We start from the raw sequence: 94,155 nt of genomic DNA on the forward strand, positions 1-94,155 counted from the left end.
AGCCTGCCATGACCGCCCTCTCTCAGCGAATTTGCAGAACTCTCAGCACACTACCTTTTTCTTTGGCCGAAACTGATCCAGGGCGATCTTATTCGGCAAGCACGCGGGTCGAGGGGAAGGCGACCTCGACCAGGGTTCCTTCGCCTGGCGTCGAGGTGATGGCGAAGCGGGCGCGGTTCGCCTCCACCATGGCCTTGGTGAGGGGCAGGCCGAGGCCAGTGCCGTCGCCGCGTCCGCGCTTCAGCGCATTGATCTGCTTGAACGGCTTCAGCGCCTGCTCGATCTCGGCCGGGGTCATGCCGATGCCGGTATCGCGCACGCGCATGACGACATCGCCTGAGGCTTCGTAAGCGGTCGAGACGATCACCTGGCCGCCGGCCTGGGTGTAGCGGATGGCGTTGGACAGGATGTTGAGGGCGATCTGGCGCACGCTTCGCAAATCCGCCACCACTTCCGGCAGCCGCGAGGCGAAGCTGGAGCGGATGATGACGCGTTCACGATTGGCCTGCGGCTGCATCATCGCCACCGTCTCTGCCAGCGTGTCGTTGAGCGACACCGCCTCGTAATCCATCTCCTGCTGCCCGGCCTCGATCTTCGAGATGTCGAGCAGGTCGTTGACGAGGTCAAGCACGTGATTGCCTGACCGGTTGATGTCGCGCAGGTAGTCGCGATAGCGGTCATTGGCGATCGGACCGAATTTCTCGTCCACCATCAGCTCGGAAAAGCCGATGATGGCGTTGAGCGGCGTGCGGATCTCATGGCTGATGCGCGCCAGGAAATCCGTCTTCTGCGAGGACGCGCGCTCGGCAACCGCGCGTGCCTGGGTCAGGTCTTCCTCGGCCCGCTTCCATTGCGTGATGTCGCGCACCACGGCGCAGAAGCCGCTGTCGTTCGGCAGCCTGCCGATGGTCATGAACAGCGGGATGAAACGTCCCTGCGCCTCGCGGCCGATGACCTCGCGGCCGTCATTCAAGACGCTCGCCACGCCCGGCTCCGAAAGGCCCGCGAGATAGTCGCGCGCCGCGCGCTGGCTTTCGATGGCGAACAGCGAGGCAAAGGGCTTGCCCGCGACCTCGTCGCTGTCGAAGCCGAACAGGGCTTCCGCCGGCCGGCTGATCGAGCGGATGTTGCCGTCGCGGCCGATCAGCACGACGCCATCCGTGGCGGTGTCGATGATGGTGCGCATCTCGGCGATGCGCGATTTCAATTCCGGCACGTCCGGCTGCAGCGCCGGTTCGTCATTGGCGGCGGTGAAATGCGCCGCATCGTCCTCGCCGGAGCGCCGCACCACCAGCATCAGCGCCTTGCCGCCCCGCCATGGCACCGAGCGAAGCAGGGCTTCGATCGGAAATTCCTGGCCCTGGCGGCTCTTGAGCTTCAGCGAGTGGTCACTTTCGTCCGCGGCCGCATCCTCGGCATAGGGATCGGCAAACAGCGCGCCCAGGCCACCCGCATCCGCGAGGTCGTCCAGCGCATCGTAGCCGGTGAGCTCGAGGAAGGCGTCGTTGGCGTAATGGAGCTCGTCACCCGAATGGATCAGCAACGGCACCGGCAGCCTGGCGAGGATGGACGTATCGGGCGCCTTGGCATCCTCTCCGGTCGAAAAAGCGGAGGGCACAAAGCCTGCGAGCTTGAGTGGCGGCACGTCCAGGCGTGGCCGCGCCGGCGTTACGGTCTCCGGTTCTTCCGCGGCCGTCGCAGCGTCGGCGTCGGAGCCGGCCCAATCCTCGCTGTCTTGTGCATCGCGGAAATCGTCGGCGGTCATGCTGTCATCGTCCGCCGCCGCATCGCGAGCCGGCCTTTCGGCGACCGGCTCGGTCGCTGGCCGTTCGACCGGCTGCCGCGCCCCGGTACGCTCGGTCGCCTGCTGGGTGGCCGCTGCCTGGCTGTCCTCGGAAGCAGGTTCGACGCCGGCTTCTTCCCCGGATTTCTCACCATCGGCGTAGCTGAGCAGCGAGCCGGAAGCGGCCGGCGTCACGGTCTTGCCGGCGTCGTCCGTCGCGGCGGCGTCATCGATACCGTCGAGCCTCGCCAGGTCTTCCTGGTCTTCCGCCTCGGTCTGTGCTTCAGCAGTCTCCGCATCAGCCTTCGCCTTGGCGGTTTCCGAGGCTTCCGGCGCGGGTGCCGGCATCGCTTCCTGCGCGGGGTTCTCGTGCGCCGCCCCCTCAAGCGTCGTTGGCTGGTTTGCCTCGGCCTTCGTTGCGACGGCGGGCTCTTTCGCTGTTGCTTCGCCCTTGCCGGCAACAACCGCATCGGCCTGCTTGCCGGCTTCGGCGGCGCCCGGCTCGGCAGGCAGGGAATTGTCCTTGCGCAGCCGCTCGCCGATCTCGCGGAACGCGCTGCGCTCGAGGATCGACAGGCTCTTCTGACTTGCGAGCGTGTCGCTCCCCGGCTGCTTGTCGTTGGCCGGCTGGCGGTGCTCGGCCAGCCTTATCACCTTGTCGGCGAAGCGCCTCTCCGGCTTCGGCACGATGCTCAGCGCCGGCACTTCGCCCTGGAACGGATCTGCGGGCTTTGGCTGTTCCGGCTGCGCCTGCTCCGCGGCTGGCTGCTCGACCGACGGCTCGCTCCCGGCAGGCGCGGCATTGGGCACCAGCGCCATTCCGAGCGCTTCGGGATCGACCACGGCATCGGCCGGGCGCGCGACGCCGAAGCCGCGAAAACCCTCGAAGGCGCGGCTGCGGCCATAGACGGGCAGCGCCGCCAGATCGACCGGGATCTTCAGATCGGTTCCGGCCACCGGCCACAGCACCGATCGGCCTGACCAGGTGTCGCGCCGTTCGAGCAGACCGGCGATCTCGCCGGAGGTGTCGAGGCCGAAGATGGTGGCGACGTCCTTGAAGCGGCGGCCGATCACATCGGCGGCGGGCTGGCCGACGATGTCTGCGAATTCGGGCGACAACGCGCTGAATTTGCCGTCGGCGTCGGTGCGCCAGACGAAGCGCAAGGGCGGCGCCGAACGGTCTATGCCGCGGGGCAGGGCTGGCCGTGACGACATGAGGGTTTCGCGCGCGTCCGTCTCGCCAATACCCGGCCGCAGGCCTTCGACCGCGACGGCCTCCTTCGGCTCATCCTTTGCCGGCGCTGCCGGTAGAGCTTGCCCGGCGTTATCGTCGCCGGCGTTGAAATACCAATGGTCATGCTGGCCGGCGCCGGCGTCCGAAGCCTGTTGGCTGGGCTCGGCGGCATCCGCCTGATGATCGGTCCGGGCAGGCTGCTGGCCGGCCTTGACCCGGCTTCCGCCGTCAGTCTGCGCATCGCCCTCAGGGCGCTCCGGGACCGGCTCGGCCCGTTCGCCAGCCGTCACGACCGGCGCGGGGTTGTTGTCCTGGACCGGCCGGGGTTCGGGCTCGGCGGCCAGGCTTTCACCCGACAGCGTGGCCGCCACGGTGCCTGGCGCCGCGACTTGCTCACCATCGGGCCGATCGCCCTGGCCAGCGGCCGGCTGTTCGCCTTGGCCGCCGTCGAGCTGGTCCTCATCGATCACCACCAGCAGATGCCGTGTGTCGGTGAGCCGCGCGAAACCGGCCGGGTAGGAAGTGCCACTGCCAGGCACAAGGCGCTTGACGACGCGGTCGCCGCTGCTTGCCACATCCGCAACCAGCGCAGCCAGGGTCCGCGGCTCGATGCCGAGCGCCGCGAAACCGTCCGAGGCTGCTTCGATGCCGCCTTGCGCGTCGACGAAAGCGATGAAATGCCCTGCCTCGGTGAAGCCGCCGATGGCGCGGCTGGCGATCTCGCCGGCGCTGCGGGAGCTGGTCTGCGCCGCCGGCACCGCCAGCATGATTGCCTTCTCGCCGTCCGGCATCGTCACGGCGCTGGCCAGGAAACCTAGGGCACGGCTCACCATGCCCGTGGCCAGCCTCACCGTGATGGCGCGGTCGTGGCCAATCTCGGGGAAACCGCTCGTCGCCATGATCTGCCGCCTGGCAATCAGCGGCAGCCGCGCCGATGCGCCGATGATGGCCTCGATATCCGGATAGCCGAACACCGAGGCCCCCGGTCCGTTCGCCCAGATCACCTGCTCGAGATCGGCCGACAAAATGGCCAGGGCGTCGCCGGCGGCAAAGCGCTGGCGCACCGCGTCGAGCACGGCGACGTCGAGGAAGGAGTAGTTTTCAGGCGGCATGCGCTGGGCAACCCTCCGAAGCGGGCATTTCAGTTAACGCTTTGTTAATAAAAGCCCGCGGTCCGAAGGTCCACAAGCCCTGGCTTGCATAGGTCGGAATCTCTGGGCTCTTGGTTAACGGCCCAGCGGCTGACGCTACGGTTGCCGTGAAGGAAGATTCTTATGGTGCAGTGCAACAAAGATGTTGCAACGCACAAAAAAACCTTTATATTGCCACCATACATGAACGAGACGGCTTTCTGTCAAAGCCGCTATCCGAAAAGGTTGGAAAATGTCCAAGACCACCGCTAAGACCGCTGCCGAGACCATCGAAAACGTTGAATTCCCGAGCTTCGACGCTTCCAAGGCCACCGACCAGATCCGCGCCTTCGCCGAGAAGGGCGTCGAGCAGTCGAAAGAGGCCTATGCCAAGCTGAAGACCGGCGCCGAAGAGACCCAGAAGGTTCTGGAGTCGACTTACGAGACCGCCAAGGCCGTCTCCAGCGACGTTTCGCTCAAGACGATCGCCGCGCTGCGCGCCAATGCCGAGGCCGGCTTCTCGCACCTTGAAGCCCTGGTCGGCGCCAAGACCCTTTCGGAAGTCGTCGAGCTGCAGACCGCTTTCCTGCGCAAGCGCGCCGAAATGGCCGTGGAACAGGCCAAGGAGTTCCAGGCCGTTGCCACCAAGGCGGTCGAGGACGTCTCCAAGCCGGTCAAGAGCGCCTTCGAGAAGGCGATGAAGGACGTCAAGGCTGCCTAATTTTCGTGCACAACTGTGCGCTGCATCAAAACGTCGCATTTCGTCAGACAAATAGTTATGCGATAGAGTTGATTAACCAGATACCCGGAAGCGGAACCTCCTCCCTCTGTTTCCGGGGTGACCAGCCAGCACCTCCTCCCGCTGGCTCGTAACAGGAAAAGGCCGGCACCTCCTCCCGCCGGCCTTTTCTTTTTGTCCAATGATAAGCTGCGACGGAGGACAACCCGTTCTTTGCCTTATCAAGGGCCTTGAATTAGAATCCGATAGCCCGTATTGGACGCATCGCCAACGATGGAGCGCATCCTCAGGATTCCTGGATAGCGCTCGCCTGGAATGTGCCGTTGTAGCTCAGTTGGTTAGAGCACCAGATTGTGGATCTGGGGGTCGCTGGTTCGAGCCCAGCCAACGGTACCATCGCCTTCCCGCGTAAGTAGCTGATTTTAGATTTAAATTACAAGGTTCGATCGTAAGCTTCGGATCTGCTTGCGATTTGCTCAACAAATTCTGCGCCCTATTTTGGTGCAACGGATGGTAGGGACGAACGCGCGAAGAGCGCGCTCTGGTCGCTGCTTCCTCCTCCATCATAACGGCCTACTGCGATCGCGCACCTTTCGATCCGGATTTGCCCGTCGCCGTCCATGGAAGTCCTTGAGCAGGACGCGTCATAACGTTGATGGATCACGTTCGTGAAGCTCTCTTATCGCTGGCGGCGATATGGCCTTCATACGCCCAGCAGGCGAGCCAGGGATGATGCGGCCCCGGTGCTGGCGATGCCAAGGTCGCGGACGCTGCTCATGTGATTGGTCCCTGCAAGGCTTGTACGCGAAACGAGCAGCCCTTGCCGTTGGAGATTCTCTGCGAAAGCGGCGCCCTGGCTGTGGAAGGGCGGCGTTTCCTCGGAGCCGACGGATATCTCGACCGCCACGCCCGGATCGAAGCGATGACTTATCGGCGAGAACCGCTCAACCTCGTCGTCGGTGATCGCGATCTCGGCCGCGAGAAACGACTCCTGCAACGGTCTTAGATCGTAGATGCCGCCGAGCAGGAGCGCGCTTTTGACGCCTGAAGGCTGGGTGTTGTCGTCAAAGAGCATCGTCGCGAGATGCGCGCCGGCGGAATGGCCGCTTACCGTCAGTCGGCCGGGATCGCCGCCATAGCTCGCGATGTGGTCATGTATCCATTGCCTCGCGCGGCGTATTTGATCGACGATCGTCGCCATTCTCACGCTCGGCATTAATGCGTAATCCACGATGACGGCAATCGCCCCGGCGTTAGTGACGGTGTCTGCCACGTAGGAATAGTCGCGCTTGGAGAACATGCGCCAGTAGCCGCCATGAATGAACATGTGAACCGGCAGGCGATCGCGTTCGCCTTGCGGGAAGAACAGGTCGACGGTTTCCGTGCCGTCCGGTCCGTAAGGCACGTCGGCGGCCATCGGTACCTTGGCCCTGGTCTCGGCGCTGCGCCGGACGATCTCGGCGACGATGTCGTCGAACTCGGGGACATGGTCGCGAATGCGGAATGGATCTTTCGCCATCTGTCTCATCAGATCGTCACGGCGATGTATTTCGCCTCCATGAACTCGGCGATGCCGTGCTTCTGGCCGCCCTCGCGCCCAAGCCCGCTCTGCTTGACGCCGCCGAAGGGCGCGGCAGGGTCCGACATCAGACCGCGATTGAGCGCGATCATGCCGGACTCGATCTTCGACGCCATGCGCATGCCTTTGGCAAGATCGCGCGTGTAGATGTAGGCGGCAAGGCCGTACTCGGTGTCGTTCGCCCTTGCGATGACCTCCGCCTCGTCCTCGAAGCGGCTGATCGGTGCCACCGGACCGAATATCTCCTCGTGAGCCATGGCGGCGTCGGCCGGCACGTCACTCAGCACCGTGGGCGGGTAGAAAAATCCTCGGCCTTCGGCGATCGCGCCGCCGCACAGAACCTTGGCGCCGCGCGCGACCGCGTCCTGGACGAGCCGATCGATCTTGTCCACGGCTTTCCTGGTGATCATCGGCCCGCATTCGGTGTCCGAATTCGTGCCGGGGCCGATTGTCAGCGCCGCCATGCGTTTGCGCAGGCCTTCGGCGAATGCGTCATGGATGCCCGCCTGGACGTAGAGCCTGTTGGCCGCCGTGCAGGCCTCTCCGGCGTTGCGCATCTTGGCGATCATCGCGCCGTCGAGCGCCGCTTCCAGGTCGGCGTCGTCGAGCACGATGAAGGGGGCGTTGCCGCCAAGTTCCATCGAGCAGGAAATGACATGCTTCGCCGCCTCGGCAAGAAGCACGCGGCCGATGCCGGTCGAGCCGGTGAAGGAGAGCTTCCGCACCCGCGCGTCGGCCAGCATGGCCGCGGTCACCGGCCCCGGATTCGAAGTGGTGATGACGTTGACGACGCCCGGCGGCACGCCGGCTTCCTCGTAGAGGGCGGCAAGCGCGTAGGCCGTCAGCGGCGTCTCGCTGGCCGGCTTCAGGATGACGGTGCAGCCGGCGGCAAGCGCCGGCGCGATCTTGCGCGTGGCCATCGCCGCCGGGAAATTCCATGGCGTTATCAGAATGCAAATGCCGATGGGCTGGTAGTCGACCACGATCCGGTTAGCGCCCGACGGCGCAAGGCCGAACTCGCCGCTGATGCGAACCGCTTCCTCCGCGTTCCAGCGGAAGAACTCGGCCGCGTAGGCGACTTCGCCGCGCGCGTCGCGCAGGGCCTTGCCGTTCTCCAGCGAAATCAACGCGGCCAAGGTCTCGGCACGTTCGGTCATCAGCTCGAAGCAGCGCCTCAGGATCTCCGACCGCTTGCGCGGCGGGGTCTCGCGCCAGCCGGCCGCCGCCTGTGCCGCCGCCTCGACGGCCGCCGCCGCGTCGGCGAGCGTCGCGTCCGGAACCGCGGCGATCACAGCCTCGGTCGATGGGTCGACCACTTCGATGACGCGGCCGTCGGAGGAGGGTCGCCATTTCCCGCCGATGTAAAGGCCTTGCGAGAACGGGATGTATTCGGACATGTCGGAATCCTGATCGACTGTTGGGTGGGAAATGTTCATTGCAATCGGGCTCCTTCCCTCACATTGCCGCGGCCGACATGTCGCCGCTGTAAGCAGCCCTGACCAGGCGCTGCATCGCGGGCAGGTCGAAGGGGCGGGGATTGTTCTTGATCAGCCGGTCGATGCCGAGCGCCTGTTCCGCCGTCCAGTCGATCTTGTCCTCGGCAAGGCCGAGATCTGCCAGCGTCCGGGTGATGCCGATGGCGTTGAACAGTCGCGCCACTTCCGTGATCGTGGCGTCGGCCAGCAGATCGGCGTTACGGTCTTGGCGCGGCAGCCCAAGCGCAAGGCCGATTTCCGCGATATCCGAGGTTGCCGCCGGCAGGTTGTAGCGCATCACATAGGGGAGCATCGTCGCGACGCCCAGGCCATGCGGCGTGTGGGTGAGCGCGCCGACCGGATACTGCACCGCATGGGCGGCGGCGGTTCCCGCGGTGCCGAAGGCGCAGCCGGCGGCCAGCGCTCCCATCATGACATCGGCCCGTGCATTCTCGTTCGACCCGTCGCGATAGGCTGCTTCGAGGCTGCGGCCGAGGAGCCTGATCGCCAGAAGGGCGAAATGATCGGTCAGCGCGCTCTTACCGACGAAGACATGGCGTTGCGGCAGATCGGCATCGGCGCCGCGTCTTGCCGCGGTGAAGGCCTCGATCGCATGCGTCAGCGCGTCCGCGCCGGCGATGGCGGTCAGTGATGGCGGGCAGCTCGCCGTCAGGTCCGGATCGCACAGAGCGACCGCGGCGATGAGATGCGGGCTGGAGATGCCGACCTTCAGCGTCCGCTCCGGGTCGGAGATCACCGCGACGGGAGTGACTTCGGAACCAGTGCCGGCCGTGGTCGGCACAGCGATAAGGGGAAGGGTGGGGCCCGGCACCTTGAACTCGCCATAGTAATCCTGGAGCTTGCCGCCATGGCTGATGAGCAGCCCGGCGCATTTGGCCATGTCGAGGCAACTGCCGCCGCCGACGCCGATCACCATGTCCGGCCTGAATCCCTTCGCCTCCGCGATACAGGCGCCGACGCTGTCGCGCGGCACGTCCGGCAAGGTGCGGTCGTAGACGAGCGTATCAATCCCGGCAGCCTTCAACCCACCGAGCATCTCGATGAACTCGGACGTTCCGGCGAGCCTTTCGTCGGTGCAGATGAATGCGCGCCGGCCATATCGCCCGGCAATCGCCGGCAGCGCATGGCGCTGGCCCTTGCCGAAGAGGATTTCGCGCGGCAGGCGCGCGGCTGCAAAGAGGGTCATGGATCGAGATCTTTCGAAAGAGACTGATGGAAAAGTTCGTGTTCGTCGGTAGATCGGCCTTCAATTTCGCAGGCCGGCGCTTTTGTCGGCTTTCGTGCCCTGCGTCGTTGAATGCGGGCGATAGGCATCCGTTCGTATCCTCTATAAAATCGTATAGGATATCCTATTGAATTGGCCGGAGCATCATGTTAGGGCTTGCTCCTGTCAAGAGGTAACCGATGGAAAATCCCGACCTGACGGTTGAAACCGAAGCTCGCTCAAGCGGTCGCATCCAGCGCGCCAACAGCTTGGCGGGCGACGTTTACGAAGCAATCTTCGCGCAGTTGATGTCGCTGAAGATTCCGCCGGGATCACGCATTACCGTCGACAACCTTGTCAGGGAATTCGACGTCTCACACACGCCTATCCGCGAAGCGCTCGGGCGGTTGGAGGGCGAGGGCCTAGTGGTCAAGACCCACCTGATCGGCTATCGCGCGGCCCCGCAAATCACCCGGCGCCGGTTCGATGAGCTTTACGAACTGCGCCTTCTGTTGGAGCCCGCTGCCGCCGCCAAGGCTACCGCAACGCTGGATGAAGAGCGCCTCGCGGTGTTGCAGGAAGCGGCAGGCGTGATGGCCCGGCGGGTAGGGAAGGACGAGCGCCTGCGCTATTCCAACTTCGCGCGGCAGGACGCGATCTTCCACGACAAGATCATGGAGTTCGCGCAGAACGAGCTCATCCGGGAGACGCTGAACCACCAGCACACGCACTTCCACATCTTCCGCCTGATGTACCACTCGCGCGTCACCGAAGAAGCGCTGGATGAGCATGAGGCGATCCTCGCTGCTTTCGCGGCCGGCGACGCGCACGCCGCCGAAAAGGCGATGCATGTGCATATTGAGAATTCGCGGGACCGCCTCCTGCCCGCCTTCGAGTAACCGCTCCCATGTCCATTGCTGCTCGCATCGACGGAGATAGCGCTGTTGCGCCCGCAGCCGGCATATCGGTTGGCCCTGCGGTGCTGCGCGCCGAGGGGCTGTCCAAGCAGTACGGCGCCGTCACCGTGCTGTCGGATGTCACGCTCGATATCCAGCCCGGCGAGATTCATGCGATCATCGGCGAGAACGGCGCCGGTAAGTCGACATTCATGCGGCTGCTGTCCGGTTACATCGAGCCGACCGAAGGCACGTTGTCCATGGCGGGGCACCGGGTGCGCTTCAGCAGGCCGGACCAGGCTCAGGCCGCCGGCATCGCCCTGGTGCATCAGGAGATCCTGCTCGCCGATGCGCTGAGCGTCACCGACAATCTTTTCCTCGGTCGCGAGCTCACCAAGGGTGGTCTTGTCGATGATGCCCGCATGCGCCGCCTTGCTGCGGCAAAGCTCGCGGAACTGGGCTGCGAGGTCTCGGCCACGTCTCTCGTGCGCGACATCTCGCTGGCGGATCGCCAACTGGTGCAGATAGCCCGCGCCTTGCTCGACGAGCATCGGGTGGTGATCTTCGATGAGCCGACAGCCGTGCTGACGGGAGGAGAAGTCGAGCGTCTCCTCACCATCATCTTCGAACTCAAGGCACGCGGCATCGCGGTCCTCTATATCAGCCACCGGCTCGACGAGGTGCAGCGGCTGGCGGACAAGGTCAGTGTCCTGCGCGACGGCAAATTGGTTGGCACCTATCCTGGCCATACACTGACGCAGATCGACATGGCGCGGCTGATGGTGGGCCGCGAGCTCAACGCTCTTTATCCGCAAAAGCAGGCGACGCGGACAGATCAGCCGATGCTGAGCGTCCGCAACGCCGTGGTTCCAGGCTTCGTCGAGGACGTGTCGTTCACCGTGCATAAGGGCGAGATTCTGGGCTTCGCCGGAATGATCGGCGCCGGGCGAACGGAGCTGTTCGAAGGGATGCTCGGGCTGCGGCCGGGAACCGCTACGGTCGAACTCAACGGCGCTCCGGTACGCATACGCTCCCAGCGCGAAGCCATGGAAGCCGGCATCGGTTACCTAACCGAGGACCGCAAGGGCAAGGGCCTGCTCCTGCAGGAGCGTCTCGGGCCGAACCTCACTCTGTCCGCCCTCGCCAACTTCCATCCTGGCCTCATCGTAAGACGCGACCGCGAAGCGAGGGCCTTGGCGCAGGCAATCTCCAGCTACGACATCCGCCTGAAGAGCCTCGGCGTGCGGGCAGGGCAGCTCTCCGGCGGCAACCAGCAGAAGCTTCTGCTCGCCAAAGTGCTCCTGAGCGATCCGTCCGTCGTCATCATTGACGAGCCGACCCGCGGCATCGACATCGCCAACAAGGCGCAGATCTACGGCTTCATCCAGGATCTCGTGAGGCAGGGCAAAGCCTGCATCGTCATTTCCTCGGAGATGCAGGAACTGGTGGGCATCTGTGACCGCGTCATCGTCATGCGCGAGGGCAGGATCAGCGGCGAAGTCTCGGGCGAAACGATGACCGAGAGCAACATCGCGCTGCTGGCGACCAGCTCGCGTGCGCACGTCGCCCAGGGAGGAACAAAGTGACAGTGCTTACTCAGTCCGCGCCGGCGCGAACCGAGCGGCAATACCAATTCTCATGGGCCGACGCCGGCCCGTTCCTTGCTCTTGTGGCGCTGCTTGCGCTGGGATTCCTGGTCAACCCCGACTTCCTGTCCGTGACAAACCTCAGCAACGTGATCACGCGCAGCGCCTATGTCGCCATCATCGCCGTTGGCGCGACATTCGTCATCTCGTCGGGCGGCCTGGACCTGTCCGTGGGCTCGATGGTGGCTTTCATTGCCGGCATCACCATCATGTTCATGAACATGATGGCGCCGAGCCTCGGCCTCTGGGCCATTCCGGCAGGGATGGCGATCGCGGTCGTGACAGGGCTGCTGTGCGGCCTGGCGAATGGCGTCATCGTCACTGTCGGGAAGATCGAGCCGTTCATCGCCACGCTCGGCACCATGGGCATCTTCCGGGCGCTTATCACCTACATGACCAACGGCGGGACGATCCCGATCGACAAGTCGCTGCGCGAGGCATACCGGCCGGTCTATTTCGGAACCCTGGGCGGGATCCCAATTCCCATCCTGATCTCCGCGATCGTCGCGGTGCTTGGCGCCTTTGTCCTCTACAAGACCAAATACGGCCGCAGATGCGCCGCCGTCGGGGCCAACGAGGATGTGGCTCGCTACTCCGGCATCTCGGTCATCAAGACGCGCACCATTGCCTATGTCATCCAGGGAGCGTGCGTCGCCATCGCGGCCATCTGCTACGTGCCCAGGCTCGGCGCCGCCACGCCCACCACAGGACAGCTTTGGGAGTTGCAGGTCATCACCGCCGTCGTCATCGGCGGAACGGCGCTGCGCGGCGGCAAGGGACGCATCTGGGGCACGATCGCCGGCGCGGTGATCCTGGAGCTGATCGCCAACCTGATGGTGCTCTCCGACTTCGTTTCCGAATACCTCGTCGCCGCTGTTCAGGGCGTCATCATCATCATCGCCATGCTCGTGCAGCGCTTCTCCAAATAATCCGTCTCGGGACCGGGCGGATGCCTGTGTTTGATTGGTCCTCATCTCTGGGAGGTTTGTAATGTTCAGTAGAAAATGGTTTGCGGCCGTGGCCGTCGGCGCGCTTATGGTCGCCGGCCAGGCGCTGGCGGCCGACAAGAAGGTGGTCGCCGTGTCAATCCCGGCGGCGGACCATGGCTGGACGGCTGGCGTGGTCTATCACGCCCAGGCCGCCGCCAAGGAAATCAACGCGGCCTTTCCCGATGTCGAGGTGGTGGTGAAGACCTCGCCGTCCGCGGCCGATCAGGTCAGCGCGCTGGAGGACCTTTCCGCCAGCCGCAAGCTCGATGCGCTGGTCATCCTGCCCTACACGTCGGAGGAGCTGACCCAGCCGGTCAAGGCTATCAAGGACATGGGCACCTTCATCACCGTCGTCGACCGCGGCCTGACCGATGCCTCGATCCAGGACCTCTACCTGGCCGGCGACAACATCGCGGTCGGCGCCAACACGGCGAAGTTCATGATCGACAAGCTCGGCGGCAAGGGCGACATCGTCGTGCTGCGCGGCATCCCAACCGTGATCGACGACGAGCGCATCAAGGGTTTCCAGGACACGATCAAGGGCACCGGCATCCAGGTGCTCGACATCCAATACGCCCATTGGAACAGCGACGAGGCGTTCAAGCTGATGCAGGACTACCTCGCCAAATATCCGCATATCGATGCCGTCTGGGCCAATGACGACGACATGCTTCTCGGCGTGCTCGAGGCGGTCAAGCAGTCGGGCCGCACCGACATCAAGCTGGCGCTTGGCGGCAACGGCATGAAGGACATCGTCAAGAAGGTGATCGACGGTGACGCCGTGACGCCCGTCGAGACGCCTTATCCGCCTTCGATGATCAAGACGGCCGTCTACATGACTGTGGCGAACCTGATCGGCCAAGCGCCGGTCCGCGGCCACGTCAAGCTCGATGCGCCGCTGATCACGCAGGCCAATGCCAAGGAATACTACTTCCCGGATTCTCCCTTCTGACAATCGGCAAACCCAACTTTGCGACAGCCAGGGCGCGGCAGCGCCTTGGCATTCCCATAAATCGAAAGGACAAGTCATGCCAGCCAAGAAGATACTGATGCTGACCGGTGAGTTCACCGAGGAATACGAAATCTTTGTCTATCAGCAGGCGATGGAAGCCGTCGGTCACACCGTGCACGTCGTTTGCCCCGACAAGAATGCCGGCGACGTGATCAAGACCTCGCTGCACGATTTCGAGGGCGACCAGACCTATACCGAGAAGCTCGGCCACTATGCCCTCATCAACAAGACGTTCGCCGACGCGGAGAAGCAGCTCGACCAGTACGACGCCGTCTATTGCGCCGGCGGCCGCGGACCGGAATACATCCGCACCGACAAGCGCATCCAGGCGATGGTGCGTCATTTCCACGAAACGAAGAAACCGATCTTCACCATCTGCCACGGCGTGCAGATCCTGATCGCGGTCGATGGCGTCGTACGCGGCAAGAAGGTCGGCGCTTTGGCTGCCTGCGAGCCGGAGGTGACGCTCGCCGGCGGCACCTATATCGATCTGTCTCCGACGGAGGCCTATGTTGACGGCACGATGGTTTCCGCCAAGGGCTGGACGGCTCTCGCCGCCTTCATCCGGGAATGCCTGAAAGTGCTTGGCACGGAAATCCGGCACGGCTAGGACCTGGAACGCAGAAAGACTTGGAGCGGGTGGCCGGTTCTGGATGGAAGGCGCACCGCTCCAAGTAGAAACGATTGCAATCTTTCACTAGTCGAAGAGGGGCTGTTCTTCGACGCAGCCGAACCCCAGATTATCGAACCTGGAATCCGGCTGCCTTTCCGGCCGACCAAGCCGATGATCGGCCTGTCGCCGTTTAGAGCCGACAGATTCTAGACTCCTGCGGCAAATCTCTCGCTTGCGACCCGGATATGCCGTTTCACGCTGCTCCATCGCACAACGATTAGAGTAGCTGGAGACAGCTGCAGGGAAACGACGCCTCATGACATCGGCCAATATTCTGATCTGCGATTTTGTCGGCCTCCGGTTTGGGGCCGATGGCAATCCCGACCATAGCGAGGTCAAGGCCTACATCGAAGCCAAGGGTGGCGTGTTCCACCAGACAGGCATCGCCAAGGCCGGCGCGCTTGACCCCGGCAAGCTGCATTTCTTCTACCAGCCGCAATTGAGCACGCGCGACGAATTGCTGGCCGAGGCCGGCGACGGCCGCTACGACGCCGTCATCGCCGCCGCGACCTTCATTCCGGCAGAGACCAGGTTCCGCCTTGGCGGCGTGCGCATCGGCGCGGGCACCGGCAATATGGGCTCGGCATCCTGGGGCGGCGGCAGCGGAGAAGGCGGCGAAGCGCCTTTGATGAACACGCCCGGCATCAACAGCCGCGCCACCGCGCAGATGGCCATGAAGGCGCTGCTGAAAGTCAGGCCGGACCTGCCAGTGGACAGATTGAACAGTCTGGTCGCCGGGGGGCAGTTCGATACGGGAAAGGATCTGCGCCATTACCCGACCGAGAAGCTCGAGGGCAAAAGACTGGCGGTGATCGGCTATGGCAATATCGGCCGGGAATTCGCCAGGCTCGGCCAGGCCTTCGGCATGCGGGTCGCCATTCATGCGCGGCCCCGTCACCAAAAATGGATCGAGCTGGAAGGCTTCGACTACGCCGCAACCATGGAAGACGCGGCGCGCGGCGCCGACGCGCTTTCAGTCCACCTTGGCCTCGGCGCTTTCGACCCCGGCGCGCAACGATACGCCAACGCCGGACTGATCGGAGATGAAGCCCTCTCCCTCCTCAACCGGGGCGCCGTGCTTATCAATTATGATCGCGGCGAGTTGGTCGATGTTGCAGCGCTGGAGCGCGCGCTTGCGTCAGGGCGCATTTCCCATGCGGCGATCGATGCGGACCTGTTCAGGGACGGCGGCACGCTCTCCGGGCCGATGCTGCCCTATCTCAAATTGGTCGAAGCCTATGGCCCGCGGCTGGAGCTCCTCCCGCATGCCGCGGCCGACACCGATCATCCCTCTCGCGTCGCCGGCGCCAAGCAGGCGGTCGACCAGATACATGCGGTCATCACCGAGCGTCAGGTCACCAATCTGAAAGGCTCGTTGCCTCCGGGTTTCGTCGACATGGGAGCGAAAGTCCCTCCCGGTATCGGCGGCATTACGCCTAGGCACCTGGCAGTGCTCGCCGCGGACCAGGCGGTTGCCGCCGACCTGGCCGGTGCGAGCGCTGTCGTGGCCGGATTCTGGCAGCGTCTCCTGGCTGCCTCCGCGCAAGAACGGGAGGCGCTGCTCTTTTCGGAAGGCGAAGTCTTCGCCGAGGCGGCGAACCGGCTCTCCACCTTGCTGCGCAACCATCACCTTTCCGGGCCGTTCACGTCAAAATAATCCTCCGATTTCGCTCTCGGTCTCCAGCGAGCACCAACTCGTCCCAGATGCATTGCTGGCGCTCGACGCCGAAGGCGCCAGCGCTGCCATGCTGACGCATCTGAGGGCCATCGAGCGCAACCTTCTGGGAGGTAGCCGCGCGGATGACGGAGCCCCGAGTCGACATTGCAAGAGGATGTCACTATATAGCGCCTGCTCCGGCTCGGGCCGGGGCAGCGTTGACCGGGAAGCTGCGATACGGCTTGTGATGCAAAATGCGCGGTCGAAGTTAGAAAAAGGCAAGCGAAAACAACGACGACGGCCTTCTGTCGATCCCGGCCCACCATTCCATCATTCTCAATGATCTGAACGTGCACCTCGAACCCTTCCAATCCTGCGGCTCTGCGTCTCATGGGCAAGATGTCTTGTCCCATGGACAAGATGTCTTGCCGGTCGGGGACGACTCGGTTCGAATGGGGCATGCATCCTTTGCGGGGTGCGGACGTTCATGGCTACCAACCGGCTTTGCCGCCAGGGAAGAAGCAGTATGAGTGAACATGCGATCGAGTTCTTGCGCGGATGGATTGGCGAGAAAGTCCAATGCCAGCATTCGCCGATCAAGATCGAGCAGGCCGAGACTCTCGCAAAGGAGTGCTGCGCCAAAGCCGCCGAGGCAGGCATTCTGCTCGAGGACATTCAGGAAGAGGTCGGCGACATCCAGGAATTGATCGCGTCCCGCCTCGAGGAAGCCGCCGAAGAAGGCAGCAGCGAAGCAAGGCCCGACAAGCCGGCGGAGTGAGAATGCCCGTGCCGGCGCGGGCGGACGGTATTTCCTAGCCGAATTTCTCCTTCAGCCAGTCCTTCGGCAGCGCCGGCACGAAATTGCCGTCGCGTCCCGTCATGTCCTCATTGGCGGTGAGCGCGTTGAGGATCGCCTCCTCGACGCCTTGCACGACCGCGTCGAAGAACGGATCGATGTCGACGTCGGGGATGAACTCCGCGCGTCCGACGCGCCCTGAAGCGCCAAGCGCCGCCTCCGGATTGGCGGTCGAGAACGCCAGAAAGATATCGCCCGAGCTGTGGTAGCCATAGCCGCCGGTCATGGCGATGCCGAGCGGCACGCGCCGGGCGAGCCGCTTCATCTGATGCGGCAGAAACGGCGCGTCGGTGGCGACGACGGCGATGAGCGAACCCTTTTCGGCGCGCGCCGTCGCTTCGCGGATTGCCGGGTCGACAAGCTCCTGCCCGGTGCGCCGGCCGCGAATGGTGAAATTGTGCCTTTTGCCGAAATTCGACTGCACGAAGACGCCCAACGTGTAGCGCTTGTCCTGCCATTCAACGATGCGCGAGGCGGTGCCGGATCCGGCCTTGAAGCCGAACGTGATCATGCCGGTGCCGCCGCCGACGCTGCCTTCCTCGATGGCGCCGCCGGCAGCATTGTCGAGCGCGGCAGCGACGTGCTCCACGCTCACATGATGGCCGTTGATGTCGTTGAGGAAGCCGTCATAAGTCTCGGCCGCCACCGGCAGGCCCCAGCCTGTGTCGAGCGCGGCCGGCAGCACCTTGTGCATCCAGCGCAGCGTGGCATCGCGGGTAACGCCGCAGGAATGCGTGTTGGTGATGGTGACCGGGAAGTTGAAGGCGCCGGTCTCCTCGATGATATGCGTGCCGGTCAGCTCGCCATTGCCATTCTGGCTGAACACGCCGGCGAAAACCGGCGTTGCGAGTTCCTGAACCGGCCTCGGCAGGATCGCGGTGACGCCGGTGCGGACCGGGCCGATGCCGACTTTCAACGGACCGTCGCCGGAAATCAGCGTCGTATAGCCCACCGACACGCCGGGCACATCGGTGATGGCGTTGAAACGGCCTGGCGTGCCGTCCAGCGCGATGCCGAAGGAGCGCAGGCGCGGTTTGCCGGAAGGCGTACGAAGATGCGGGTCGTGGCTGCTCATGCAAACCTCAGAACAACGAGCCCTGATTGCCCGGCTCCTTGGCCTTGGCGGGCGGCTTCGCGGCCAGCTTCGGCCGCGCGCCGCCGCTGGTGGCGATGGCCTCGGCAGTGCCGTCGGCGAATTCAAGCTGCAGCGCCGCGCCCGGCGCCACGTCTTCGACCCGCTTGATGACGGCGCCGTCGGCATCCTTGACCACCGCGAAGCCACGCGCCAGCACGGCCTTGTGCGACAGCGTCGCAAGCAGCCGGTCGGCCTGTGTCAGCGCCGCGCGCAGCCGGTCGAGCCGCCGTGCAATCGCCTGGTCCTGCCTGCGCGACAGTCCGGCCAAGGCGTCGGCCTGCAGCTTCTGTCGCCGCACGATCGGCGCCAGCGACAGGCGCGTCGAATTGCGCTGGAAACGCCCGCGCCGCTCGCGCACGATGGCGAAGAACGCCGCCCGCGCTCGCGCGATGTCGCGGCCGGTCAGCGTGCGCGCCTCGTTGAGGCGCCGCGACAGCGTCGCCGGCGTCAGCCTTTGCCGCTCCAGCGTCGCCCGCTTACGCTCGATATTCACTGTCAGCCCGCGGCCGAGGCGGCTGGTCGCGTCGTCGAAACGGCGGCGCGGCAGCGCCAGCAACTGGTCGGGCGAGGGAAGCGCGCGCGCCGCCGCGCGGACCGCCTGGCGTTTGCGCTCCAGATGCCGCGAAGCGCAGGCATTGAGCCGCGCGCCGAGGCTGGCCAAGGTAGCCTCCAGATCCGCCCTGACCGGCACGGCGATCTCGGCCGCGCCCGTCGGCGTTGGCGCGCGCCTATCGGCAACAAAGTCGATCAGAGTCGTATCGGTCTCGTGCCCGACGGCCGAGATCACGGGGATGACGGACGCCGCAACGGCGCGTGCCAGCCCTTCGTCGTTGAAGCCCCAGAGGTCTTCGAGGCTGCCGCCGCCGCGCGCCACGATCAAAACGTCGGGCTGGCGGATGGGTCCGTCCCAAGTCAGCGCGTTGAAGCCGTTGACGGCCGCAGTCACTTCCCTGGCCGTCGTCTCGCCTTGCACCCTTACCGGCCAGACCAGCACATGGAGCGGAAACCGGTCCTTGATGCGATGGATGATGTCGCGGATCACCGAGCCGGTCGGCGAGGTGACGACGCCGATGACCTTGGGCATGAACGGCAAACGCCGCTTGCGGCTTGCATCGAACAGGCCTTCGGCCTGCAGCCGGCGCTTGCGCTCTTCGAGCAGCGCCATCAGCGCTCCAGCGCCGGCCGGCTCCAGATTGTCGATGACGATCTGGTAGTTGGATTTGCCGGGATAGGTGGTCAGCCTGCCGCTGGCGATCACCTCCATGCCTTCCTCGGGGCGGAATTTCAACCGCGCCATGGTGGTCTTCCAGACGACGGCATCGATCCGCGCGCGGTCGTCCTTCAACGCGAAGTAGGCATGTCCGGACGAATGCGGGCCGCGATAGCCGGAAATCTCGCCGCGCACCCGCACATTGCCGAAGGCGTCCTCGACAGTGCGCTTCAGCGCGCCGGAAATCTCGCTCACCGTGTATTCGGTGGCGTTGCTGCGTGATTCGGTTGCTGTTTCACTCATTTGGCGATTGGGGAACGCTTATCGGCCCGCGTCAAGCACGGAGAAAAACCCGCTAATATTATAACGTGATTTTAAGCCCGATTTGATTTGACAGGCGGCAGGAGAGCCGGCCAGGAACGCATGAGCGCACGCCACGACAGCAGCCCGTTGACACACCAGGTCACGCTGACCGTGCTGACGCTTGCCGCTTTCACTTTGGCGATTGTCGTCGGCTTCGGCTTCTACGCCGCCAATGAGGCCGACGAGGCCTCGCTCGAACGGCAGAAGATTTTCATCGCCGATGGCCTGAAGGACCAGATTGCCACGGTCCAGCGCGAGCAGGAAAGTGTGACGGTCTGGGATGATTCGGTAACCAATGTGAGGGCGGGCAATCAGGCCTGGATCGAGGAAAACCTCAGCACCTGGATGTACACCTACTACGGCCACAACCGGGTCTACATCCTCGACGCCGCCAATCATGCGATCCACGCCATGCGGGAAGGCAAGGTCGTCGCGGCGACGGCTTTCGGCGAGGACGAGCCGGAACTGCGGCCGACCATCGAGAAGCTGCGCCATATGTTGGCTGAGCCGCCGAAGCCCGACGCCTCCGGCCAGCCGGCGAAGATGGTCGCGCAGGATCTTGTCCCGCTCCAGGGCAAGCCCGCGATCCTGAGCGTCATGCCGCTGGTGCCGAGCACGGATCGCGTCACCCAGGCGCCTGGCACGGAATATCTGCATATCTCGGCTGAGTTCATCAACGATGCCGTCATTGGCAAGATCGCGGCCAAATACCTGCTCGATGGCGCGCGGCTGGTGCCCTTGTCCGAGCCGGTTGGCCCGGCCGCTGTGCCGCTGGTCGATTCGCGTGGCGTCATCCTCGGCTATATCGGCTGGGACCAGTTGCGGCCTGGCCTCACCTTGGTGCGCAAGATCGCTCCGGCCTTGGGCCTTGCGCTGCTCGTGGCCGGCGGCGTTCTGGTGTTCCTGCTGCGGCGATTGCGTCGCGCCTCGGCTGCGCTGCAGACCAGCCAGGACCAGGCGCAATATCTAGCCTTCCACGACACGCTCACCGGCTTGCCCAACCGGGCGCTGTTCGAGGATCGGCTGCGGCGCACGCTGCTGTTCGCCAGCAAGGACGGAACCCGCGTGGCGCTGCTTTACCTCGACCTCGATCGCTTCAAGCACATCAACGACACGCTCGGCCATCCAGCCGGCGATGAGCTCGTGCGCCAGACGGCGGCGCGGCTCAAGCACACGATCCGCGAAGTTGATACTGTCGCGCGGCTCGGTGGCGACGAGTTCGCTGTGATCCTGCTCGACATTCCCGACGCCGGAAGCGCCGAAGATATCGCCGAAAGGCTGCTCGTGAAGCTGCGTGAGCCGTTCAGGCTCATTGGCGACCAGGTCTTCGTCGGCGCGAGCATCGGCATCGCGCTCTCGTCCGGATCGGATACGGATGCCGACGACCTGCTGCGCAAGGCCGACATCGCGCTTTACGAGGCCAAGAAGAACGGTCGCGGCCGCTACGAGGTGTTCGCAGGCGACATGGACGATCTCTTGTTGCGCAAGCGCAAGGTCGAGTCCGAACTCCGCAAGGCGCTGGATGGCGACGGCGGCATAAAGCTCGCCTATCAGCCGGTTTTCGCGGCCGACGGCCGCCGGATTTTGGGGGCCGAAGCGCTGATCCGCTGGGGGCATGAGGTGCATGGCGCCTTGCCCGCGGCGCAATTCATCGCCATCGCCGAGGAGCGCGGCCTCATCGGCGAACTCGGCAAATGGGCGCTGAGCGAGGCCTGCCGTTTCACCGCCAGGACCGAATTGTCCTGGATCGCCGTCAACATCTCGCCGATGCAGTTGCGCGATATCGGCTTTGCCGAACAGGTCGCAGGCATCCTGAAGGAAACCGGGCTCGACCCATCCCGCCTGCAGCTCGAGACGACCGAGAGTGTTCTGCTTGAGCACAATGACACGATCGGCGCCGTGATTGCCGCGCTGCGCCAGTCCGGGGTGCGCATCGTGCTCGACGATTTCGGCACCGGCTACTCTTCCCTCAGCTATCTGCGTCGCCAGGCGATCGACAAGTTTAAGATCGACCGCTCCTTCGTGCGCCTGCTCGACGAGGACGAAAGCGCCCGCGCAATCGCCAAGACGCTGATCGAGCTGGCGCGGACTCTGAGGGTCGAGGTGACCGCCGAAGGGGTCGAGACCGAGGCGCAGAGGGCCTTGCTGGTCGGCATGGGTTGTCACCAGATGCAAGGCTATCTGCTGTCGCCGCCGCTGGAGCCCGGCCAGCTGCTTGCGCTGCCGGGTGTTTCGTCAGCCGGCCAGGAGCGTTCCGTCGCTCGGGCCTGACGTTACCAGCCAGGCATGATCTGGTTGGCCTTGACCCGCTTCATCTTGGCAAAGGCGAGCGCGGCGAAGTCGAAGCTTCCCGCCTCTTCGCTCACCGGCACGGAAATGTTGTCGAGGCTTTCGGCGATGTGACGGGCCAAGGCGTCGACGATCTCCGGCTGCGAGGTCTGGCCGCGCATGATGCCGATGCGGCAGTCCGGCAACTGACCGAAGCCGTCGGCCTCGCCGAGCACGCGCATGCCGGGCCTGAGCGCGCATTCCGGCAGCACCGAGACCGCCAGGCCGGAAAGCACGGCCGCGGTGATCACCGTGGCCGAGAAGCTGGAGAACAGCACGCGGTAGTCGCGGTTCTGCCGGTCGAGCACGTCGACAGCCGCACGCCGCCAGATGCAGTTCGGCCGGCCGAACGCCATCGGCAGGGTTTCCTGTTCATGCGTGGCGTGGTTGGCCGAGGTGACCCATAAAAGCGGCTCGCGCCGCACCACTTCCGACTGGCCGCGTGTGTCGTTATGCGTCACCAGCGCGAGGTCGAGATTGCCGCGCTTGATGTGTTCGACAAGCCCCGGCGTCGGCTCGCAAACGACCGTCAGCTCGACACGCGGATTGGAGCGCGAGAAGCGCGCCATGATCTCGGGCAGGAAGCGGTCGGCATAGTCGTCCGGCGTGCCGATGCGGATCGTGCCTTCGAGCCGCTGGTCGTCGAAGGCCGCGAGCGTCTCGCGGTTGAGGTAGATCAGCCGCCGCGCATAGGAAAGCAGCCGGTCGCCCTCCTCGGTCAGCTTGTTGGTGCGGCCGTCCTTTTCGAACAGCGGCTTGCCGATCCGCTCCTCCAGCCGGCGCATCTGCATCGACACCGCCGACTGCGTCCGGTGCACCTCCTCGGCCGCGCGGGTGAAGCTGCCGGTGTCGGCGATCGAGATGAAGGTTTGCAACTGATCGAGGTCAAGCGGTGCTTTCATCGGTCCAACCTATCATTGATGTTGATGCTAGAGATTAAAAACATTCGTTGGATTAATCAATCGCGCGATGGCAAATTGTCATTGTCCACATGAGAACAGTGCATGTCGCCCAGAAGGGGTTCCCGGTTCTGGGGACAACGACATGCATCACATCAATGAATGGAAACCGGACCGGGGCTTCTCCCAAGGCGCCGATTGGCTGGTTTCGTCCGCTCGACTCCTGGAAGGAGAGACTGAAATGACCACGATTGAATTCGCCTCCGAGACTCCGCGCATCACCACGCGTCCGGCCGTTGCGACGCTTGTGGTCAATGCCATCGCCAACAGCTACCGCGCCTGGAAAAACCGCCGCGCCTTCTATCGCCTCGGCGAGATGTCGGACGCCGAGCTTGCCGATATCGGCCTGACGCGCGGCGACCTCCATGTCGCGATCGACGTGCCCTTCGGCCGCGATCCGACGGCGAAGCTGCGCGCGATCGCCAGCGAGCGCGCCGACACGATCGAGGACCTTGCTCGTCGGGTAGGTTGAAGGGCGGCGTTTCCTTGGATTTCCCGTCGCGCTGAACCTTTTCACGGCTCGGCGCGACCAAGCTTCACGCAGGCTCCCACACTCCCTGCCGGTTCCCCGCCGGCCAGCCTGCACATTGCCCGGTTCTCCTCCAGGACCGGGCATTTTTTATGGGCTTCGACTCATGACGGAAGCGTTGATTGCCGCCAGACGCATTGTTGAACCAGCAGAGCCGTTTAGGGACGCAGGCTCTAATCTGGCGCCATTTGGCAATCGGGGCCGACCCACTTACCCGTTGTAATATCCAACTCGGCGTCCATGTTTGCGGCGCTGCACACGGGATAACGATCGTCACCCTGTCGGGCCTTGCTGCGGCTTCTGTATTGATTGACAAGGGTTTCGTGGTCGGGCTGCTGCGAGCCTCCCTGCCGCAGTGAAAGCTGCATCATGCAATTGGCGAAAGCATCCGTACCTCGTTCAAAACCGAAGCCAACGCATTGCGCCTCGTTCTTCGAGCTTTGGCCAGCGTTTCCGTTGCTTGTCGTGCAGCCCATCAGCGATGCGGCAAGCATCAATAGCAACATAGAGGACGAAGGGCGCATCCGCTTTTCCTTGTGATCCAGAATACTCGGTAGTGAGTTGTGGTCGAAAGCCCCTGCAAGCAGTCGCGGCGAGGATTGCGGCGCATCTGCTTGGGTCTCTTGCTCGCGGAACGTCGCTCCGGCGGCGTTCAGGGTTCATCGCCGGTCCATGTCGCGCTTGAACTGGTCGAAGATCGTCTCCACGCCCTTCTGATATTCGTCGCGCTGCTGCGCGCCGGTCTCGAACATCTTGCCGAATATATCGTCGAACGGGTTTCGCGGACGGCCGCTCGGGTTGGTCTGCGGCTGTTGCGGCGCGCTCTGCTGCGGTTGGAGCTGTTGCGGCTGCTGCGCCGGCTGCCCGCCGGGCACGCCGAAGCCGCCACCGCCCTGGCGCAGCATCTCCTCGAAGATCTTGCCGAGCGGATTGTCGCCATAGGGACTTTGTGTCTGCTGCGGCTGGCCTTGCGGCTGCGCGCCGCCGCCGAACATGTCCTGCAGCACCTTGCCGAGCGGGTTCTCGCCGTAGGGATTGGCCGCTTGCTGTGTCTGGCTTTGCGGCTGCGCCGCGCCGCCGCCGAACATGTCCTGCAGCACCTTGCCGAGCGGATTCTCGCCGTAAGGATTGGGCGCCGGCGCCTGCCGCGTTTGCGGCGCCGACGCGAGGCCGCCCTGCCGCATCATCTGCTCGACGATCTCGCCGAGTGGATTGCCGCTGCCGCCGAAGGCCTGCATCTGGCCCCCGGTCAACTGATTGTTGGTCTGCTTGAACAGCCCGCCCATCATCATCGAGGCCATGGCCGGCAGCATCTGCTGCAACACCTGCTGGCTGAGCCCCGTCGCCTGCGCGGCCTGGTTCGCCACGGCGCGCGACAGGTCCTTCGAGCCGAACAGATGGCCGAGAATGCCATTGCCCTCATCGATGCCTTGCGGCGAAAAGGCTCTTGTCGCGTCCTCGAAATATTTGGCGTGCTGCCCACTCGCCATCGCCGTCATGAAGGCGCCGAGACCATAAGGGTCGGCCGTGTTGCGCTGGAGCCCCTGTGAGAAGGCGGGCAGCAGCGCCTGGACCGCGGCCTGCGTCTGCTGCATCGAAAGCCCATATTGCTGGGCAAGCGCCTGCATGCCGGCGCCATTCTGGGCTTGGGCAAAAATGTCGAACAGGGAAGGCATGGGGTCTCCTCCAGCAGTGTTCTCGCCGGAAAAGACTAGTTCGTTTCGATCACCGATTGAAGCGGCTTTTGCCAACCAACCGCGTAGCGAGCAGCGGACGGTTAATAGGCATACTCCATGAACACCGGCTCGATCGAGCCGCCCCAGCGCGTGTGGTAGGCCGACAGCATCTCCTCGGCGCTGGTCGTGCCGCGCGACACGACCTCGTCCAGCGTGTTGAGGAACGACGTCTCGTCGTAACCGTCGCGGTTCTTCTTGCCGCGGTTCTTCAGGCCCGCGCGCGAGATGGCGAGTACGTCGCGGGCGACGTCGCGCAAGGTGGCGTCGCGGAACGGCGCCGCTATGCCCAGCTCCGGCACGGCGTTGCGCATCGCCAGCGCTTCTTCATAGGTCCAGCTCGCCGTCAGCGCCTCGGCGGCGTCCAGCGCCTGCTCGTCGTAAAGCAGCCCGACCCAGAAGGCGGGCAGGGCGCAGATGCGCCGCCACGGGCCGCCATCGGCGCCGCGCATCTCGAGGAAGCGCTTCAGGCGCACGTCGGGAAACAGGGTCGAGAGGTGATTTGCCCAGTCGCCCATCGTCGGCAGGCCATCGGGGATCTCATTGCGCGCCGCACCCGCCATGAACTGGCGGAAGGTGTAGCGCGTCATGTCGTGATACTGGCCGTCGCGGATGACGAAATACATCGGCACGTCGAGCGCCCATTCGACGTAGTCGGCGAAGCCGAAATCGGGCGAGAAGCAGAATTCGAGCATGCCGGAGCGCTGGTTGTCGGTGTCGCGCCAGATGTCGCCGCGCCAGCTCTGCAGCCCGTTCGGCCGGCTCTCGGTGAAGGGCGAGTTGGCGAACAGCGCCGTCGACAGCGGCTGCAGCTTCAGCGACACCTGCATCTTGCGGCGCATGTCGGTCTCGCTCTCGAAGTCGAGATTCACCTGGATCGTGCAGGTGCGGTACATCATGTCGAGGCCCTTGGTGCCGACCTTCGGCATGTAGCGCGTCATGATCTCGTAGCGCGACTTAGGCATTTTCGGCGTGTCGGCCAGCGACCATTTCGGACTGCCGCCGAGGCCGAGGAAGCGGATGCCGAGCGGCTCGGCGATCTCGCGCACCTGCGCCAGATGCGCGTTGCCCTCGCGACAGGTCTGGTGGATCGATTCCAGCGGCGCGCCGGAAAGCTCGAACTGGCCGCCTGGCTCCAGCGAGATCGCGCCCTGTCCCGTCGGCTCGACAAGGCCGATGATGCGGCCCGCGTCCATGATCGGGTCCCAGCCGAGCTTTTCCTGCATGCCTTCCAGGATGGCGCGGATGCCGCGCTCACCGCCATAGGGCACCGGCGCGTGGCCGTCGACATAGAAGGGGAATTTCTCGTGCTCGGTGCCGATGCGCCATTTGTCGCGCGGCTTGTTGCCCGCGGCCAGATAGCCGACCAGTTCGTCGATCCCTTCGATAGGCTGGGTATCGGTGGTGTCGCGCGCCATAAGAAAGCCCTCCGCAGCCGTCAGTTGGCCGCCGGGCGCTAGATGGACGAAATGTCAGTAGCCGATCAAGCGAAAAATCCTGAGCCACGGCTCAACTGGATTTGATCTGTATGGCTCGGCTTTTCCCTTTCTCCTCGTGGGCCTCACGGGGGGAAGCGTAGATGCTACCAGTCGCCGATCGTCGCCTGGATCGCGGCAAGTGCCGCCACCGCCGCCGTATCGGCGCGCAGGATGCGAGGCCCGAGCGGGATGGCGGTGACGAAAGGCAAGGCCCTCAGCATCTTGCGCTCGTCCTCGGAAAATCCGCCTTCCGGACCGACCAGAAGCGCAAGTTTCTTTTCACCTACCGCTTGCAGGGCCGGCAGCGGATTGTTGGTCGAGGCATCCTCGTCGCAGAAGATCAGCCGCCGCTCCTTGTCCCAATTGGCGAGCAACCGCTCCAGCTTCTCCGCTTCACGCACCTCCGGCACCGCCAGGATGCCGCATTGCTCGGACGCTTCGACGACGTTGGCGCGCAGCCGCTCGATGCCGGGCTTCGCCACTTGCGTGTGCTGGGTGATGACCGGCTGCAGCACGCCGGCGCCCATCTCGACCGCCTTCTGCACCAGATAGTCGAGCCGCCCCTGCTTCAGCGGAGCGAAGCAATAGACAAGGTCGGGCAGCGGCGGCTGCGGCCGCTGCAGTTCCAGCACTTTCAGCCGGACCGCCTTCTTGGATCGGGCGGCGATCGCAGCCGACCACTCGCCGTCGCGGCCGTTGAACAAGAGAACCTCGGTGCCTTCGCCGAGCCGCAGCACATGGGCGAGATAATGGCTCTGCTGCTGTGCGGCATCGAATTCGAGGCCCGGTCCAAGATCGTCCGGCACGAACAGCCGCTGCATTTTGTAATTGGCGCGCATGGCCGAGCAGGTTCCGCAAAAGTGTCCCCGCGGTTTTGCGATCATAACCTGCGAAAAACAAGCGAATCTAAGCAGATATTTGCGGGCCATCCCGCGAATATCTGCCGACCAATGGGCGAGGCGATGGATATCGTCAAGTGTCGGCAGTCGGATGCCAGACCGGCACGAAGCCCTGCCGCAAAACAGCAATGGTGGTTGCCGGCGTCAGCAGACGCAGCGACCGGCCGGTGAAGCCATTGAAGGCGATTGGACCGGCGTAACCCGCGAAGGACCATTCAAGTGCCTTTCCGGAACGCAGCGCGTAGGCGGTGTCGCCCTGCGCGATCATCGCTCCATCGGGCAAGCCGCCAAGCTCCGGCACGGTTACGGGAGGCGGCCGTCCACCCGAAGCCAGGCGTTCCCTGTGCAACCTTTTGTCGACCATCGGCGCGCGGGCCTCGTCAACCCCGAAGGCCCTGCCGAAGCGGGCGACGAAATCGGTCGCCCGCTCGCGCCGGCAGAAGAAACAGGGCCGATGGCCGGCGGCCAATGCCGTGACCTCGTCGAGGAAGAACAGTTCCGTCCAGCCGGCCTTGCCGCCCGGCCTGTTGCGGCCCATCGGCTCGCGCCGCACGTTGCGGAACTCGCACACACAGATGATCCAGGCCGGCAAGGCCCAACGCTTCCTCAGCAGCGTCCTGGTCTCCGGATCATGGATGATGCCGCGATTGCCGGTGAACAGGCCGCGCTCCGGCACGGCATGGATGGCGCCGAAGGGATCGACCCGGTTCTGCAGTGGCATATCTTTCTCTCCCGCCGCGCATCTTGGCTGAAACACGGGCCGCATGATATCGCTCGCCCCAGCCTTTTCACGTCAGCAGGATTCTAGGATGCGCGTGCTGGTGGTCCAGAACTACGACAATACCGGCCTCGGTCAGGTCGGTGCCGCTCTGGCAGAAGCGGGCGCCGATCTCGACCTGCGGCGCCCATACCAGGGCGATCCGTTGCCGCAGGACGCAGGCGGGCATGATGCGATGGTCGTGCTGGGCGGCGGGCAGAATGCGCTGGCCGACGAGGACTATCCCTATTTTCCGGCGCTCCTCGAATTGACCCGCGATTTCGCCGAGAAGGACCGCTCCGTGCTCGGCATCTGCCTCGGCAGCCAGCTCCTTGCCCGCGCGTTCGGTGGCGACAACCACATCGGCAGCGCCACCGAGTTCGGCTGGCACAAGGTCTCGCTGACGCCGGCGGCGAAGTCGGATCCGGTGCTGGCGGCGCTGCCTGAACAATTCCCGATCTTCGAATGGCACGACGACACCTTTGTGCTGCCTGAGAATGCCGTGCGGCTTGCGGGCAGCGCGGTCGCTGAAAACCAGGCCTTCCGCCTCGGTCGCGCCGTCTACGGGTTCCAGTTCCATTTCGAGGCGGACACGCCGATGGTGCGCGACTGGAGCACCTCCTTCGCGGCAACCATCGCCGAGCGCCATCCCGACTGGAACGACCGGCTCGACGACGAGTTGGCCGGCAACGGCCCCGAAGCCGATGCCGCCGGCCTGGCGATCGCCCGCGCTTGGGTGGCTACCATCTAAGCTGCGTTGATATTCAGGTAAGGCCGGCCTGACCTGCATCTCAAACATCCACGCGGACGCAGCGTGGCATAATTGGCACGCCTCAGCGTCTGCGCCTGGGGATAACGCTCTTCTTTCTTGGTTTGTGTCCGGCCGCTCCATTAAGAGGGCGCGCTTTGTATCGCCGGTGCAACCGCCATGAACCTTTTGTGTGATCCAGCCGACACACCGGCGAAACAGAATCTGCTTAGAAGCGCGAAATCTTCGAAACATTGAAACGCATTTTATCGTTTCAACGCATTGGTAACCGCCTCGTGCCCAGATGCAGAAAGCTTAACCAGAGATGACGTCCGTGAAAGCAGCTCTCCTGTCTTTTGTCATGCTGTCTGCCATCGTGCTCTGCGGCCTGGGCATCTATGCCGCCGACGCAGCGACCAACCACCGGGCCGTCGACGGCTACGGCGTCACCGCCTCGCTCGACTGAGCCCAATCAAAAATCGGAAAGACGCCCGCGCCGGGATTGCGCTTAGAGCGCTTTCCCTTGGACGGTCACGATGCCCTTGTCGCCGCCATTGACGGCGAGCGCGCTCAGCGTCCCCGATTTCCAGGCGAGCGTGTCGACATTGACGCGGTTGGCCCTGACCTCGGCTTCCGGGACGGGCGTGTGCCCGTGCACGATCACCTTGGAAAAAAGTCCCGGGTTATCGTGAAAGGCATCGCGGATCCAGATCAGGTCCTGCTGGTTCTGGCGGTCGAGCGGCACGCCCGGCCTTATCCCGGCATGGCAGAAGAAGAAGTCGCCGAAACTGACCGAAAACGTCAGCGACTGCAGGAAATCGACATGACTGCGCGGCACCGCTTTCACCAGCGCGGCGTGTCCACGAGCGATGGCTTCCGCCTTGCCGTACCAATGGGCGTCGCGCAGAAGATCAACGCCATAGGACTGCGCGGTCTGCACGCCGCCATAGTTCATGAACAGGCCGTCCGGCTCGGCATCAGCAAGGAATTCGAGCATGCCGATATCGTGGTTGCCGGCGAGCGTGATGTTGCGCGGATCGCGCTTGCGCGCCCCGATCAGGAAGTCGATGACGCTCTTTGAATCCGGACCGCGGTCGACATAGTCGCCGAGATGGATGATGCGCCAGTCGGAGGCGGGCGCATGTTCCAGTTGGCTTTCGATGCGCCGGTGCATGGCGGCGAGCAGGTCATGGCGTCCATGTACGTCGCCGATGGCGTAAAGCCGCATGCCGTCCGGCCCGCGCGCGTCGAGATAGTGGATGCCGGTTTCGGTCAAGGAACCTGTCTTTCGCATTGGTCGCCGTGCGCAAGCTAGGACCAATCGATGAACAACGCCCTAGCGCCGGAGCTGCTCCTTGCCCATGTCGCCGACGAGGCGCTTGCCGCACAGCGCCATGGTGACATCCATTTCCTTGCGGATGATTTCGAGCGCCTTGGTGACGCCGTCCTTGCCCATCGCGCCGAGGCCATAGAGGAAGGGCCTGCCGATATAGGTGCCCTTGGCGCCCAGGCAGAGCGCCTTGAGCACATCCTGGCCGGAGCGGATGCCGCCGTCCATATGGACTTCGATCCTGTCGCCGACCGCGTCGGCGATCTCTTCCAGCACCGAGATCGAGGAGGGGGCGCCGTCGAGCTGCCGCCCGCCATGGTTTGAGACCACGATCGCGTCCGCCCCGGTCTCGGCCGCCATCAGCGCGTCTTCCTTGTCGAGGATGCCCTTCAGGATCAGCTTGCCGCCCCAGCGTTCCTTGATCCAGGCGACGTCCTTCCACGACAGGTGCGGATCGAACTGCTCATTCGTCCAGGACGATAGTGAGGAGACGTCGCCGACGCCCTTGGCGTGGCCGACGATGTTGCGGAAGGTGCGGCGCGGGGTGCCTGCGATGCCCAGGCACCAGCGCGGCTTCAGCGCAAGGTCGAGGATGTTGGCAAGCGTCATCTTGGGCGGCGCCGAAAGCCCGTTGCGCACGTCCTTGTGGCGCTGTCCCAGGATCTGCAGATCGAGCGTCAGCACCAGCGCCGAACATTTTGCCGCCTTGGCGCGATCGATCAGGTTGAGTACGAAATCCTTGTCGCGCAGCACATAGAGCTGAAACCAGAACGGCTTCTTGGTCACCGAGGCGACATCCTCGATCGAGCAGATGCTCATGGTGGACAGCGTGAACGGCACGCCGAACGCTTCCGCCGCCTGCGCCGCCAGCATCTCGCCGTCGGCATGCTGCATGCCGGTCAATCCGGTCGGCGCGAGCGCCACCGGCATCGCCACCTTCTGGCCGATCATGGTCGATTCCAGTGAGCGGTTGCTCATGTCGACCAGCACGCGCTGGCGGAATTTTATCTTGCCGAAGTCCTCCTCGTTGGCCCGGTAGGTGCTCTCCGTCCAGGCACCGGAATCGGCATAGTCGAAGAACATCTTCGGCACCCTACGGCGCGCCAGGTCCTTGAGATCGGCGATGGTGAGGATTTCGCTCATGATGGGTCCCCGCTAAAATCTGTGCTTAGGAGCGTTTGCGTGTGGGTTCGATATCGCCGGCGTCGGAGCGCTGTCTCAGCCTCAGCCGGGAGACGCGCTGCCAGTCGCCGCTGCGCTCGGCTTCCGCCATCGAGCGCTCGACATAGGTGATGTGGTCCATCGCCGCCTTGCGCGCCGCGATCGGATCGCCGGCCTTGATGGCGTTATGAATCGCCCGATGCTGCTCGAGCAGTGCCTCGCGCGCGCCGGGCACGCCGAACACCAGAAGCCGGTTCTGGAACACGCCCTCGGACAGCAGTCGATAGCAGGAGCGCAGTGTGTGCAGCAGGATGATGTTGTGCGCGCATTCGCACACCGCATGATGGAACTCGACGTCGATTTCCGCCTCGTCGTCGAAGTCGCCTGTCCGGTGCGCCTCCTCCATGCGCGCCATGATACGGTCGAGCAGCGCAAGGTCCTCCGGCGTCGCCCGCCGCGCCGCATATTCGGCCGCCACCGCCTCGATCTCGCGCCGGTACTCCAGATAGTCGGTCACCGCCTTGCGGTGCGTGGAGATGAGGTCCGTCACCGGCTTGGTGAAGAGCTGGCCGATGACGTCGGCGACATGCGTGCCGCCGCCGGGGCGCGTCGTCAGCAGTCCGCGTCCCTCCAGCGCCTTCAGCGCATCGCGCAGGATCGGCCGCGACACGTCGAACTGGCGCGCCAGCTCGCGTTCGCCGGGCAGCCGGTCGCCGGTGCGCAGCACGCCTTCGAGGATCAGGCTCTCGATCTGCTGCACCACCTCGTCGGCGGTGCGCGAATGCTCGATCCTGGAGAAAATGTCGCTCAACGGAGACGCCTGGAGATGGAACGGATGTCGCCCAGATTAAAGCGTCTGTCGTCAACTGGTCAAATTATTTATCCAATTCGCCCAATGCGGTCGGGCCGCCTGCCGCGCGCCGCCATCTCCGGATGCTAATATTAGCTGTTTACGCGTCTCGCCGATTGCCGCAAGACGACCGGGTTGCACGAAGGGTCGAAAACAGGGGGACCAGCCGTGTCCGACGAGATGTCGAGTCTCGAATTCCAGCCGCGCGCCCAAGGCAGCGTCATGGGCTTTCCGGCGCATGAGGGGCGGCCCGGCGCGATCGGCGAGGTCCATGCCCGTCCACACCCGCTGATCGAAAAGCCACGCGTGCTGATCCAGCTTTCCTTCATGACCGAGGCCGGCGCCGCGGTCGACCATGCCGTGCTCTCGGAGCTTTCGCGGCGGCTGGGAATCGCCGCGCCTGAGCGCAACGCGCGCCACCATGCCATGAAATGGGGCAAGGGCTCGCTGCGTTGGGAGCGGCATACGGAATTCTCGACCTATCTGTGGGAGGGGCCGCTGGCAGAGAACGGCCGGGGGCAGGAAGATTCGCCCTTCGGCAACGGCTTCTCGCCCCCAGGCACGGTGATTTCCGGCATCCGCCTCGAAATCCGCAAATGGACGCAGGCCAGCGAAAAACTGATCGCCGGCTTTGATCCGACCAGCCTGTGCTATTCGCTGGTCGAGCGGGGCGCCGCCGCCATCATCACCGATTTCCGCCAGGACGGCGACGGCCTGACCCGCATGCTGGTGCTCGACCGCGGGCTGACGCCGGCCAGCACCGGCGCCTTGTCGCAGCGGCTGATCGACATCGAGACCTATCGGACGCTGGCCATGCTCGGCCTGCCGCTGGCGTTGACGCTGTCCGGCCGTGCCCGCCGCATCGAGGACCGCCTGGCGCAGACCACGCTGGAAATGAAGGCCGTCGAAACCCGTGACAGCCAGACGCTGCTGGCCGACCTCACCGAGCTCGCCGCCGAGCTCGAGGCCGACGCCGCATCCAGCCTCTACCGCTTCGGAGCCAGCCGCGCCTATGACGGCATCGTCACCGAAAGGCTGGAGGCGCTGGATGAAGAGCCGGTGCAGGGTTTTGACACCTGGGCCGGCTTCCTGCTGCGACGCATGGCGCCGGCCATGCGCACCTGCCGCTCGGTAGAGGAGCGCCAGGCCAATTTGTCGCGAAAACTCACCCGCGCCACCACGCTCTTACGCACCTGGGTCGATGTCGAGGTCGAGAAGCAGAACCGCGACCTGCTGGCATCGATGAACAACCGGGCCCGGCTGCAGCTGCGCCTGCAGCAGACGGTCGAAGGCCTGTCCGTGGCCGCCGTGTCCTATTATGTCGTCGGCCTCATCGGCTATGTCGCCAAGGGCGCCTCGATCTTCGGCCACGTCTTCGCGCCAGAAGTCGTCACCGCAGCCTCCGTCCCCGTCGCCATCCTGCTGGTCTGGTGGGGCGTGCGCCGGGTGCGCAAGATGCATTCAGAGCCGGCGAAGCATCCGGGCGAGTAATCTTCCCCTCGATGCGAGGAAGCAGCGGCAGATTGCCGCTGCGGAAGCTGGGCATTACGGTCGCCGCCACATTTGACCAAAGCAGCGTTTGCAACAAAACCGTCAAGCTGGTAAAAGATTTTGACCAGTCAAGCGGGATGACCGATGTCCGGCCTAGCCATGCCCAAGCCAGATGCCGAAACGCTGCGTCGGCGCGCCGAGATCGTCGCCGACATGCGCATCATCGTGCCGGGCGAGGGCGTCGTCGATACGGCCAATGAAATGCGCGCCTTCGAAAGCGACGGCCTGACCGCCTACCGGCAGTTGCCGCTGGTCGTCGTGCTGCCGGAAACGGTGGCTCAGGTCTCGCGGGTGCTGAAATACTGCAACGAGCGCAACATCCGCGTCGTGCCGCGCGGTTCGGGCACCTCGCTGTCCGGCGGCGCGCTGCCGCTGGAAGATGCGGTGCTGCTGGTGATGAGCCGCTTCAACCGCATCCTTCAAATCGACTACCCCAACCGCATCGTGGTCGCTCAGCCGGGCGTCACCAATCTCGGCATCACCACCGCCGTCGAGCAGGAGGGCTTCTACTATGCCCCCGATCCATCCTCCCAGATCGCCTGCTCGATCGGCGGCAATGTCGCGGAAAATTCCGGCGGCGTACACTGCCTGAAATACGGGCTTACCGCCAACAATGTGCTGAGCATCGAGATGGTGCTGATGAATGGCGAGGTGGTGCGGCTCGGCGGCAGCCATCTCGACCAGGAGGGCTACGACCTGCTCGGCGTCATGACCGGCTCGGAAGGCCTGCTTGGCGTCGTCACCGAGGTCACGGTGCGGATCCTGAAGAAGCCGGAAACGGCGCGCGCGCTGCTGATCGGCTTTCCGACCAGCGAACAGGGCGGCCAATGCGTCGCCGACATCATTGGCGCCGGCATCATCCCGGGCGGCATGGAGATGATGGACCGCCCGGCGATCCATGCGGCGGAAGATTTCGTTCATGCCGGCTATCCGCTCGACGTCGAGGCGCTGCTCATCGTCGAGCTCGACGGGCCGAGCGTCGAGGTCGACCATCTGATCGGCCTGGTCGAGGCGATTGCCTACAGGAACGGCTCGACCACCTGCCGCATCTCGCAGTCCGAGCAGGAGCGGCTGAGTTTCTGGGCCGGCCGCAAGGCGGCTTTCCCGGCGGTCGGCCGCATCTCGCCCGACTATTACTGCATGGACGGCACCATCCCGCGCAAGGAACTGCCGCGCGTGCTGGCCGGCATGCGTGATCTCTCCGCGAAATACGGCCTCGGCGTCGCCAATGTCTTCCACGCCGGCGACGGCAATCTGCATCCGCTGATCCTTTACGACGCCAACGTGCCGGGCGAACTCGACAAGGCCGAAAGCTTCGGCGCCGACATATTGCGGCTTTGCGTCGAGGTTGGCGGCGTCTTGACCGGGGAGCACGGCGTCGGCGTCGAGAAGCGTGACCTGATGCCCGAAATGTTCAACCAGATCGACCTCGACCAGCAGATGCGCGTCAAATGCGCCTTCGATCCCAACCATTTGCTCAACCCCGGCAAGGTGTTTCCGCAGCTGCGCCGCTGCGCGGAACTGGGGCGGATGCATGTGCATCGCGGGCAGGTGGCGTTCCCGGATATTCCGAGGTTTTGATGAGGGCTCAACTTCGCATGTCGGCGTTCTGTCGCGCCCCCCTCTGTCCTGCCGGACATCTCCCCCACTTGGGGGGAGATCAGCTGTCATCGCGGCCTTCGCCAATCTCAGACGTTGCAAGTGAGGCGCGGCCGCGGAAGCTGCCAATCTCCCCCCAAGTGGGGGAGATGTCCGGCAGGACAGAGGGGGGCGCGAGGGAACTCGACATATCCTCATTAGGGATGGTCGCGTTGCCATGACCACCTTCAGCCCCTCCACCTCCACCGAAGTCCTCTCCACCATCCAATGGGCGGCCGCCGAAGAATCCCCGCTCGAGCTCCTCGGCCACGGCTCCAAGCGCGGCATCGGCCGTCCGCTGCAGACCGAGCACACGCTCGACCTGTCCAAGCTCACGGGCGTCACCCTCTACGAGCCCGCCGAGCTGGTGCTGTCGGCCAAGGCAGGCACGCCGCTCGCCGAGATCGAACAACTGCTTGCGGAAAACGGCCAGCAATTTGCCTTCGAGCCGATGGACTACGGCCCGCTGCTCGGCGGCGAGCCAGGCCAAGGGGGCAAGAACGGAACCATCGGCGGTGTGCTGGCCTCGAACCTGTCCGGCCCGCGCCGTCTCAAGGCAGGCGCCGCGCGCGACCATATCCTTGGCGTCGCGGCCGTTTCCGGCCGTGGCGAGGCCTTCAAGTCAGGTGGGCGCGTCGTCAAGAACGTCACCGGCTACGATCTCTCCAAGCTGATGGCGAACAGCTGGGGCACGCTGGCCGTGCTCACCGATGTCACGTTCAAGGTTCTGCCGGCCGCCGAAACGGAAGTGACTTTGGCCATCCGCGGTCTGCTCGATGAAGCTGCCGTCGCCGCCATGGCGCTGGCGCTGGGCTCCAGCGCCGAAGTGTCGAGCGCGGCGCATCTGCCGGAGCGCATCGCGGCGCGGGTCGCCGGCGGCAAGCACGGCAGCGACGCGGCGACGCTGCTGCGCGTCGAAGGTTTTGGCCCCTCGGTCGTCTATCGCATCGAGGCGCTTAAGCAGCTGCTCGGCAAGGCCGGGCCGCTGGAAGAGATCGCCGGCGAGGCGTCGAACGCCATCTGGCGCGACATTCGCGATTGCCGGCCTTTCGCCGATGGCGGCACGCGGCCGGTCTGGCGCGTCTCGATGGCGCCATCGCAGGCGCATCACATGGTGATGGCGCTGCGCATGCAGGCGGCGGTCGATGCGTTCTACGACTGGCAGGGCGGTCTGGTGTGGCTGTCGATGCGCGAGGGCGATCCGGAGGCCGATCTTTTGCGCGGCTTGATCCGTAAGCATGGCGGCGGCCATGCGACGCTGGTGCGGGCGTCCGCTCCGCATCGCGCGGCGCTGCCGGTGTTCGAACCGCAGCCGCCGCATCTGGCGGCGCTCTCGGCGCGGCTCAAGGCCGAATTCGACCCGAAGAATATACTCAACCCCGGCCGCATGGCGGCGGGCGCCGGCTCTGCTACTCTTGCCCGATCAACGGAGGGAGCAGCATCATGAGCAATACCGATCCAGGACCGAGCAGCGCACCGCGCCAGACCGATCGCTGGCTAGAGCCGGGCCAGACCAACGCGCTGGTCATCTACATTCTCTACCTCGCCAGCCTCGTCATCGGCGTCACCGGCATTGTCGGCATCGTGCTTGCCTACATCAACCGCGGCAAGGCCGGCGGCTTCGTCGAAAGCCACTACACGTTCCTGATCAGGACGTTCTGGATCGGCCTTCTCTACGCGCTGATCTCGCTGGTCCTGATGATGCTTGTGATCGGCTTCGTGCTGATGTTCGCCGTCGCCGTCTGGTTTATCGCCCGCTGCATTCTGGGCATCCAGGCGCTGCAGCACGGCGAGCCCGTCAGGAACCCGCAGAGCTGGCTTCTGGGACAGTAAGGATTCTCGCGTGCAGACCAATTTCTCCCTTGCTCAGCTTGCCGACCCGCATGTCGCGGAATCGGAAAAGATCCTGCGCAAATGCGTGCATTGCGGCTTCTGCACCGCCACCTGCCCGACCTATGTGACGCTTGGCAACGAGCTGGATTCGCCGCGCGGCCGCATCTACCTCATCAAGGACATGCTGGAGAACGGCCGACCGGCCGACAAGGAGATCGTCACCCATATCGACCGTTGCCTGTCCTGCCTTGCCTGCATGACGACATGTCCATCGGGCGTGAACTACATGCATCTGGTCGACCACGCTCGTGCCCACATCCAGGAAACCTATAAGCGGCCGCTGCTCGACCGGCTAACACGCGCCATACTGGCGTTCGTGCTGCCTTACCCGAACCGCTTCCGCGCCGCGCTGAAGCTGGCCGGGCTCGGCCGGCCTTTCATCGGCCTGTTCGAAAAACTGCCGGCCTTGAAGCCGGTCGCCGCCATGTTGAAGCTCGCTCCGTCCTCGATCTCGCCGGCGTCGCCGAAAGCCTCGCCCGGCACGCATGTCGGGCAGGGGACCAAGAAGCGCGGCCGCGTCGCTATCCTCACCGGCTGCGCGCAGTCCGTTCTCGACCCGGCCATCAACGACACCACCATCTCGCTGCTGACCAGGCTCGGCGTCGAGGTCGTGGTGCCGGAAGGTGAGGGCTGCTGCGGCGCGCTCGTCCACCACATGGGACGCGAGGATCAGGCCCTGGCCTCGGCCAGGCGGAATGTAGACGCCTGGACGCGCGCCATCGAGCAAGGCGGGCTCGATGCCATCATCATCACCGCGTCGGGCTGCGGCACCACGATCAAGGATTACGGCTTCATGCTGCGCCTCGATCCGGCCTATGCCGAAAAGGCCGCTCGGGTATCGTCGCTGGCAAAGGACATCACCGAATATCTCGCCGCGCTCGACCTGCCCGAGCCAGTGCGCAAACCGGGCACCGTCGTTGCCTACCATTCCGCCTGCTCGATGCAGCACGGCCAGAAGATCACGCGCCAGCCGAAGGAGCTTCTGGCCAAGGCAGGCTTTATCGTGCGCGAGCCGCGCGAAGGGCATTTGTGCTGCGGCTCGGCCGGCACCTACAACATCCTGCAGCCCGACATTTCCGCCAAATTGCGCGACCGCAAGGTGAAAAATATCGAGGCGACCGGCGCCGAGATCGTCGCCACCGGCAATATCGGCTGCATCACCCAGATCGCATCCGCCGCGAAGCTGCCGGTGGTGCATACGATAAAACTGCTCGACTGGGCCTATGGCGGTCCGAAGCCGGAAGGTGTTTCCGAGTCCGGCCTGATTGCCGCAGAGTAGAAAATGAGCCTCAAAAAATTGTGGATGGGTGGAATGAGGTTTCGTACAGCCCATAAAGTAGTCGCGGTTGCCTTGCTGCTTTTTTCTTCGTCGGTGCCGAGCGCTCTTGCCGCTGAAACCGCGGAGGACGTCTACAACCTTCCCTGCACGCAGCCTGACCTTAGTGCTGAGCCAGGGCATGTAGGCAAGGAGGCCGTGCGACAGAGTCTGATCGACCCTACCCACCCTGTAGCGATTAATCTTGGACCGCTGAAATTCAAGATACCGTGGGCCTATATCTATCCCCGCCCATTCTCCACTCATCTCAACTGCAATCCGAACCGCAAGACGGTCGGGATCATATTCTGGATACCGGACCTGAAGGCGCCCGAGCGCGACCTTTGGGGAGTACCGGAGTTCCATCCAAGCGAAACGGACAGACCGAATCCGGGGCCGGACGACTCAATTATCAGGGTTACCGGAATGCAGTATTACGGCTACGGTTATCCATTGAAGGAAAGTAGCGCAGATCAGAGAATTGACAGGCTTCTCAGGCTGTATCGTGACGATGACCTAGTCCTGATCGATCAAGATCGCCTGATAAAGATGCAGAACAAATACACAACTAACACTAACGATCAATATTATTTCAAGGATGAGATGGATAGCTTAATGCTATCGTGTACGACTGTGTCTTGCCAAGCGTATCTCGATCTAAAAGACATGAATTTGGCAGCTCAGTTTGCAATACGCCGGGAGGTTTTTAGAAACTGGCGACAGGCTTCCCAAGGTATCAGGGCTTTGCTCGTTCGCTGGAAGATGGCGCAGCAGTAAGTTTATTTTGGCTGACGGGAAGGGATCTAGGCGTCGTGGCTTACTCCGCTGCGAGCTGGTCCGCCACGCCATAGGTGGCGCGGTAAAGCGCGCGCTGGCGGTTCAGCGCCACCATGGTGTTGCGCAAGAGGATCGCCACGGTGAGCGGCCCGACGCCGCCCGGCACCGGTGTGATCCAAGACGCCACTTCCTTGACGCTGTCGGTGTCGACGTCGCCGACAATGCGGGTTTCGCCGTCAGGCCCGACCTCCGAGTTGATGCCGATGTCGATGACAGCCGCGCCCGGCTTCACCATGTCGGCCTTGATCAGCCTGGGCTTGCCGACCGCGACGAACAGCGCGTCGGCGCGCCGCGCATGCGCGGCCACCGAGCGCGTCATGTGGTGGCAGACCGTCACTGTCGCGCCTTCGCTCATCAGCAGGAAGGCGATCGGCTTGCCGACGATCTCGGAATGGCCGACGACGACCACTTCGAGTCCCTTCAACTCGAGGCCGGTTTCCTTCAGCAGCTCGACCGAGGCGGCCGCCGTGCAGGGCGCCAGATCGAGCTGGTTGTAGACAATGTTGCCGATCGAGGCCGGGTGCATGCCCTCGACATCCTTCAGCGGATGCACCGCCGCCTGCAGCGTCTTGATGGGGATGTGCGCCGGAACCGGACGCTGGATGATGATGCCGGTGACGCGCGGGTCAGCGTTGAGGCCGTGGATCGCCGCTTCCAACTCGCCGGCGGTGATGTCGGCGGCGAAGCGACGCTCCTCGAAGCCGATGCCGGCAAGAGCGGCTTTAGCGCGCTGGTTGCGCACATAGACGTCGACCGCGTCGGTATCGCCGACGGTGATCGAGACCAGTTTCGGCGGAAAGCCTTCGGCCGTCGCGATCAAGGCATCTTCGCGCACCGACGCGATGATGCGCTGGGCGACCGGGCCACCTCTCAGATAGCGGCTGTCGTCGGTCCGGGTCATGGCTGGCACCTCTGCCTTCTGGGCAATTTGAGGAGATCGCTAAGCAGCGATGCGTCCAGAATTGCGTACGATCAGGATTTGTGCACTGCAATAGCAGAGGAGCACCGGGAAATCAGCCCCGAAAGCGAAACCGCCTGCTTTCGGGGCGACCTGCCACCGACATGCATCAAGAGAAACTCAAAAACGAAAAGGGCAGCGCGGTTGCCCGCGCTGCCCTTTCGTGACCGGCCGTATCCCCACACGGCCCGTCCCCCGTAAACTCTGCCGCCGGTTTAAGCACATCCCGAAGGATCGCACTATGACTTGTCGGCAACAGCATCGAACTAAAAAGTGCTGCGCCGTCTAACCGGCCGATTCGCTGCGGCTATATCACCTCGACGGTGGTTCCGACATTCACGCGCTCGTAAAGGTCGACGACATCCTCATTGCGCATGCGGATGCAGCCGGAAGACACCGCGCCGCCGATCGTCCAGGGCTGGTTGGTGCCGTGGATGCGGTATTCGGTGGTGCCGAGATAGAGCGCGCGCGCGCCGAGCGGGTTCTCGATGCCGCCGGCGAGATACGTCGGCAGGTAACGGCCCTTGGCGGCCTCGCGCTTGATCATCTCCGCCGGCGGCCGCCAGTCAGGCCAAACCTTCTTGTCGGTGATCTTGTGCGTGCCCGACCATTCGAAGCCGGGCTTGCCGGTGCCGACGCCGTAGCGTCGCGCCTTGCCGTTCTTCTCGACCAGATAGAGGAAATTCTGGTGCGTATCGATGACGATGGTGCCCGGCTTCGCCGGCCCGTCATAGGCAACTTCCTGCGGCAGATAGATCGGGTTGATCTGCGGCCGCATCACCATGCGCCTGGCCGGCTGCTGCACGGCCGCCGTGCGCTGCCGGTCGGGCTGCGCCTGGAAAAGACGCTGCAGCGGCTGCTGCGTCGCCTGCCGGGCCGGCCGCACGATGCCCGGCGCATGGCCAAGCTGCAGCACCCAGGGCGCCGAAAGGTCAGGGCTCACCGTCACCGGCGGCATGTCGGCGTAGCGGTCATTGGCGAGAGAGGTGGTGGCGCCGGCGGCAAGGATTGCCGCCGCGCCGAGCAGGGAACAAAACGCTGTCTTCATTGGAACGCACCTTGATCGTCGGACTCGTGCCGAGAGCGGAGGGCCCTTCGGTTGCGCGATCCTTGGCGCTAAGCGGCAAGCAAAACATGAATCGGAATGCGTAAAATGCGGAACTGTCAGTAAACCTTTTGGTGTGGTTACCGGCCGGTTCAGGAATCTGGTAAAGCCACGGTAAAAGCAGCGCCGAGGCGCATTAACGAATGGATCTGCTGACGATGGCTACGGAAAATACCGGCATTCTCGACGGTCCCGACGGCAAGGCGCGCTGCTTCTGGCACGGCAATTTGCCGGACTATGTCCACTATCACGACCATGAATGGGGCCGCCCGGTAACGGACGATCGCCGGCTGTTCGAAAAGATCTGCCTCGAAGGCTTCCAGTCGGGCCTGTCGTGGCTCACCATCCTGCGCAAGCGCGAGAATTTCCGTGAGGCCTTCGCCGGCTTCGACTTCGACAAGGTGGCGGGTTTCACTGACAAGGATGTTGAGCGCCTGCTCGGCAATGCCGGCATCATCCGCCATCGCGGCAAGATCGTCTCGACCATCAACAACGCCAAACGCGCCCGCGAGATGGTCGACGAGTTCGGCTCTTTAGCCGCCTGGTTTTGGAAGTTCGAACCGGGCCCGGACGAGCGTCCGGAAATCGTCGACCTGGCGCATCTGCGCGCCAATCCGACGACGGCCGTGTCGGTCAGGATCTCGAAAGAGTTGAAGAAGCGAGGCTGGAGCTTCGTCGGCCCTACCACGGTCTACGCCTTCATGCAGGCTATGGGCCTCGTCAACGACCATCTCGAGGGCTGCTACTGCAGGGCGGAGGTGGAGCAAGAGCGCAAGAAACTTAAGCGGCCGAGATGAAGGGTTTTCCCTTCTCCTCGTTCACGGGGAGAAGGTGCCCGAAGGGCGGATGAGGGGCAGCGCCGGCCTTCGAGATTTCGCGGAAAGACTCTAATTCAAACGCTGCCGGCGCCCGCCAAAAACAGCCCGGCCAGGATTGCCGCGACCGCCGCGAAAGCCGGGTATATCACCAAAAGCCCGGTCACCAGCGCGTCGCGAGCGCTCGGCTTGGCCGCCGCAGCCTCGAAAGGCCCTGCCGGATGCTGCGCCGGCTTCAGTGTCGGAACCCCGGCAGGCCTCAGCCTTGCAGTCTCGCCCTCGATGATATCTTCAGCCGTCGTCATGGCCCCGAACCCCTTGTTTCGACGCACTTTATCGTCGTCGATTGTGTCGGCAGCATGCCGCGCTGGTGGCGGAATTGTTTCGTTTTGGTGTGGTTTGTTTCGAGATATGGGCTGGAACCGCAAAACATCCGAAGCCAAGACCGACGCTAATGTTCGCTCGCTCCGCGCCGCCCCTCATCGCCCTGCCGGGCACTTCTCCCCGTATAGTGACGGGGAGAAGGGCGCTGCCGCCGCGGGTTTCGCCAGTCGTCAACGCTGGAGCTGTCGCGCCGGCGCTGAAGCTTCCACCTTCTCCCCGTCACTATACGGGGAGAAGGTGCCGGCAGGCGGATGAGGGGCGGCGCGGCGATTGCAAACCATCGAACTGTTTCCTGCAGGTTTGCAAACGCTTGCCGCACCACTTGGCATGGGTTAGGACACGCCCGCTCCCGATAAGCCAGTGTTTACTTAACGAAAAGACCGATCCCATGGCCGACAAATCCGAAAAGACGAAAGCGCGTTTGCCGCGCGGTTTTGCCGACCGCAGTGCCGAAGACATCCGCGCCGTCGAAAAGATGATGGCGACCATCCGCTCGGTCTATGAGCTTTACGGCTTTGAGCCGATCGACCAGCCGATGATCGAATACACCGATGCTTTGGGCAAATTCCTGCCCGACCAGGACCGGCCGAACGAAGGCGTGTTCTCCTTCCAGGACGACGACGAGCAGTGGCTGTCGCTGCGCTACGACCTGACCGCACCGACGGCGCGCTTTGTCGCGGAAAACTTCGACAAGCTGCCAAAGCCTTATCGCAGCTACCGCTCCGGCTGGGTGTTCCGCAACGAAAAGCCCGGCCCCGGCCGCTTCCGCCAGTTCATGCAATTCGACGCCGACACGATCGGCACGCCGGGCGTCGCCGCCGACGCCGAGATGGCGATGATGATGGCCGATGTCATTGAAGCGCTCGGCGTCAAGCGCGGCGACTATGTCATCCGCGTCAACAACCGCAAGGTTCTGGACGGCGTGCTGGAGGCGATCGGGCTTGGCGGCGAGGAGAACGCGGGGCGCCGGCTGACGGTGCTGCGCGCTATCGACAAGCTAGACAAGTTCGCACTCGAAGACATTCAACTTTTGCTTGGAAAGGGCCGCTGGGACGGCGGCAAGGAAGGCGAGGGAGATTTCACCAAAGGCGCAGGTCTTTCCGACAGTCAGATATCGCAGTTGTTAAACATAACTGGTTGGAAGGCCCAGGGATCGGGCAGCAGCGGGGTGGCTAACGGCCTTACTGTCGACAATTTGCGTCGCGGCTTCGAGCAGACCCCTCTGGTGATGCAAGGTTGTGACGAGCTTGATCAGATACAAATGCTCTGTGCAGCCGCTGGCTACGACGAAACTAAGATATTGATCGACCCCTCCGTCGTCCGCGGCCTCGAATACTACACCGGTCCCGTTTTCGAGGCCGAGCTCCTGGCCGAGATCCCCAATGACGAAGGCCAGATCGTGCGTTTCGGTTCGGTTGGCGGCGGCGGGCGCTATGACGGTCTGGTTTCGCGCTTCCGTGGCGAGCCGGTGCCGGCGACCGGCTTCTCTATCGGCGTCTCGCGCCTGATGACGGCGCTGAAGAACCTCGGCAAGCTGGACACCTCCGACGTCATCGCCCCGGTCGTCGTGCTGGTCATGGACAAGGACACGACAAGCCTCGGCCGCTACCAGAAGATGGTCGCCGACCTGCGCGCCGCCGGCATCCGCTCCGAAATGTATCTCGGCGGCGCCGGCATGAAGGCGCAGCTGAAATATGCCGACCGCCGCGGCAGCCCCGTCGCCATCATCCAGGGCGGCGACGAGCGCGCCAAGGGCGAGGTGCAGATCAAGGACCTCATCGAAGGCGCGCGCCTGTCGGCCGAGATCACCGACAATGCCGAATGGCGCGCCGCGCGCCCGGCGCAGGTGACGGTGGCGGAGAGCGAGCTGGTGGCTGAGGTGAAGAAGATACTCGCGGCGCAGGCCGAGGAGCGGGCACGTGGGAAGTAGAACGCCGACCTTCCCTTCTCCCCTTGTGGGAGAAGGTGGATCGGCGCGTAGCGCCGAGACGGAAGAGGGGTGTTCCAGGGAACGCCCACGTCTCACTTCGCTGGAACACCCCTCATCCGTAGCCTTCGGCGACACCTTCTCCCACAAGGGGAGAAGGGGAGGGCGTGCCGCATGACCTCCCGCCCCGCCATCGCCGCCGACATCGCAAAACTCTTCGCCGCCCGCGACACGCATCCCGTCGAGGTCGCCGTGCTGCAGCCGGCCGACCCGTTCCTCGACATGGCGGGCGAAGACCTGCGCCGCCGCATCTTCCTGACCGAGAGCGAGACCGGCAAGACTTTGTGCCTGCGGCCCGAATTCACCATTCCGGTCTGCCTCGACCACATCGCCAGCCAGGCCGGTACGCCGCGCCGCTATTCTTACCTGGGCGAAGTGTTCCGCCAGCGTCGCGAGGGCGGCAACGAGTTCTTCCAGGCCGGCATCGAGGATCTCGGCGACAATGACATCGCCGCCGCCGACGCCCGTTCGCTGGCCGACGCGCATGCGCTGCTGTCGCTGGTGCTGCCCGGCCGACCCCTCGCCATCACGCTCGGCGACCAGACATTGTTCGAAGCGGTGCTGGCCGCGCTCGGCCTGCCACGCGGCTGGCGCATGCGGCTGGCCCGCGCCTTCGGTTCGGCGCCGATGCTGGAAGCGGCGCTTGCCGATCTCGCCAACCCGCCGCGCAACAGCCAGCTCTCCGGGCCCGTCGCCTTGCTGGTGCTCGACGGTGATGCGGAAGGCCTCGCCGCGCACATTGCCGAAGGCATGGAGCAGGCCGGGCTGTCGGCTTCCGGCGGCCGCTCGCCGGCCGATATTGCGCGCCGGCTGATCGAGAAGGCGCAATTGCGCAGCGTGCGCCTGTCCGATGACGCCTTCTCGGCGCTCAAAGGGTTTCTCGTGATCGATGTCGCGCTCAGCGACGCGACCGCGGCGCTGGAGAAATTCGCCGCCGATGCCGGCCTGTCGCTGGGGCCGGCGCTGGAGAATTTCGCCGCCCGCGCCGAGGCGATCGAGGCGCATGGCCTGCCGATGGCGCAGATCCGCTACGATGCCGCCTTCGGTCGTCCGCTCGACTATTACACCGGCCTCGTCTTCGAGATCGCGGTCCAGGGAGGCGATCGCCCGCTGGTCGGCGGCGGCCGCTACGACCGGCTGCTGACGCTGCTCGGAGCAAAAAAGCCGATCCCTGGCGTTGGCTTCTCGGTCTGGCTCGACCGGATCGAAGCTTTGCGGGAGAACGCCGAATGATCACGTTGGCGATCCCGTCGAAAGGCCGTCTCAAGGAGCAGTCCCTCGAAGTTCTGGCCAAGGCTGGCCTGGCGGTCACCTTGCCTGAGGACGACCGCAAATACCGCGCCCGCATCGACGGGCTCGACAATATCGAGGTGGCCTTCCTGTCCGCGTCTGAGATCGCCGGCGAAATCGGGCAAGGGTCGGTCGATCTCGGCATCACCGGCGAGGACCTTTTGCGCGAGAACCTCGCGGAATGGGAAGCGCGCGCCGAGATCGTCGCCCGCCTCGGCTTCGGCCATGCCGATGTCGTGGTGGCGGTGCCCGACATCTGGCTCGATGTCGACACTATGGCCGATCTCGACGATGTCGCCGCCGATTTCCGCCAGCGCCACGGCAGGCGGCTCAGGATCGCCACCAAATACTGGCGGCTGACGCAGCAGTTCTTTTCGCTCAAGCACGGCATCCAGGTCTACCGCATCGTCGAAAGCCTCGGCGCCACCGAAGGCGCGCCGGCCGCCGGCCTGGCCGACGTCATCGTCGACATCACCACCACCGGCTCGACACTGCGCGCCAACCACCTCAAGGTGCTGGGCGACGGAGTTATCCTCAAGTCGCAGGCCTGTCTGGTCGCTTCAAGGAAGCAGCGTGATGCGGTGGACGAGGCGCAGATGCGCGACATTGCCGCCAAAATGTCTGCACTGGTCGCCTGAACCCATACCTTCGGCGGGTTTTCACCATCCCGACAGGCTGATAGGCTCGATCATTCCGGGAGGAAACGGCGATGGCGATCAAACTCGACGAGCTTATGAACGCCACCAATCTGCGCGGGCACCGCGCGAGCGGCACTTTCATTGCCCCGGCGGGCGGCAAGGCGCATGTCTCGGGCGACCGGTCAGTGCCTTTGCTCGACAAGACCATCCCGGAATTGTTCTCCGACACGGTGAGCAAATACGCCACGCTCGACGCCGCTGTATTCGTCGGTCAGGACAAGCGCTTCACCTGGAGCGAGCTCTCGGATGCGGTCGACGCCCTGGCCGCCGGTTTCCTGGCGCTCGGCCTGGAAAAGGGCGACCGCGTCGGCATCTGGTCGCCGAACCGCTGGGAATGGCTGGTGACGCAGTTCGCCACCGCCCGCATCGGCCTGATCCTGGTCAACATCAACCCGGCCTACCGGCTGACCGAGCTGGAATATGCGCTCAACAAGGTCGGCTGCAAGGCGCTGGTCACGGCGGCCCAGTTCAAGACATCCGATTACCTCGGCATGATCGAGACGCTCGCGCCGGAGATCGCCAAGGCGGAGCCCGGCAAGCTCAAGGCGAAAAAGCTGCCGGCGCTGAAGACCGTCATCCGCATGGGCGACGACAACTCGCCAGGCATGTTCAATTTCGGCGATGTGCTGGCCATGGCCGGCCGCGACGAGCACGACAGTCTCGACCGCATCTCGGAGAGCCTGAGGCCCGGTGATGCCATCAACATCCAGTTCACCTCCGGCACGACCGGCGCGCCCAAGGGCGCGACGCTCACTCACGCGAACATCGTCAACAACGGCAATTTCGTCACCGCGGCCATAAAACTCACCGTTGACGACCGGCTCTGCATCCCGGTGCCGCTCTACCATTGCTTCGGCATGTCGATGGGCACGATGGGCTGCGTGTCGAAGGGCGCGACCATGGTTTTCCCGGGCGAAGGGTTTGACGCCGGTGCGACGCTGAAAGCGGTCGCGCAGGAGCGCTGCACCGGGCTCTATGGCGTGCCGACCATGTTCGTCGCCATGCTCGACCACACGGATTTCGCCGGCTTCGATCTCTCCAGCCTGCGCACCGGCATCATGGCCGGCTCGCCATGCCCGATCGAAGTGATGAAGAAGGTGGTGTCGCTCATGCATATGAACCAGGTGACCATCGCCTATGGCATGACGGAGACCAGCCCGGTCTCTTTCCAGAGCAGCGTCGACGACCCGCTTGAAAAGCGCGTCTCCACGGTCGGCCGCGTCCACCCGCATGTCGAGGTGAAGGCGATCGGCGCGGATGGCGCGACCGTGGCGGTCGGGGAGCCCGGCGAGCTTTGCACGCGCGGCTATTCGGTGATGAAGGGCTATTGGGACGACGCTGAGAAGACCCGCGAGGCGATCGACGCCGAGGGTTGGATGCACACCGGCGACCTCGCAACGATAGATGCCGAGGGCTATTGCAACATCGTCGGCCGCGTGAAGGACATGGTCATCCGCGGCGGCGAGAATGTCTATCCGCGCGAGGTCGAGGAGTTCCTCTACCGCCATCCCAAGGTGAAGGAAGTGCAGGTCTTCGGCATTCCGGACGACAAATATGGCGAGGAACTCTGCGCCTGGATCGTGCTGAAGCCCGGCCAGATCGCGACCGCCGAGGAAATCAAGGCCTTCTGCGCCGGTCAGATCGCGCATTACAAGGTGCCGCGCCATATCCGTTTCCGCACCGAACTGCCAATGACGGTGACCGGCAAGCCGCAGAAATTCCTGATGCGCGAGGCGATGGTGGAAGAACTGGGACTGGTGGCGCAGAAGACGGCTTGAAACGGCATCTATGGACAACGAGTTTCCCAATTTCGCGGCGCTGAGGGCCGCCAAAATCGAAAACGTGGATTATCGCATCGTCGTCCGGCGTGGCGCGCGGACCGGCGGTGCGATTGTCATGGCCCCGCATGGCGGCAAGATCGAGCCCCGCACCTCCCTGATCACCGATACGATAGCTGGCGGCGATCTCGACATGTATTGCTTTGAAGGGCTGATGCCGGAAAGCAACCGGGAACTGCACATAACGTCCAGGAACTTCGACGAGGCAACCGCGCTGGACCTGTTGCGGACCAAGTCCACCGTCGTCGCCATCCACGGCCGCCAGGATCGCGACGATCTCGCGACGGTTTACCTGGGCGGCAAGGACGCCGCGTTGGTCTCAGAGATAGCCTGGCGCCTACAGGAGGCCGGCTTCCGGACGCAAAAGGACAACCATCCGTTTCCGGGCATCCAGGATTCGAACATCGTCAATCGCGGATTGACGGGAAAAGGCGCACAGCTGGAAGTCCCCTTCTCGCTGCGCCGCCGGCTGGGCAACGAGCCGGACCTTCTGGAAAAATTCTGTGCGGCGGTTCGCAGGGCCATCGAGACACGCGACGCCCAAAATGGTGCCTGGTCCCCAATCCTATTTTGAATGCTGCAAAGTGCCCGGGACGTGCTCCCCACGCGCTTTTCCGCTAAGGTCGCAAAAACGCATGGCGTAGACCAAGGGGGGTGGATGACGAGTTACGCCCGGTCGGTAACGTCCTACACGATGCCGCTGGCCGCGCTGGCGATGGCTCTCGCGGTCAGGGCCAGCGGCCTTTCGGTTGACGAAGGGTCGCTGAACGTCAGGATCCTCGTTGGAGCGCTGTCGAGCGCCATCATGTTCGTCACCATCTTCGTCGTGCTCGACCATGCCGAGGCGCTCGCCCTGCGCGTGGGCGAACCTTACGGAACACTGGTGCTGACTTTTGCGGTGACGGCGATCGAAGTGTCGATCATCGTCTCCATGATGCTGCATGGAGAAAACAACCCGACGCTGGCGCGCGAGTCCGTTTTTTCGACGGTAATGATCACCTCCACCGGCGTTGTCGGCATCTGCCTCACGCTTGGCGGCTGGCGCTATCGCAAGCAGGCGATCGTCAGGCAAGGGACCAGCGCCTACCTGTCGGTTCTGATTGCGTTGACCGTGATGACGCTTATTCTTCCGACCTACACCCGAACCACGGATCCCGGCACATTTTCGGCGGCTCAGCTTGGTTTCGTGAGCGTCCTTTCGGTGCTGCTCTATGCGAGCTTTGTGTTCGCCCAGACCGTCCGTCACCGGGAGGACTTCGTCCAGGGACAGGCACACGACCCACCGATGCGAACCGCCTCCCACGACAGCATTTCCGTCAGCGCCCTGCTGCTGGCGAGCGGGCTCATCGGCATTGTCCTGCTCGCCGAGCAGGTTGCCGCAAGCGTGGAGGACGCGCTCGCCGCCTACCAGGTGACCCAGGCCGACAGCATCGTGGGCGCGTTGATCGCGGCGCTGGTTTTGATGCCGGAGGCCATCTCGGCGATCCGCGCCTCGTTCAAGAACGAGCTGCAGCGCAGCCTGAACGTCGCGATGGGCTCGGCCTGCGCCACGATCGGTCTGACGATACCGGCCGTCGCCGCCGCCAGCCTGCTGACGGGCAGGGGACTGACCCTGGGGCTTCCGGCCTCCGACGCCGTGCTTCTGGTGCTGGCGCTTTTCATATGCAGCGTAAGCTTCAGCACCGAAAGAACGACCTTCCTGACCGGCATGGTCCATGTCGTGGTGTTTTTCACCTATGTGTTTCTGATCTTCGTGCCGTGAAGGGTGTCGCGAGCCGAGCATCGGGCGCAGGGTTAGCGCCGCCCTCGAAAGGCGCTCACGCCGCCAGCACCGCCCGGTCCAGCCCGCGTATGATGCGCGCCAGTTCCACGCACTCGTCCTGCCTCACCTTGTTCTTCCGCCAGGCCATGCAGATCATGCGCTGCGGCATCGGCTCCTGGAATGGCACGATCCTCAGGTCCGGCATGACGCCGGCCGCACTTGCCGCCATTTCCGGCACCAAGGTGACGCCCAGCCCATGCGCCACCATCTGCAGGAGCGTGGTGAGACTGGTCGCGCCATAGCTTGCCATCGCCACCGGCCGCACATTGCCGCAGACGGCCAAGGCCTGCTCGCGCAGGCAGTGGCCTTCCTCCAAGAGCATCAGCCGCTCCAGCGCCGGGCTCTCGGGCGGCACCGGCGGCGAAGCGAAGGCCGGGTCGCCGGCGGGCACGGCGAGGAAGAAGCGGTCGGGGAAAAGCCCTTCGGTGACGATCGCCGGCTGATCGAGCGGCAGGGCCGCGATGAAGGCGTCGAGCCGGCCGGAGGTCGCGTCTTCGACCAGCGACGCGGTCACCGCCTCGCGCAATTCCAGCTGGAGAGAAGGGTAGTGCTTCTTCAACTCCGGCAGCACATGCGGCAGGAGGTAGGGCGCGACCGTCGGGATGATGCCCAGCCGGAAGCGGCCCTCCATGGCCGGGCGCCCGCGCCGGGCAGTCGTCTCGACGTCACGTATGTCGGCCAGAATGCGTTCGATACGCGGCTGCAGGGCAAGCGCCTGGTCGGTCATGCGCACCGTCTTGCCGCCGCGCTCGAACAACAGGCAGTTCAGCCGCTCTTCCATCTCGGCGATCTGCGCCGAAAGGGCCGGCTGGCTGACGCCGGCAAGCTTCGCGGCGCGGCCGAAATGCAGCGTCTGCGCCAGCGCGTCGAAATATTGCATCTGCCGGACAGTGAGGCCAATCATAAGAAAATCCTATCAAATGAAACAGGAAAGGCAATTTGTCTTTATCGGCAGGCCGGCCTAGTCTGGAATCGTTCCAGGTTGGCGCGGCCAGCGGCTGCCCCCGGAAATTTCGGGAAAATCAACCTCGGCAAAATTCAACCACGGCAAAACCTCGGCAGAATCGGGAGACCCAAGATGGACGCGAAAACCGACGACAACAGCGCTGGCAAATGCCCGGTGGCGCATGGATCCGCACGGACCAACCGCGACTGGTGGCCGAACCAGCTCGACCTTTCCGTTCTCCACCAGCAGTCGAACCTGTCCGACCCGATGGACGAAGACTTCGACTACGCCAAGGAGTTCGCGACCCTCGACCTCGACGCGGTGATCGCAGACCTGCACAAGGTCATGACGGATTCGCAGGACTGGTGGCCGGCCGACTTCGGCCATTACGGGCCCCTCTTCATCCGCATGGCCTGGCACAGCGCCGGCACCTATCGCATCGGTGACGGCCGCGGCGGCGCCGGTGCCGGTCAGCAGCGTTTCGCGCCGCTGAACAGCTGGCCGGACAACGCCAACCTCGACAAGGCCCGCCGGCTGCTGTGGCCGGTCAAGCAGAAATACGGCCGCAAGATCTCCTGGGCCGACCTTCTGATCCTCACCGGCAACGTCGCGCTGGAATCGATGGGCTTCAAGACCTTCGGCTTCGCCGGCGGCCGCGCCGATGTCTGGGAGCCGGAGCAGGATGTGGACTGGGGCTCCGAAGCGAAGTGGCTCGGCGACGAGCGCTATTCGGGCGATCGTGAGCTTCGCGGCCATCTCGGCGCCGTGCAGATGGGTCTGATCTACGTCAACCCGGAAGGCCCCAACGGAAAGCCGGATCCGGTTGCCGCGGCGCGCGACATCCGCGAGACCTTCGGCCGCATGGCGATGAACGACGAGGAAACCGTGGCGCTGATCGCCGGCGGCCACACCTTCGGCAAGACGCATGGCGCCGGTGACGCCTCGTTGGTGGGCGCCGAGCCGGAAGGCGCCGGCATCGAGGCGCAGGGCCTCGGCTGGTCGAGCAAATATGCCTCCGGCATCGCCGGCGACGCCATCACCTCGGGTCTCGAGGTCACCTGGACGACGACGCCGACCAAGTGGAGCAACAACTTCTTCGACAACCTCTTCAACTATGAATGGGAGCTGACGAAGAGCCCGGCCGGCGCCCATCAGTGGACGCCGAAGGGCGGCGCCGGCGCGGGCACGGTTCCGGACGCGCACAATCCCTCCAAGCGCCACGCGCCGGCGATGCTTACCACCGACCTCGCGCTGCGCTTCGATCCGGCCTATGAGAAGATCTCGCGTCGCTTCCATGAGCATCCGGCTGAGTTCGCTGATGCCTTCGCCCGCGCCTGGTTCAAGCTCACCCACCGCGACATGGGTCCGGTCGTGCGTTATCTCGGCCCGCTCGTGCCGAAGGAAGAGCTGATCTGGCAGGATCCGATCCCGGCCATCGACCACGAGCTAGTGAGCGAGGCCGACATCGCTTCGCTCAAGGCCAAGATCCTGGCGTCCGGCCTGTCGGTCTCCGAACTGGTCTCGACCGCCTGGGCCTCGGCCTCGACCTTCCGCGGCTCGGACAAGCGCGGCGGCGCCAATGGCGGCCGCATCCGTCTAGCGCCGCAGAAGGACTGGGAAGTCAACGAGCCGGCTCAGCTCGCCAAGGTGCTCGGCAAACTGGAAGCCATCCAGAAGGAGTTCAACGCGGCCCAGACCGGCGATAAGAAGGTCTCGCTCGCCGACCTGATCGTGCTTGGCGGCGCCGCCGCGGTTGAAAAGGCGGCGAAGGACGGCGGCACCGAAGTGAAGGTGCCGTTCACGCCGGGCCGCATGGACGCTTCTCAGGAGCAGACAGACATCCACTCCTTCGCGCCGCTCGAGCCGAAGGTCGACGGCTTCCGCAACTATGCCCGCGGCAGGCTGCCGATGTCGGTCGAGGCGATGCTGGTCGACCGCGCCCAGCTGCTGACGCTGACGGCGCCGGAAATGACCGTGCTGGTCGGCGGCCTGCGCGTGCTCGGCGCCAATGCCGGCGGCTCGAAGCACGGCGTCTTCACCGACAGGCCAGGCCAACTCACCAACGACTTCTTCGTCAACCTGCTCTCGATGGCGACCGTCTGGGATCCAGCGGCCGGCTCCGAGCCGGGTTCCGATGAAGTCTACGAAGCGCGTGACCGCAAGACCAGGGAAGTGAAATGGACCGGCACCCGCGCCGACCTGATCTTCGGCTCGCACGCGCAGCTGCGCGCGCTCTCCGAGGTCTATGGTTCAAGCGACGCCAAGGCGAAATTCGTCAAGGACTTCGTCAAGGCCTGGACCAAGGTGATGAACGCCGACCGCTTCGACATCGCGAAATAAGGTCGTACCTTCCAAGGAAAAGGCGCGGGTCATGCCCGCGCCTTTTTTTGCGTTTCTCCGCAGCTGTCAGTCTTTTTCGAAGATGCCGGCCTTGGAGACGACGCCGGCAATCGCCCCGCCGATCAGCGGCGCGACGATGAACAGCCAGAGCTGGCTGAGCGCAGCGCCACCTGAAAACAGCGCCGGGCCGATCGAGCGCGCCGGATTGACCGAGGTGCCGGTCACCGGGATGATGGCGAAGTGCAGGCCGGCCAGCGTCAGGCCGATCACCAGGCCGGCAAAGGCGGTGGTGTGCTTGGCGTTGGTGACGCCGAGAATCACCGTGACGAAGGTGAAGGTGCCGATCAGCTCCCACAGGAAGGCCGAGCTCATGCCCCATTTCGCCTCGTCCCAGCCATTGGCGCCAAAGCCGCCGGTGTGGCCGCCGGCCTGGCCGGAAACGATGATCCACAGCGCGAGCGACGCGATGATGGCGCCGATGATCTGCGCGATCCAGTAGGGGACGACGTCCTTGGCTGGCATCCGCCCCGCCAGGAACACGCCGAGCGTCACCGCCGGATTGAGATGCGCGCCCGAGATCGGGCCGATCGCATAGGCCGCGGCGATCAGGCCGATGCCGAACGCCAGGCCGATGCCTTCCTGTCCGAGCGGCAGCGCGCCGCCGAACCCGCCGGTGACCACGGAGGCCGTGCCGATGAACACCAACAAAAACGTGCCGAGAACTTCTGCCAGATAAGTCTTCATTGCCCTCTCCTCATACGATCCGCCGAAATCACGTTTCCCGCGTCGCGAATCACCGCCAGAAGAGTATTCCCGCCGGAAACACTTGGAAAGCTGAGAGATTAAGCCGGTAGGCTTGCTTGTGTATGTCAGGTAAGTACATTAGAGATCTTTCATATTCTGGTTGATTGTTCTTGTTTTTTCCGTAGTGCCGCTTGCGATGGAAAAACCGTTTGGGGAAATTGCGCCGCGCTGAAACCCTGTTTCACCGGCAAGCCGAATAGAATTGTTTCAATCCTGGCCTGAAAGGCTTTAAGAGCGGCTGGAACCGATTTGCAGGAGCTACGGAAAACGGGATGCGATTGGGCGGAAGGCTGGCGGCGGCCATAGAGGTTCTTGAAGACATCGGCCGGCGCCACCGGCCGGTGGCCGACGCTTTGCGCGACTGGGGCCTCTCGCATCGCTTCGCCGGCGGCGGCGATCGCGCCGCGATCGGCAACATCGTCTATGACGCACTGCGCCGCAAACGCTCGGCCGGCTGGCTGTTCGACGAGGACACGCCGCGCGCCATCGGCTTCGGCGCGCTTCTCTTGGAGTGGGGGCAGACGGCGCAGTCGCTCAATGATGCGCTCGATGGCGACAAGTTCGCACCGCCGCTGCTCAGCGCCGGCGAGTTGAAGGCAGCCGCCGAGCGCAGGCTTGCCGATGCGCCCGATGTCGTGCGCGCCGATATCCCGGACTGGTGCGCACCGCTGCTCGAGCAAGCCTATGGCGACGCATGGGTCGAGGAGGGCGCCGCCCTGGCGCAGCGCCCTCCGCTGGATCTCAGGGTCAACACGCTCCAGGCCGACCGCGCCAAGGTGCTGGCCGAGCTGCAGGGCACCGGCGCGGCACCCGCGGCGATCGCGCCGCATGGCATCCGCATCCCGCCCATCGATGGCGACGGCAGGCATCCGAACGTGCAGGCCGAGCCCGCTTTCCAGAAAGGTTGGTTCGAAGTGCAGGACGAAGGCTCGCAGCTTGCCGCCGCGCTCGCGGCCGCCGAGCCCGGCATGCAGGTGCTCGACTATTGCGCCGGCGCCGGCGGCAAGACGCTGGCGCTGTCGGCAGAGATGGACAACAAAGGCCAGCTCTTTGCCCATGACGCGGAGAAGATGCGGCTGGCGCCGATCTTCGAGCGCATCCGCCGCTCGCACAACCGCAACATCCAGGTCGTCAGCAAGCCGGCGGAGCTTGCGCCCCTTTCAGGTCATATGGACCTCGTCCTCATCGACGCGCCCTGCACCGGCAGCGGCACCTGGCGGCGGCGGCCGGACGCCAAGTGGCGATTGACCGAGCGGCAGCTCGATGCCCGCAAGGCCGAGCAGCAGGCGATCCTCGATACGGCCCAGGCCTTCGTCAAGCCGGGCGGCCTGCTGGTCTACATCACCTGCTCGGTGTTCGACGCCGAGAACGGCGAGCAGGTCGCGGCGTTCCGCGAACGCCATGAAGGCTTTGCGCCGGTCGATCATCGCCAGCTCTGGGACAGCCGCTTCCCCGGCCATGAAGGCGCCGCGCGCATTGCCGGCAACGGTGGTATCTCGCTATCGCCGGCGCTGAGTGGCACCGACGGGTTCTATTTCCACGCCTTGCGCAGGGCGGCTTGATCTTGACGCAAGTTTGCCTCGCCCCAGTTTTATCCAGCCAACCCGGGGGTGTGCTTGCAGAAATACCGGTCGCTTGTCGTCTTCCTCCTGCTCGTCCTCGGCGGCGGCCTACTGATCGGCTATGCCACGCTTCCCGGCGCTTGGTATGCCTCGCTGGTCAAGCCGGCATTTAACCCGCCGAACTGGATTTTCGGCCCTGTCTGGTCGCTGCTTTACGTCTTCATCGCGATTGCCGGCTGGCGGACCTGGCGGCTGCAACCAGGCAGTGGCGCCATGAGGGCCTGGGCGGCTCAGTTGGTGCTTAATTTCCTTTGGTCGCCGACGTTCTTCGGCGCCAGGATGATGGGGCTTGCGCTGATCGTGATTCTGTTGCTGCTCGCCACCATTTTGCTCTTCATCGCCCGCGTTTCGGGCCGAGATAGGCTTTCCGCCTGGCTGTTCGTACCCTATGCGGCATGGGTGGCATTCGCGACCTTGCTCAATTCGTCGCTCCTCTGGCTGAACTGATCGCATTGCTGCAGTGCAGCAATTGACGTTGCGCGGGGCCCCCGCCTCTGCAATAAGCTTCGCCAGCAAAACGTGAGGCGGAGACCATGGCAGCCAAGATCGTACCCGCTCCCGACTTCGAGGAACGCGTGAGGACATCCTTTGCCCGGCAGAAAGCCATGGCCACCATCGGCGCCGAATTGACCCTGGTGACGCCCGGCATCATCGAGATCGAGATGCCTTACTCGGCTTCGCTTACCCAGCAGCACGGTTTCCTGCATGCCGGCGTCATCTCCACCGCCTTGGACTCCGCCTGCGGTTACGCGGCCTTTTCGTTGATGCCGGAAAATTCGGGCGTGCTGACCATCGAGTTCAAGGTGAACCTGCTGGCGCCGGGCAGGGGCGAGCGCTTTCTGTTCCGCGGCTCCGTGACGAAGCCCGGCCGCACCATCATCGTCGCCGACGGCCAGGCCTACGCTTTCGCCGCCGACGGCGAGGCCAAGCTGATCGCCACCATGACCGGCACGATGATGACCGTGGTCGGCCGCGATGGGATCGAGGGGTGAGGAGCGGTCCGCGCAGCGGACGAAAAGCCCCCAAATGGGCATTCGAGCGACGAACGCCCGGAGCCATAGCAAAGGGCCGGCAGACGGCGAGGGCACATTGCCGCTTTCCTTTTGGTAGTGGTAACAAACAGGGGTGGAGCCGCCATGACCGTCGAAATGTCGCGCCTGTCGGAAAAATCCGTTGTCTTCGTCATGGCGGCCGAGGCCGAATACGGCCCGCACCTGAAAAACCTGTTCACGCCGCTGATGACTGGTGTCGGTCCGGTCGAGGCTGCTGTGCGGCTGAGCGCCGAACTCGCGGCGTTGAAGGCCGAAGGAGCGCTCCCGGACCTGATCGTCTCGCTAGGCTCTGCCGGCAGCCGCAAGCTGGAGCAGACCGAAATCTACCAGGCCGTGTCGGTGAGCTATCGCGACATGGACGCTTCGCCGCTCGGCTTCGAGAAGGGGGCGACGCCTTTCCTCGACCTGCCGGTGACGGTGCCGCTGCCTTTCGTCATCCCGGGCATCAAGACCGCCTCGCTCTCTACCGGCGGCGCGATCGTCTCCGGGGCCGCTTATGACGCCATCGATGCCGACATGGTCGACATGGAGACCTTCGCCTGCCTGCGCGCCTGCCAGCTGTTCGGCGTGCCGCTGATTGGGCTGCGCGGCATTTCCGACGGTGCGGCCGATCTCAGGCACGTCAATGACTGGACGGAGTATCTGCACGTCATCGACGAGAAGCTGGCTGCGGCCATCGGCTTGCTCGAACAGGCGATCGAATCCGGCGCGATCCGGCTGGCATAGGCGCAAAAGGACGGAAAGCCGCAGCGCTGAGCCCATTGCGCCGACTCGTTTCTTTCTCTAAAGGCTCGCCATGACGACGACAGCCAATCATCCCGACACCGTACTGATTGTCGATTTCGGCAGCCAGTTCACGCAGCTCATCGCACGCCGCATCCGCGAGGCCGGCGTCTTTTCCGAGATCGTGCCGTTCCAATCGGCCGAAGCGGCCTTCAAGCGCATCAACCCGAAAGCGGTGATCCTGTCCGGCGGCCCAGCCTCGACCACCGACATCGGCAGCCCGCGCGCGCCCCAAATCGTCTTCGACGCCGGCGTGCCGGTGCTCGGCATCTGCTACGGCCAGATGGCGCTCTGCGTGCAGATGGGCGGCGTCGCCGAAAGCTCCAACCACCGCGAATTCGGCCGCGCCTTCGTCGAGATCGAGAAGGAGAGCCCGCTGTTCGAGGGCCTCTGGGCGCCCGGCCAGCGCCACCAGGTGTGGATGAGTCATGGCGACCGCGTCATCGAACTGCCGCCGGGCTTCAAGGTGCTCGGCAAGTCGGAAAGCTCGCCCTTCGCCATCTTCGGCGATATCGAGCGCAAGATGTACGGCATCATGTTCCATCCGGAAGTGGTGCACACGCCGGACGGCGCCAGGCTCTTGAGAAATTTCGTCCACAATATCGCCGGCATCGAGGGCGACTGGACGATGCGCGCCTATCGCGAGCACGCGGTCGAAACGATCCGCAAGCAGGTCGGCAAGGGCAAGGTGATCTGCGCGCTTTCGGGCGGCGTAGACTCCTCGGTCGCCGCACTTCTGATCCACGAGGCGGTCGGCGACCAGCTGACCTGCATCCTCGTCGACCACGGCCTGATGCGCAAGGATGAGGCGCAAAGCGTGGTGGAGATGTTCCGCCAGCACTACAACCTGCCGCTGATCCTGGTCGACGCCTCCGACCGCTTCATCTCGGCGCTGGAAGGCGAGGCCGATCCCGAGAAGAAGCGCAAGACCATCGGCCGCCTGTTCATCGAGGTGTTCGAGGAAGAGGCAAAGAAGCTCGGCGGCGCCGATTTCCTGGCACAGGGCACGCTCTATCCCGATGTCATCGAAAGCGTCTCCTTCTCAGGCGGCCCGTCGGTGACGATCAAGTCGCACCACAATGTCGGCGGCCTGCCCGAGCGCATGAACATGAAGCTGGTCGAGCCGCTGCGCGAACTGTTCAAGGACGAGGTGAGGGCGCTGGGCAAGGAGCTCGGCCTGCCCGAAAGCTTCATCGGCCGCCATCCGTTCCCCGGTCCCGGCCTCGCCATCCGCTGCCCTGGCGGCATCACGCGCGAGAAGCTGGAGATCCTGCGCGAGGCCGACGCCATCTATCTCGACGAGATCCGCAAGGCTGGCCTCTACGACGCCATCTGGCAGGCTTTCGCGGTACTTCTGCCGGTCCAGACGGTCGGCGTCATGGGTGACGGCCGCACCTATGAATTCGTCTGCGCGCTGCGCGCCGTGACCTCCGTCGACGGCATGACGGCCGACTTCTATCACTACGACATGAACTTCCTAGGCGCCGCCGCCACTCGCATCATCAACGAGGTCAAGGGCATCAACCGCGTCGTCTATGACGTGACGTCGAAGCCGCCAGGCACCATCGAGTGGGAATGATTTTTGCCTATCCCGGCATATCGGCCGGCGCCGCGTCGCTGGAGAACCATCCTGCTCAGTCCTCGTCCTGCCACCTGCGCAGATCCGTCTGGTCATGGTAGGCCATGCGATCCGGCGTGGTGATGAACTCCATCGTCGTGCCCCACGGCATGCGGCAGTAGCAGACCTTGTTTCCAGGACCTTTCTCGGTTGCATAGGGAATAGCGCGTGGCGCGGTGAGGGCTGTTCCTCCCGCCTTCTCGAAGCGCTCTACCGATGCGTCGATGTCGTCGGTGTAGACACCGAAGTGCGTAATGCCGAAGTCGCTCGCCCGGATCGGCTGCGCTTGTTCGGGACCGTGCATTTCGAAGAGCTCGATGTCGGGTCCGGTTCCGATCTTGACCATCGCCTGCGCACGCACGATTGTTCCGGGGAACGCGCCGACGGCCCGCTCGAAATCGGGTCCCTGCCGCGGCGGGTCTTGCGGTCCGAAGGACTGGTAGATCACTTGGCCGCCGAAAGCTTCCACCAGGAACGATTTTGCTGCTTCGATGTCGGGCACCGTGATGCCGATGTGATTGACGCCGCGGATGACGGGTGCGGTCATGACAGTCTCCATTCTTGTTTAGTCGATCCGCCCGGCCCACGACGGCGCGGGCGCCGAGTTTCAATTGGTCTTGAGGAAATCGATCAGAGCGGCGGCGACTTCATCCGGCCGCTCGTCCGCGACATAGTGGCTGCACCGGGCGATCGAGCCGCCCGTCACATTGGTGGCGAACTCCTTGAGCATGGGGACCATCTGCGCACCGAAGCGCTGGTCCCCACCCAGGCCAAGCACCGGTATCTCGAGCGGCTGCTTCTTGTACTCGAGCGCGGCCGCATGATCGGCGGCGAGGGTACGATACCATTCCATGCCGCCGCGCGTGCGGCCAGGAAGCGCCATCGCCTTGGCGTAGATCTCGATGTCAGCCGGGTTGAAGGTGCTGTGATCATAGAACCGCTCCGCCATGAAGGTCGAAACGTAGTCATATTCACGGCCATGGATCAGGCGCTCGGGCAGATCCCGGTTCATATGGAAGCTGAAGTGCCAGAGCCTGGCGGTTGTCGCCTCCCATCCGGTCCAGCCGGGAAGCGGAACATCAAGGACGGCCAGGCGGGTAACAGCCTCCCGATAGACGGCGGCCTGCGGCAACGCCACCATCGCGCCAATGTCATGGCCGCACACGGCGTAACGTTCATGCCCAAGGGCAACCATGACCTCGTGCGCGTCGCGCGCCATCGTGGCCTTTTCATAGCCGTCAAGCGGGCAGTCGGAAAAGCCCGCGCCGCGCAGATCAATGGCCACCACGCTGAAATGCTCGGCGAGCAGCGGCATCACATGGTGCCATTCCCACCATGTTTCCGGCCAACCGTGAAGCAGAAGGATCGGCGGGCCTGAGCCCCCCGTGACGGCGTTGATCTTGATGCCATTCACCGGCACCAACTGCTGGGTAAACCCTTTCAGAGTTGCGATCATGATCGCTTTCCAATCGATGTTGACGTTCAAACAGAGCTCGCGGCCAGCGCTTAGGGCTGGTCGAAATCGGTGGCGATCGTGATGTCGCGCCAGGCGTCGATATCGCTGCGAAAGGAAGCCAGCTTTCGCTCGGCGATCGAATGCGCGATCGGGCCGAGCGGCAGATGAAGCGGGGCATCATCGGCATCGACTGCCTGCAGGATGACCGCAATCGCCTTGTCGGGATCGCCGGCCTGATTGCCGTTGTTGGTTTCGCGATAATGCCTGCGCGAGCTCGCGGCGTATTCCGGCATCTCGTTGGCCGCCATCGTGATCGAACGGCCAAGGAAATCGGTGCGAAACGGCCCAGGCTCGACGATCAGCACGCGGATGCCGAACGGCTTCAGCTCGCCGGCGAGCGCTTCGGATATCCCTTCCAGGGCGAACTTGGCGGCATGGTAATAGCCTCCGCCGCCACGGCCCTCGATGCCCGCGCCGGACGACATGTTGACGATCGTTCCGCCCGAACGTCGTAGGACAGGCAAAGCGGCTCTGGTGGTTTCGATCAGACCGAAGACGTTTACCTCGAACATCGGCCGATATTCCTCGGGCGTGCCTTCCTCGATCGCGCCGAACAGCGCGTAGCCGGCATTGTTCACGAGCACGTCAAACCCGCCAAAGGTCTCGACCGCCTTTGCGACCGCTGCCTTGGCTGCCGCCGCATCCGTCACATCGAGCGGAAAGGTGATCATGCGGCCGCCGAAAGGCCCGGCCATTTCCTCGATCGTCTTGACATTGCGGGCCGTCGCAATGACCCGGTCGCCGCGCTGTGCTGCGGCGAGCGCGAGCCGCCGGCCAAAGCCGCTTGAGCAGCCTGTGATGAGCCAAGTTTTCATTACTTTTTCTCCGAGTTGTTTTCAGACGACGCCAAGCTGTTGCCGCCGATGAGTTGGCCGGTCGCGATGCCGAAGCCACGGGGGTGGCTTCGGCGCATGGGTCACGAAACTTCCGCAGCCCTGAGCCCGAACATCAGGACATCGGCTTCATTTGCTTGCCGCTTCGGCGATGACATCGGCGACTTCGCGTGGATGCGAGATGTAAACCGCATGGCTGGCACCGGGCACCTCGGTGACCTTCGCACTTGCTCGCCTGTACATAGACCGCTCCGCCTCGGCGCCGACAGCCATGTCCAGCCCGGCCACGATGCCGTAGCTCGGCTTGGTCTTCCAGGCTGCGTGCTGCGTCTTGGTTCCGAGGATCTTCGCTGAAACCGGCACCTGCGAGTCAGTCATGAAATCCGTCTCGGCCTTGGACAGGTCGGCGGCGAACCCCGCCCGGAACTTCGCGGGATCGAACAGCAGGAAGCCGTCAGAAGTCGGCTTGAACGCGTCCGCGGTCGGACTCGGCCACTTCTCAAACACATCGCCTACGCCCTCGCCAACATCCGGGACGATGGCCGCGACATAGACAAGTGCCGAAACCTTCGGGTCGACGCCGGCTTCGGTGATGATCTGACCACCATAGCTGTGGCCGACGAGGACGACCGGCCCATCTTGCTGCTCGATAGCGCGGTGAACCGCCTGAACGTCATTCGCCAGCGAAGTGTTCGGTTCCTGAACGACCGTGACTTTCAAGCCCTTGGCGACCAGGCGCTCATAAACGCCCCTCCAGCCGCTGCCATCGACCAACGCGCCATGGACCAAAATCACATTTTGGGCCGGCTGCGCGAAAGCGGATGGCGCGCCGAACAGCACTGCAAGAGCCGCAGCACCGAGACAGAGAGATTTGAGGGACATTTGCCGATCCTTCCAAATGACATGGGGTGTTACACGAGAGACGGTCCGATCGACCGATGGCGGGAATCTAGGTGCTTAGATTTGTTCTTTAACTGACATAAATGTATTCTCGGCGTTCAGTTTTGTGTGGGCGGTCTCATGGAATGGAGTGACGTCAGAATCTTTCTTGCTATTGCGCGATCCGGCACGCTCGGCGGCGCCGCGCGTTCTCTTCAGACGAGCCATCCGACCGTCGGCAGGCGCCTTCGTGCACTTGAGCAGGCGATCGGTCACACGCTTTTCCAGCGGACTGCGGACGGTCTTGTTCTGACCGACGAGGGCCACGGGATCATCGCGCTGGCGGAGCAGATGGAAGAAGGCGCGCTGGCCATGGAGCGCCGGCTTGCGGGGCAGGAGCAGAATCTCAAAGGCAGTCTGCGCATTTCGTCAGCGGACTGGTTCGGCGCCTATGTCCTCCCTCCCATCCTGGCGGATTTCTCGAAAGCCTATCCCAACGTGGACGTCGAGATCCTGACCGGCACACGCCTGTTCAACCTCGCCCAGCGGGAGGCCGACGTCGCTTTTCGCATCGTTCCGTTCGACGCTGCCGATGTCGTTCAGCGGCGGCTCTTCAGGCTCGAATACGGCGTCTACATCGCCGAGGAGGCGCCTGATCCCAAATATGGCGATGGGACCGGTTTCCGGCTGATCACCCATGACACATCCACGGGCCATTTCCCTGACATCGCGTGGCTCATCGAGAGTTTCCCCAACGCGAGACCGGTCCTGCGGTCGAACAACCGCAACGTCCAGGGGCGTATGTGCAGGCAAGGCGTCGGCATCGCTGTCCTGCCCCGCGTGGTCGGCAATCAGATCCCGGGTATCCGCAGGCTGGAACTGCCGACGCCCCCGCCAGCGCGAGACATTTGGATGGGATACCACCGAGACCTACGGCGTCTTCAGCGTCTTCGCGCGTTCATCTCGACGGTATCGGACCATCTCGTGAACGCGACCGCATGATGTGCGGCCCGGAAATGACTCAACGTTCCCGGTGCCGAGGACCACGTCTTTCCCGGCTGGGAATCTGAACCGGTGCACCAGCACAAACGCACCGCGTCAGACCAGGGCGCACACCGTCTTCGTCTCGAGATAGTTCTCCAGGCCGGGCGCGCCGTTCTCGTAGCCCCAACCGGACTGCTTGTGCCCGCCCTTAGGCAGCTCCGGCGAGAAGTAGGAATGGCAGTTGATCCATACGGTGCCGGAACGGATGCGCGCCGACAGACGATGCGCGGTGGAGAGATCGCGCGTCCATAGGCTGGCGGCGAGGCCATAGGGCGAGTCATTGGCAAAGGCGACCGCCTCATCCAGCTCGTCGAACGGCGTCACGGCGACGACGGGTCCGAAAATCTCCTCGCGCATCATGCGCATCTGCGGCCTGACGCTTGTGACCACGGTAGGCTCGAAGAAGGTGCCTCTTCGCTTTCCGCCGACAACGATGTCGGCGCCGGCTTGCTCGCCTTCCGCGACATAAGCCGCGACGCGTTCGGCCTGGACCGCGTTGACGAGCGGCCCGAGATCGGTATCGGGGTCGAGCCCGTGACCGAGCCTCAGCTTCTTCGCTTCCGCCGCCAGCCCCTCGATCAGGCGATCGCAGATCGAGCGATGGGCATAGACGCGCGAGCCGGCGACGCAGACCTGGCCGGCATTGGCGAAGATGCCCCGCGCGATGCCGGGGATCGCGAGCTCCATATCGGCATCGGGCATGACGATGGCCGGCGACTTGCCGCCGAGCTCGAGCGTGAGCTTCTTCAGATTGCCGCTTGCGGCAATGACGATCAGCTTGCCGACCTCGGTTGAGCCGGTGAAGGCGACCTTGTCGACACCCGGATGCGCGGCAAGCGCGGCGCCGACCGTCTCGCCAGGGCCGGTGACGATATTGACGACGCCGGCCGGCAGGCCGGCCTCGATCAAGAGCTCGCCGAGCCTCAGCGCCGTGAGCGAGGTCTCCTCCGCCGGCTTCAACACCACGGTGCAGCCGGCGGCGAGCGCGGGCGCGAGCTTCATCGCCGTCATCAACAGCGGCGAGTTCCACGGCGTGATGGCCGCCACCACGCCGATCGGCTCGCGCGTCGTATAGGCGAAGATCTTCTTGCCCACCGGCTGGTGCGAGATGGAGGTGGGAATGGTCGTGCCAAGGATCTTGGTGGCGAAGCCGGCGAAGTAGCGGAACTGCTCGGCGGCTGCCGGTATTTCGCCGAAGCGCGCGGTCTTCAGCGATTTGCCCTGGTCGAGGGTCTCGAGCTCGGCAAGCTCGTCCGCTTGGCGGTCGATCGCCTCGCCGATCCGCCACAAAAGCTTGCTGCGCGCGGAGGGCGTCATGCCGCGCCAGGCATCGCTCTCGAACGCGCAGCGAGCCGCCGCTACGGCCCGGTCGGCGTCCTCCGCGGTGCCCTGCGCAAGTTTGGCGAGCAGGCGTCCGCTGGCGGGATCGGTGGCCGGCATGGTCGCGCCATCGGAAGCGTCGTACCATCGGCCGCCGATCAGGTTCTGCAGGCGTGGTCGCGCGAGAAAGGCCTTCACGCTCTCGTGCGTGGGATCGCTGTTGCGGATGGCGATGGTCATGACCCGGGTTCCGTTTCTCAGTCGTGTGTCGGTTGCGGAGCGCTGCGGTCCGCCATTGCCCTGACGGCGGCGAGCGCTCCACGGATGATGGAGTGATAGCCAGTGCAGCGGCAGATGTTGCCTTCGAGCGCCGCGCGGATGGCGGGCTCGTCGGCGTCGAGGTGCTCACGCAGCAGCGCTGTCAGGGCGATCGTGAAGCCTGGCGCGCAATAGCCGCACTGGAAGGCGTTCTCCTCGGCGAGCGCGCTGCGGATGATGGCCGCCTCGGGCAGGGCGTCGAGACCTTCGGGCGTGAGGATGTCCGCGCCGACGATCTGCCATGCCATCAGCAGGCAGGAATTCACCGGCCGGCCATCCATCAGCACGGCGCAGGCGCCGCAGCGGCCGATGCCGCACGCCTTCTTGGCCGCCATCAGGCCCAGCCGCTCGCGCAGCATGTCGATGAGGCGCATGTCCGGCGGAACCTGCATCGCCGTGTCCGCTCCGTTGAGGCGAAAGGCGACCGCAATCATCCCGATCATGCCGTCGCCCCCAGCGCGTCGAGCAGGCTTTCGGCATCGAAGGGCGCGGCATGCGGCCAGACGCCGGTCGCGTCGGCAACCGCATTGGCGATCGCCGGCGTGACCGCGCCGATGCCGAGCTCGCCGGCGCCGCGCGGCCCGAACGGGTCGCCGGGGTCGAGGTCCTCGAGCGCGTAGGTTGCGACGGATTCGGGCGCGTCGGCGATGCTGGGCATCATGTAGGTGTCCAGGTTGGCGGTGACATAGCGGCCGTTCTGCATGGCGGCGTGCTCGGTCAGCGTGAAGCCGACGCCCTGCAGCCCGCCGCCTTCGATCTGGCCGAGATAGGCGGCGAGATCGAGGATCGGCCCGGCGGCAGTATGCTGGCTGAGATCGAGCACACGCACCTGCCCGGTGATGCGGCTGACGGCCACCCGCGCCAGCGCCACGCCGAAGGCGAAGATCATGCGGGCATTGCCCTCGAAATAGTCAGACTTGGGAAACTCGAAGCTCGTTGCCGCGAAAGGCAGTTCTTCGGGATCGAGCCCTTCCGCCAGCGCGGCGAAGCTCAGCAGCAGCTCGCCGCTGTTCGAATGGCGCTCGACGATGCCGCCCGGTGCAATCGCCAGGGTTGCGGGCTCCCGGCCGAGGCGTTCGGCCGCGCGAGCGAGGATGCGCTCGGCCAGCGCCGGAGCCGTCTTCGCCGCGACCTTCCACACGACGAAGGTGCCGCGCGACGCCGTGGTCGAGCCGGATTCCGGGGTCCGGCCCGTATCGCCGGTCACCGGCCTGATGTCGTCGCGGCCGCAACCCAGCGCGGCGGCGACGGCGGACCTGATCGAGGTCAGCAGGCCTTGGCCCATCTCGTCCAAGCCGTAGAGCGCCTCGATCGCGCCGTCGGCAGCAAGCCGCAACGCGCCGCCTGCGGGGTCGGGCGGCAGTGAGCCCAGCCCGTTGCCCTGGTAGTTCATCGCCATGCCGGTGCCGACGATCTCGGAACCGTCATCGGATGGGCCGCGAGGCTTTTGCCAGATCGGGTCGGCCGCGGCGGCCTTGAGCATTTCCTCGAGGCGCTCGGACGGCGCGACGACCTGGCCGAGATAGCCGCGCGTGCCAGGCTTGCGCATATTCCTGCGGCGGATTTCCAAGACATCGAGTCCGCATTCCGCTGCCAGCCGGTCCATCTGGCATTCGACGGCGTAGGCCATTTGGTTGGCGCCGAAGCCGCGGAAGGCGCCGCAGACGCCGTTGTTGGTGTAGGCGAGCCTGCTTGACGTGCGAACATTGCGAACCACATAGGGCCCGCAGGCGTGTTCGAGCGCAGTTTCCAGGACCGCGGGCCCAAGCGAGGCGTAGGCGCCGGCGTCGGAGATCACATCCACCTGTTGGGCAAGCAGCAAGCCGTCCGCATCGCAGGCCGTGCGCATGCGGATCTTCATCGCGTTGCGCTTGGCGCCGGCAAGAACGGATTCGGCGCGGTCGAGCTGCAGGCGCACCGGCCGACCGGTCCTGAGGGCGAGCAAGGCGAGCGCCGGCTGCACGGTCAGCTCGTCCTTGCCGCCGAACGCGCCTCCCGTCGGACTGGTCACGACGCGGATCTTCTCCTCCGGCAGGCCAAGGACGCGCGAAAGCTGCAGCCGGTCGCGCAGGCCGTACTGGCCGCCGGCACAGACATTCAGCGTTCCATCCGTATCTACGAAGGCATGGCCGCCTTCGGTCTCCATGAAACCGTGCATCTGGCGCGGCGTTTCGTAGACGGCCTCGACGATGTGGGCGGCGCGGGCAAAACCCTCGGCGATGTCACCGCGTTCGAAGCCGAGGGAGGTTTGCAAATTGCCCGCCGCGTGCACGGGCTCGGCGTCGGGTGAAAGCGCCTGCTCCGGATCGGAGACGACGGGCAGCGGCGCATAGCGCACCTGGATGAGGCCGAGCGCGCGCTCGGCGGTCTCGGCATCGACTGCCGCCACCGCTGCGACGGCATCCCCGACATAGCGGATCTTGTCGAAGCAGAGCGCCGGCTGGTCTTGCACGACAATGCCGAAGGCGTTGCTTCCGGCGATGTCACGATACGTGACGACTGCCGCGACGCCGGGCAAGGCATCAGCCGCGCTTGTGTCGATTAAGAGAATCCTCGCGTGGGGAATGGCGGCGCGCAAGATCCGACCCACCAGCATGCCCGGCTGGCGATGGTCGGTCAGGTATCTCAGCTTGCCCTCGATTTTGGCCGGCCCGTCTGGGCGTATGTGCCAGCGTTCTCCGGCGGTGGAGCGCGTCAGCCGGATTTCGCCGGCCGGCGGCGTGGCGGGGCGGGCAGCCGGAGTGGAGGGCCTGGAGGGTTGCGCGTCAGTTTTGCCGCCACCCAGCCCATGCACAAGGGCGTTGGCAGCAACCTTGCGGCGATAGCGAGCGGAACGGAAGGCATCGTCCGGCGCGACGATCTCGCCCTCGATCGCCGCCCGCAATGCGTTCCAGTCGACGCCGGGAAACGGCTGGCCGACGAGCAGGGCCTCGGCTCCGCCGAGCCGGGCCGGCGTCACCATGCCTCCGCCGACGGCCAGGCGTGCGGCTGCGACACGGCCGTCGACGATCTCGATCATGCCGGCGGCGCCGATCACGCTCGGCGTGAAGGCGGCGCGAAGACCGATTTTGCGATGCGTCCAGCGGACATGTGCATCGGGCACCGGGACCGTGATCGCTTCGATGATCTCGCCGCCGGGCTCCTGACGCAGCCATTCGGAAAGCGGCAAGGTCCGGCGTCCTACCACGGAGGAGCTTTCGACACGGGCGTCGAGTGCGAACAGGGCAGGGAACAGGCAGCCGGTTCGGCCGGCAACGTTGCCGCCGACCGTCGCCAGATTGCGTACCGCCGGGCCTGCGGTCGCGCGGAGTGCCGCGGCGAGCAATGGCAGCTCTTCGCGCACGGTCCTGTCCCGCTCCAGAGCGCCCAGCGTCGTGAGTGCGCCGATCCGGAGCCCATTGTCGCCAAGGGCAACCCCACTCAATCCGCCGATCTGGCCGATGTCGACGAGCCTGCGCGGCTTCGGCAGGCCTTTCGCCCACTCCAGCTGGAGCGCGGTTCCGCCGGCGACCAGTCTCGCATCGCCGCCGGCAAGCATGGCCAGCACGTCGGCGATCGATGCCGGGCGAAGCACCTGCACGGTCAGTGCGCTCCCGTCGTTCCGAACCGCAGGCCCTTCTCCTTGAGCCAGCGGCGATAGGCGACGGAAGAGCCGTCCGCCCGCGTCGGGATCTCCAGGCGCGGTTCGAGCGGCAGCAGGAGGGGGCGCTGGTTCTCGACGATGATCCGGTCCTGCAGGAAGATCACCTGCTCGAAATTGAGCAGCGCCGTGTCGGTCGAGGTCGCGTCGACGAGGTACATGACAGGCTGCGCGCGGCAGAGATCCTCCTCGATCGGCTGGATGAAGAGGGCGATGGCATCGAGGCGGTCCGGCGCGCTGGGGCAGACGCGGTAGAGCATCACCACGAAGGGGCTTGGCACGCGGTAGGTGAGGTGCACGAAGTCGCCTGAGCTTTCCGTCGCCGCGATGCGCGGCTGGAAGAAGGTGCAGTTGGTGGCCCAGACCTCGTCCACGTCGCGGCGGATCTCGCTCAGATAGCGCGGCACCTCGGTGTGCGGCTCCGAGCCGAGGATGTCTGTGTGCACGAAGGGGAAATGCGCCATGTCGAGGAAATTTTCCACGACGCGCAGGCCGGAGGCGCGCATCCTGACCCAGCCGCAGGGCACGAAGCGGCGGTCCGCCTCATGGCTTTCGGCGATGTCGAAGATGTCCTTGTTGGGCAGGCCGAGCGTCGTCCAAATGCAGCCATAGCGCTCCTGCGCGGGCAGGGCGCGGCTTCTTCCGCCGTCGTCCAAGATTTCACGGATGACCGGCGCTCCGGCCTCGTCGCGGCAGAGCTCGATGTCCTGGCCGAGCAGGCGCGTCACGACCGGAGCTTGTCCGAGTTCCACGGCGGTCGCCACCGCGTACCATTCGTCGAGCGCCGCCCTGTCGGTCGTCTTCATGGCTCCGCTCCGTTCAGTCGGTCCATTGCCGGATGCCGCCGGCATTCTCGGCGAGGAAGGCCGCGCGCCGGGCAAAGAGGCCGGGCGCCACCTTGCGGACTTCCGCGATGATCTCACCCAGATCGGCGGTCTTGAGCTCGCCGTCCTCGACAATGATCTGGCCGTCGATCATCGTCATAGCCACGTCGCTGCCGCGCACGGCATGGACCAGATTGTGCTGCAGGTTGAAGTAGGGGCCTTCGCCGTAGAGGGGCGTCATGCGCGGCGTGTCGGTGCGGACCGCGATGATGTCGGCGCGTTTGCCGGGCTCGATCGAGCCGATCTCGCGGTCGAGCCCGATCGCCTTTGCCCCGGTGATCGTCGCCATGCGCAGCACCTGCCAGCTGTCCATGGCGGCGGCGTCGAGGTCCTTGAGCTTGCCGAGCAACGAGGCGACCTTCATCTCCTCGAACATGTCGAAATTGTTGTTCTCCTTCTCGCCGTCCGTGCCGATGCCGACCGCAACGCCGGCGGCCAGCATCTCGCCGACCAGCGCGATGCCGCTGGCGAGCTTCATGTTGGAGACGGGGTTGTGCGCGACCGACACGCGACGCTTCGCGATGAATTCGATCTCGCCGGAATCGAGCCATACGCCATGCGCGATCATGGCGAGCGGCGTTTCGAAGAAGCCGAGATCGTCGAGCACGTACATCGGCCGCTTGCCGTAGCGTCTCTCGAATTCGGCGAGCTCGATCTGGGCTTCGCTGCAATGGGTGTGGAAGCCTGTGCCGTGCTTCTTCGCCAGCTCCACGGCGCGGCGTTGCCCAGCCTCGTCGGCATAGAAGAGATGCTCGAGACCGATCCATACGTTGACGCGGCCGCCGGCCTTGCGATGCCACGTCTCGATCATCGCCTCGTTCATGTCGAGCGTGTCGAAATAGTTGTAGTCCGGATGCTCGCCGACATAGGGCACGGCGACGAGCCGGTTGCCGATCGCTTCCGCCGCCTTGGCGCTGCCCTCCATGAAGCGCCACATATCGACGACCGTGGTCGTGCCGCCGAGCACGGATTCGGCGTAGCATAGCCACGAGGCGGCTTCCGCCTCGTGCGGCTGCAGCACCCTGTGCATCGGGTTGATGTGCAGCGTCAGCCAGTCCCAGACCGGCAGGTGCTCGGCGGTGCCGCGCAGGAAGCCGGAATGCGCATGCGCGTTGACGATGCCAGGCATCAGCACGCTGTCGGCGATCTTTTTCACCGGCGCCGACGGGTTGTCGGCCGCGATCTCCCGCAGCTTGCCGACCGCGGCGATGCGGCCGTCCTCGATCAGCACGGCGCCGTCGGCGATGACGCTGTTGGTTGCGTCCATGGTGAGCAGATGGTCGCCTGCCAGGATCATGCTTTCACTCACTACGTTCCCCTCATACGTTCGTCCCTCGTCCCACAGCCAGGCAAGTTTCAAGCCGCCTGCAGGATGAAGTCGGCCGCGCGTTCCCCAATCATCGTTGCCGGCGCATGGGTGTTGCAGCTCGGTATGATCGGGATCACCGACGCATCGGCGACGGTGAGTCCGCCGATGCCGCGCACCGCGAGGCGGCTGTCGACCACGGCCTCCTCGTCCTCGCCCATGCGGCAGGTGCCGCAAGTGTGGAAGAAGGTCGAGCAGGCGTCGCGGACGAAGGCAACCGTCTCCTTTCGCGACAGCCGCCGGTCGGGCGCGGCGAAGCCGGCGAAGACATGCGCGTTGGCGCGCGCGGCCGCCATCTCGATGACGGCCTCGACCGCCGTGACCATCGCCTCCAGATCCTCAAGCTCGGCGAGGAAGTTGGGCTGGATCTCCAGCGCGCCGCCCGGCCGGGCTTCCAGCAGCCGCAGATGGCCGACGCTCTTCGAGCGCATCACGCCCGCGCCGAAGGAGAAGACGTCGCCCGAAATCTCGTAGCGAGCGCGGATCGCCGGCTCGGCGCTGTTGCCCTGCACCGGGAAGGCGTGGAGGTCGGCCTGCGGCAGGTCCGGCAGCGATTTCCAGTTCACCATCGATCCGCCGCCATTGCCGGTCACCGGCCCGAGCGGCCGTTTCGCCCGGAAGACGCAGGCTTGCGCCAGCGGATGATCCTGGAGGTTGCGGCCGACGCCGGGAAGCGCGTGAACGGTTGGGATGCCGAGCCTGCCGAGTTCGGCCGGGTCGCCGATGCCGGCGAGCATCAGCAGGCGCGGGGTGTCGATGGCACCCAGCGCCAGCACGACATGTTCCCGCGCACGGGTTTCCCGCTCCGCGCCGCCGACGAGATGGCGCACCCCGGCGCACCGGCCGTTCTCCACCGTCAGCCCGACGGCCAGCGATTCGGCCAGGACGGTGAGGCGCGGACGGTCGAGGATCGGCAGCAGGTAGCCCTGCACGGCGCTCCAGCGCCGGCCGCCGGCGATGTTGAAGTTGGCGGGCGCGGCGCCCTCGTTGTCGGGACCGTTGGGATCGTCGATGACAGGGATGCCCAGCTCCGCCGCGCCGTCGATGAGCGCCTGAGCCACGGGATGCATTTCGGCCGCGCGCTCGATGCGCAGCGGTCCGCCCGCGCCGCGCCATTCGCTGGCGCCGTCCTGCCAGTCCTCGCAGCGGCGGAAGTAGGGCAGGCAGTCGGCGAAGCTCCAGCCCTTCGCGCCGGCGTCTTCCCAGGCATCATAGTCGCGCGGATGGCCGCGATACCACATCATCGCGTTGATGGCGCTGGAGCCGCCCAGCACCTTGCCGCGCGGGATGCCGATGGTGCGGCCGTTGACGTGGGGCGTGGGTGCGTAGTCGTAGCCCCAGTCATAGGCGCCGCGCCCGAGCGGCACCCATTGCGCCGGATCGTCGATCTGGGTGATGCCGATGCCGGCCGGGCCCGCCTCGATCAGCAGCACCTCGGCGCCTGCGTCCACCAGCTGCCGTGTCACCGCTGCGCCGCCGGAGCCCGCGCCGACCACGATCACGTCGTAGGAAGGTTTGAGCGGCTTGGCGGGAATGGCGGGGGCGGAAGCGATCATGGGCCGATTTCAGTTGTGCTCGCTCGGACCCATGATGGTTATGCCTTCCGTCGCCTCGACGTGGCGCACGAAGATGTATTTGTCCTCGCGGCCGTCGCTGTGCTTGCGCCTGATGTCGGGCTGCACCGTGCCCGACACCTTGGCGACGACGATGTACGGCTTCTGTGCGGCCAACCCCGCCTTGCAGTGGGCGTCGAACTCGTCCAGCGTGCGCACCAGATAGGCGTCCTCGACCCCGGCGCCGCGAGCGATCGCGGCGAGGTCCACGCGGCCGAAGGCGGTGTGGGTTGGCGGGCCGCCGATCGACAAATACTGCTCGTTGTCCCAGACGACGACCAGCAGGTTCTTCGGCTGCTCATTGCCGAGCGTGGCGAGGATGCCGAGATTGAAGAGCAGGCCGCCGTCGGTGTCGAGCGAGACGATGCGCCGGTGCGGCAGGCCGGCCGCCAGCCCGAAGGCCTGGGGCGTCACGCAGCCGAGCTGCTGCTGGAAGAGGCTCGCCTCGCGCATGTGCGGCGCGGCGTTGTACCATTCGTCGACGCTGCCGCCGAGCGACAGGATCACCAGCTCGTCCTTCAGCCGGGCAGCGAGCGCCTTCATGCAGTCGAAGCGTTTCATCGCACCACCTCGCCGCCGAGCGCCACCGCCGAATGGTAGTAGGACGCGTAGGACCAGGAGTAGGCGTCTGCGATCGCCCGTTCGATCTTTTCCTCCTCGCGCACCACGCGGTAGGGGATGCGCAACGCGTCCAGCACCGGCTCCATGGTGATGCCGTGGGGGATGGCCCACCAGTTGTTCTCGCCGAGCTCGCCGCGGTAGCTCATCAGCATGACGACCGGGATGCCGGCGCCCAGGCCCATGCGCGCCAGCGGCTCGACCGAGGCCCTGAGTCCCGAGTTCTCCATCACCAGCGCGGCCCGCTTGCCCGACAGGAACACGCCGCCGCAGATGGCCGCGCCCTCGCCCTCGTTGGTGACGCGAATCGTCCTGATGTCGGGATCGGCGTCGAGCGCAGGATAGAGTTCCTTGAACAGCGAATCCGGCAGGTAGCAGACGATCGACACTCCTGCTCTTTTCAGACCGCGAATGACGGCGTCCACCGCGCTTTTCTTCATGCGAATTCTCTCCTGCCGGCGCAGGTTCGCAGAAAAGGAGATGTTCCGAATAGTGCAAAAGGAAGCCGCGACATGATGCGAAGAACGCAACAACTGGCGGCGGTGGTCATCGACCGTTTCCGAGCCGCTCCACCGTCTGCGCCAGTTGCGTGGCGAAGGCGGAGGCCGCGTCCGACATCTCGCGCTCCGGCCGAGTGAGCAGCATCAGCCGGCGCGGCGGTATCTTGGCATCATGCAGCGGGACGAAGATCAGCGTCCCGTCGGCAACCTCCGCCTCGACGCCGATGCGCGTCTGCAGCACTGTGCCGAGATTGAGCTTGGCCAGCTCGATCATCAGTCCGATCGAATTGGTTCGAGACCGCCGTGTCAGATCGATGATCGAGCGGCTGATAGCCTCCTCCACCGAAAGCCCCAGCGCCAGGCTGCCGTCCGACAGGATCACGCGCTCGCCGGAAAGGTCGAACAGCTTCAGCTCTTTGCGGCCGGCGAAGCGGCTGTCCGGATGCGCGACCACGCCGAGCGGCAGCGTGGCTGCCGCGATCTTGCGCACGCTGCGCGGCACCTGCACGTCGAAGGCGAGCGCAAGCTGGCAGTCGCCCTCCGCCACGGCATCGCACGCCTGCTGCGACCCTGCGACCCGCACGTCCACCGTGATCAGCGGGTGACGCTCCCAGAACGCCTTCAGCGCGGCCGGCATGAGGCCGCGCGCGACGCTCTCGACCACGGTCACGGAGACGCCGCCGCGGTTGAGGCCGCGCAGGTCGTTGATCTCCGACCAGGCTCGGCCAAGCTCGGAGGTGCTCACCTTGGCGTGGTAGAGCAGCAGCTCACCCGCGCTGGTCAGCTTCAGGCGTTGCCGCACCCGCTCGAACAACGGCGTGCCAATCTCGTCCTCCAGCGCCTTGATGAGGCGGCTTATGGAGGACGGCGCGACGTTGAGCACCTGCGCGGTCTGCCGCACCGAGCCCAGCCGCGCCACCAGCTGGAAATAGTGGATACGCGGTGAGACGAGGCCGAGTCGATAGGGATCCACTCAGGCCGCCTCGAAGGCCGGCACGATTTCCATCTCCGGCACCAGCACGAGGCCTTTGTCGGTGATGCGTATCTCCGGGATCACGGAGAGCGGGATGAGGTTGAAGCCCATATAGGGGATGGAGCAGCCGGCGGCTTCCCATTCGCGCTTCAGCACTTTCATCTCCTCCGCGACCTCGGTGACGCGCTTGTCCGACAGAAGCCCGGCGATCGGCAGGTCGACCATCGCGGTCACCTTGCCGTCATGGACCACGCAGACGCCGCCCTGCTTCTCCTCGACCGCGCGCAGCGCGACTTGCATGTCGGCCTCGTTGACGCCCGCGACGATGATGTTGTGGCTGTCATGCCCGACCGAGGATGCGACCGCGCCGCGCTTCAGCGCGAAGTTGCTGAGCAGCCCGTGCGCGACATTGCCGGCGGACTTGCCATGCCGTTCCACCACGGTCACGAAGCAGAGCCCGTGCCGGTCGAAATGCGTCTGCCAGTCGTTCGCCGGCTCGAGCGCGATCCGCTCGTGGCCGAGCGTGATGCCCGGCAGCTCGGTCCGTATGGTGTGCGCCACGACCTTTTCGGTCGGAAGGTCCGGGGTGAGCTTGATCGCCTTCGGCAGCTTCACCGTGTGGTAGGCCGCCTCGGGATAGCGGTAACGCTGCGACAGCGCTTGGTCGAGGACCGGCGTGATCCTGCGGTCCTCGACGACCAGTTCGCCGCCGTACCAGGTGTTCACCGGCTTGTAGGAATCGTCGAGCAGCACGAGGTCGGCGCGCCGACCGCCGCCCAAGCCCCCGATCTCGCCTTCCATGCCGAAGCGCGTGGCACCGTGCAGCGAGCCCATCGCCCAGGCCTGTTCCGGTTTCATGCCGGCTTTCATCGCCTCGCGCGTGACCCAGTCGAGGCCGAAGAGCAGCAAATCGTCGGCGTCGCGGTCGTCGGTGCAAACGGCGACGCGCTTGTGCGAGGCGCCGAGCTCGGTGATCGTCTTGATTGCCTGCGGCAGCGAGTGCCACGGCGTCGTCGGGGGGCCGCCGCGCAGGAAGAGCCAGATGCCGGCTTCCAACATGTCGTCGGCGATCTCGCGGTCGATCGCCTCGTGCGTATCGGTCACGCCGGAGGCGGCATAGGCCGCCACGAATTCGCGGCCGTAAACGTGGCCGGAGACGGGGCGGCCGCGCTGGAGTGCCGCGGCGAGGATCGCATGGCTGCGCTCGTCGCCCATCGCCACCTGCACGAAATCCATCTTTTCGCCGAGCGCCACCGCTTCCGGCCATTTGTCGAACAGCGCGCCGATCTTTTCCGCCGTCAGGTCGCCGCCGGCCGTTTCGAGCCGCGGCGAGGTGGCCGGCACCGTGCTGGGCACCGTCAGGAAGATCGACAGCGGCGCCTGGCGGGCATCCTCCAGCATCGCCTCGACGCCGGCTACGTCCATCACGTTGCCGATCTCGTGGCTGTCGCAGAAGATGGTCGTGGTCCCGTTGAGCAGCGCGGCCTCGGCATAGGCGCAGGCCGTCACCATCGACGATTCGATGTGGATATGCGGATCGACCAGCCCCGGCGCGATGATGCCGCCCTTGGTCTGGTAGACCCTGGCGGCGGTTCCCTTGTAGGTGCCGGCGGGCTTCACCGCGGCGATGCGCCCGCCCGAGATCCAGACTTCCCGGTCCGCCAGGATGCGCTCGGAATAGGTCGACAGCACGCGCGCCCCGGCAATGACCAGGTCGGGCTCCTGCCTGCCGAAGGCGACGTCGGCCAACCTCCGCGTCATGGTCGAGAGCGGCTGTACCGAGAAGCGGCTGAGATTGCTCATGACTTTTCTGCCTTCTGCCTGGGGCGTCTGCGCCTCAATAATAGTCCGGAATGCCCGGCATGGTCACGAAGCCGGGGAGCGAACGGACGCGCCGTCCCCAGCGCCGCAGCCCGGCATATTCATCGTGGTCTATCCCGAAATCGCGGCTGAGCGCGAAGGCCGGAAACAGCGCGATGTCGGCGATCGTGGGATGGCCGGCCGCGAACCAGTCGAGGCCCTCGTAGCCGCGCGCGATCATGTGGTCGTCCATGATGCGCAACAGCTTGCCCGCCGATGCCTGCAGCGCTTCGCCGTCGCCCGGCGTGTCGAACAGGGAGTTGCGGCGCGCCTCGCCCGCGACCGCCAGCGCTCCGGCCGAGAAGACGAGCCACTGCATGACGCCGGCGAAGTCGGCGCCCTCCGCCGGCAGCCATTTGCCAGCGGCGTCATTGGCGCGGGCGAGATGCGCAAGGATCGCTTCGGCGCCGAACAGGGTCAGGTCGCCGTCCTTCAGAATCGGCAGTGTGCCGAGCGGGTTCATGGCCAGGAAGGGCGGCGTCGTCTGCTCGTTGCCGGGGAAGGCGTTGACCGCGATCGGCTCCCATTTGAGGCCGAGCATCGAAAGCGCGAGCCGCACCTTGTAGCAGTTCTCGTCGAGCTCGTAGTTGTAGAGGACGATGCCGGCCATCACGCGGCCACCGCTGCTGCCGGCTGCGTCTCGATGCGGTGGCGCAGTTCGGCCGTCCAGGCCAGGAAATGCGCCTGTCCCTTGCCGGCATAGCGTGCGGCAGGTCCGGCGATGACGACATGCAATGCCGTGCGCTCTCCGGAAAGGCTATGCAGGCCGAGGAGAAGCCTATCGTTGCCAACCGTCAGCGCGTAGAGGCGGCCGTCGATCTGGCGGAGGACGGAGGCTGCAGCCTCGTCGCTGAAAGGGCGCGACGGTGTCGTCTCGATCGCCGCCAGCACCGCGTCAATGGCTGCGCCGAAAAAGACACTGCGCACCGATACGGTCTCGCCGGCCTCCTGCGGGGCAGGGGGCGCGGACTCGGTCGGCTCGGTGGCCACCCAGATCATGCCAGCCGCCTCGACCGTCTGGAAGACCGGCACCCTAATGCTCCCCGGCACGTCCAGCTCAGGATGAGCCGGGATGTAGCGGCACTGCCCGGCCGTGTCGTACTGCCAGCCGTGATAGAGGCAAGCGATGTGGTCGCCGCGCACGAAGCCGAAGCTGAGCTTCATGCCGCGATGCGGGCAGCGGTCTTCCCACACATGCGGTGCGCCGCTGTTGTCGCGCCAGACGACGAACTCCTTGCCGTCGATATGCGTGCCGGCCGAGCTCCCCGGCTCGATCGAGGCCGACAGTGCGACCGGATGCCAGACACCCGCGGTGGTCATCGTTCTTGTTCCCCATTGGAAATGCTGTGGATTCTGGTGCGCTCATAGTCGAGCACGAGGCAGTCGAGCGGGCCGAGACTGCACGCCATCTCGAACGCGTCGACGAGGTCGGGCTGGCCCGAGACTTCAACGGTGAAGCGATCCGCGGCGACGCTCCTGATCGCCATCTTCAGGTCGAGCTTCTCCGCCCGCCGGTCGCAGAACTCGGCGAAGCTGGGCGGCACCAGCCGTCCGATGAAGGACAGCCGGGCGGTTTCGGTCGAGACCGCCTTCACTCCAGTCCTCGCTGCTTCATGGCACCACGCACGCTGCCTACAATCCCAGCCATTTGCACAATTTTTAGGCAATGTTGCTTTCTGTCTAATTAGGCATCATTTTGGGGCTTGTGCAAGCCAAATTTCCCTGACATCTGTTGCGTAAGGGAGAATTGAAGGCACGGAAAACGACGAAAAAGTCGAACAACTTCGTGTTGAGTGGGTGTCCCGCAACGGCCTGAAAGAGCCGGAAGGGAAATGAGGCAGATGGCGCCGTCAGCGACATTGTGCCTCGCAATGGGGAAGGCTGATGTCTTTGGCGAGCTTCGTTCAGCAGCTGCCCAAGGTCGAGTTGCATCTGCACCTCGAGGGCGCCGTTTCCGCCTCTACCTTCGCCGATCTCGCCGCTTTGAATTCGGTCGCGCTGCCCAAGCCGACAGCCGAGCTGTACAGCTACGACAACCTGCCCGACTTCCTGAAAATCTACGACCTGGTCTGCGCCTCGATCAAAAGCGCCGCGGACTTCTCGAGGATCACCTTCGAGGCGCTGGAGCGCTGCGCGATCGCCGGCGCGCGCTACGTCGAGCTCTTCTTCAGCCCGCATGCGCATCTCGCCCACGGCGTTTCCTACTCCACCATGCTCGGCGGCGTCCTCGACGGGATGCGGCGCGCCAAGGAAAAATATGGCGTCGTCTGCAAGCTCATTCCAGCGCACAGCCGCGAACTCGGACCGGAACGCGGCGAGCAGTTCCTGGACATGGTGCTCGCCGAGCGGGTGCCCGATGTGATCGGCATCGGCCTTGACTACAACGAGGCGCCGTTTCCGCCGGCTCCCTACGCGAAGATGTACGAGCGCGCGCGCTCAGAGGGGCTGAACGTCACCGCCCATGCGGGCGAATCCGGCCCGGCCGAGAACGTTGCCGACAGCATCGAACTGCTCGGCGTGCGCCGCATCGACCACGGCTACCACGTGGTCGACGATTCCGTGCTGGTCGAGCGCTGCAAGGAAGCCGGCATCGTCTTCACCTGCTGCCCCAGCACGACGTTGGCAACCACGGTCTGGCGCGACCTTGCGGCTCCTGGCCACGCGATTCGGCGCATGATCGAGGCTGGCCTCAACGTCACCATCCATTCCGACGATCCGCCGATGTTCGCCACCACGCTCGACCGCGAATACGCGCTGGTTATGGACAATTTCGCGCTCTCGCCGGAGGCGCTGAAGAAGATTGCGCTCGCCGGCCTCGAGGCCGCATGGCTCGACAACGAAACCAAGCAGGCATGGATGTCCGAATGGTCGGCGGAAATCGATGGCCTGCTGAAGACCGAACTCCTTCCAAACTGACCGCCGTGTATCGCGCAAAGGATAGAACATGATCAGTATCGAGAAGCTTTCCCGCCGTGGATTCCTCAACATGGGCGCCGCCGCCGGCGCCTCGCTCCTGCTACCCAGGACGGGCCTGATCGGCGCCGCGCGCGCCGCGGCGCCGCTGCCGGCCGTGGCCGAGGAAGATGCCGTAATCGGCTTCGGCCATGTCGGCCCGGTCACCGACGAAGGCTGGACCTGGGCTCATCACCAGGGCGTGCTGGCCGTGCAGAAGGCGTTCCCCAAGCTGAAGAAGGTGCTCGAGGTGGAGAATGTGCCGTACTCGGCGGATGCCACCCGTATCTACCGCCAATTCGTGAGCGAAGGCGCCAACCTCATCTTCGACACATCCAGCACTGGCGACTTCCTGCACGAGGTAGTGAAGCGGGCGCCCGACGTCGGCTTCATGGAGTGCGACGGCCGCACCACGATGGACAATCTCGGCTGGTACTATCTCAACCATTGGTACCCGACCTATGTGGTGGGTGTTGCCGCCGGCCATCTCAGCAAGTCCGGCAAGCTCGGCTATGTCGCCTCCTTCCCGGTTCCGTCGGTGTTCAGCGGAACCAACGCCTTCCTGATGGGCGCGCGTTCGGTTAATCCGAATGCCACGCTGCAGGCTGTCGTCATCAACTCCTGGTTCGACCCGCAGGCCGCCGCGCAGGCCGGCACCGCGCTCATCGACAATGGCTGCGACTTCCTGTTCGGCATCATGGACGAGGCCGCCTATCTGCAGGTCGCCGAGAAGCGTGGCGTCTGGGCAGCGATGTGGAACACCGACATCCGCCGTTACGGTCCGAACGCCTACGTCTCCTCCATCATCATCGACTTCAAGGACTTCTACGTCGACCAGGTGAAGAAGCGCCTGGCCGGCGAGTGGACCTCGAGCGAGAACCTGTTTGCGATGGGCAAGGGCATCGACCGCGACGCATGGGGCGAGAAGGTTCCCGCCGATGTCGCCAAGGCGGCCGACGAGGTCCGGCAGAAGATCATCAACGGCTGGTCGCCCTTTACCGGCGAGATCAAGGACTCGACTGGCAAGGTCCGCGTCGAGGCCGGCAAGACCATGACCGACCTCGATCTCTACTACTGGGATTGGTCGATCGAGGGCGTCTCGGGCCTCAGCGCCTGATGACCTGCCATAACGCAGCGCATTGCGGCAGGCCGGCATGAACGCTACGCAGGACCGCTACATCGCGGCGCCGGGAACGGCGCCGCTGGTGCAGCTGAAGGGTATCGCCAAATATTTCCCGGGCGTCGTCGCCAACCAGGACGTCGATCTCGACGTGCTTCCGGGAGAGATCCACGCGCTGCTTGGCGAGAATGGCGCCGGCAAGTCGACGCTGATGAACATCCTCACCGGCATCTACCAGCCCGATGCAGGCGAGATCACCATCGACGGCTACGCCAAGGAATTCGCCACGCCGCTCGACGCCATCGCGGCGGGCATCGGCATGGTGCACCAGCATTTCAAACTGGTGCAGGCCTTCACCGTGGCCGAGAACATCCACCTCGGCTGGAGCGAGACGCCCCGGCTTGCCTCCGCTCGTAAGCTGGAGGCGCGGACGAAGGCGCTGGCCGAACGCTTCAACCTGCATGTGCGTGCGGACGCGCGCATCAACGAGCTTTCGACCGGCGAGCAACAGCGCGTCGAGATCCTGCGCGTGCTCGCCCGCGAGGCCCGCATCCTCATCCTCGACGAACCGACGGCAGTGCTGACTCCGGCCGAGGCGCGCGAGCTCTTCAAGGCGTTGCGCGAATTCACCTCGCGCGGCAACGCGGTCATCTTCATCAGCCACAAGCTGGACGAGGTGCTGGAAATCTCCGACCGCATCACCATCCTGCGCGGCGGCCGCAGGATCGCGACGCACGACACATCCGAGTGCAACCCCCGGATGCTGGCGCGGCTCATGGTCGGTCGCGACATCGTGCTCGCCGACATGCGGCAGCGGCCGCCCGGCGCGGCGCCCCGGTCGGCGGAGCCGATCCTGAGGCTGGAAAGCGTCTCGGCGCTCGACGACGGCGGAAAAACCGCCCTCCACGACATCACCCTCGATATCCATGCGGGCGAGATCGTCGGCATCGCCGGCGTCGCCGGCAACGGGCAACGCGAGCTCAGCCATGTGCTCACCGGGCTGCGGCGCATCGCCTCGGGACGCATCGTCGTAGACGGCGCGCCGATCGGGGCGGGGGATGCTGCTGCGTTCAGCGAGCTCGGCATCGGCCACATCCCGGAGGACCGGCTGCGCAGCGGGCTGGCCCCGGCGATGAGCGTCGCCATCAACGCCGTGATGCGCGAATACAAGAAGCCGCCCATCGGCTCCGGCGGGCTCTATCGCTCGGGCGCCGCGACCCTGCTTGCGCGCGAGATCGCCAAGGCCGCGGACGTCGCCGTGCCGGACTTCGCCATGCCGGTCCGCAACCTGTCGGGCGGCAACCAGCAGCGTCTGGTGGCGCGCCGCGAGATGCGCATCGCCCACAAGGTGCTGGTCGCCGCCTATCCCAGCCGCGGCCTCGACGTCGGCGCCATCAACACGATGCTGCGCTACATTGTCGAGCTGCGCGACGCAGGCGCCGGCATCGTGCTTATCTCGGAGGACCTGGAGGAACTCCTCAACCTCTCCGACCGCATCGCCGTGCTCTACGAGGGCCGGCTCATGGGCGCGCTCGAAAACGACAAGATCGACGTCGAGCAGATCGGGCTGCTGATGGGCGGACGCACCGTGCGGAAGGAGGCGGCGTGATGTTGCAGGGCCTGCGCCTCCAGCGGCTGCCGTCTGTGCAGCCTGGCATCGCGCTCGCCATGCGCGCGCTGGCCATTGCCATCGTGGTGCTGGCCGCATCAATCGCGCTGCTGGTGGCAGGCGAAGACCCGATCGCGCTCGGCGCGCAGCTCGTCAGCGCCACCTTCAGCTCCACCTTCGGGATGGAGGATTTCGGGCTGCTCGTGATCCCGCTGATCCTCACCGGCCTGTCGGTGGCGGTCGGCCAGCAGATCGGTATCTGGAACATCGGCGCCGAAGGGCAGTTCCTCGTCGGCGCCTTCGCGGCCACCGCGGTCGGACTGTTCGTGCCCGGCCCTGCCTGGCTAATCCTGCCGCTGATCATTGCCGCTGGCGCGCTCGGCGGCGTCGTCTGGATACTGGTCCCCACACTGGCGCGCGCCTTCGTCGGCGTGAACGAGCTGATCACGACGCTGCTGCTCAACTTCGTGGCCGCGCTGCTCGTCTACTACGTCTCGACCGGCCCGTGGCGCGACCGCGTCGGCATGTCCAACTCCTCGACGCCGCGGATCACGGTCGAGATGCCCGAATTCTGGGGGCTGATTCACTGGGGCCTGCCGATCGCCATCCTGATGGCGCTGGCCGCCGCCGCGATCCTCGCCTTCTCCCGCTGGGGATACGAGGTACGGCTGTCCGGCTCGAACCCTTCCGCCGCGGCCTATGCCGGCATCGCGGTGCGGCGCCACATCATCACCGTGATGTTGCTGTCGGGCCTGATCGCCGGCGTCGCCGGCGCCTTCGAGCTCGCCGGCACGGTGCACCGCCTGCAGGGCGGAATTTCCAACAACTTCGGCTATCTCGGCATCATGGTCGCGGTGCTCGCCCGCAACTCCTGCGTCGGCGTCATCTTCACCGGCATACTCATGGCCTTCATCCTCAACTCCGGCATCATCCTGCAGACTCAGGGCATCACCACCTCCGCGGTGCTGGCGATGACCGGGGCGATCCTGTTCCTGACGGCGATCGGCGACGAGCTCGCGCATTACCGCATCCTCCGCGCCGGATCGACGAGAGCATAGAGCGAGACCGACATTGGACCTCTTGACCGGAATTCTCGCCACAACCTTTCTCGCCGGCGGCGTGCTGGCGCTCGCGGCCATGGGCGAGGTGCTCGCCGAGCGCGTCGGCGTCGTTAATCTCGGCGCCGAAGGGCTGATGGCGATGGGCGCGATCACCGGCGTAGCGACCGTCGCGGCCGTTCCCTCGCCGGCGCTCGGCTTTGCCGCGGCGCTCGTGGTCGGGGCGCTGTTCGGCATGGTCTTCGCTTTCGCCACGGTGACGATCCGGGCGAACCAGGTTCTCTGCGGCCTGGCGCTGACGCTGATCGGCACCGGGCTCGCCAACACCATCGGCCGCAGCTACTCCGGCACGCCATCGGCCGCGGTCTTCGAGCGTGTCGAGGTACCGCTGCTGAGCGACATCCCGATCCTCGGGCCGGCGCTCTTCTCGCAGAACGTGCTGCTCTACCTCATCTACATCGTCCTGCCGCTCGGCCTGCACTACCTGCTGTTCCACACACGGCACGGGCTCAACATGCGCGCTGTCGGCGAGAACCCGGCCGCCGCCGACGCCGCCGGCATCCCGGTCGGCCTGATCCGCTTCGCCTACGTCACCGCGGGCGCGGCGCTGTGCGGCGGCGCCGGCGCCTACCTGACGCTCGCCTTCGTGCCGGCCTGGTCGGACGGCATGGTCGCAGGGCGCGGGTGGATCGCGGTCTCGCTCGTCATCTTCGCCGGTTACCGGCCGGTCAACGCCGTGCTCACGGCGCTGCTGTTCGGCCTCATCACGTCGATCGGCTTCGTCGGTCAGGCGCGCAACTGGCCGGTGGCCGCGCCGTTCCTGTCGATGCTGCCCTATCTCGGCACCATCGCGCTGATGATCGTGCCGGTGCTCGCCTGGCAGAAAGTGCGCCGCCTGATGGCCGCGCCGGCCGCTCTCGGCGAGCCGTTCTACCGCGATGTACGCTGATGGGCGGCCGATGACGACGCTTCTGGTCAAGAACATCGACCATCTCGCGACGTTCGACGACGCGCGCCGCGAGATTTCGGGCGGCGCGCTGTTCGTCCGCGACAATGTGATCGACAAGGTCGGCACGACGGCCGAACTCGCAGGACTTGAGGCCGATGCGGTGCTCGACCTCTCCGGCCACATCGTCATGCCGGGCATGGTGAACACCCACCACCACATGTACCAGAATCTGACGCGCGTCATGGTGCAGGACGACGAGCTGCTGGTCTGGCTGAAGACGCTCTATCCGATCTGGGCCGAGCTCGACGATGACGCTATTGGCGTCTCCGCGCGGGTCGCCATGGCCGAGCTCATCCACTCCGGCTGCACGACCAGCTCCGACCATCTCTACATCCTGCCCAACAACTGCACGCTGGATTCGACAATCGAGGCGGCGCGCGAGATCGGCCTGCGCTTCCATGCTGCCCGCGGAGCCATGTCGCGCGGCGAGAGCCAGGGCGGACTGCCGCCGGACCGCTGCGTGGAGAAGGAAGACGCCATTCTCAAGGATGCGGAGCGCCTGATCCACACCTATCACGACGCATCGCGCCACTCGATGGGCCGCATCGTGCTCGCGCCCTGCTCACCCTTTTCGGTGACGCCGGAGCTGATGCGCGACGCGGCCGCGCTGGCGCGGCAGCATCCCGGCGTGAACCTCCACTCGCATCTGGCGGAAGAGCTGTTCGAGGAGAAGTACTGCCGCGAGATCTATGGCATGCGGCCGGTCGAGTTCGCCGAATCCGTGGGCTGGCTCGGCGAGCACGTCTGGTTCGCCCACTCGATCTTCATGACGAGCGGAGAGATAGACCGCTTCGCCGAGACAGGCACGGGCGTCGCGCATTGCCCGTCGGCCAACATGCGTTGCGGACAGGGCATCGCGAAAATCCGCGAGATGCTGGACAAGGGGGTCAAGGTCGGCCTCGGCGTCGACGGCTCGGCCTCCAACGACACGTCCAACATGTTCATGGAGGCGCGGCTCGCGCTGATGCTGCAGCGCGTCGCGCCGCACCACTACCTTTCCGAGAAGCCGGGCGGGCGCGGCGGTTTCGGCGGCACCCCGACCGCGCTTTCGGCACGCGAGGCGCTGGAGATGGCGACGCGCGGCGGGGCGGCGCTGCTCGGCCGCGGAGATATCGGCCATCTGGCGCCGGGTATGAGCGCCGACTTCATCGCAGTGAGGCGCGACCAGCTCGGCCTGTCGGGAACCGAACGCGACCCGCTCGCGGCGCTCGTGCTTTGCGGGCCCTTCCGCGTCGACTATTCCTACATCAACGGCAGGGAAATCATCGGCAAGGGCGCGTTCCGGTCCTTCGACGTCGAGGAGGCCCTTGCCGACCACCGCGCAGTGATGAACAGGATATACAACCAGTAGAGGGAGACGGGCATGGCCATGCAAGCCGAGAAGGCTGCTCTCGACCAATGGTACTGCATAGAGGCGCTGGACGACATTCCGGTCGGCGCGATGCGCAACAGGTTGCTGGGCGTCGATCTCAGCGTCAGCCGCGATGCCGGCGGCAAGGTTACCGTCACACGCGCGGGCGACAGCGAGGCTTTGCCGATACGCGAACGCTACGGTTATTTGTGGGTGACGCTCGGCGCGCCCGAACGCGACGTCCTGCCGATCCCGGAGACGCAAGAGGACGACCGGCGCTGGGTGATCTGCGGCGCGGTCTCGGTCAGGGCCTCGGGGCTCAGGATCGTCGAGAACTTCCTCGACATGGCGCATTTCCCCTTCGTCCACACCGACATCCTCGGCGCCGAGCCGCACACGGAGGTGCGGCACTACACGACAGAGATCCGTCGCGACGTCGACGAGGTCTGGGCGACCAATTGCGAGTTCTTCCAGCCGCAGGCCGCGCTGTCTGCGACCGGAGGCATCATGACGCAGTACATGTACCGCGTCGCCAATCCCTTCGCGGTCATGCTCTACAAGACATGCCCGAACTCGGCGAACCGCTGGGACGTCATCTGCCTGTTCGTCCAGCCGGTCGAGCCGGACCGCTGCCGGGCTCATCCGGTGATGTTCCTGATCGATGACGTCTCGACGACGGCAGCGCTCGTCCAGTTCCAGCAGCTCATCTTCCTGCAGGACCGGATCATTTTGGAGAACCAGCGGCCGCGGCTTCTGCCGCTCGAGCCCCGCGCCGAAATCCCCACCCGCGCGGACGCCTCCTCGGTGGCCTACCGCCGCTGGCTGAAGGAAAAGGGCATCGTCTACGGCACCACGGCCATGGCCGCCTGAGCGGCAGCCTGGCCGCGCGAAGGCAACATGACCGACCTCAAGGGCAAGACATTGCTCGCCTCCGGCTTCCACGCGCCGGAGCGCGGCAGCATAGACGAGCTTCGCGACGCGCTGATCGCGGTTCGCGAGGACGGCGTCATCGCCTCCGTGCTGAGGCCGGGCGACGAAGCCTATGAGGCCGCCGTCAGCGCGGCCTCCCGTGCCGGCACGCTCGTCCGGCTGCCGAGGGGCCACTATCTGCTGCCCGGGCTTGTCGACCTGCACGTGCACGCGCCGCAATACCCGCAGCTCGGCCAGGCGCTAGACGTGCCGCTGGAGGTCTGGTTGCACAAGTACACCTTCCCGCTTGAGGCGCGTTACGCCGACGTCGCGTTTGCCTGGCGCAATTACGGCCTGCTTGTCAAAGACCTGCTCGCCAACGGCACGACGACCGCGCTCTATTTCGCCACCATCCACCGCGACGCGACCCGCGTCCTCGTCGATGCCTGCCTCGATCGCGGCCAGCGCGCCCTGGTCGGCAAGGTGGTCATGGACAACGCCGACCAGTGCCCCGACTACTATCGCGACGCCTCCGCGCAAGCGGCGGTCGACGGCGCGGCCGAGCTGATCGACTATGTCCGCGCGCATCCGGACAACGGGCACGGCCTGGTCAGTCCGGTGGTGACACCGCGCTTCATCCCCTCCTGCACGGATGCCTCGCTCGTCGAGCTGGGCGCGCTCGCGAAGAGCTGCGGCTGCCATGTGCAGACGCATTGCTCGGAGAGCGACTGGGAGCATGGCTACGTGCTGGAGCGGTACGGGGTGACCGACACCGCCGCCCTCGACCGGTTCGGGCTGCTTGGCCGATTGAGCGTGCTCGCGCATGCCAACTTCATCACGCCGGACGACATGGACACGATCCGGGTGCGCCGTTCGACGGTCGCCCACTGCCCGGTCTCCAACGCCTACTTCGCCAACGCGGTCTTTCCGCTGAAGGCAGCGCTGGAGAAGGGGCTCAATGTCGGGCTCGGAACCGACATTTCGGGCGGGCCGAGCGCCTCGCTCTTCGACGGCATGCGCGGCGCGGTCATTGCATCGCGCATGCTGGAGACCGGCACCGACCCAGACGTGCCGCCGGAAAGGCGGAGCAGCCGGAGGGCCGCGCGGATCGATTTCCGCGACGCCTTCCATCTCGCAACCGTCGCGGGCGGGACCGCGCTCGACCTGCCGGTCGGGCAGTTCGCGGCAGGCTACCATTTCGATGCCTTCGTCATCGACACCGAAGCCGTGGGCGGCACGATCAGGCTGCAGGAAGACCTCGACCGTGGCGAAGGCATCCTGCAGAAGATCGTCTACACTGCGTCCAGGACGAACATCGCAACCGTCTGGGTAGGCGGCCGCGCCGTGGCCGGCGGGTTCCCTTCGTAGATACGCAATGTCGCGCAGGGCGGCCGGAACAAGATCAGCCCAAATGCGGCGATCTCCGCCAGGCTCACCTCGCTCCCTCGATCGCGAGCGGCGTTTGCCCGGCGCGCGTGCCGCATCAGGTGAGCAAATCAGGTCGCGGATTTGGCGCTTGCCCGGCGAAACTCTTCCGAGGTCTCTTCGAGGAAGACGTAAAGCGCCGTGATCTTGCCATCGCGGACGGTGATGACATCCCAGCCGGTGTATTCAGGCGTCGCACCGCGCGGCCCGGAACCCCAGGCCAAGCGGCCCGCATTATGGAGAACCTGCGGCTTGCCGTGCGGCGTGTAGATATAATCCGGATGCGTCGCCCGCAGATCACCGGCGAACTTGTCGATCGCGTCGTGCCCGACAATCGCACCCGGCGGCACGTAAAGAATGCCGTCCTCTGCCCAAAGTTCACCGATCGCGGCGCGCCGGCGCTCGTCGTCGCCTTCGCCGAAGACCTCTTGGAGGTTCCGGTCGAGCAACTCGCGGATACGTTCTGCGGATTCGTTAGAGTGTGTCATGACATGTGTCCTTGACAGGACGCCGAACCTCGGTCGCGGGATTGCGCCAAGGCTCTGGGCGCAAGTTGAGATTCAGATCTGGGCCTGGCCGCCATCGACAAAGAGTTCGACGCCGTTGACGAAGCTCGCCTCATCGGAGGCCAGGAACAGGACGGCATTGGCAATCTCTTCGGGCTGGCCCACGCGGCCTGCGGGGATCAGGCCTGCCAGATAATCCCTGGTACCCTGTGCCTGCGCGCCGCCGCCGAACAGCTCGTTCAGTCCTGCCGTGTCGGTGACACCGGGGCTGATCGCGTTGACGCGGATGTGGCGCTCCTTCAGGTCGAGCATCCAGTTGCGGGCGAAGTTGCGCACCGCTGCTTTGGTTGCCGAATAGACGCTGAAGGCCGGCGTGCCGGAGATACTGGTCGTGGAGCTGGTCAGGATGACGGAGGCGCCGTCCTTCAGCAGCGGCAGCGCCTTCTGGACCGTGAATAGGACGCCCTTCACGTTCGTGTCGAAGGTGCGCTGATAGTGATCTTCAGTGATCGCGCCGAGCGGGACCATTTCACCGCCACCGGCATTGGCGAAAAGCACGTCGATCTGGGCATGCTTCTGTTGGACCGCGTCGTAAAGCCTGTCGATATCAGCGAGGACCGCCGTATCGCCGCGGACTGCGGTGACCCGACCGCCGATCTGCTTCACGGCTGCATCCAGCGCGTCCTGGCGGCGACCCGTTATGAAGACTGACGCACCCTCAGCGGAAAATGCTTTCGCCGCAGCGAGCCCGATGCCGCTTGAGCCGCCCGTGACCACCACGACCTTATTGTTGAACCTGTTCGTCATCGTCTTTCTCCTTGGAGTGCGGCGAAGCGCCGTTGCCTTCATATTTGCTGGAGGAACGGTGAGGCTTGTAGTGAGCAAAATTATCACCTAGCGTTCCATCAAGGGAACGATGATGCGTGTTGATCTCAACGACTACGTCTACTTCGCCGAAGTGGTCGCACATGGCGGCTTTGCCGCCGCTGGGCGGGCGCTGCGTGAACCGAAGTCCAAGCTCAGTCGGAGGATTGCGGGCCTTGAGGAGCGGTTGGGCCTGCGCCTTATTGAGCGGTCGAGCCGCCGCTTCCGGGTGACGGACACAGGGCGGGCATTTTATGAGCGATGCCGGGCAATTGTGGCGGAGGCCGAGCAGGCAGAAGCGTTGGTCGCGCAGGCGCAAGCCGAACCGCATGGTCGCATTCGTTTCAGTTGCCCGACGGGGATGGTCGCGCCCATTTCGGGGCTGATTTCATCCTTTCTGATGAGCTTCCCGAAAGTGCGGCTTCAATTGGTGGCAACCGATCGTGCGGTGGACTTGATCGAAGAACGCATTGATCTCGCGCTGAGGGTGCGTACGAGCCTGACATCGGACGCCGCTTTAACCATGCGGTCGCTGGGGATGTCGGTCCGCATTCTCGTTGCGTGTCCCCAACTTGCCAGTCAAGTGACCAGTATCGAGCAACTGACCAACTTCCCGACGCTGGCAACTGACGATGCTTCGGATGATCTCGAATGGCACCTGGAAGCGGAGGATGGCCGCGGGCAGGTTGTGCGTATCCAGCCGAGGATGGGATGCGAGGACATGACGACTGTTCGCGACGCTGCAATCAATGGTCTCGGCATAGCAATCCTGCCCGATCATGTCTGCCGTGAGGCGCTGGAAACTGGGCGGCTGGTGCGCGTGCTGCCGGCATGGCGCGGAGTGAAGGGGGTCGTTCATCTGGTCTTCACCACCAGACGCGGCCTACCTCCCGCCGTGCGAGCGCTGATCGATCATCTGGCCGCGGGCTTCCCCAGCGTTGACGTCAGCAAGCGAGCCTGAGACATCGCATTTTCAAGATTAGTCCATGAGTTGGTGTTCGTAGCGCAAGGCCAGTCACGCAAGGTCAGGTTAACTGGTTGGCCTCACACAGGATCGTCGTCGGGGCTTCATGGTTTTCGAGCTTGAGTCGGTGCGCCGCGCTATGCCGAGCGGCGCTATCCTGTTCCGTCCAGCTGGCTTGAAGCTGAACCGCTCCAAGTCGCGATGGTTGTGTTCCTTCGTTGGCTTGGCTCCGCTAACGCCTTGCTTTGCGCCACGCCTCATACTCGCCGCGGGCATCGTCGTGCAGTGGATAATAGCGCTGCAAGGGCGCGCCCTGCATGAGCTTCTCTCGGGAGAACTCTTCCCAGTCATGATGCTTCTGGGCCTCCTCGATCACCATGGGCGCCATCGAGACGGGAACCACCACGGCCCCGTCATCGTCGGCGACGATGATATCGCCGGGGATCACCGTGACACCGCCGCAGGCGATCGGAACGTTGACGGCATTGGGATAGATGCTGGTCTGGACATGATAGTTGGGCGTCCAGCCGCGCAGCCATAGCGGCAGGTCGAGCTTCTCGACATTGGGCCGGTCGCGCATGCATCCGTCGATGACGATGCCGGCGCCGCCCCGGCCCTTGAAATAGGTCGACATCATATCGCCGAAGACGCCCGACCTCATGTCGCCGCGCGCGTCGACCACGACCACGTCGCCCTCCTGCGCGTGGTAGAGCACATGCCGGTGCAGCTGCGTTTCCGGATCGGCATATTCGCCTTCGTTGAAGAGATCCGGCCGCTGCGGCAGGAACTGCAGCGTGAGCGCCGGTCCGACGATCGACTTGCCGTGGTTCTGCGCCACCGGGCCGACCATATGCGGGCTGCGGAAGCCCATATGGCCTAGCGTGCCGGCGACCGTCGCGGCGCCGATCTCCTTCAGCGCTTCGATCAGATCCTTGGACGGTCGCTTGATGTCGGTTGTATGCGTCATTGTCGGACTCCGGATGAGATGGAATTACCAGTTAGTGACGGAACCGTCGCGGCGCGCGAGATGCGGCGCTTCCCAGAAGCGAAAGCTCTGCGCCTGGATCGCGGCCTCGTTGACCTCGACTCCGAGTCCCGGCAGGTCGCCGACCGGGTAATGGGTGCCGTCCAGCCGCGGTTGCACCGGAAAGAACTCGGAATTGTCGAAGCCCAGCTTCCTTTCGGGCACCCTGGTTTCGAGCCAGGCGAAGTTCGGTACAGCGGCGCCGAGATGGATGGTCGCGGCCGTGCACACCGGGCCAAGCGGATTGTGCGGCATCAGGTCGACATAATGCGCTTCGCTCCAGCCGGCGACCTTCATCGCCTCGGTGAGCCCGCCGACATTGCACACATCGAGCCGGTTGAACTGGTGGATGCCGCGCTCGATATAGGGCAGGAACTGCCACTTGCTGGCAAACTCCTCGCCGATGGCGAAGGGGATGTCGGTCATCCTGCGCAGGGATTCGTAGGCGTCCGGCGCCTCGTCGCGGATCGGCTCCTCGAGGAAATCGAGCACGCCGCGGCCGAGCTTGTTGCAGAAGCTCGCCGCCTCGGCCACTGACAGCCGGTGGTGATAGTCGATGCCGAGCACGACCTCGTCGCCCAGCGCCTCGCGCGCCTTGTTTAGCATGGTGGCGGTAGGACCAATCGACTCGCGCGGCTCGAAAATGTCCTTGCTGCTCTGCCCGGTGGGAAAGAAGCGGATCGCCTGCCATCCTTCGGCATGGAGTTCGCGCGCCCGTTCGATGGCGGCGTCGCCCTCGGCCTCGTCTCCCGTCGAGGCGAAGGTCGGGATGCGATCGCGCTGCTTGCCGCCGAGCAGCTCGTAGACCGGAACCCCCAGCGCCTTGCCCTTGATGTCGTGAAGGGCGATGTCGATGGCGGAGATCGCCGCCTGCAGGACCCTCCCGCCTTCGAAATACTGGCTGCGATAGAGTTCCTGCCAGATGCGGCCGATCTGCATGGCGTCGCGGCCGATGAGAAATTCGCGATAGTGCTCGACCGCGCCGGTCACTGCCTTCTCGCGGCCGCTCAGGCCGCTCTCGCCCCAGCCGAAGATGCCCTGGTCGGTCTCGACCTTGACGAGCATCTGGTTACGGGTCCCGACCCACACCGGGTAGGGCTTGATCGCGGTGATCTTCATCTTCGTCGTCATTCCCCCTCATGTCCCATGCGTTCGCCGTCTCAACTGGCCTCGAGCGCCATTTCCGTTTCGCTGTCGAACAGGTGCATGCGCTCCTGGTCGAACTCGAGCCAGATCTGCTCGTCGGGTGCGACGGCGACATTGGGGGAGACGCTGATGTTGACGATGGCGCCGGAGAGGAACGCCTGCACGAAGGTGACGTCTCCGGTCGGCTCCACCGTATAGGCCTTGGCCGGAATGGCGCCAGGGACCGCGCTCTTGTGCAGCTTGATCGTCGAATGGCGCGCGCCGAGCACGACCTTCCTGGTGGTTGCTCGCGCGACCTTCTGGGCGTTGCGCGGCGACAGCGCGAGGCTCCAGCCTTCCGCGCTCGTCAGAACGGCGCCGCCATCTGCCGTCGATGCCTCCAGCGGGATGAGGCTCATCGCCGGGCTGCCGACGAAGCTCGCGACGAACATGTTGGCGGGATGGGCGAAAACCTGCGCGGGTGAATCATATTGCTGCAGGTAGCCGCCATTCATCACCGCCATCCTGTCAGCCATGGTCACGGCCTCGAGCTGGTCGTGCGTCACATAGATGATCGTCGCCTTGAGGTCCTGGTGGAACCGCTTGATCTCGGATCGCATCTGGACGCGCAGCTTTGCGTCGAGGTTGGAGAGCGGCTCGTCCATCAGGAACACCGCCGGATCGCGCACCAGCGCGCGGCCGAGCGCCACGCGCTGCTGTTGCCCGCCGGAAAGCTCGCGCGGCTTGCGTTCGAGCAACTGCGTCATGTCCAGCACGCGCGCTGCTTCCCTGACCTTCCGGTCGATCTCGTCCTTGGGCAGCTTGCGCATCTGCAGCGGGAAGGCGAGGTTCATGTAAACCGACTTCTGCGGATAGAGCGCGTAGTTCTGGAACACCATGGCGATGTCCCGGTCCTTGGGGTCGAGGTCGTTGACCACCCGGTCGCCGATGACGATGTCGCCCGAGGTGACCGTGGTCAGGCCAGCGACGAGATTGAGCGTGGTCGTCTTGCCGCAGCCGGAAGGCCCGACCAGCGCAACGAACTCGCCGTCATTGATTGTCAGCGAAACGTCGTTGACGGCTTTGAAGCTGCCATAGGTCTTGACGAGATCTTTGAGGACCACATGGGCCATGCAGGCAGCTCCCTAGTTGTGAGCTTTCGAGAGGTTGTCCATTCGGACCGGACCGAGGAGACTGGAGTTACC

Annotated in this window: 83 protein-coding genes and 1 tRNA gene; 42 read left to right on the top strand and 42 right to left on the bottom strand. The window is 64.9% G+C overall.

Annotated features, from left to right (window positions below; all coding sequences use genetic code 11):
* Nucleotides 1–88 precede the first annotated feature (88 nt).
* Nucleotides 89–4,129, bottom strand: coding sequence for a PAS domain S-box protein (locus E5X34_RS21440; protein WP_292568660.1), 4,041 nt, complete (start codon nucleotides 4,127–4,129; stop codon nucleotides 89–91).
* 271 nt (nucleotides 4,130–4,400) lie between these two features.
* Between E5X34_RS21440 and E5X34_RS21445 the strand changes: the two genes are divergently transcribed.
* Together E5X34_RS21445 and E5X34_RS21450 are read left to right on the top strand one after the other, a co-directional pair.
* The gene (locus E5X34_RS21445; RefSeq protein ID WP_292568662.1) at nucleotides 4,401–4,868 is read left to right on the top strand and encodes a phasin; all 468 of its coding nucleotides are present in this window, start codon (nucleotides 4,401–4,403) and stop codon (nucleotides 4,866–4,868) included.
* A gap of 337 nt (nucleotides 4,869–5,205) precedes the next feature.
* A tRNA-His gene (locus E5X34_RS21450) sits at nucleotides 5,206–5,282 on the top strand.
* 307 nt (nucleotides 5,283–5,589) lie between these two features.
* Here E5X34_RS21450 and E5X34_RS21455 read toward each other — a convergent pair.
* The 3 genes from E5X34_RS21455 to E5X34_RS21465 are packed head-to-tail and all read right to left on the bottom strand — an operon-like array spanning nucleotide 5,590 to nucleotide 9,147.
* Entirely contained in the window at nucleotides 5,590–6,405 is an 816-nt protein-coding gene (locus tag E5X34_RS21455) for an alpha/beta hydrolase (RefSeq protein WP_292568664.1), read from the bottom strand.
* A gap of 8 nt (nucleotides 6,406–6,413) precedes the next feature.
* Nucleotides 6,414–7,901 carry an NAD-dependent succinate-semialdehyde dehydrogenase gene (locus tag E5X34_RS21460; protein WP_292568666.1) on the bottom strand — a complete coding sequence of 496 codons (1,488 nt, stop codon included), beginning with the start codon at nucleotides 7,899–7,901 and terminating at the stop codon, nucleotides 6,414–6,416.
* Between the two features lie 19 nt (nucleotides 7,902–7,920).
* A complete protein-coding gene (locus tag E5X34_RS21465; RefSeq protein ID WP_292568668.1) occupies nucleotides 7,921–9,147 on the bottom strand; it encodes an iron-containing alcohol dehydrogenase in 1,227 nt (408 codons plus the stop codon).
* Between the two features lie 218 nt (nucleotides 9,148–9,365).
* Here E5X34_RS21465 and E5X34_RS21470 point away from each other — a divergent pair, with 218 nt between their 5' ends.
* The 7 genes from E5X34_RS21470 (at nucleotide 9,366) to E5X34_RS21500 (ending at nucleotide 16,816) form a co-directional block, all read left to right on the top strand.
* Nucleotides 9,366–10,064 (top strand): GntR family transcriptional regulator, encoded by a 699-nt coding sequence (locus E5X34_RS21470; RefSeq protein ID WP_292568670.1) that lies wholly within the window; start codon nucleotides 9,366–9,368, stop codon nucleotides 10,062–10,064.
* An 8-nt stretch (nucleotides 10,065–10,072) separates the two neighbouring features.
* Complete coding sequence (locus E5X34_RS21475; RefSeq protein WP_292568671.1) at nucleotides 10,073–11,647, top strand: sugar ABC transporter ATP-binding protein; 1,575 nt, start codon at nucleotides 10,073–10,075, stop codon at nucleotides 11,645–11,647.
* Entirely contained in the window at nucleotides 11,644–12,636 is a 993-nt protein-coding gene (locus E5X34_RS21480; RefSeq protein WP_292568673.1) for an ABC transporter permease, read from the top strand. Before E5X34_RS21475 ends, E5X34_RS21480 begins: the two co-directional genes overlap by 4 nt.
* 61 nt (nucleotides 12,637–12,697) lie before the next feature.
* Nucleotides 12,698–13,648, top strand: coding sequence for a substrate-binding domain-containing protein (locus E5X34_RS21485; RefSeq protein WP_292568675.1), 951 nt, complete (start codon nucleotides 12,698–12,700; stop codon nucleotides 13,646–13,648).
* A gap of 76 nt (nucleotides 13,649–13,724) precedes the next feature.
* The gene (locus E5X34_RS21490) at nucleotides 13,725–14,318 is read left to right on the top strand and encodes a DJ-1/PfpI family protein (protein ID WP_112130067.1); all 594 of its coding nucleotides are present in this window, start codon (nucleotides 13,725–13,727) and stop codon (nucleotides 14,316–14,318) included.
* Between the two features lie 319 nt (nucleotides 14,319–14,637).
* Nucleotides 14,638–16,038, top strand: coding sequence for an NAD(P)-dependent oxidoreductase (locus tag E5X34_RS21495; protein WP_292568677.1), 1,401 nt, complete (start codon nucleotides 14,638–14,640; stop codon nucleotides 16,036–16,038).
* A gap of 526 nt (nucleotides 16,039–16,564) precedes the next feature.
* Nucleotides 16,565–16,816 (top strand): DUF768 domain-containing protein, encoded by a 252-nt coding sequence (locus E5X34_RS21500; protein WP_112130065.1) that lies wholly within the window; start codon nucleotides 16,565–16,567, stop codon nucleotides 16,814–16,816.
* A 34-nt stretch (nucleotides 16,817–16,850) separates the two neighbouring features.
* Here E5X34_RS21500 and E5X34_RS21505 read toward each other — a convergent pair whose 3' ends face one another.
* Both E5X34_RS21505 and xseA read right to left on the bottom strand, forming a co-directional pair.
* Nucleotides 16,851–17,969: a P1 family peptidase gene (locus E5X34_RS21505; RefSeq protein WP_292568680.1), complete on the bottom strand. Its 1,119-nt coding sequence runs from the start codon at nucleotides 17,967–17,969 to the stop codon at nucleotides 16,851–16,853.
* A 7-nt stretch (nucleotides 17,970–17,976) separates the two neighbouring features.
* Nucleotides 17,977–19,542 carry an exodeoxyribonuclease VII large subunit gene (xseA, locus tag E5X34_RS21510; RefSeq protein ID WP_292568682.1) on the bottom strand — a complete coding sequence of 522 codons (1,566 nt, stop codon included), beginning with the start codon at nucleotides 19,540–19,542 and terminating at the stop codon, nucleotides 17,977–17,979.
* 120 nt (nucleotides 19,543–19,662) lie between these two features.
* On the opposite strand from xseA, the gene E5X34_RS21515 reads away from it, so the two are divergent.
* Nucleotides 19,663–21,873, top strand: coding sequence for an EAL domain-containing protein (locus tag E5X34_RS21515; RefSeq protein WP_292568684.1), 2,211 nt, complete (start codon nucleotides 19,663–19,665; stop codon nucleotides 21,871–21,873).
* Between the two features lie 2 nt (nucleotides 21,874–21,875).
* On the opposite strand, the gene E5X34_RS21520 is transcribed toward E5X34_RS21515, so the two are convergent.
* Nucleotides 21,876–22,832: a LysR substrate-binding domain-containing protein gene (locus E5X34_RS21520; RefSeq protein ID WP_042640974.1), complete on the bottom strand. Its 957-nt coding sequence runs from the start codon at nucleotides 22,830–22,832 to the stop codon at nucleotides 21,876–21,878.
* Between the two features lie 238 nt (nucleotides 22,833–23,070).
* Between E5X34_RS21520 and E5X34_RS21525 the strand changes: the two genes are divergently transcribed.
* Nucleotides 23,071–23,361, top strand: a complete 291-nt coding sequence (locus E5X34_RS21525) for a DUF1127 domain-containing protein (protein WP_292568686.1) — start codon at nucleotides 23,071–23,073, stop codon at nucleotides 23,359–23,361.
* 230 nt (nucleotides 23,362–23,591) lie between these two features.
* Here E5X34_RS21525 and E5X34_RS21530 read toward each other — a convergent pair whose 3' ends face one another.
* The 5 genes from E5X34_RS21530 to E5X34_RS21550 form a co-directional block, all read right to left on the bottom strand.
* Nucleotides 23,592–23,942: a hypothetical protein gene (locus tag E5X34_RS21530; protein ID WP_292568688.1), complete on the bottom strand. Its 351-nt coding sequence runs from the start codon at nucleotides 23,940–23,942 to the stop codon at nucleotides 23,592–23,594.
* Nucleotides 23,943–24,077: 135 nt separating this feature from the next.
* A complete protein-coding gene (locus E5X34_RS21535) occupies nucleotides 24,078–25,094 on the bottom strand; it encodes a DUF937 domain-containing protein (RefSeq protein ID WP_292568690.1) in 1,017 nt (338 codons plus the stop codon).
* 101 nt (nucleotides 25,095–25,195) lie between these two features.
* Nucleotides 25,196–26,569, bottom strand: coding sequence for a glutamate--cysteine ligase (locus tag E5X34_RS21540; protein ID WP_292568692.1), 1,374 nt, complete (start codon nucleotides 26,567–26,569; stop codon nucleotides 25,196–25,198).
* 164 nt (nucleotides 26,570–26,733) lie between these two features.
* Nucleotides 26,734–27,468 (bottom strand): 16S rRNA (uracil(1498)-N(3))-methyltransferase, encoded by a 735-nt coding sequence (locus E5X34_RS21545; RefSeq protein WP_292568694.1) that lies wholly within the window; start codon nucleotides 27,466–27,468, stop codon nucleotides 26,734–26,736.
* A gap of 133 nt (nucleotides 27,469–27,601) precedes the next feature.
* Complete coding sequence (locus tag E5X34_RS21550; RefSeq protein ID WP_292568696.1) at nucleotides 27,602–28,249, bottom strand: hypothetical protein; 648 nt, start codon at nucleotides 28,247–28,249, stop codon at nucleotides 27,602–27,604.
* A gap of 88 nt (nucleotides 28,250–28,337) precedes the next feature.
* Between E5X34_RS21550 and E5X34_RS21555 the strand changes: the two genes are divergently transcribed.
* The gene (locus E5X34_RS21555) at nucleotides 28,338–29,036 is read left to right on the top strand and encodes a type 1 glutamine amidotransferase (RefSeq protein ID WP_292568697.1); all 699 of its coding nucleotides are present in this window, start codon (nucleotides 28,338–28,340) and stop codon (nucleotides 29,034–29,036) included.
* Nucleotides 29,037–29,367: 331 nt separating this feature from the next.
* Complete coding sequence (locus E5X34_RS21560; protein WP_263498119.1) at nucleotides 29,368–29,499, top strand: hypothetical protein; 132 nt, start codon at nucleotides 29,368–29,370, stop codon at nucleotides 29,497–29,499.
* A 42-nt stretch (nucleotides 29,500–29,541) separates the two neighbouring features.
* On the opposite strand, the gene E5X34_RS21565 is transcribed toward E5X34_RS21560, so the two are convergent.
* The 3 genes from E5X34_RS21565 to E5X34_RS21575 are packed head-to-tail and all read right to left on the bottom strand — an operon-like array spanning nucleotide 29,542 to nucleotide 32,335.
* Nucleotides 29,542–30,309 (bottom strand): metallophosphoesterase, encoded by a 768-nt coding sequence (locus E5X34_RS21565; protein ID WP_292568699.1) that lies wholly within the window; start codon nucleotides 30,307–30,309, stop codon nucleotides 29,542–29,544.
* Between the two features lie 60 nt (nucleotides 30,310–30,369).
* On the bottom strand, nucleotides 30,370–31,506 hold the full coding sequence (locus E5X34_RS21570) for an alpha-hydroxy acid oxidase (RefSeq protein ID WP_292568701.1): 1,137 nt from the start codon (nucleotides 31,504–31,506) through the stop codon (nucleotides 30,370–30,372).
* A gap of 25 nt (nucleotides 31,507–31,531) precedes the next feature.
* Nucleotides 31,532–32,335, bottom strand: coding sequence for an FCD domain-containing protein (locus E5X34_RS21575; protein ID WP_292568703.1), 804 nt, complete (start codon nucleotides 32,333–32,335; stop codon nucleotides 31,532–31,534).
* Between the two features lie 207 nt (nucleotides 32,336–32,542).
* On the opposite strand from E5X34_RS21575, the gene E5X34_RS21580 reads away from it, so the two are divergent.
* The 6 genes from E5X34_RS21580 (at nucleotide 32,543) to E5X34_RS21605 (ending at nucleotide 39,548) form a co-directional block, all read left to right on the top strand.
* Nucleotides 32,543–33,865 (top strand): DUF3422 family protein, encoded by a 1,323-nt coding sequence (locus E5X34_RS21580; RefSeq protein ID WP_292568705.1) that lies wholly within the window; start codon nucleotides 32,543–32,545, stop codon nucleotides 33,863–33,865.
* Between the two features lie 144 nt (nucleotides 33,866–34,009).
* A complete protein-coding gene (locus tag E5X34_RS21585) occupies nucleotides 34,010–35,506 on the top strand; it encodes an FAD-linked oxidase C-terminal domain-containing protein (RefSeq protein ID WP_292568707.1) in 1,497 nt (498 codons plus the stop codon).
* A gap of 235 nt (nucleotides 35,507–35,741) precedes the next feature.
* Nucleotides 35,742–37,010 (top strand): FAD-binding protein, encoded by a 1,269-nt coding sequence (locus tag E5X34_RS21590; RefSeq protein WP_292568709.1) that lies wholly within the window; start codon nucleotides 35,742–35,744, stop codon nucleotides 37,008–37,010.
* Nucleotides 37,007–37,396 carry a DUF4870 domain-containing protein gene (locus E5X34_RS21595; protein ID WP_292568711.1) on the top strand — a complete coding sequence of 130 codons (390 nt, stop codon included), beginning with the start codon at nucleotides 37,007–37,009 and terminating at the stop codon, nucleotides 37,394–37,396. The genes E5X34_RS21590 and E5X34_RS21595 overlap by 4 nt, the downstream gene beginning before the upstream one ends.
* A 10-nt stretch (nucleotides 37,397–37,406) precedes the next feature.
* Entirely contained in the window at nucleotides 37,407–38,735 is a 1,329-nt protein-coding gene (gene glcF / locus E5X34_RS21600; protein WP_292568713.1) for a glycolate oxidase subunit GlcF, read from the top strand.
* Nucleotides 38,736–38,738: 3 nt separating this feature from the next.
* Nucleotides 38,739–39,548 (top strand): hypothetical protein, encoded by an 810-nt coding sequence (locus E5X34_RS21605; protein ID WP_292568715.1) that lies wholly within the window; start codon nucleotides 38,739–38,741, stop codon nucleotides 39,546–39,548.
* A gap of 40 nt (nucleotides 39,549–39,588) precedes the next feature.
* Here E5X34_RS21605 and E5X34_RS21610 read toward each other — a convergent pair whose 3' ends face one another.
* Nucleotides 39,589–40,509: a bifunctional 5,10-methylenetetrahydrofolate dehydrogenase/5,10-methenyltetrahydrofolate cyclohydrolase gene (locus E5X34_RS21610; protein WP_292568717.1), complete on the bottom strand. Its 921-nt coding sequence runs from the start codon at nucleotides 40,507–40,509 to the stop codon at nucleotides 39,589–39,591.
* A gap of 364 nt (nucleotides 40,510–40,873) precedes the next feature.
* A complete protein-coding gene (locus E5X34_RS21615; protein WP_292568719.1) occupies nucleotides 40,874–41,614 on the bottom strand; it encodes a L,D-transpeptidase in 741 nt (246 codons plus the stop codon).
* 215 nt (nucleotides 41,615–41,829) lie between these two features.
* Between E5X34_RS21615 and E5X34_RS21620 the strand changes: the two genes are divergently transcribed.
* Nucleotides 41,830–42,468, top strand: a complete 639-nt coding sequence (locus E5X34_RS21620) for a DNA-3-methyladenine glycosylase I (protein ID WP_292568794.1) — start codon at nucleotides 41,830–41,832, stop codon at nucleotides 42,466–42,468.
* A 95-nt stretch (nucleotides 42,469–42,563) separates the two neighbouring features.
* On the opposite strand, the gene E5X34_RS21625 is transcribed toward E5X34_RS21620, so the two are convergent.
* A complete protein-coding gene (locus E5X34_RS21625; protein ID WP_292317354.1) occupies nucleotides 42,564–42,791 on the bottom strand; it encodes a hypothetical protein in 228 nt (75 codons plus the stop codon).
* A 467-nt stretch (nucleotides 42,792–43,258) separates the two neighbouring features.
* On the opposite strand from E5X34_RS21625, the gene hisS reads away from it, so the two are divergent.
* From hisS to E5X34_RS21655, 6 genes are all read left to right on the top strand, one after another.
* Complete coding sequence (hisS, locus tag E5X34_RS21630) at nucleotides 43,259–44,800, top strand: histidine--tRNA ligase (protein ID WP_292568721.1); 1,542 nt, start codon at nucleotides 43,259–43,261, stop codon at nucleotides 44,798–44,800.
* A 171-nt stretch (nucleotides 44,801–44,971) separates the two neighbouring features.
* Entirely contained in the window at nucleotides 44,972–46,090 is a 1,119-nt protein-coding gene (locus tag E5X34_RS21635; RefSeq protein WP_292568723.1) for an ATP phosphoribosyltransferase regulatory subunit, read from the top strand.
* Nucleotides 46,087–46,785, top strand: coding sequence for an ATP phosphoribosyltransferase (gene hisG, locus E5X34_RS21640; RefSeq protein WP_292568725.1), 699 nt, complete (start codon nucleotides 46,087–46,089; stop codon nucleotides 46,783–46,785). Before E5X34_RS21635 ends, hisG begins: the two co-directional genes overlap by 4 nt.
* Nucleotides 46,786–46,856: 71 nt before the next feature.
* The gene (locus E5X34_RS21645) at nucleotides 46,857–48,623 is read left to right on the top strand and encodes an AMP-binding protein (RefSeq protein WP_292568727.1); all 1,767 of its coding nucleotides are present in this window, start codon (nucleotides 46,857–46,859) and stop codon (nucleotides 48,621–48,623) included.
* A 10-nt stretch (nucleotides 48,624–48,633) separates the two neighbouring features.
* Entirely contained in the window at nucleotides 48,634–49,257 is a 624-nt protein-coding gene (locus E5X34_RS21650; protein WP_292568729.1) for a poly-gamma-glutamate hydrolase family protein, read from the top strand.
* Nucleotides 49,258–50,445: a calcium:proton antiporter gene (locus E5X34_RS21655; RefSeq protein WP_292568731.1), complete on the top strand. Its 1,188-nt coding sequence runs from the start codon at nucleotides 49,258–49,260 to the stop codon at nucleotides 50,443–50,445.
* Between the two features lie 55 nt (nucleotides 50,446–50,500).
* Here the strand turns inward: E5X34_RS21655 and E5X34_RS21660 are convergent, their stop codons facing one another.
* Nucleotides 50,501–51,409 carry a hydrogen peroxide-inducible genes activator gene (locus E5X34_RS21660; protein ID WP_292568733.1) on the bottom strand — a complete coding sequence of 303 codons (909 nt, stop codon included), beginning with the start codon at nucleotides 51,407–51,409 and terminating at the stop codon, nucleotides 50,501–50,503.
* Between the two features lie 174 nt (nucleotides 51,410–51,583).
* Here E5X34_RS21660 and katG point away from each other — a divergent pair, with 174 nt between their 5' ends.
* Nucleotides 51,584–53,791, top strand: a complete 2,208-nt coding sequence (gene katG, locus E5X34_RS21665) for a catalase/peroxidase HPI (protein WP_292568735.1) — start codon at nucleotides 51,584–51,586, stop codon at nucleotides 53,789–53,791.
* 66 nt (nucleotides 53,792–53,857) lie between these two features.
* On the opposite strand, the gene E5X34_RS21670 is transcribed toward katG, so the two are convergent.
* On the bottom strand, nucleotides 53,858–54,535 hold the full coding sequence (locus E5X34_RS21670; protein WP_292568737.1) for an MIP family channel protein: 678 nt from the start codon (nucleotides 54,533–54,535) through the stop codon (nucleotides 53,858–53,860).
* 332 nt (nucleotides 54,536–54,867) lie between these two features.
* Between E5X34_RS21670 and E5X34_RS21675 the strand changes: the two genes are divergently transcribed.
* From E5X34_RS21675 to guaA, 5 genes are all read left to right on the top strand, one after another.
* On the top strand, nucleotides 54,868–56,157 hold the full coding sequence (locus E5X34_RS21675; RefSeq protein ID WP_292568739.1) for an RsmB/NOP family class I SAM-dependent RNA methyltransferase: 1,290 nt from the start codon (nucleotides 54,868–54,870) through the stop codon (nucleotides 56,155–56,157).
* 54 nt (nucleotides 56,158–56,211) lie between these two features.
* Complete coding sequence (locus E5X34_RS21680) at nucleotides 56,212–56,664, top strand: TspO/MBR family protein (RefSeq protein WP_292568741.1); 453 nt, start codon at nucleotides 56,212–56,214, stop codon at nucleotides 56,662–56,664.
* Between the two features lie 86 nt (nucleotides 56,665–56,750).
* A complete protein-coding gene (locus E5X34_RS21685; protein WP_040997552.1) occupies nucleotides 56,751–57,209 on the top strand; it encodes a PaaI family thioesterase in 459 nt (152 codons plus the stop codon).
* A 144-nt stretch (nucleotides 57,210–57,353) separates the two neighbouring features.
* The gene (locus E5X34_RS21690; RefSeq protein ID WP_292568743.1) at nucleotides 57,354–57,995 is read left to right on the top strand and encodes a 5'-methylthioadenosine/S-adenosylhomocysteine nucleosidase; all 642 of its coding nucleotides are present in this window, start codon (nucleotides 57,354–57,356) and stop codon (nucleotides 57,993–57,995) included.
* Between the two features lie 70 nt (nucleotides 57,996–58,065).
* Nucleotides 58,066–59,631 (top strand): glutamine-hydrolyzing GMP synthase, encoded by a 1,566-nt coding sequence (gene guaA / locus E5X34_RS21695; RefSeq protein WP_292568745.1) that lies wholly within the window; start codon nucleotides 58,066–58,068, stop codon nucleotides 59,629–59,631.
* A gap of 55 nt (nucleotides 59,632–59,686) precedes the next feature.
* Here the strand turns inward: guaA and E5X34_RS21700 are convergent, their stop codons facing one another.
* The 4 genes from E5X34_RS21700 to E5X34_RS21715 form a co-directional block, all read right to left on the bottom strand.
* The gene (locus E5X34_RS21700; RefSeq protein ID WP_292568747.1) at nucleotides 59,687–60,217 is read right to left on the bottom strand and encodes a VOC family protein; all 531 of its coding nucleotides are present in this window, start codon (nucleotides 60,215–60,217) and stop codon (nucleotides 59,687–59,689) included.
* 60 nt (nucleotides 60,218–60,277) lie between these two features.
* Nucleotides 60,278–61,126 (bottom strand): alpha/beta hydrolase, encoded by an 849-nt coding sequence (locus E5X34_RS21705; RefSeq protein ID WP_292568796.1) that lies wholly within the window; start codon nucleotides 61,124–61,126, stop codon nucleotides 60,278–60,280.
* Nucleotides 61,127–61,176: 50 nt separating this feature from the next.
* Nucleotides 61,177–62,001 carry an oxidoreductase gene (locus E5X34_RS21710; protein WP_292568749.1) on the bottom strand — a complete coding sequence of 275 codons (825 nt, stop codon included), beginning with the start codon at nucleotides 61,999–62,001 and terminating at the stop codon, nucleotides 61,177–61,179.
* Between the two features lie 147 nt (nucleotides 62,002–62,148).
* Nucleotides 62,149–62,901 (bottom strand): alpha/beta hydrolase, encoded by a 753-nt coding sequence (locus tag E5X34_RS21715; protein WP_292568751.1) that lies wholly within the window; start codon nucleotides 62,899–62,901, stop codon nucleotides 62,149–62,151.
* A gap of 138 nt (nucleotides 62,902–63,039) precedes the next feature.
* Here E5X34_RS21715 and E5X34_RS21720 point away from each other — a divergent pair, with 138 nt between their 5' ends.
* The gene (locus E5X34_RS21720; RefSeq protein WP_292568753.1) at nucleotides 63,040–63,900 is read left to right on the top strand and encodes a LysR family transcriptional regulator; all 861 of its coding nucleotides are present in this window, start codon (nucleotides 63,040–63,042) and stop codon (nucleotides 63,898–63,900) included.
* 96 nt (nucleotides 63,901–63,996) lie between these two features.
* Here E5X34_RS21720 and E5X34_RS21725 read toward each other — a convergent pair whose 3' ends face one another.
* The 13 genes from E5X34_RS21725 to E5X34_RS21785 all read right to left on the bottom strand — a co-directional run bounded on the left by E5X34_RS21725 (nucleotide 63,997) and on the right by E5X34_RS21785 (nucleotide 78,629).
* Nucleotides 63,997–65,502 carry an aldehyde dehydrogenase family protein gene (locus E5X34_RS21725; RefSeq protein WP_292568755.1) on the bottom strand — a complete coding sequence of 502 codons (1,506 nt, stop codon included), beginning with the start codon at nucleotides 65,500–65,502 and terminating at the stop codon, nucleotides 63,997–63,999.
* A gap of 17 nt (nucleotides 65,503–65,519) precedes the next feature.
* Nucleotides 65,520–66,014 (bottom strand): (2Fe-2S)-binding protein, encoded by a 495-nt coding sequence (locus E5X34_RS21730; RefSeq protein WP_292568756.1) that lies wholly within the window; start codon nucleotides 66,012–66,014, stop codon nucleotides 65,520–65,522.
* A 5-nt stretch (nucleotides 66,015–66,019) separates the two neighbouring features.
* Entirely contained in the window at nucleotides 66,020–69,160 is a 3,141-nt protein-coding gene (locus tag E5X34_RS21735; RefSeq protein ID WP_292568758.1) for a molybdopterin cofactor-binding domain-containing protein, read from the bottom strand.
* A gap of 2 nt (nucleotides 69,161–69,162) precedes the next feature.
* A complete protein-coding gene (locus E5X34_RS21740) occupies nucleotides 69,163–70,026 on the bottom strand; it encodes an aromatic ring-hydroxylating dioxygenase subunit alpha (RefSeq protein ID WP_292568760.1) in 864 nt (287 codons plus the stop codon).
* Between the two features lie 13 nt (nucleotides 70,027–70,039).
* A complete protein-coding gene (locus tag E5X34_RS21745; RefSeq protein WP_292568762.1) occupies nucleotides 70,040–71,413 on the bottom strand; it encodes an amidohydrolase in 1,374 nt (457 codons plus the stop codon).
* Nucleotides 71,414–71,460: 47 nt separating this feature from the next.
* The gene (locus tag E5X34_RS21750; RefSeq protein WP_292568764.1) at nucleotides 71,461–73,026 is read right to left on the bottom strand and encodes a GMC family oxidoreductase N-terminal domain-containing protein; all 1,566 of its coding nucleotides are present in this window, start codon (nucleotides 73,024–73,026) and stop codon (nucleotides 71,461–71,463) included.
* 9 nt (nucleotides 73,027–73,035) lie between these two features.
* Nucleotides 73,036–73,644, bottom strand: a complete 609-nt coding sequence (locus E5X34_RS21755) for a thiamine pyrophosphate-dependent enzyme (protein ID WP_292568766.1) — start codon at nucleotides 73,642–73,644, stop codon at nucleotides 73,036–73,038.
* Entirely contained in the window at nucleotides 73,641–74,141 is a 501-nt protein-coding gene (locus E5X34_RS21760; RefSeq protein ID WP_126062439.1) for a thiamine pyrophosphate-binding protein, read from the bottom strand. The genes E5X34_RS21755 and E5X34_RS21760 overlap by 4 nt, the downstream gene beginning before the upstream one ends.
* 106 nt (nucleotides 74,142–74,247) lie before the next feature.
* Nucleotides 74,248–75,174 (bottom strand): LysR family transcriptional regulator, encoded by a 927-nt coding sequence (locus tag E5X34_RS21765; RefSeq protein WP_292568768.1) that lies wholly within the window; start codon nucleotides 75,172–75,174, stop codon nucleotides 74,248–74,250.
* A complete protein-coding gene (locus E5X34_RS21770; RefSeq protein WP_292568770.1) occupies nucleotides 75,175–76,977 on the bottom strand; it encodes an adenine deaminase C-terminal domain-containing protein in 1,803 nt (600 codons plus the stop codon).
* A gap of 34 nt (nucleotides 76,978–77,011) precedes the next feature.
* Complete coding sequence (locus tag E5X34_RS21775) at nucleotides 77,012–77,644, bottom strand: glutathione S-transferase family protein (RefSeq protein WP_292568772.1); 633 nt, start codon at nucleotides 77,642–77,644, stop codon at nucleotides 77,012–77,014.
* Complete coding sequence (locus E5X34_RS21780) at nucleotides 77,644–78,354, bottom strand: Rieske (2Fe-2S) protein (RefSeq protein ID WP_126062435.1); 711 nt, start codon at nucleotides 78,352–78,354, stop codon at nucleotides 77,644–77,646. Before E5X34_RS21780 ends, E5X34_RS21775 begins: the two co-directional genes overlap by 1 nt.
* Nucleotides 78,351–78,629, bottom strand: a complete 279-nt coding sequence (locus E5X34_RS21785) for a hypothetical protein (RefSeq protein WP_245456158.1) — start codon at nucleotides 78,627–78,629, stop codon at nucleotides 78,351–78,353. Before E5X34_RS21785 ends, E5X34_RS21780 begins: the two co-directional genes overlap by 4 nt.
* A 289-nt stretch (nucleotides 78,630–78,918) precedes the next feature.
* Here E5X34_RS21785 and add point away from each other — a divergent pair, with 289 nt between their 5' ends.
* From add to guaD, 8 genes are read left to right on the top strand one after another with little or no spacing between them, the layout of a single operon-like run.
* Nucleotides 78,919–79,950 carry an adenosine deaminase gene (add, locus tag E5X34_RS21790; RefSeq protein WP_292568775.1) on the top strand — a complete coding sequence of 344 codons (1,032 nt, stop codon included), beginning with the start codon at nucleotides 78,919–78,921 and terminating at the stop codon, nucleotides 79,948–79,950.
* Nucleotides 79,951–79,978: 28 nt separating this feature from the next.
* On the top strand, nucleotides 79,979–81,103 hold the full coding sequence (locus E5X34_RS21795) for a BMP family ABC transporter substrate-binding protein (protein ID WP_292568778.1): 1,125 nt from the start codon (nucleotides 79,979–79,981) through the stop codon (nucleotides 81,101–81,103).
* Nucleotides 81,104–81,140: 37 nt separating this feature from the next.
* The gene (locus E5X34_RS21800) at nucleotides 81,141–82,715 is read left to right on the top strand and encodes an ABC transporter ATP-binding protein (RefSeq protein WP_292568779.1); all 1,575 of its coding nucleotides are present in this window, start codon (nucleotides 81,141–81,143) and stop codon (nucleotides 82,713–82,715) included.
* Entirely contained in the window at nucleotides 82,715–83,773 is a 1,059-nt protein-coding gene (locus tag E5X34_RS21805) for an ABC transporter permease (protein ID WP_292568797.1), read from the top strand. The genes E5X34_RS21800 and E5X34_RS21805 overlap by 1 nt, the downstream gene beginning before the upstream one ends.
* Before the next feature lie 13 nt (nucleotides 83,774–83,786).
* Nucleotides 83,787–84,722, top strand: a complete 936-nt coding sequence (locus E5X34_RS21810; protein ID WP_042638754.1) for an ABC transporter permease — start codon at nucleotides 83,787–83,789, stop codon at nucleotides 84,720–84,722.
* A gap of 10 nt (nucleotides 84,723–84,732) precedes the next feature.
* Nucleotides 84,733–86,133, top strand: coding sequence for an 8-oxoguanine deaminase (locus E5X34_RS21815; protein WP_292568781.1), 1,401 nt, complete (start codon nucleotides 84,733–84,735; stop codon nucleotides 86,131–86,133).
* 18 nt (nucleotides 86,134–86,151) lie between these two features.
* Nucleotides 86,152–87,003: an aromatic ring-hydroxylating dioxygenase subunit alpha gene (locus E5X34_RS21820; RefSeq protein ID WP_292568798.1), complete on the top strand. Its 852-nt coding sequence runs from the start codon at nucleotides 86,152–86,154 to the stop codon at nucleotides 87,001–87,003.
* Between the two features lie 27 nt (nucleotides 87,004–87,030).
* Nucleotides 87,031–88,410, top strand: a complete 1,380-nt coding sequence (gene guaD / locus E5X34_RS21825; protein WP_292568783.1) for a guanine deaminase — start codon at nucleotides 87,031–87,033, stop codon at nucleotides 88,408–88,410.
* Between the two features lie 128 nt (nucleotides 88,411–88,538).
* Here guaD and E5X34_RS21830 read toward each other — a convergent pair whose 3' ends face one another.
* Complete coding sequence (locus E5X34_RS21830) at nucleotides 88,539–88,955, bottom strand: nuclear transport factor 2 family protein (RefSeq protein ID WP_292568785.1); 417 nt, start codon at nucleotides 88,953–88,955, stop codon at nucleotides 88,539–88,541.
* A 72-nt stretch (nucleotides 88,956–89,027) separates the two neighbouring features.
* A complete protein-coding gene (locus tag E5X34_RS21835) occupies nucleotides 89,028–89,780 on the bottom strand; it encodes a glucose 1-dehydrogenase (RefSeq protein ID WP_292568800.1) in 753 nt (250 codons plus the stop codon).
* 112 nt (nucleotides 89,781–89,892) lie between these two features.
* On the opposite strand from E5X34_RS21835, the gene E5X34_RS21840 reads away from it, so the two are divergent.
* Nucleotides 89,893–90,798: a LysR family transcriptional regulator gene (locus E5X34_RS21840; protein WP_292568787.1), complete on the top strand. Its 906-nt coding sequence runs from the start codon at nucleotides 89,893–89,895 to the stop codon at nucleotides 90,796–90,798.
* A 235-nt stretch (nucleotides 90,799–91,033) separates the two neighbouring features.
* On the opposite strand, the gene E5X34_RS21845 is transcribed toward E5X34_RS21840, so the two are convergent.
* Genes E5X34_RS21845 through ugpC form a run of 3 tightly spaced genes read right to left on the bottom strand, consistent with a single transcriptional unit; the run spans nucleotide 91,034 to nucleotide 94,083 of the window.
* Nucleotides 91,034–91,768, bottom strand: a complete 735-nt coding sequence (locus tag E5X34_RS21845; RefSeq protein ID WP_292568789.1) for a ribonuclease activity regulator RraA — start codon at nucleotides 91,766–91,768, stop codon at nucleotides 91,034–91,036.
* A 24-nt stretch (nucleotides 91,769–91,792) separates the two neighbouring features.
* Nucleotides 91,793–92,956, bottom strand: coding sequence for a mandelate racemase/muconate lactonizing enzyme family protein (locus E5X34_RS21850; protein ID WP_292568790.1), 1,164 nt, complete (start codon nucleotides 92,954–92,956; stop codon nucleotides 91,793–91,795).
* Nucleotides 92,957–92,985: 29 nt separating this feature from the next.
* Nucleotides 92,986–94,083 (bottom strand): sn-glycerol-3-phosphate ABC transporter ATP-binding protein UgpC, encoded by a 1,098-nt coding sequence (ugpC, locus tag E5X34_RS21855; protein ID WP_292568792.1) that lies wholly within the window; start codon nucleotides 94,081–94,083, stop codon nucleotides 92,986–92,988.
* Between the last annotated feature and the right edge of the window lie 72 nt (nucleotides 94,084–94,155).

It is taken from the genome of Mesorhizobium sp., from assembly GCF_004963255.1.
In the GTDB taxonomy this organism is placed as follows: Bacteria; Pseudomonadota; Alphaproteobacteria; order Rhizobiales; family Rhizobiaceae; genus Mesorhizobium.

What these genes read in the sequence shown, in the direction of transcription:
- E5X34_RS21770 (WP_292568770.1), bottom strand. Translation starts at nt 76,977, where the DNA reads ATGAGCAATCTCAGCCGCTTCTCGGTACAGCCGCTCTCGACCATGACG.
- E5X34_RS21635 (WP_292568723.1), top strand. Translation starts at nt 44,972, where the DNA reads ATGACCTCCCGCCCCGCCATCGCCGCCGACATCGCAAAACTCTTCGCC.
- guaD (WP_292568783.1), top strand. Translation starts at nt 87,031, where the DNA reads ATGACCGACCTCAAGGGCAAGACATTGCTCGCCTCCGGCTTCCACGCG.
- ugpC (WP_292568792.1), bottom strand. Translation starts at nt 94,083, where the DNA reads ATGGCCCATGTGGTCCTCAAAGATCTCGTCAAGACCTATGGCAGCTTC.
- E5X34_RS21620 (WP_292568794.1), top strand. Translation starts at nt 41,830, where the DNA reads ATGGCTACGGAAAATACCGGCATTCTCGACGGTCCCGACGGCAAGGCG.
- E5X34_RS21470 (WP_292568670.1), top strand. Translation starts at nt 9,366, where the DNA reads ATGGAAAATCCCGACCTGACGGTTGAAACCGAAGCTCGCTCAAGCGGT.
- E5X34_RS21590 (WP_292568709.1), top strand. Translation starts at nt 35,742, where the DNA reads ATGACCACCTTCAGCCCCTCCACCTCCACCGAAGTCCTCTCCACCATC.
- E5X34_RS21625 (WP_292317354.1), bottom strand. Translation starts at nt 42,791, where the DNA reads ATGACGACGGCTGAAGATATCATCGAGGGCGAGACTGCAAGGCTGAGG.
- E5X34_RS21850 (WP_292568790.1), bottom strand. Translation starts at nt 92,956, where the DNA reads ATGACGACGAAGATGAAGATCACCGCGATCAAGCCCTACCCGGTGTGG.
- E5X34_RS21820 (WP_292568798.1), top strand. Translation starts at nt 86,152, where the DNA reads ATGCAAGCCGAGAAGGCTGCTCTCGACCAATGGTACTGCATAGAGGCG.
- E5X34_RS21545 (WP_292568694.1), bottom strand. Translation starts at nt 27,468, where the DNA reads ATGCGCGCCAATTACAAAATGCAGCGGCTGTTCGTGCCGGACGATCTT.
- E5X34_RS21555 (WP_292568697.1), top strand. Translation starts at nt 28,338, where the DNA reads ATGCGCGTGCTGGTGGTCCAGAACTACGACAATACCGGCCTCGGTCAG.
- add (WP_292568775.1), top strand. Translation starts at nt 78,919, where the DNA reads ATGTCTTTGGCGAGCTTCGTTCAGCAGCTGCCCAAGGTCGAGTTGCAT.
- hisS (WP_292568721.1), top strand. Translation starts at nt 43,259, where the DNA reads ATGGCCGACAAATCCGAAAAGACGAAAGCGCGTTTGCCGCGCGGTTTT.
- guaA (WP_292568745.1), top strand. Translation starts at nt 58,066, where the DNA reads ATGACGACGACAGCCAATCATCCCGACACCGTACTGATTGTCGATTTC.
- E5X34_RS21460 (WP_292568666.1), bottom strand. Translation starts at nt 7,901, where the DNA reads ATGAACATTTCCCACCCAACAGTCGATCAGGATTCCGACATGTCCGAA.
- E5X34_RS21500 (WP_112130065.1), top strand. Translation starts at nt 16,565, where the DNA reads ATGAGTGAACATGCGATCGAGTTCTTGCGCGGATGGATTGGCGAGAAA.
- E5X34_RS21805 (WP_292568797.1), top strand. Translation starts at nt 82,715, where the DNA reads ATGTTGCAGGGCCTGCGCCTCCAGCGGCTGCCGTCTGTGCAGCCTGGC.
- E5X34_RS21800 (WP_292568779.1), top strand. Translation starts at nt 81,141, where the DNA reads ATGAACGCTACGCAGGACCGCTACATCGCGGCGCCGGGAACGGCGCCG.
- E5X34_RS21610 (WP_292568717.1), bottom strand. Translation starts at nt 40,509, where the DNA reads ATGACCCGGACCGACGACAGCCGCTATCTGAGAGGTGGCCCGGTCGCC.
- E5X34_RS21710 (WP_292568749.1), bottom strand. Translation starts at nt 62,001, where the DNA reads ATGAAAACTTGGCTCATCACAGGCTGCTCAAGCGGCTTTGGCCGGCGG.
- E5X34_RS21455 (WP_292568664.1), bottom strand. Translation starts at nt 6,405, where the DNA reads ATGGCGAAAGATCCATTCCGCATTCGCGACCATGTCCCCGAGTTCGAC.
- E5X34_RS21760 (WP_126062439.1), bottom strand. Translation starts at nt 74,141, where the DNA reads ATGAAGAAAAGCGCGGTGGACGCCGTCATTCGCGGTCTGAAAAGAGCA.
- E5X34_RS21675 (WP_292568739.1), top strand. Translation starts at nt 54,868, where the DNA reads ATGCGATTGGGCGGAAGGCTGGCGGCGGCCATAGAGGTTCTTGAAGAC.
- E5X34_RS21650 (WP_292568729.1), top strand. Translation starts at nt 48,634, where the DNA reads ATGGACAACGAGTTTCCCAATTTCGCGGCGCTGAGGGCCGCCAAAATC.
- E5X34_RS21720 (WP_292568753.1), top strand. Translation starts at nt 63,040, where the DNA reads ATGGAATGGAGTGACGTCAGAATCTTTCTTGCTATTGCGCGATCCGGC.
- xseA (WP_292568682.1), bottom strand. Translation starts at nt 19,542, where the DNA reads ATGAGTGAAACAGCAACCGAATCACGCAGCAACGCCACCGAATACACG.
- E5X34_RS21525 (WP_292568686.1), top strand. Translation starts at nt 23,071, where the DNA reads ATGACCACGATTGAATTCGCCTCCGAGACTCCGCGCATCACCACGCGT.
- E5X34_RS21780 (WP_126062435.1), bottom strand. Translation starts at nt 78,354, where the DNA reads ATGACCACCGCGGGTGTCTGGCATCCGGTCGCACTGTCGGCCTCGATC.
- E5X34_RS21730 (WP_292568756.1), bottom strand. Translation starts at nt 66,014, where the DNA reads ATGATTGCGGTCGCCTTTCGCCTCAACGGAGCGGACACGGCGATGCAG.
- E5X34_RS21685 (WP_040997552.1), top strand. Translation starts at nt 56,751, where the DNA reads ATGGCAGCCAAGATCGTACCCGCTCCCGACTTCGAGGAACGCGTGAGG.
- E5X34_RS21585 (WP_292568707.1), top strand. Translation starts at nt 34,010, where the DNA reads ATGTCCGGCCTAGCCATGCCCAAGCCAGATGCCGAAACGCTGCGTCGG.
- E5X34_RS21570 (WP_292568701.1), bottom strand. Translation starts at nt 31,506, where the DNA reads ATGAGCGAAATCCTCACCATCGCCGATCTCAAGGACCTGGCGCGCCGT.
- E5X34_RS21835 (WP_292568800.1), bottom strand. Translation starts at nt 89,780, where the DNA reads ATGACGAACAGGTTCAACAATAAGGTCGTGGTGGTCACGGGCGGCTCA.
- E5X34_RS21475 (WP_292568671.1), top strand. Translation starts at nt 10,073, where the DNA reads ATGTCCATTGCTGCTCGCATCGACGGAGATAGCGCTGTTGCGCCCGCA.
- E5X34_RS21605 (WP_292568715.1), top strand. Translation starts at nt 38,739, where the DNA reads ATGAGCCTCAAAAAATTGTGGATGGGTGGAATGAGGTTTCGTACAGCC.
- E5X34_RS21690 (WP_292568743.1), top strand. Translation starts at nt 57,354, where the DNA reads ATGACCGTCGAAATGTCGCGCCTGTCGGAAAAATCCGTTGTCTTCGTC.
- E5X34_RS21550 (WP_292568696.1), bottom strand. Translation starts at nt 28,249, where the DNA reads ATGCCACTGCAGAACCGGGTCGATCCCTTCGGCGCCATCCATGCCGTG.
- E5X34_RS21540 (WP_292568692.1), bottom strand. Translation starts at nt 26,569, where the DNA reads ATGGCGCGCGACACCACCGATACCCAGCCTATCGAAGGGATCGACGAA.
- E5X34_RS21465 (WP_292568668.1), bottom strand. Translation starts at nt 9,147, where the DNA reads ATGACCCTCTTTGCAGCCGCGCGCCTGCCGCGCGAAATCCTCTTCGGC.
- hisG (WP_292568725.1), top strand. Translation starts at nt 46,087, where the DNA reads ATGATCACGTTGGCGATCCCGTCGAAAGGCCGTCTCAAGGAGCAGTCC.
- E5X34_RS21725 (WP_292568755.1), bottom strand. Translation starts at nt 65,502, where the DNA reads ATGACCATCGCCATCCGCAACAGCGATCCCACGCACGAGAGCGTGAAG.
- E5X34_RS21795 (WP_292568778.1), top strand. Translation starts at nt 79,979, where the DNA reads ATGATCAGTATCGAGAAGCTTTCCCGCCGTGGATTCCTCAACATGGGC.
- E5X34_RS21595 (WP_292568711.1), top strand. Translation starts at nt 37,007, where the DNA reads ATGAGCAATACCGATCCAGGACCGAGCAGCGCACCGCGCCAGACCGAT.
- E5X34_RS21655 (WP_292568731.1), top strand. Translation starts at nt 49,258, where the DNA reads ATGCTGCAAAGTGCCCGGGACGTGCTCCCCACGCGCTTTTCCGCTAAG.
- E5X34_RS21740 (WP_292568760.1), bottom strand. Translation starts at nt 70,026, where the DNA reads ATGAAGACGACCGACAGGGCGGCGCTCGACGAATGGTACGCGGTGGCG.
- E5X34_RS21535 (WP_292568690.1), bottom strand. Translation starts at nt 25,094, where the DNA reads ATGCCTTCCCTGTTCGACATTTTTGCCCAAGCCCAGAATGGCGCCGGC.
- E5X34_RS21490 (WP_112130067.1), top strand. Translation starts at nt 13,725, where the DNA reads ATGCCAGCCAAGAAGATACTGATGCTGACCGGTGAGTTCACCGAGGAA.
- E5X34_RS21715 (WP_292568751.1), bottom strand. Translation starts at nt 62,901, where the DNA reads ATGTCCCTCAAATCTCTCTGTCTCGGTGCTGCGGCTCTTGCAGTGCTG.
- E5X34_RS21530 (WP_292568688.1), bottom strand. Translation starts at nt 23,942, where the DNA reads ATGCGCCCTTCGTCCTCTATGTTGCTATTGATGCTTGCCGCATCGCTG.
- E5X34_RS21830 (WP_292568785.1), bottom strand. Translation starts at nt 88,955, where the DNA reads ATGACACACTCTAACGAATCCGCAGAACGTATCCGCGAGTTGCTCGAC.
- E5X34_RS21485 (WP_292568675.1), top strand. Translation starts at nt 12,698, where the DNA reads ATGTTCAGTAGAAAATGGTTTGCGGCCGTGGCCGTCGGCGCGCTTATG.
- E5X34_RS21705 (WP_292568796.1), bottom strand. Translation starts at nt 61,126, where the DNA reads ATGATCGCAACTCTGAAAGGGTTTACCCAGCAGTTGGTGCCGGTGAAT.
- E5X34_RS21750 (WP_292568764.1), bottom strand. Translation starts at nt 73,026, where the DNA reads ATGATCGCTTCCGCCCCCGCCATTCCCGCCAAGCCGCTCAAACCTTCC.
- E5X34_RS21515 (WP_292568684.1), top strand. Translation starts at nt 19,663, where the DNA reads ATGAGCGCACGCCACGACAGCAGCCCGTTGACACACCAGGTCACGCTG.
- E5X34_RS21840 (WP_292568787.1), top strand. Translation starts at nt 89,893, where the DNA reads ATGCGTGTTGATCTCAACGACTACGTCTACTTCGCCGAAGTGGTCGCA.
- E5X34_RS21615 (WP_292568719.1), bottom strand. Translation starts at nt 41,614, where the DNA reads ATGAAGACAGCGTTTTGTTCCCTGCTCGGCGCGGCGGCAATCCTTGCC.
- E5X34_RS21670 (WP_292568737.1), bottom strand. Translation starts at nt 54,535, where the DNA reads ATGAAGACTTATCTGGCAGAAGTTCTCGGCACGTTTTTGTTGGTGTTC.
- E5X34_RS21815 (WP_292568781.1), top strand. Translation starts at nt 84,733, where the DNA reads ATGACGACGCTTCTGGTCAAGAACATCGACCATCTCGCGACGTTCGAC.
- E5X34_RS21495 (WP_292568677.1), top strand. Translation starts at nt 14,638, where the DNA reads ATGACATCGGCCAATATTCTGATCTGCGATTTTGTCGGCCTCCGGTTT.
- E5X34_RS21505 (WP_292568680.1), bottom strand. Translation starts at nt 17,969, where the DNA reads ATGAGCAGCCACGACCCGCATCTTCGTACGCCTTCCGGCAAACCGCGC.
- E5X34_RS21660 (WP_292568733.1), bottom strand. Translation starts at nt 51,409, where the DNA reads ATGATTGGCCTCACTGTCCGGCAGATGCAATATTTCGACGCGCTGGCG.
- E5X34_RS21755 (WP_292568766.1), bottom strand. Translation starts at nt 73,644, where the DNA reads ATGAAACGCTTCGACTGCATGAAGGCGCTCGCTGCCCGGCTGAAGGAC.
- E5X34_RS21440 (WP_292568660.1), bottom strand. Translation starts at nt 4,129, where the DNA reads ATGCCGCCTGAAAACTACTCCTTCCTCGACGTCGCCGTGCTCGACGCG.
- E5X34_RS21445 (WP_292568662.1), top strand. Translation starts at nt 4,401, where the DNA reads ATGTCCAAGACCACCGCTAAGACCGCTGCCGAGACCATCGAAAACGTT.
- E5X34_RS21645 (WP_292568727.1), top strand. Translation starts at nt 46,857, where the DNA reads ATGGCGATCAAACTCGACGAGCTTATGAACGCCACCAATCTGCGCGGG.
- E5X34_RS21700 (WP_292568747.1), bottom strand. Translation starts at nt 60,217, where the DNA reads ATGACCGCACCCGTCATCCGCGGCGTCAATCACATCGGCATCACGGTG.
- katG (WP_292568735.1), top strand. Translation starts at nt 51,584, where the DNA reads ATGGACGCGAAAACCGACGACAACAGCGCTGGCAAATGCCCGGTGGCG.
- E5X34_RS21520 (WP_042640974.1), bottom strand. Translation starts at nt 22,832, where the DNA reads ATGAAAGCACCGCTTGACCTCGATCAGTTGCAAACCTTCATCTCGATC.
- E5X34_RS21845 (WP_292568789.1), bottom strand. Translation starts at nt 91,768, where the DNA reads ATGACGCATACAACCGACATCAAGCGACCGTCCAAGGATCTGATCGAA.
- E5X34_RS21775 (WP_292568772.1), bottom strand. Translation starts at nt 77,644, where the DNA reads ATGGCCGGCATCGTCCTCTACAACTACGAGCTCGACGAGAACTGCTAC.